This is a genomic window from Streptomyces broussonetiae (assembly GCF_009796285.1).
GTDB lineage: Bacteria > Actinomycetota > Actinomycetes > Streptomycetales > Streptomycetaceae > Streptomyces > Streptomyces broussonetiae.
In genome coordinates this window covers 1,759,254-1,874,596 of record NZ_CP047020.1, presented here as the reverse complement: position 1 = coordinate 1,874,596, position 115,343 = coordinate 1,759,254, and the positions used below count along the sequence as shown (strand labels likewise).

The 115,343-nt window shown below is 72.6% G+C and carries 94 protein-coding genes (2 of these 94 cut by a window edge); 40 read left to right on the top strand and 54 right to left on the bottom strand.

Annotated features, from left to right (window positions below):
* From GQF42_RS08750 to GQF42_RS08725, 6 genes are all read left to right on the top strand, one after another.
* On the top strand, positions 1-793 hold the 3' portion of the coding sequence (locus GQF42_RS08750) for an AMP-binding protein (RefSeq protein ID WP_158919081.1). It extends 734 nt beyond the left edge of the window; 793 of the gene's 1,527 nt are visible here — the last part of the coding sequence; its start codon lies off the left edge, out of view; it ends in the stop codon at positions 791-793.
* Entirely contained in the window at positions 790-2,037 is a 1,248-nt protein-coding gene (locus tag GQF42_RS08745; RefSeq protein WP_158919080.1) for a type III PLP-dependent enzyme domain-containing protein, read from the top strand. Before GQF42_RS08750 ends, GQF42_RS08745 begins: the two co-directional genes overlap by 4 nt.
* 14 nt (positions 2,038-2,051) lie before the next feature.
* Positions 2,052-2,489 (top strand): cobalamin B12-binding domain-containing protein, encoded by a 438-nt coding sequence (locus tag GQF42_RS08740; protein WP_375993717.1) that lies wholly within the window; start codon positions 2,052-2,054, stop codon positions 2,487-2,489.
* On the top strand, positions 2,486-3,766 hold the full coding sequence (locus GQF42_RS08735; protein WP_158919078.1) for a methylaspartate mutase: 1,281 nt from the start codon (positions 2,486-2,488) through the stop codon (positions 3,764-3,766). The genes GQF42_RS08740 and GQF42_RS08735 overlap by 4 nt, the downstream gene beginning before the upstream one ends.
* Before the next feature lie 92 nt (positions 3,767-3,858).
* Positions 3,859-14,652, top strand: coding sequence for a type I polyketide synthase (locus tag GQF42_RS08730; protein WP_158919077.1), 10,794 nt, complete (start codon positions 3,859-3,861; stop codon positions 14,650-14,652).
* A gap of 113 nt (positions 14,653-14,765) precedes the next feature.
* Positions 14,766-25,310: a type I polyketide synthase gene (locus GQF42_RS08725; RefSeq protein WP_158919076.1), complete on the top strand. Its 10,545-nt coding sequence runs from the start codon at positions 14,766-14,768 to the stop codon at positions 25,308-25,310.
* A gap of 154 nt (positions 25,311-25,464) precedes the next feature.
* On the opposite strand, the gene GQF42_RS08720 is transcribed toward GQF42_RS08725, so the two are convergent.
* From GQF42_RS08720 to GQF42_RS08680, 9 genes are all read right to left on the bottom strand, one after another.
* Positions 25,465-28,248 carry a helix-turn-helix transcriptional regulator gene (locus GQF42_RS08720; RefSeq protein WP_158919075.1) on the bottom strand — a complete coding sequence of 928 codons (2,784 nt, stop codon included), beginning with the start codon at positions 28,246-28,248 and terminating at the stop codon, positions 25,465-25,467.
* Positions 28,249-29,044: 796 nt separating this feature from the next.
* Positions 29,045-29,374, bottom strand: coding sequence for a DUF4326 domain-containing protein (locus tag GQF42_RS08715; protein WP_158919074.1), 330 nt, complete (start codon positions 29,372-29,374; stop codon positions 29,045-29,047).
* A 21-nt stretch (positions 29,375-29,395) separates the two neighbouring features.
* A complete protein-coding gene (locus tag GQF42_RS08710) occupies positions 29,396-30,184 on the bottom strand; it encodes an SGNH/GDSL hydrolase family protein (protein WP_158919073.1) in 789 nt (262 codons plus the stop codon).
* A gap of 63 nt (positions 30,185-30,247) precedes the next feature.
* On the bottom strand, positions 30,248-31,267 hold the full coding sequence (locus tag GQF42_RS08705) for a hemolysin family protein (RefSeq protein WP_158919072.1): 1,020 nt from the start codon (positions 31,265-31,267) through the stop codon (positions 30,248-30,250).
* Positions 31,264-32,607, bottom strand: coding sequence for a hemolysin family protein (locus GQF42_RS08700; protein WP_158919071.1), 1,344 nt, complete (start codon positions 32,605-32,607; stop codon positions 31,264-31,266). The genes GQF42_RS08705 and GQF42_RS08700 overlap by 4 nt, the downstream gene beginning before the upstream one ends.
* A 154-nt stretch (positions 32,608-32,761) precedes the next feature.
* Entirely contained in the window at positions 32,762-33,196 is a 435-nt protein-coding gene (locus GQF42_RS08695; protein ID WP_158919070.1) for a GNAT family N-acetyltransferase, read from the bottom strand.
* 45 nt (positions 33,197-33,241) lie between these two features.
* Complete coding sequence (locus GQF42_RS08690; RefSeq protein ID WP_158919069.1) at positions 33,242-34,132, bottom strand: TIGR03621 family F420-dependent LLM class oxidoreductase; 891 nt, start codon at positions 34,130-34,132, stop codon at positions 33,242-33,244.
* 117 nt (positions 34,133-34,249) lie between these two features.
* A complete protein-coding gene (locus tag GQF42_RS08685) occupies positions 34,250-36,823 on the bottom strand; it encodes an ABC transporter permease (RefSeq protein WP_158919068.1) in 2,574 nt (857 codons plus the stop codon).
* Between the two features lie 4 nt (positions 36,824-36,827).
* The gene (locus tag GQF42_RS08680; RefSeq protein WP_158919067.1) at positions 36,828-37,670 is read right to left on the bottom strand and encodes an ABC transporter ATP-binding protein; all 843 of its coding nucleotides are present in this window, start codon (positions 37,668-37,670) and stop codon (positions 36,828-36,830) included.
* Positions 37,671-37,788: 118 nt separating this feature from the next.
* Here GQF42_RS08680 and GQF42_RS08675 point away from each other — a divergent pair, with 118 nt between their 5' ends.
* Both GQF42_RS08675 and GQF42_RS08670 read left to right on the top strand, forming a co-directional pair.
* Entirely contained in the window at positions 37,789-38,034 is a 246-nt protein-coding gene (locus GQF42_RS08675) for a toxin-antitoxin system HicB family antitoxin (RefSeq protein WP_158919066.1), read from the top strand.
* A 4-nt stretch (positions 38,035-38,038) separates the two neighbouring features.
* Positions 38,039-38,413, top strand: a complete 375-nt coding sequence (locus tag GQF42_RS08670) for a fic family toxin-antitoxin system, toxin component (RefSeq protein ID WP_158919065.1) — start codon at positions 38,039-38,041, stop codon at positions 38,411-38,413.
* Between the two features lie 33 nt (positions 38,414-38,446).
* Here GQF42_RS08670 and GQF42_RS08665 read toward each other — a convergent pair whose 3' ends face one another.
* The 4 genes from GQF42_RS08665 to bioB all read right to left on the bottom strand — a co-directional run bounded on the left by GQF42_RS08665 (position 38,447) and on the right by bioB (position 42,468).
* Positions 38,447-39,139, bottom strand: a complete 693-nt coding sequence (locus tag GQF42_RS08665) for a class I SAM-dependent methyltransferase (protein ID WP_158919064.1) — start codon at positions 39,137-39,139, stop codon at positions 38,447-38,449.
* Between the two features lie 129 nt (positions 39,140-39,268).
* Positions 39,269-39,985 (bottom strand): dethiobiotin synthase, encoded by a 717-nt coding sequence (gene bioD / locus GQF42_RS08660; protein ID WP_158919063.1) that lies wholly within the window; start codon positions 39,983-39,985, stop codon positions 39,269-39,271.
* 1 nt (position 39,986) lies between these two features.
* The gene (locus GQF42_RS08655; RefSeq protein ID WP_158919062.1) at positions 39,987-41,267 is read right to left on the bottom strand and encodes an adenosylmethionine--8-amino-7-oxononanoate transaminase; all 1,281 of its coding nucleotides are present in this window, start codon (positions 41,265-41,267) and stop codon (positions 39,987-39,989) included.
* A complete protein-coding gene (gene bioB / locus GQF42_RS08650; RefSeq protein WP_158919061.1) occupies positions 41,260-42,468 on the bottom strand; it encodes a biotin synthase BioB in 1,209 nt (402 codons plus the stop codon). Before bioB ends, GQF42_RS08655 begins: the two co-directional genes overlap by 8 nt.
* Positions 42,469-42,615: 147 nt before the next feature.
* Here bioB and GQF42_RS08645 point away from each other — a divergent pair, with 147 nt between their 5' ends.
* Positions 42,616-43,743, top strand: coding sequence for an 8-amino-7-oxononanoate synthase (locus GQF42_RS08645; protein ID WP_158919060.1), 1,128 nt, complete (start codon positions 42,616-42,618; stop codon positions 43,741-43,743).
* A gap of 96 nt (positions 43,744-43,839) precedes the next feature.
* On the opposite strand, the gene GQF42_RS08640 is transcribed toward GQF42_RS08645, so the two are convergent.
* Together GQF42_RS08640 and GQF42_RS08635 are read right to left on the bottom strand one after the other, a co-directional pair.
* On the bottom strand, positions 43,840-44,061 hold the full coding sequence (locus GQF42_RS08640) for a DUF397 domain-containing protein (protein ID WP_158919059.1): 222 nt from the start codon (positions 44,059-44,061) through the stop codon (positions 43,840-43,842).
* Positions 44,062-44,076: 15 nt separating this feature from the next.
* Complete coding sequence (locus GQF42_RS08635) at positions 44,077-44,937, bottom strand: helix-turn-helix domain-containing protein (protein WP_158919058.1); 861 nt, start codon at positions 44,935-44,937, stop codon at positions 44,077-44,079.
* Positions 44,938-45,148: 211 nt separating this feature from the next.
* On the opposite strand from GQF42_RS08635, the gene GQF42_RS08630 reads away from it, so the two are divergent.
* Both GQF42_RS08630 and GQF42_RS08625 read left to right on the top strand, forming a co-directional pair.
* Entirely contained in the window at positions 45,149-45,580 is a 432-nt protein-coding gene (locus GQF42_RS08630; RefSeq protein WP_158919057.1) for an ATP-binding protein, read from the top strand.
* Between the two features lie 80 nt (positions 45,581-45,660).
* The gene (locus tag GQF42_RS08625) at positions 45,661-45,897 is read left to right on the top strand and encodes a hypothetical protein (protein ID WP_158919056.1); all 237 of its coding nucleotides are present in this window, start codon (positions 45,661-45,663) and stop codon (positions 45,895-45,897) included.
* Positions 45,898-46,003: 106 nt separating this feature from the next.
* On the opposite strand, the gene GQF42_RS08620 is transcribed toward GQF42_RS08625, so the two are convergent.
* The 3 genes from GQF42_RS08620 to GQF42_RS08610 all read right to left on the bottom strand — a co-directional run bounded on the left by GQF42_RS08620 (position 46,004) and on the right by GQF42_RS08610 (position 48,005).
* Complete coding sequence (locus GQF42_RS08620; RefSeq protein ID WP_158919055.1) at positions 46,004-46,477, bottom strand: C40 family peptidase; 474 nt, start codon at positions 46,475-46,477, stop codon at positions 46,004-46,006.
* Between the two features lie 580 nt (positions 46,478-47,057).
* On the bottom strand, positions 47,058-47,363 hold the full coding sequence (locus GQF42_RS08615; protein ID WP_158919054.1) for a hypothetical protein: 306 nt from the start codon (positions 47,361-47,363) through the stop codon (positions 47,058-47,060).
* A 6-nt stretch (positions 47,364-47,369) separates the two neighbouring features.
* Entirely contained in the window at positions 47,370-48,005 is a 636-nt protein-coding gene (locus tag GQF42_RS08610; RefSeq protein WP_158919053.1) for an ATP-dependent Clp protease proteolytic subunit, read from the bottom strand.
* Positions 48,006-48,093: 88 nt separating this feature from the next.
* Between GQF42_RS08610 and GQF42_RS08605 the strand changes: the two genes are divergently transcribed.
* The 8 genes from GQF42_RS08605 to GQF42_RS08570 all read left to right on the top strand — a co-directional run bounded on the left by GQF42_RS08605 (position 48,094) and on the right by GQF42_RS08570 (position 54,895).
* Complete coding sequence (locus GQF42_RS08605) at positions 48,094-48,372, top strand: type II toxin-antitoxin system Phd/YefM family antitoxin (RefSeq protein ID WP_158919052.1); 279 nt, start codon at positions 48,094-48,096, stop codon at positions 48,370-48,372.
* Positions 48,373-48,599: 227 nt separating this feature from the next.
* On the top strand, positions 48,600-48,902 hold the full coding sequence (locus GQF42_RS08600) for an urease subunit gamma (RefSeq protein ID WP_158919051.1): 303 nt from the start codon (positions 48,600-48,602) through the stop codon (positions 48,900-48,902).
* A 10-nt stretch (positions 48,903-48,912) separates the two neighbouring features.
* Positions 48,913-49,224: an urease subunit beta gene (locus GQF42_RS08595; RefSeq protein WP_158919050.1), complete on the top strand. Its 312-nt coding sequence runs from the start codon at positions 48,913-48,915 to the stop codon at positions 49,222-49,224.
* Entirely contained in the window at positions 49,217-50,938 is a 1,722-nt protein-coding gene (locus GQF42_RS08590) for an urease subunit alpha (RefSeq protein ID WP_158919049.1), read from the top strand. The genes GQF42_RS08595 and GQF42_RS08590 overlap by 8 nt, the downstream gene beginning before the upstream one ends.
* Entirely contained in the window at positions 50,938-51,612 is a 675-nt protein-coding gene (locus tag GQF42_RS08585; RefSeq protein ID WP_158919048.1) for an urease accessory protein UreF, read from the top strand. Before GQF42_RS08590 ends, GQF42_RS08585 begins: the two co-directional genes overlap by 1 nt.
* 104 nt (positions 51,613-51,716) lie before the next feature.
* Positions 51,717-52,394 (top strand): urease accessory protein UreG, encoded by a 678-nt coding sequence (gene ureG, locus GQF42_RS08580; protein WP_158919047.1) that lies wholly within the window; start codon positions 51,717-51,719, stop codon positions 52,392-52,394.
* Positions 52,382-53,152 carry an urease accessory protein UreD gene (locus tag GQF42_RS08575; protein WP_199272613.1) on the top strand — a complete coding sequence of 257 codons (771 nt, stop codon included), beginning with the start codon at positions 52,382-52,384 and terminating at the stop codon, positions 53,150-53,152. Before ureG ends, GQF42_RS08575 begins: the two co-directional genes overlap by 13 nt.
* A 144-nt stretch (positions 53,153-53,296) precedes the next feature.
* Positions 53,297-54,895, top strand: coding sequence for an alpha/beta hydrolase (locus tag GQF42_RS08570; protein WP_199272612.1), 1,599 nt, complete (start codon positions 53,297-53,299; stop codon positions 54,893-54,895).
* A 51-nt stretch (positions 54,896-54,946) separates the two neighbouring features.
* On the opposite strand, the gene GQF42_RS08565 is transcribed toward GQF42_RS08570, so the two are convergent.
* The 12 genes from GQF42_RS08565 to GQF42_RS08510 form a co-directional block, all read right to left on the bottom strand.
* Complete coding sequence (locus GQF42_RS08565) at positions 54,947-55,969, bottom strand: NAD-dependent epimerase/dehydratase family protein (RefSeq protein ID WP_233273300.1); 1,023 nt, start codon at positions 55,967-55,969, stop codon at positions 54,947-54,949.
* Between the two features lie 79 nt (positions 55,970-56,048).
* Positions 56,049-56,774, bottom strand: coding sequence for a lysophospholipid acyltransferase family protein (locus GQF42_RS08560; protein WP_158919045.1), 726 nt, complete (start codon positions 56,772-56,774; stop codon positions 56,049-56,051).
* Positions 56,775-57,044: 270 nt separating this feature from the next.
* Positions 57,045-58,274 (bottom strand): SpoIIE family protein phosphatase, encoded by a 1,230-nt coding sequence (locus tag GQF42_RS08555; RefSeq protein WP_158919044.1) that lies wholly within the window; start codon positions 58,272-58,274, stop codon positions 57,045-57,047.
* 104 nt (positions 58,275-58,378) lie between these two features.
* A complete protein-coding gene (locus tag GQF42_RS08550; protein ID WP_158919043.1) occupies positions 58,379-60,841 on the bottom strand; it encodes a SpoIIE family protein phosphatase in 2,463 nt (820 codons plus the stop codon).
* A gap of 118 nt (positions 60,842-60,959) precedes the next feature.
* Positions 60,960-62,192, bottom strand: a complete 1,233-nt coding sequence (gene rocD, locus GQF42_RS08545) for an ornithine--oxo-acid transaminase (protein ID WP_158919042.1) — start codon at positions 62,190-62,192, stop codon at positions 60,960-60,962.
* The gene (gene ddaH / locus GQF42_RS08540; RefSeq protein WP_158919041.1) at positions 62,192-63,001 is read right to left on the bottom strand and encodes a dimethylargininase; all 810 of its coding nucleotides are present in this window, start codon (positions 62,999-63,001) and stop codon (positions 62,192-62,194) included. Before ddaH ends, rocD begins: the two co-directional genes overlap by 1 nt.
* 153 nt (positions 63,002-63,154) lie before the next feature.
* Entirely contained in the window at positions 63,155-63,640 is a 486-nt protein-coding gene (locus tag GQF42_RS08535; RefSeq protein WP_158919040.1) for an Lrp/AsnC family transcriptional regulator, read from the bottom strand.
* A 65-nt stretch (positions 63,641-63,705) separates the two neighbouring features.
* Entirely contained in the window at positions 63,706-63,894 is a 189-nt protein-coding gene (locus GQF42_RS08530; RefSeq protein WP_158919039.1) for a hypothetical protein, read from the bottom strand.
* Positions 63,895-63,964: 70 nt separating this feature from the next.
* The gene (locus tag GQF42_RS08525; protein WP_158919038.1) at positions 63,965-64,915 is read right to left on the bottom strand and encodes a cytochrome c oxidase assembly protein; all 951 of its coding nucleotides are present in this window, start codon (positions 64,913-64,915) and stop codon (positions 63,965-63,967) included.
* A gap of 102 nt (positions 64,916-65,017) precedes the next feature.
* A complete protein-coding gene (locus GQF42_RS08520; protein ID WP_158919037.1) occupies positions 65,018-66,043 on the bottom strand; it encodes a 6-phosphofructokinase in 1,026 nt (341 codons plus the stop codon).
* 228 nt (positions 66,044-66,271) lie between these two features.
* On the bottom strand, positions 66,272-67,000 hold the full coding sequence (locus GQF42_RS08515) for a type 1 glutamine amidotransferase (protein ID WP_158919036.1): 729 nt from the start codon (positions 66,998-67,000) through the stop codon (positions 66,272-66,274).
* Between the two features lie 21 nt (positions 67,001-67,021).
* Positions 67,022-68,260 (bottom strand): MurT ligase domain-containing protein, encoded by a 1,239-nt coding sequence (locus GQF42_RS08510; protein ID WP_158919035.1) that lies wholly within the window; start codon positions 68,258-68,260, stop codon positions 67,022-67,024.
* Positions 68,261-68,409: 149 nt separating this feature from the next.
* Here GQF42_RS08510 and def point away from each other — a divergent pair, with 149 nt between their 5' ends.
* A complete protein-coding gene (gene def, locus GQF42_RS08505) occupies positions 68,410-68,949 on the top strand; it encodes a peptide deformylase (protein WP_158919034.1) in 540 nt (179 codons plus the stop codon).
* Positions 68,950-68,965: 16 nt separating this feature from the next.
* Here def and GQF42_RS08500 read toward each other — a convergent pair whose 3' ends face one another.
* Positions 68,966-69,610, bottom strand: coding sequence for a TetR family transcriptional regulator (locus GQF42_RS08500; protein WP_158919033.1), 645 nt, complete (start codon positions 69,608-69,610; stop codon positions 68,966-68,968).
* A gap of 170 nt (positions 69,611-69,780) precedes the next feature.
* On the opposite strand from GQF42_RS08500, the gene GQF42_RS08495 reads away from it, so the two are divergent.
* Positions 69,781-71,010 (top strand): acyl-CoA dehydrogenase family protein, encoded by a 1,230-nt coding sequence (locus GQF42_RS08495; RefSeq protein WP_158919032.1) that lies wholly within the window; start codon positions 69,781-69,783, stop codon positions 71,008-71,010.
* Between the two features lie 86 nt (positions 71,011-71,096).
* Here the strand turns inward: GQF42_RS08495 and GQF42_RS08490 are convergent, their stop codons facing one another.
* Genes GQF42_RS08490 through GQF42_RS08480 form a run of 3 tightly spaced genes read right to left on the bottom strand, consistent with a single transcriptional unit; the run spans position 71,097 to position 73,912 of the window.
* Positions 71,097-71,618, bottom strand: coding sequence for a cupin domain-containing protein (locus GQF42_RS08490; protein WP_158919031.1), 522 nt, complete (start codon positions 71,616-71,618; stop codon positions 71,097-71,099).
* A gap of 7 nt (positions 71,619-71,625) precedes the next feature.
* Positions 71,626-72,840 carry a cytochrome P450 gene (locus GQF42_RS08485; protein ID WP_158919030.1) on the bottom strand — a complete coding sequence of 405 codons (1,215 nt, stop codon included), beginning with the start codon at positions 72,838-72,840 and terminating at the stop codon, positions 71,626-71,628.
* 7 nt (positions 72,841-72,847) lie between these two features.
* Positions 72,848-73,912, bottom strand: coding sequence for a type III polyketide synthase (locus GQF42_RS08480; RefSeq protein WP_158919029.1), 1,065 nt, complete (start codon positions 73,910-73,912; stop codon positions 72,848-72,850).
* A gap of 186 nt (positions 73,913-74,098) precedes the next feature.
* Here GQF42_RS08480 and GQF42_RS08475 point away from each other — a divergent pair, with 186 nt between their 5' ends.
* The gene (locus GQF42_RS08475; protein ID WP_158919028.1) at positions 74,099-74,746 is read left to right on the top strand and encodes a transcriptional regulator; all 648 of its coding nucleotides are present in this window, start codon (positions 74,099-74,101) and stop codon (positions 74,744-74,746) included.
* A 5-nt stretch (positions 74,747-74,751) separates the two neighbouring features.
* On the opposite strand, the gene GQF42_RS08470 is transcribed toward GQF42_RS08475, so the two are convergent.
* From GQF42_RS08470 to GQF42_RS08450, 5 genes are all read right to left on the bottom strand, one after another.
* A complete protein-coding gene (locus tag GQF42_RS08470) occupies positions 74,752-74,985 on the bottom strand; it encodes a DUF6213 family protein (protein ID WP_158919027.1) in 234 nt (77 codons plus the stop codon).
* Positions 74,986-75,010: 25 nt separating this feature from the next.
* Complete coding sequence (locus GQF42_RS08465; protein ID WP_158919026.1) at positions 75,011-76,396, bottom strand: NADP-dependent succinic semialdehyde dehydrogenase; 1,386 nt, start codon at positions 76,394-76,396, stop codon at positions 75,011-75,013.
* A gap of 75 nt (positions 76,397-76,471) precedes the next feature.
* Positions 76,472-76,945: an NUDIX domain-containing protein gene (locus GQF42_RS08460; protein WP_158919025.1), complete on the bottom strand. Its 474-nt coding sequence runs from the start codon at positions 76,943-76,945 to the stop codon at positions 76,472-76,474.
* A complete protein-coding gene (locus tag GQF42_RS08455) occupies positions 76,942-78,489 on the bottom strand; it encodes an ATP-dependent DNA ligase (protein WP_158919024.1) in 1,548 nt (515 codons plus the stop codon). The genes GQF42_RS08460 and GQF42_RS08455 overlap by 4 nt, the downstream gene beginning before the upstream one ends.
* A gap of 33 nt (positions 78,490-78,522) precedes the next feature.
* A complete protein-coding gene (locus GQF42_RS08450; protein ID WP_158919023.1) occupies positions 78,523-79,488 on the bottom strand; it encodes an NAD(P)/FAD-dependent oxidoreductase in 966 nt (321 codons plus the stop codon).
* Between the two features lie 64 nt (positions 79,489-79,552).
* Here GQF42_RS08450 and GQF42_RS08445 point away from each other — a divergent pair, with 64 nt between their 5' ends.
* The 6 genes from GQF42_RS08445 (at position 79,553) to GQF42_RS08420 (ending at position 84,806) form a co-directional block, all read left to right on the top strand.
* Positions 79,553-80,125 (top strand): XRE family transcriptional regulator, encoded by a 573-nt coding sequence (locus GQF42_RS08445; protein ID WP_158919022.1) that lies wholly within the window; start codon positions 79,553-79,555, stop codon positions 80,123-80,125.
* Between the two features lie 126 nt (positions 80,126-80,251).
* A complete protein-coding gene (locus tag GQF42_RS08440) occupies positions 80,252-81,217 on the top strand; it encodes an NADPH:quinone oxidoreductase family protein (RefSeq protein ID WP_158919021.1) in 966 nt (321 codons plus the stop codon).
* Positions 81,214-82,395, top strand: a complete 1,182-nt coding sequence (locus tag GQF42_RS08435) for an acyl-CoA dehydrogenase family protein (RefSeq protein WP_158919020.1) — start codon at positions 81,214-81,216, stop codon at positions 82,393-82,395. Before GQF42_RS08440 ends, GQF42_RS08435 begins: the two co-directional genes overlap by 4 nt.
* Entirely contained in the window at positions 82,392-83,483 is a 1,092-nt protein-coding gene (locus GQF42_RS08430; protein WP_158919019.1) for an acyl-CoA dehydrogenase family protein, read from the top strand. Before GQF42_RS08435 ends, GQF42_RS08430 begins: the two co-directional genes overlap by 4 nt.
* Before the next feature lie 161 nt (positions 83,484-83,644).
* Complete coding sequence (locus GQF42_RS08425; RefSeq protein WP_158919018.1) at positions 83,645-84,508, top strand: phosphatidylinositol-specific phospholipase C/glycerophosphodiester phosphodiesterase family protein; 864 nt, start codon at positions 83,645-83,647, stop codon at positions 84,506-84,508.
* 103 nt (positions 84,509-84,611) lie between these two features.
* On the top strand, positions 84,612-84,806 hold the full coding sequence (locus tag GQF42_RS08420) for a hypothetical protein (protein WP_158919017.1): 195 nt from the start codon (positions 84,612-84,614) through the stop codon (positions 84,804-84,806).
* A gap of 48 nt (positions 84,807-84,854) precedes the next feature.
* Here the strand turns inward: GQF42_RS08420 and GQF42_RS08415 are convergent, their stop codons facing one another.
* From GQF42_RS08415 to GQF42_RS08405, 3 genes are all read right to left on the bottom strand, one after another.
* The gene (locus tag GQF42_RS08415; protein WP_199272611.1) at positions 84,855-86,096 is read right to left on the bottom strand and encodes a phosphodiester glycosidase family protein; all 1,242 of its coding nucleotides are present in this window, start codon (positions 86,094-86,096) and stop codon (positions 84,855-84,857) included.
* A 92-nt stretch (positions 86,097-86,188) separates the two neighbouring features.
* On the bottom strand, positions 86,189-86,548 hold the full coding sequence (locus GQF42_RS08410; RefSeq protein ID WP_158919016.1) for a DUF779 domain-containing protein: 360 nt from the start codon (positions 86,546-86,548) through the stop codon (positions 86,189-86,191).
* A gap of 104 nt (positions 86,549-86,652) precedes the next feature.
* Positions 86,653-87,009 carry a VOC family protein gene (locus tag GQF42_RS08405; RefSeq protein WP_158919015.1) on the bottom strand — a complete coding sequence of 119 codons (357 nt, stop codon included), beginning with the start codon at positions 87,007-87,009 and terminating at the stop codon, positions 86,653-86,655.
* Here GQF42_RS08405 and GQF42_RS08400 point away from each other — a divergent pair.
* Entirely contained in the window at positions 86,945-88,186 is a 1,242-nt protein-coding gene (locus GQF42_RS08400; protein ID WP_456115202.1) for an amidohydrolase, read from the top strand. The genes GQF42_RS08405 and GQF42_RS08400 overlap by 65 nt on opposite strands.
* Before the next feature lie 7 nt (positions 88,187-88,193).
* Here GQF42_RS08400 and GQF42_RS08395 read toward each other — a convergent pair whose 3' ends face one another.
* The 6 genes from GQF42_RS08395 to GQF42_RS08370 form a co-directional block, all read right to left on the bottom strand.
* Positions 88,194-88,820, bottom strand: a complete 627-nt coding sequence (locus GQF42_RS08395; protein WP_158929927.1) for a DedA family protein — start codon at positions 88,818-88,820, stop codon at positions 88,194-88,196.
* 126 nt (positions 88,821-88,946) lie between these two features.
* The gene (locus GQF42_RS08390; protein WP_158919014.1) at positions 88,947-89,876 is read right to left on the bottom strand and encodes a hypothetical protein; all 930 of its coding nucleotides are present in this window, start codon (positions 89,874-89,876) and stop codon (positions 88,947-88,949) included.
* 93 nt (positions 89,877-89,969) lie between these two features.
* The gene (locus GQF42_RS08385; RefSeq protein WP_158919013.1) at positions 89,970-90,584 is read right to left on the bottom strand and encodes a hypothetical protein; all 615 of its coding nucleotides are present in this window, start codon (positions 90,582-90,584) and stop codon (positions 89,970-89,972) included.
* Positions 90,585-90,658: 74 nt separating this feature from the next.
* On the bottom strand, positions 90,659-91,963 hold the full coding sequence (locus GQF42_RS08380; RefSeq protein WP_158919012.1) for an MFS transporter: 1,305 nt from the start codon (positions 91,961-91,963) through the stop codon (positions 90,659-90,661).
* Positions 91,960-93,102 (bottom strand): PLP-dependent cysteine synthase family protein, encoded by a 1,143-nt coding sequence (locus tag GQF42_RS08375; RefSeq protein WP_158919011.1) that lies wholly within the window; start codon positions 93,100-93,102, stop codon positions 91,960-91,962. Before GQF42_RS08375 ends, GQF42_RS08380 begins: the two co-directional genes overlap by 4 nt.
* Before the next feature lie 716 nt (positions 93,103-93,818).
* Positions 93,819-96,593 (bottom strand): ATP-binding protein, encoded by a 2,775-nt coding sequence (locus GQF42_RS08370; protein WP_158919010.1) that lies wholly within the window; start codon positions 96,591-96,593, stop codon positions 93,819-93,821.
* Positions 96,594-96,827: 234 nt separating this feature from the next.
* On the opposite strand from GQF42_RS08370, the gene GQF42_RS08365 reads away from it, so the two are divergent.
* The 7 genes from GQF42_RS08365 (at position 96,828) to GQF42_RS08335 (ending at position 104,731) form a co-directional block, all read left to right on the top strand.
* Positions 96,828-99,839 carry a helix-turn-helix transcriptional regulator gene (locus GQF42_RS08365; RefSeq protein WP_158919009.1) on the top strand — a complete coding sequence of 1,004 codons (3,012 nt, stop codon included), beginning with the start codon at positions 96,828-96,830 and terminating at the stop codon, positions 99,837-99,839.
* Between the two features lie 69 nt (positions 99,840-99,908).
* Positions 99,909-100,895, top strand: coding sequence for an alpha/beta hydrolase (locus tag GQF42_RS08360; RefSeq protein ID WP_158919008.1), 987 nt, complete (start codon positions 99,909-99,911; stop codon positions 100,893-100,895).
* A 74-nt stretch (positions 100,896-100,969) separates the two neighbouring features.
* Entirely contained in the window at positions 100,970-102,010 is a 1,041-nt protein-coding gene (locus tag GQF42_RS08355; RefSeq protein ID WP_158919007.1) for a helix-turn-helix domain-containing protein, read from the top strand.
* Positions 102,004-102,975, top strand: coding sequence for a helix-turn-helix domain-containing protein (locus GQF42_RS08350; RefSeq protein ID WP_233273299.1), 972 nt, complete (start codon positions 102,004-102,006; stop codon positions 102,973-102,975). The genes GQF42_RS08355 and GQF42_RS08350 overlap by 7 nt, the downstream gene beginning before the upstream one ends.
* Positions 102,976-103,089: 114 nt before the next feature.
* Positions 103,090-104,016 (top strand): glyoxalase, encoded by a 927-nt coding sequence (locus tag GQF42_RS08345; RefSeq protein WP_158919006.1) that lies wholly within the window; start codon positions 103,090-103,092, stop codon positions 104,014-104,016.
* An 11-nt stretch (positions 104,017-104,027) separates the two neighbouring features.
* Complete coding sequence (locus GQF42_RS08340) at positions 104,028-104,477, top strand: DUF5709 domain-containing protein (RefSeq protein ID WP_199273037.1); 450 nt, start codon at positions 104,028-104,030, stop codon at positions 104,475-104,477.
* 23 nt (positions 104,478-104,500) lie between these two features.
* Positions 104,501-104,731: a hypothetical protein gene (locus GQF42_RS08335; RefSeq protein ID WP_158919004.1), complete on the top strand. Its 231-nt coding sequence runs from the start codon at positions 104,501-104,503 to the stop codon at positions 104,729-104,731.
* Between the two features lie 191 nt (positions 104,732-104,922).
* On the opposite strand, the gene GQF42_RS08330 is transcribed toward GQF42_RS08335, so the two are convergent.
* The gene (locus GQF42_RS08330) at positions 104,923-105,384 is read right to left on the bottom strand and encodes an alpha/beta fold hydrolase (RefSeq protein WP_233273298.1); all 462 of its coding nucleotides are present in this window, start codon (positions 105,382-105,384) and stop codon (positions 104,923-104,925) included.
* Between the two features lie 285 nt (positions 105,385-105,669).
* Here GQF42_RS08330 and GQF42_RS08325 point away from each other — a divergent pair, with 285 nt between their 5' ends.
* From GQF42_RS08325 to GQF42_RS08310, 4 genes are read left to right on the top strand one after another with little or no spacing between them, the layout of a single operon-like run.
* On the top strand, positions 105,670-106,626 hold the full coding sequence (locus GQF42_RS08325; RefSeq protein WP_233273297.1) for a hypothetical protein: 957 nt from the start codon (positions 105,670-105,672) through the stop codon (positions 106,624-106,626).
* Positions 106,627-106,646: 20 nt separating this feature from the next.
* Positions 106,647-107,144 (top strand): MaoC family dehydratase, encoded by a 498-nt coding sequence (locus GQF42_RS08320; RefSeq protein ID WP_158919003.1) that lies wholly within the window; start codon positions 106,647-106,649, stop codon positions 107,142-107,144.
* Positions 107,145-107,189: 45 nt separating this feature from the next.
* The gene (locus GQF42_RS08315) at positions 107,190-107,912 is read left to right on the top strand and encodes an alpha/beta fold hydrolase (RefSeq protein ID WP_158919002.1); all 723 of its coding nucleotides are present in this window, start codon (positions 107,190-107,192) and stop codon (positions 107,910-107,912) included.
* 44 nt (positions 107,913-107,956) lie between these two features.
* On the top strand, positions 107,957-108,841 hold the full coding sequence (locus tag GQF42_RS08310) for an alpha/beta fold hydrolase (protein WP_158919001.1): 885 nt from the start codon (positions 107,957-107,959) through the stop codon (positions 108,839-108,841).
* Positions 108,842-108,862: 21 nt separating this feature from the next.
* On the opposite strand, the gene GQF42_RS08305 is transcribed toward GQF42_RS08310, so the two are convergent.
* From GQF42_RS08305 to GQF42_RS08285, 5 genes are all read right to left on the bottom strand, one after another.
* Positions 108,863-109,678: a carbohydrate ABC transporter permease gene (locus GQF42_RS08305; RefSeq protein WP_158919000.1), complete on the bottom strand. Its 816-nt coding sequence runs from the start codon at positions 109,676-109,678 to the stop codon at positions 108,863-108,865.
* Positions 109,679-109,693: 15 nt separating this feature from the next.
* Positions 109,694-110,593 (bottom strand): carbohydrate ABC transporter permease, encoded by a 900-nt coding sequence (locus GQF42_RS08300; RefSeq protein WP_158918999.1) that lies wholly within the window; start codon positions 110,591-110,593, stop codon positions 109,694-109,696.
* Positions 110,565-111,815, bottom strand: a complete 1,251-nt coding sequence (locus GQF42_RS08295; protein ID WP_233273296.1) for a sugar ABC transporter substrate-binding protein — start codon at positions 111,813-111,815, stop codon at positions 110,565-110,567. Before GQF42_RS08295 ends, GQF42_RS08300 begins: the two co-directional genes overlap by 29 nt.
* 36 nt (positions 111,816-111,851) lie before the next feature.
* Positions 111,852-112,634, bottom strand: a complete 783-nt coding sequence (locus GQF42_RS08290; RefSeq protein WP_158918998.1) for an alpha/beta fold hydrolase — start codon at positions 112,632-112,634, stop codon at positions 111,852-111,854.
* Positions 112,635-112,717: 83 nt separating this feature from the next.
* Positions 112,718-115,343, bottom strand: the 3' portion of a protein-coding gene (locus GQF42_RS08285) for a helix-turn-helix transcriptional regulator (RefSeq protein ID WP_325100316.1). Its footprint extends 146 nt past the window's final position; 2,626 of the gene's 2,772 nt are visible here — the last part of the coding sequence; its start codon lies off the right edge, out of view; it ends in the stop codon at positions 112,718-112,720.

Here is a 115,343-nt window from a genome sequence, read left to right as displayed (position 1 = left end):
CCGGGAGACCGGCGCCACCGTCGTCCCGATCGTGCCCTCCCTGGCGACCATGATCGTCGCCCTCGCCGAGCGCGAGCCGAGCCGGGAATCCCGGGTGCGGATGTTCACCAACACCGGCGCCGCGCTGCCCAAGTCGACCGCCGACGGGCTGCGCGATGCGTTCCCCGGTGCGGAGGTGGTCATCCAGTTCGGGCAGACCGAGTGCAAGCGCGTCTCCGTGCTGCCGCCCGCCCACCAGGACGCCAAGCCCGACTCGGTCGGCCGCCCGCTGCCCGGCACCCGCGCCTTCGTCGTGGACGACGACGGCAACGCGCTGCCGCCGTTCCACACCGGCGAGATCGTGGTCGAGGGCCCGCACGTCATGCCCGGCTACTGGCGCGCCCCGCAGCAGACCGCCCGCGCCTTCCGCCCCGCCCCCGACGGCGGCCTCAGGCTGCACACCGGCGACTTCGGGCACGTCGACGAGGACGGCTTCCTGTACTACGAGGGCCGCCGCGACGACATGTTCAAGCACAAGGGCGTGCGTATGAGCACCACCGAGATCGAGAGCGCCGCCACCGACATCCCCGGCGTGCGCGCCGCCGCCGTCCTGCCGCCCGCCGAGGGCCGCGCACTCGCGGTGTTCGCCGAGGGCGACATCGACCCCCACTCCCTGCTCAAGGAGCTGTCGCTGCGCCTGGAGCCCGCCAAGGTGCCCGGCGTGAGCCGCGTCGTCGACGAGCTGCCGCTGACCCCGCACGGCAAGCACGACCGCAAGCAGCTCGCCCGCCTCCTGGAAGGAACCACCCCGTGACCGGCCCCACCGAGCTTGCCGAGCGCTTCGGGACCCCGTCCTACGTCTACGACCTGGACCGGGTGGCCACGGCCCGCGACGACCTGCTCGCCGCGCTGCCCGACGAGGTCGAGGTGTTCTACGCCGCCAAGGCCAACCCGCACCCCGACCTGATGCGCGAGCTGCGCACCGGCGGAGCCCGCGGCTGCCGCGCCGAGATCAGCTCCGTCGGCGAACTCGACGCCGTCCTTGAGGCCGGCTTCCAGGGCGACCGGATCCTCTACACCGGCCCCGGCAAGACCACCGAGGAACTCTCCGAGGCCCTCACCCGCGGCGTCCGCCTGTTCTCCACCGAGTCCTACGGCGACCTCACCCGCGTCGGCGAGGCCGCGCTCAAGCTCGGCCTGAGCGCCGACTGCCTGATCCGGGTCAACAACGCCACCGGCGCGGCCGCCACCGGCATCCGCATGACCGGTGTGCCCTCGCAGTTCGGCTTCGACAGCGAGACCCTCCCCGACCTCGCCGCCGACCTGCGCGACGTACCCGGCACCACCATCGCCGGGCTGCACTTCTTCCCGCTGAGCAACGCCAAGGACGAGGCGAGCCTCATCGCCGAGTTCCGCCACACCGTCGCCACCGCCGCAGCCCTCCAGGACGCCCTCGGCGTCACGTTCCGCTTCGTCGACATCGGCGGCGGATTCGCCGCACCGTACGGCGTGCAGGGCGAGCGGCCGGTCTACGGCGAGCTGCGTGCGGCCCTGGCCGGGACGCTCGACGAGCACTTCGCCGGCTGGCGCGAGGGCGCCCCGCGGATCGCCTGCGAGTCGGGCCGCTACCTGGTCGCCGACAGCGGCACCCTGCTCACCTCCGTCGTCAACGTCAAGGACAGCCGCGACCAGCGCTATGTCGTCGTCGACGCCGGCATCAACACCTTCGGCGGCATGTCCGGCCTCGGCCGCATCATGCCCGTCACCGTCGAGCCGCACGAGTCCGTCGGCGTGGACGGCACCCCCGCGAGCCTCGCAGGCCCGCTGTGCACCCCGGGCGACCTGCTCGGCCGGGGCGTCCCGCTCGCCGACCCGGCACCGGGCGACGTACTCAGCGTCCCCAACACCGGCGCCTACGGCCCCACGGCCAGCCTGCTGATGTTCCTCGGCCGGCCGGCCCCCACCGAGATCGTCGTACGCGGCGACGACGTCGTCTCCGTCTCCCGCATCCAGCACACCCGCGCGTACGAACCCGACACCCACGGACAGGCCCTGTGATGAGCCCCTTCCCGATGACCCCCACCCCCGGCGACCAGCCCGTGCTCGTGGCCGGCGGCATCTCCGACTCCCACACCTGGAACCTCGTCTACCTCCAGCTCCTGCTCGAGGAGCACGGGCACCGCGTGGTCAACCTCGGCCCCTGCGTCCCCGAGGACCTGCTCATCGCCGAGGCCCTGGCGCAGCGGCCCCTCCTCATCGTGGTCAGCAGCGTCAACGGACACGGCTACCACGACGGCATGCGCACCGTGACCCGGCTGCGCGAACACCCCGAACTCGCCGCCGTGCCCACCGTCATCGGCGGCAAGCTGGGCATCGCCGGCCCCTGCGGCAGCGACGAGGTGGCCGCGCTGCGCGCCGCCGGTTACGACGCGGTCTTCGACGACAGCGCCGAGGGCGTCGCCGAGTTCCGGCGGATGCTCGACGCGCTGCCGCAGCGGGCCCTGGTGTGACCGGCGTCGGGTTCGGCGCGTTCGTGCGCCGGGCTCACGACGCCGGCCACCTGGTGGTCCAGCCCCGGATGGGAATGAGCAGCCCGGACCGGATGCGGGCCGGGCTGCTCGCCACCCGCGACAGCGCGGCGACCACCGTCGGCACGATCACCCTGGACAGCTACACCCGGGTCGGCGACCTGGAATCCGCCAAACTCGCCGTCCTGGAGGGCGTCGCCCTCAACGGCTACCCGATCGTGAGCCACGAGAAGACCACCACCCTGAACGTGCTCGACGGGATCCACGGCCCCGGCTTCCCGGTCCAGGTCCGGCACGGCTCGGCCGCGCCGCAGGACATCTTCCGGGCGCTGATGGCCGTCGGACTGGACGCCACCGAGGGCGGTCCCGTCTCCTACTGCCTGCCCTATGGCCGGGTCCCGCTGCGCGACTCCGTCGACCACTGGGAGGCGTCCTGCGAACTGCTCGCCACCCTGCGCGAGTCGGGCGCCGAACCGCACCTGGAGACGTTCGGCGGCTGCGTCCTCGGCCAGCTCTGTCCGCCCGGCCTGCTCGTCGCCGTCAGCGTCCTGGAGGCGATGTTCTTCCGCCGGTACGGCATCCGCAGCATTTCGCTGAGTTACGCCCAGCAGACCGATCCGCGTCAGGACGCCGAAGCGGTGGCTGCGTTGCGCGCGCTGTGCGCCCGGCTGTTGCCGGACACCGAATGGCATGTGGTCGTCTACGCCTACATGGGTCTCTATCCGGAAACCGAGCAGGGCGCCTACCGACTGCTCGGGAAAGCGGCCGAACTCGCCGTCGCCAGCGGCTCCGAACGGCTCATCGTGAAAACCGTCGCGGAATCCCAGCGCATTCCGACCGCCGCCGAGAACGTCGCCGCACTCGAATACGCGGCGGCCGTCGCCGCCCGCACCACACGCGCCCCGCTCCCCGCCACCGGCACCCAGACCTACACCGAAGCGTCCGCGCTGGTGAACACGGTGCTGGAGCTGGACGACGACCTCGGCACGGCGCTGCTGAAGGCGTTCGCCCGCGGTCTTCTCGACGTTCCCTACTGTCTGCATCCGGACAACGCCGGATTCAGCCGCAGTTATATCGACGCGGACGGCCGGCTCCGCTGGTCCGACATCGGAAAGATGCCCCTGAACGGCATCGCCGACGTACGCCCGGCCGAGGCGCTCACCTCCGCGGATCTGCTCGACTCCCTGTCCTACGTGCGCCGTTCGTACGACCGGCACGACCCCGAGGACGCGGCGGACTTCGAACCCGCCCACCCCTAGGGGTCTTTAAGGGTGTGGCCTTTCCGAGGCCGTCACTACGGTGTGGAAAAAGGTGAGGAAAACCGGTGTCGGCCGAAAGTGGAGATGCGTGGATGAACGGGCCCGGATCCGATTCAGCTCTGGCGCGACGGCTCGCCACGGCCGTACCGTCCCAGCACCGCAGGCTGGTGACCGAACTGGTGCGCACGGCCGTGACCGAGGCGATCGAGGCGGCCCGGCCGGGCACGGTGGACTCGCTCGACCCCGCCGCACCGCTCGCCGCGCTGGGACTCGACTCGCTCGCCGCGGTCGACCTGCACCGGCGGCTCACCGAGCGGACCGGCCTCGAACTGCCGGTCGGCCTCGCCTACGACTGCCCGACCGTCCACGACCTGGCCGCCCGGCTGCTCGCCGAGGTCCACGGCACGGCGGACGAGCGGATCGAGCCGGCCGGTGACGGCGACGCCGACGAACCGATCGCCATCGTCGGCATCGGCTGCCGCTTCCCCGGCGGCATCTCCTCGCCCGCCGACCTCTGGCGGCTGCTGAACGACGGCGGCGAGGTCCTCTCCGGGTTCCCGAAGGACCGCGGCTGGGACCTGAACGCCCTCTACGCCGAGGACCCCGAGGTACCCGGCAGCGCCTACGTCCGCAGCGGCGGATTCCTCGACACCGCCACCGAGTTCGACGCCGAGTTCTTCGGCATCAGCCCGCGTGAGGCGCTCGGCATGGACCCGCAGCAGCGGCTCGTCCTGGAGACCTCCTGGCAGGCCCTGGAGGACGCCGGCATCGACCCCACCGCGCTGCGCGGCACCCCGGCCGGCATGTTCTTCGGCGCCGAGGTGCAGGAGTACGGCCCGCGTCTGCACGACGCCCCGGACGGCCTCGACGCCTACCTGCTCGCCGGCAACGCCTCCAGCGTCATCTCCGGCCGCGTCGCCTACGTGCTCGGCGCCGAGGGCCCCGCGGTCACCGTCGACACCGCCTGCTCCGCCTCCCTGGTCGCCGTCCACCTGGCCTGCCGCTCGCTGCGCCAGGGCGAGTCCTCGCTGGCCCTCGCGGGCGGCGTGGCCGTGATGGGCGGGCCCGGTGTGTTCACCGCCTTCAGCCGGCAGCGCGGTCTGGCCCCCGACGGCCGTTGCAAGGCGTTCGCCGCCGCGGCCGACGGCACGGGATTCGCCGAGGGCGTCGGCGTGCTCGTCCTGGAGCGGCTGAGCGACGCCCGTCGGGGCGGACATCACGTGCTCGCGGTCGTCCGCGGGTCCGCAGTCAACCAGGACGGCGCCTCCAACGGCCTGACCGCGCCCAACGGCACCTCCCAGCAGCGGCTGATCCGCCGGGCCCTCAGTGGCGCCGGACTCACCTCCGCCGACGTCGACGTGGTCGAGGCGCACGGCACCGGCACCCGGCTCGGTGACCCCATCGAGGCCACCGCCCTGCTGGCCACCTACGGCCAGGGCCGCGCCGAGGACGCCCCGCTGCTGCTCGGCTCGGTCAAGTCCAACCTCGGCCACACCCAGGCCGCCGCCGGTGTCGCCGGCATGATCAAGACGATCCTGGCCATGGAGCACGGACGGATACCGGCGACCCTGCACGTCGACGAGCCCACCCCGGCCGTCAACTGGTCGACGGGCGCCGTGCAACTCGTCACCGAACAGCGGGCGTGGCCCGAGACCGGCCGGGTACGACGGGCGGGCGTCTCGTCGTTCGGGGTCAGCGGCACCAACGCACACATCATCCTGGAACAGCCCGAGGCCGAGGAAGCCGAAGAGGGCGACCGCCCGCAACCTCCGGCCGGCACCCCCCTGCCCTTCGCTCTGTCCGCCCGCGGCGAGGACGCCCTGCGGGCCCGCGCCGCCGACCTGCTGCCCCTGGTCGACGAGACCGACCCGCTGGACCTCGCCCACTCGCTGGCCACCACCCGTGCCGCCCTGCCCGACCGGGCCGTCCTGGTCGCCGCCGACCGCGCCGAACTGCGCGCCGCGCTCGATGACCTGGCCTCCGGGAAGACGCCCCGCACCGCGAGGGCCGACGGCGAACTCGGCTTCCTGTTCACCGGACAGGGCAGCCAGCGCATCGGCATGGGCCGCGAACTCGCCTCCCTCTACCCGGTGTTCGCCGACGCCCTCGACGACGTCTGCGCCCACTTCGACCTCCAGCTCGACCGCCCGCTCACGGACGTCCTGTTCGCCGGACCCGGCACCGCGCAGGACGGACTGCTGCACCGCACCGAGTACGCGCAGCCCGCCCTGTTCGCCGTCGAGGTCGCCCTGCACCGGCTCCTGGAGAGCTGGGGCCTGACCCCGGACCAGCTCGCCGGACACTCGGTCGGCGAGATCGCCGCCGCACACGTGGCCGGCGTGCTCACCCTCCAGGACGCCACGATCCTCACCGCCGCCCGCGGCCGGCTCATGCAGCAGCTCCCCGAGGGCGGCGCCATGGTCGCCGTCCGCGCCACCGAGGACGAGGTGGCATCGCTGCTCACCGCGCGCACCGGTATCGCCGCCGTCAACGGCCCGGCCTCCGTCGTGGTCTCCGGCGACGTGGACGACGTCGAGCGCATCGCCGCCGAACTCACCGCGCGCGGCCACGACACCAAGCGCCTGCGGGTCAGCCACGCCTTCCACTCGCCGCTGATGGAACCGATGCTGGCCGAGTTCCGGCGCGTCGTGCACGTCCTGGATTACGCCGAGCCCAGGCTGCCGGTGGTCTCGACCGTCACCGGCGCCCTCGTCACCGACGAGCTGTGCGACCCGGAGTACTGGGTGGAGCACGTCCGCGCCCGGGTCCGCTTCCACGACGCCGTGCGCACGCTCACCGACTCCGGGGTACGGACGTTCCTGGAGGTCGGCCCCGACGCGGTCCTGTCCGCCATGGGCCCGGACTGCACCGACGTACCCGGCACCGCCTTCCTGCCGGTGCTGCGGCGCGAGCGGCCCGAGGCCCGCGAGGCCGTCGCCGCGCTCGCCGCCGCCCATGCCCGGGGCGTACCCGTCGACTGGCAGCGGCACTTCGCCTCGCTCGGCGGGCGCCGCGTCGACGTGCCCCGCTACCCCTTCCAGCGCCGCCGCTTCTGGCTGGCGCAGAGCACCCCGACCGACGCCACGGGCCTCGGCCAGCTCCCCGCCGGACACCCGTTGCTCGCCGCCGTGGTCGCCGTCGGCGCAGAGGGCGTCGTCCTCACCGGACGCCTGTCCACCCGTACCCAGCCCTGGCTCGCCGACCACGTCATCGCCGGCCAGGTGCTGTTCCCCGGTACCGCCTTCGTCGAACTCGCCCTGCGCGCGGGCGACCACGTGGGCGCGGCCGGCCTGGAGGAGCTGACCCTCGGCGCCCCGCTCGTGCTCCGTGCCGACGAGGACGTCGCCGTCCAGGTCGCCGTCGGCGAACCCGACGACTTGGGACGCCGCAACGTCACCGTCCACACGCGCGCCGACGACGAGGCGCCCTGGACCCAGCACGCCGCGGGGGCCCTCACCCCGGCCGCCCCAGCCGCCCCGGCCGCCGCGGCCGATCTCACCGTCTGGCCGCCGCCGCAGGCCCAGCCCCTCGACGTGGCGAGTGTGTACCCGGACCTGGCCGACCAGGGGTACGGCTACGGGCCGACGTTCCAGGGGCTGCGCGCAGCCTGGCGGCAGGGAGACGACGTCTACGCCGAGGTCGCCCTGCCCGCCGGGGCCGCCGCCGACGCGGGCGAGTTCGGCCTGCACCCGGCGCTGCTCGACGCCGCGCTGCACGCCGCCGACCTCGACGCCCCGCCGCGCCCCGAGGTACTGCTGCCGTTCGCCTGGACCGGGGTCACCCTGCACGCCGCCGGCGCGGCGGCCGTCCGCGTGCGGATCACCCGCGCCGGGACCGACACCATCGCCCTGCACCTCGCCGACGCCACCGGAGCCCCGGTGGCCGACATCGAGGGCCTGACCTCGAGGCCCGTACAGGCCGACGACGTCCTGTACGCGGTGCGGTGGTCGCCGTACCCTCACCCGGCGACCACCGCACCCCTGCGCACCGCCGTCCTGGACGGCGACCCGGACACCCTGCCGGCCGATCCCGCGCCGGACGCCGTCGTGCACCGCGTGCCCGGCCCGGCGGAAGCCGACGCCGCCTCGGCGCGCGCCCATGTCCTGGACGTCCTGCGGCTGCTGCGCACCTGGCAGACGGACGAGCGGCTCGCCGACACCCGGCTCGTCGTCGTCACCCCGCCCGCCAGCCCCGCCCACGCGGCCGTGCGCGGTCTGGTCCGCTCCGCCCAGGCCGAGAACCCCGGCCGGTACGTCCTCGTCGAGCACGATGCGCTGCCCACCGAGGCCGACCTGCGCCGGATCCTCGCCACCGCGGAGCCCGAACTCTCCCTCACCGACGGCCGGTTCAGCGTTCCACGGCTCACCGCGCAGCCCGCCGCCGAACCCGCGTCCGCCGCCGACTGGGGCACCGTCCTCGTCACCGGAGGCACCGGCGGCCTCGGCGCGCTGCTCGCCCGGCACCTGGTCCGCGCCCACGGCGTACGTCGCCTGGTGCTGGCCGGCCGCCGCGGTACGGCGCCCGAGCTGCACGCCGAACTCACCGCGCTCGGCGCCGAGGTGACCGTGGCCGCCTGCGACGTCGGCGACCGCGAGGCACTGCGCCGCCTGCTCGCGGAGCACCCCGTCGACTCCGTCGTCCACGCCGCGGGCACCGTCCGCGACGGCATCGTGGACACCCTCACCGACGAGATGGTCGAAGAGGTCTTCCACGCCAAGGCGCTCGGCGCCTGGCACCTGCACGAGCTGACCCGGGACCGCGAACTCGCCCACTTCGTGCTGTTCTCCTCCCTCGCCGCCGTCCTCGACGGCCCCGGCCAGGGCAACTACGCCGCCGCCAACGCCTACCTCGACGCCCTCGCCGAGCACCGCACCGGACTCGGTCTGCCGGCCACCGCGCTCGCCTGGGGCCTGTGGGCCACCGACAGCGGTATGGGCGCCGCCCTGGACGACGCGGCCCTGGAGCGCATCGCGCGCCACGGCGTCCCCGGTCTGACCGCCGAACGCTCGCTGGAGCTGTTCGACGCCGCCCTCCGCTCCCGCGCGCCCCGCCCGGTGCCCGTGGAGATCGACGCCGCCGCCGTACGCCGCCGCCCCGACGGCATCCCGCCGCTGCTGACCACCCTCGTCCGCCCGGCCGTCCGACGCGCCACGGCGAACGCCGCCGTGTCCACCCCTGCCACGGACGGCGCACTGGCCGCGCTGCCCGCCGCCGACCGCGACCGCGCCCTGCTCGACCTGGTGCGCACCGAAGTGGCCGCCGTGCTGCGGCACGACGGGCCGTCCGCCATCGATCCCGGCCGGGCCTTCACCGACCTCGGCTTCGACTCGCTGGCCGCCGTGGAGCTGCGCAACCGGCTGAACGCCGCCACCGGGCTGCGGCTGCCCGCCACCCTCGTCTTCGACCACCCCACCTCCCGTGTCCTGGCCGACCACATCCGCGACACGCTGTTCGGCACCGGCCCGCAGGAGACCGCCGCCCTCGTCACACGCACCGCGGGCGACGACGACCCGATCGTCATCGTCGGCATGAGCTGCCGCTACCCGGGCGGGGTCCGCTCCCCGGAGGACCTGTGGCGGCTGGTCGCCGACGGTGTCGACGCGGTCGGCGACTTCCCGGCCGACCGCGGCTGGGACACCGAGACGCTGTACGACCCCGAGCCCGGCACCCCCGGCCGCACCTACACCCGCGAGGGCTCCTTCCTGTACGACGCGGCCGAGTTCGACGCCGGCTTCTTCGGCATCAGCCCCCGCGAGGCCACCGCCATGGACCCGCAGCAGCGTCTGCTGCTGGAGGTGTCCTGGGAGGCCCTGGAGCGCTCCGCCATCGACCCGCACCGCCTGCGCGGCTCCCGCACCGGCGTCTTCGCGGGCGTCATGTACCACGACTACGGCACCTGGCTCGCCGAGGTGCCCGAGGACCTCGCCGCCTACCTCGGCAACGGCAGCCTCGGCAGCGTCGTCTCCGGCCGCGTCGCCTACGCCCTCGGTCTGGAGGGACCGGCCGTCACCGTCGACACCGCCTGCTCCTCCTCGCTGGTGACCCTGCACCTCGCGGCCCAGGCACTGCGGCAGGGCGAGTGCGATCTGGCCCTGGTCGGCGGCGTCACCGTCATGTCGACGCCGGACACCTTCGTGGACTTCGCCCGGCAGCGCGGGCTGGCCGCCGACGGCCGCTGCAAGTCCTTCGCCGCCGCGGCCGACGGGACCGGGTGGGGCGAGGGCGCCGGCATGATCGTCGTCGAGCGCCTCTCCGACGCCCTGCGGGGCGGCCACCAGGTGCTCGCGGTGGTCCGTGGCTCCGCCGTCAACTCCGACGGCGCCTCCAACGGCCTGACCGCCCCCAACGGCCCTTCCCAGCAGCGTGTCATCCGCGCCGCGCTGGCCGCCGCCGGGCTCACCGCGGCCGACGTCGACGCCGTCGAGGCGCACGGCACCGGTACGACGCTCGGCGACCCGATCGAGGCCCAGGCGCTGCTGGCCACCTATGGCGCCGAGCACACCGGGGACAGCCCGCTGTGGCTGGGCTCCATCAAGTCCAACATGGGACACACCCAGGCCGCCGCCGGTGTCGCCGGTGTCATCAAGATGGTCATGGCGATGCGCAACGGCGTGCTGCCCAGGACCCTGCACGTCGACGCGCCGTCCCACCAGGTCGACTGGAGCGCCGGAGCCGTGGAACTGCTCACCGAGCAGCGCCCGTGGCGGACGCCGGACCGGCCGCGCCGCGCCGGTGTGTCCTCCTTCGGGATCAGTGGCACCAACGCCCATGTGATCCTCGAGGAGTTCACCGAGCCGGAGCCCACGCAGGCCATGGCTGCCTCGGGGGCCGACCCCGCCACCGCCCCGCCCGTGCTCGCCCTCCCGGTCTCCGCCCGCTCGCCCGAGGCCCTGCGCGGCCAGGCTCGCCGGCTGCTGGAGCTGACCGACGCCTCACCTGCCGACCTGGCCCTGGCCCTGGCCACCAGCCGCGGCACCCACCCCCACCGCGCCGTCGCCCTCGCCACCGGAGCCGACCAGGCCGCCACCGCGCTGGACGCCCTGGCGCGCGGCACCGACGCACCGGGCCTGCTCGTCACCGGCTCCGCCACCGACGGCACCCTGGCCTACCTGTTCTCCGGACAGGGTGCCCAGCGCCCCGGCATGGGCCGCGACTGGTACGACGTCTTCCCCGTCTACGCCGAGCACTTCGACCGCGCCGCCGCGCTCTTCGACAAACACCTCGAACGCCCTCTCGCCGAGGTCGTGTTCGGCGAAGACACCGCGACCTTGGAGCAGACCGCCTACACCCAGGCCGCCCTGTTCACCACCCAGGTCGCCCTCTACCGGCTGCTGGAGTCCTTCGGGCTGCGCCCCGACTGGCTGGCCGGGCACTCCGTCGGCGAGTTCGCCGCCGCGCACGTCGCGGGCGTGTGGCCGCTGCCGGACGCCGTGACCGCGGTCGCCGCCCGGGGACGGCTCATGCAGTCCCTGCCCGAGGGCGGCGCGATGATCGCCGTACAGGCCTCGGAGGACGAGGTGGCCCCGCTGTTGGACGGGCGGTGCGGGATCGCCGCCGTCAACGGCCCGCGCGCCGTCGTCGTCTCCGGCGACGAGGACGCCGTCACCGAGATCGCCGCGCACTTCACGACCACCCGCAGGCTCCGCGTGTCGCACGCCTTCCACTCGCCCCGCATGGAGCCCATGCTGGACGCGTTCCGGGAGGTCATGACCGGCATCGGGGCGGCGGAACCGACGGTGCCGATCGTCTCCACCCTCACCGGCGCGCCGGCCACCGCCACCGAACTCGGCTCCGCCGACTACTGGGTGCGTCATGTACGGGAGACCGTGCGCTTCGCCGACGCCGTCGCGACACTGGCGGCGAAGGGTGCCGACACCTTCCTCGAACTCGGCGCCGGGCCCGTCCTCACCGCCATGGGCCCGGACTGCCTGCCGGACGCCGAGGACGCCGCCTTCGTCTCCACCGTCCGCAAGGACACCCCTCAACTGCCCGGCCTGCTCGCCGCCGTGGCCGCCGTACACACCCGGGGCTCGGACGTCGACTGGGCGGTGCTCTACGACACGTACGCCGGGAACCGGGTCGAGCTGCCCACCTACGCCTTCGACCGCCGCCGGTACTGGCTGCCCACGGCCACCGTCAGCGCCGGCGACGCCGCCGGGCACGGACTGGCCTCCGTCGACCATCCGCTGGTCAGCGCCCGGCTGGATCTGCCCGGCGACGCCGGTGTGCTGCTCACCGGCCGGATCTCCCTCGCCACCCACCCGGTCCTCGCCGAGCACGCCGTACTGGGCACGGTCCTGGTGCCCGGCGCCGCCCTGGTCGACCTCGCGCTGCACGCCGGACGGCTCACCGGCCGCCCCGTCGTCGAGGAACTGACCCTGCAGGCCCCGCTGGTGCTGCCCGCGGACACCGCCGTACGCCTCCAGGTCGCCACCGGCTCCGACGGCACCGTCGAGATCCACTCGCGTGCCGAGACCGCCCCCGCCGACGAGGGCTGGACACGGCACGCCACCGGCACCCTCACCGCCACCGCGACCACCACCGCCACCGCGACCGCCACCGCCACCGCGACCACCACCGCCACCGCGACCGCCACCGCCACCGCGTCCGGTGCCTGGCCGCCGCCCGGTGCCACCCCGCTCGACGTCACCGGCCTCTACCCGCGCCTGCACACCGAGGGCTACGACTACGGCCCGGTCTTCCAAGGCGTACGCACCGCGTGGCGCCACGGCGACACCCTGCTCGCCGAACTCGAACTGCCCGAGAGCGCACGGCAGGACGCCGGCCGGCACGCCCTGCACCCGGCGCTGCTCGACTCCGCGCTGCACGTCACCTCGCTCCTGGACACGGAGGCGGAGGCGGAGTCGGAGTCCGGGCAGGGCATCGCCCTGCCCTTCGCCTGGACCGGAGTCACTCTGCACACCCAGGGCGCCCGCACCGCCCGCGTCCGGGTGACCCCCGGCACCGACGGCACCCGCATCGAACTCGCGGACACCGACGGCAGGCCGCTCGCCACCGTCGACTCCTACGTCACCCGCCCCGTCACCGCCGACCGGCTCGCCTCGCGGCGGCAGCGTCACCTGTACGCCGTCACCGACGAGCCGCTGCCCGAGGCCGCGGGCCGACCCGACCGCCGTAGCTGGGCCATCCTCGGCGACGACGACCTCGGCCTCGGCGCCCCGCTGCACGCCGACCTGACCGCGCTCGGCGCCACCGTGCCCGACGTGGTGATCCTGCCGGTCACCGCCCCGCGTGCCGAGGGCGAGCAGCTGCCCGGCGCCGTACGGGCCGCACTGGGCCGCACCCTGGAGACCCTGCGGGCGTGGTCGGCCGACGACCGGTTCGCCGACGCGGCGCTCGTGGTGCTCACCGGCGGCGGCCTCGCCGACGCCGCCGTCCACGGACTGGTGCGGGCCGCGCAGGCCGAGGATCCCGGCCGGATCCTCCTCGTCGCACGGCCCGCGCCCGACGGCCCCGTGCCGGACCGCGCCGCGCTCGCCGCGCTCCTCGACTCCGGGGAGCCGGAGGTGCGGTGGCGGGACGGCCGGGCGCACGCCCCGCGTCTGGTCCGCGCCGACGACTCCGCGGGGGAGGACCGTCCGTGGGGCACCGTCCTCGTCACGGGCGGCACCGGCGGCCTCGGCGCCCTGGTCGCCCGCCACCTGGCCGAGCGGCACGGCGTCACCCGCCTGGTGCTCACCAGCCGCCGCGGACCCGGGGCGCCGGGAGCGGAGCAACTGCGCGCCGACCTGGCGGAGTCGGGTGCCGAGGCCGAGATCGTCGCCTGCGACGTTGCCGACCGCGCCGCGCTCGCCGCGCTGCTGACGGCGCACCCCGTCGACAGCGTCGTGCACACGGCCGGTGTCCTGGACGACGGCCTGGTCGCCTCGCTGACCCCGCAGCGCCTGGACACCGTGCTGCGTCCCAAGGCGGACGCCGCGTGGCACCTGCACGAACTGACCCGGGAGCGGGGTCTGTCCCACTTCGTGCTGTTCTCCTCGGCCGCCGGCACCATCGACGCCTCCGGCCAGGGCAACTACGCCGCCGCCAACGTCTTCCTCGACTCGCTCGCCGCCCACCGCGCCGGACTCGGCCTGCCGGCCACCTCCCTCGCCTGGGGCCTGTGGTCCGGCGGCGGCATGGGCGCCGGCCTCGACGCGGCCGAGGTGCAGCGCATCGAACGCTCCGGCATCGGCGCGCTCGACCCGGCCGAGGGACTGGACCTGCTCGACGCCGCCGTGGCCTCCGGCAGCCCCGCCCTGGTGCCCGTACGGCTGGACAGCGCAGCCCTGCGCCGGCGCGGCGACGACGTACCTGCCGTGCTGCGCACCCTGGCCGGCGTCACCCACCGCGCGCGGCGCGACGAGCCGGCCCGGACCCTCGGCGAGCAGCTGGCCGAACTCCCGGCCGCCGACCACGAGCACACCGTGCTGGAAGCGGTGCGCACCGAGGTCTCCGCCGTCCTCGGGCACTCCGGACCCGCCGCCGTCGAACCACGCCGCGCCTTCACCGAACTGGGCTTCGACTCGCTGGCCGCCGTCGAACTGCGCAACCGGCTCAACGCGGTCAGCGGACTGCGGCTGCCGTCCACGCTGATCTTCGACTACGCCACCCCGTTGGCCCTCGCCGGCCACCTCCTCGAACGGCTCCTGCCGGACACCGAGGAACCCGGCACCGGCGAGGCGGAGCACGGCGACGACGAGGTGCGCGCCCTGATCTCGCGCATCCCCGTCGCCCGCATCCGAGAGGCCGGTCTCCTCGACGGCCTGCTGAAGCTGTCCGAGTCGGCCCCCGAGACCGCGCCCGCGGACCGGGCCCTGGACATCAAGTCCATGGCCGTGGCCGACCTGGTGCGTGCCGCGCTCGACCGCAGCAGCACCACCTGAGCCCCGCCCGGCTGCCGGACGACGCGCCGCGTCCGGCACCGGGCCACCCCAAGTCCGGCGCATTCACCACCGCGTCACCAGCGCCGCCGAGCCAGCAGGGAGCGACACCGACCGTGGACACATCCGTCGAGCAGATCGTCGAGGCGCTGCGCGAGTCATTGCTCGAGAACGAGCGGCTGCGCCGGCAGAACGCCGAGATCACCGAGGCGGCGCAGGAACCCGTCGCGATCGTCGCGATGAGCTGCCGCTACCCCGGCGGCGTCAGTACGCCCGAGCAGCTGTGGCAGCTGGTCGACGCCGGTACCGACGCCGTGGGCGACTTCCCCGCGGACCGTGGCTGGGACGTCGAGAGCATCTACGACCCGGACCCCGACGTCCCCGGCAGGACCCATGTGCGCGAGGGCGGATTCCTCTACGACGCGCCGCAGTTCGATCCCGGCTTCTTCGGCATCAGCCCGCGCGAGGCCATCGCCATGGACCCCCAGCAACGGCTGCTGCTGGAGACCGCCTGGGAGGCGTTCGAGCGCGCCGGCATCGACCCGCACACCCTCAAGGGCAGCCGCACCGGCATCTACGCGGGCGTCATGTACCACGACTACGGCAGCTGGCTCACCGACGTGCCCGAAGGCGTCGAGGGCTACCTCGGCAACGGCAACCTCGGCAGCGTCGCCTCCGGACGTGTCTCGTACATCCTCGGTCTGGAGGGGCCCGCGGTCACCGTCGACACCGCCTGCTCCTCCTCGCTCGTCGCCCTCCACCTCGCCGTGCAGGCACTGCGGACCGGCGAGTGCACCCTGGCCCTCGCGGGCGGCGTGACGGTGATGTCCACACCCGACACCTTCATCGACTTCTCCCGCCAGCGGGGCCTCGCCGAGGACGGCCGCTGCAAGTCCTTCGCCGAGGGCGCGGACGGCACCGGCTGGGGCGAGGGCGCCGGACTGGTCCTGCTGGAACGGCTCTCCGACGCCCGCCGCAACGGACACCGTGTGCTGGCCGTGGTGCGCGGCACCGCCGTCAACCAGGACGGCGCCTCCAACGGCCTGACCGCCCCCAACGGCCCCTCGCAGCAGCGCGTCATCCGTGCGGCCCTCGCCAACGCCCGTCTGGAGCCCCGCCAGGTGCACGCCGTCGAGGCGCACGGCACCGGTACCCCGCTCGGCGACCCGATCGAGGCACAGGCCCTGCTGGCCACCTACGGCCAGGACCGGCCCGCCGGTGAGCCGTTGTGGCTGGGCTCGGTGAAGTCCAACATCGGGCACACGCAGGCCGCCGCCGGTGTCGCGGGCGTCATCAAGATGGTGATGGCCATGCGGCACGGCCGCCTCCCCAAGACGCTGCACGCGCAGCGCCGCACCTCCCAGGTCGACTGGGAGGCCGGCGCCGTCGAGCTGCTCGGCGAGGCCCGCGACTGGCGCACGGAAGGCGGCGAACCGCGCCGCGCCGCCGTGTCCTCCTTCGGTATCAGCGGCACCAACGCCCACGTCATCGTCGAGGCCGCGCCCGAGCCCGAGGCCCGCACCGAGGAGCCCGCCTGGACCGGTCCGCTCCCGCTGGTGCTGTCCGGCAGGAGTGAGCAGGGCCTCGCCGCCCAGGCCCGCCTGCTGCTCGACCACCTCGCCGCAGGCACCGACCTCGTCCCCGACGTCGCCCACACCCTTGCCACCGGGCGCGCCGCCCTGGACGAGCGGGCCGTCGTCACCGGCGCCGACCTGCCCGCCCTCACCGCGGGCCTGACCGCACTCGCCGAGGGCGATGACAGCGCCCCGAACGTGGTGCGCGGCAGGCCGGCGGGGGAGTCCCGGATCGTCTTCGTCTTCCCCGGCCAGGGCTCCCAGTGGGCCGGCATGGCCGCCGACCTGCTCGACAGCTCACCGGTGTTCGCCGCCACCATGGCCGACTGCGCAGCCGCCCTCGCCCCCGTCACCGACTGGGACCTCATCGAGACCGTCCGGGCGCGCCGGCCGCTGGAACGGGTGGACGTCGTCCAGCCCGTGCTGTGGGCGATCATGGTGTCGCTCGCCGAGGTGTGGCGCGCGCACGGCGTCCGGCCCGCCGCGGTCATCGGCCACTCCCAGGGCGAGATCGCCGCGGCCTGCGTGGCCGGCGCGCTCTCCCTCGCCGACGGCGCCCGCGTCGTCGCCCTGCGCAGCCAGGCCATCGCCCGCGAACTCTCCGGCCGCGGCGGCATGATGTCGGTGGCCCTGCCCGAGGCCCGGGTGCGTGAACTCATCGCCCGCCACGACGGCCGCGTCTCGGTGGCCGCCGTGAACGGCGCCGCCTCCGTGGTGCTGTCCGGCGACGCCGACGCCCTGGACGAACTGCGCGAGACGATCGTGGCCGGCGGCGACCGCGCCAAGCGGCTCCCCGTCGACTACGCCTCGCACTCCGCACACGTCGAGTCGATCCGTGCGCAGCTGCTCGCCGACCTGGCGGACGTGCAGGCCCGGCCCGCCGACGTGCCGTTCTACTCCACCGTCACCGGCGCCCGGACCGACACCACCGGCCTCGACGCCGGCTACTGGTACACCAACCTGCGCCAGAGCGTGCTGTTCGAGCCCACCACGCGCACTTTGCTCGACGCCGGGTACGGCGTGTTCGTCGAGTGCAGCCCGCACCCCGTGCTGCTGCACAGCATCGCCGAGACCGCCGACGCCGCGGGCGCCGACATCACCGGCCTCGGCTCGCTGCAGCGCGACAACGGCGGCCCCGAGCGCGTCCTGGCGGCCCTCGGCGAGGCCTTCGTCTCCGGCCTCCCGGTCGACTGGTCGGCCGTGTTCGACGGCCTGCCGGTGCGCCCCGCCGACCTGCCCACCTACGCCTTCCAGCGCGAGCGCTACTGGCTCGGCCGCAGCGCCGGGGCGGGCGACGTCACCGCCGCCGGACTGGACACCACCGGCCACCCGCTGCTGGGCGCGGCCGTCCCGGTCGCCGAGGGCGGCACCCTGTTCACCGGCCGCCTCTCCACCGCCACCGCGCCGTGGCTGGCCGACCACGCCGTCTCCGGCACCGCCCTGCTGCCCGGCACCGCCCTGGTCGAGCTGGCCCTCGGCGCCGGCCACGAACTCGGTTGCGGTCATCTTGCCGAACTGACCCTCCAGGAACCGCTGGTCCTGCCCGAGAAGGGCGCGCTCCAGCTGCAGCTGCACGTGGCGGCGGCCGACGACTTCGGCCACCGCGCGCTGACCGTCCACTCCCGCCCCGAGGGCGCCGACGACACGGCCTGGACCCAGCACGCCGGCGGTCTGCTCGCCGCGCAGACCGCCGCGCCCGGCTTCGACCTCACCGCCTGGCCGCCCCGGGGCGCCGAGCCCGTACCGCTCGAGGACGCCTACGCCCGGCTGGCCGGCCTCGGCTACGACTACGGCCCCGCCTTCCAGGGACTGCGTGCGGCCTGGCGGCGCGGCGACGAAACCTTCGCCGAGGTCGAACTGCCCGTCGAGGCCGGTACCTTCGCCCTGCACCCGGCCCTGTTCGACGCCGCCCTGCACGCCGACGGCCTCGTCACCGAAGGCACCGAAGGCACCGATGGCACCGACGGCTCCGACCGCCAGGACGCCGCGCGGCTGCCCTTCGCCTGGACCGGGGTCTCGCTGTACGCGGCCGGAGCCACCGCCCTGCGGGTCCGGCTGCATGGCACGGACACGCTCACCGTCCAGCTGGCCGACCCCACCGGCGCCCCGGTCGCCGAGGTCGAGGCCCTGGTCTCCCGACCGGTCGACCCGGCCGTGCTCACCTCGACCGCGCGCGCGGACGACCTGTACCGCCTGGACTGGACGGTACTGCCCGGGGCCGACGTGCCCGTCCCCGAGTTCGCCGTCCTGGACGAGCGTGGCCCGGCCGCGCTGGACACGGTGCCCGCGTGGGTGGTGCTGCCGGTCGGCGAGGACGACCCGGTCACCGGCCCCCGCCGCGCGGCCGAACGCGTACTCGCCGCCGTGCAGACCTGGCTGGGTGACGAACGCACCCAAACGTCAAAGCTGTTGGTCCTGACCCGGGGTGCCGCGGCGGTGGGCGAGGAGGACGTCACCGACCTGGCCGGTGCCGCCGTGTGGGGCCTGGTCAGGGCGGCGCAGGGCGAGCACCCCGACCGGTTCGTGCTCGTGGACTGCGGTGACGGCGACACGGGTGCCGCGGTGGCCGCCGCCGCGGCGACCGGCGAGCCCCAACTCGCCCTGCGCGGCGCCACGGTGCGTGTGCCCCGGCTCGCCCGTGCCGTTCCGCGGGGCCAGGCCCCGGCCCTCGACCCGGACGGCACCGTGCTGATCACCGGCGGCACCGGTGTCCTCGGCGCCCTGGTCGCCCGGCACCTGGTCGCCGAGCACGGCGTGCGCCGCCTGGTACTGGCCGGGCGCAGCGGCACCGCCGCCGAGGACTTCGCCGACCTGGACGCGGAGATCGTCGTGGCTCGCTGTGACGCGGCCGACCGCGAGCAACTGAAGCAGCTGATGGCCGAGTTGCCCGCCGACCGCCCGCTGACCGCCGTCGTCCACCTCGCCGGCGTCCTCGACGACGGGCTGGTGACCGACCAGACACCGGAGCGCCTGGACGCCGTACTGCGCCCCAAGGCCGACGCCGCCTGGCACCTGCACGAACTCACCCGCGACCTCGGCCTCGCCGCGTTCGTCCTGTTCTCCTCCGCCGCCGGCACGGTCGACGGTGCCGGGCAGTCGGGCTACGCCGCCGCGAACGCCTTCCTCGACGCGCTCGCCGCCCACCGCAGGCACCACGGCCTGCCCGCGCACTCGCTGGCCTGGGGCTTCTGGGAGCAGCGCACGGGTCTGACCGCCCATCTCACCGACGCCGACGTGGAGCGCATGGCGCGCGCCGGTGTCCGCCCCCTCCCCAGCGAGGACGGCCTGCGCCTGCTCGACGCCGCCCTGGCCGCGGACGAGCCGCTGCTGCTCCCGATCGGCCTGGACCTGGCCGTCCTGCGCCGGGCCGGGAACGTTCCGGCCATCCTGCGCGGCCTGGTGCCCGCACGCGTCCGCCGTACGGCCGCGTCCCGCACCGACTCGGCCTCGCTCGCCGACCGGCTGGCCGCCCTCGGGCCCGCCGAACGCGACGCAGTGCTGGCGGAGTTGGTCCGCACGCAGGTGGCCGCCGTGCTCGGGCACGGCAGCGACATGACCCTCGATCCGCGCCGCTCCTTCCGCGAGTCCGGCTTCGACTCACTGACCGCCGTGGAACTGCGCAACCGTCTCGGCAGCGCCGTCGGCCTGCGCCTGCCCGCCACCCTCGTCTTCGACTACCCGGACGCGGACGCGCTCGTGGGCTACCTGCGTACCGAACTCCTGGGCACGCAGGCCGAGATCGCCGCCGAGATCGCCGTACCCGGCACGGGCGAGGACGAGCCGGTCGCCATCGTCGCCATGGCCTGCCGCTACCCCGGCGGCGTCAGCACCCCCGAGGATCTGTGGCGGCTGCTCGCCGACGGCGGCGACGGCATGGGCGCCTTCCCGGCCGACCGCGGCTGGGACCTGGAGGGCCTGTACGACCCCGAGCCCGGCAAGGCCGGTCACTGCAGCACCCGGGCGGGCGGATTCCTGTACGACGCGGCCGACTTCGACCCCGACTTCTTCGGCATCGGCCCGCGTGAGGCCCTGGCCATGGACCCGCAGCAGCGGCTGTTGCTGGAGACGTCCTGGGAGGCGCTGGAGCGGGCCGGTATCGACCCGCACTCCGTGCGCGGCAGCCGCACCGGCGTCTTCGCGGGCATCATGTACCACGACTACGGCAGCCGGCTGCGCCACGTGCCCGAGTCCGTGCGCGACTACCTCGGCAACGGAAGTCTCGGCAGCGTGGCCTCCGGCCGCGTCGCCTACGCCCTCGGTCTGGAGGGCCCGACCCTCACTGTCGACACGGCCTGCTCGTCGTCCCTGGTGGCCCTGCACCTGGCCGCCCAGGCGCTGCGGCAGGGCGAGTGCGGGCTGGCGCTGGCCGGCGGTGTGTCCGTGATGTCGACCGTCGACACGTTCGTGGACTTCAGCAGGCAGCGCAACCTCGCCGCCGACGGCCACGCCAAGTCCTTCGCCGACGGCGCGGACGGCACCGCCCTGTCCGAGGGCGCCGGCATGCTCGTCCTGGAGCGGCTGTCGGACGCGCGAGCCAACGGGCATCCGGTGCTGGCTGTGGTTCGCGGTTCCGCCGTGAACCAGGACGGTGCGTCCAACGGGCTGACGGCGCCGAACGGTCCCTCGCAGCAGCGGGTGATCCGGCAGGCGCTGGCGGCGGCGCGGCTGTCGGCGGCCGACGTGGACGTGGTCGAGGCGCACGGCACGGGTACGACGCTGGGTGACCCGATCGAGGCGCAGGCGCTGCTGGCCACCTATGGTCAGGACCGGCCCGCCGGTGAGCCGTTGTGGCTGGGCTCGGTGAAGTCCAACATCGGGCACACGCAGGCCGCCGCCGGTGTCGCGGGCGTCATCAAGGTGGTGATGGCGATGCGCAACGGCGTGCTGCCGAGGACGCTGCACGTGGACGCGCCGTCCACCAAGGTCGACTGGGACACCGGGAACGTCCGCCTGCTGACCGAGGACCAGGCGTGGCCCGCGACGGACCGTCCGCGCCGTGCCGGTGTCTCGTCCTTCGGGATCAGCGGCACCAACGTGCACACCATCATCGAAGAGGCACCGGCCGAAGAGCCGGCCCCCGACACGGCACCGGCCCCGCTGCTGCCGCTCGTCCTCTCCGGCGCCACCCCCAAGGCGCTGGCCGCTCAGGCCGTACGACTGCGCGAGGTGGCCGACCGGCCGCTGCCCGACCTGGCCCGTTCCCTGGCCACGGGCCGCGCCGCCCTCACCCACCGGGGCGCGGTCGTGGCCCGCGACCGGGACGAACTCCTCGCCGCACTCGCCGCGCTGACCGCCGGCACCGCCGCCGGCACCGTGGTCCGTGGCCGCCCTGCCCCGGGCAGGACCGCCTTCCTGTTCACCGGCCAGGGCGCCCAGCACGTCGGTATGGGACGCGACCTTTACGCCGCCCACCCGGCCTTCCGGCACGCGCTGGACGAGGTCTGCCAGGCGCTTGACGCCCACCTCGACCGGCCTCTGCGCCAGGTGATGTGGGCAGAGCCCGGTACGGAGGAAGCCGAACTGCTCGACCGGACCCAGTACACGCAGAGCGCCCTGTTCGCCGTGGAGGTGGCCCTGTACCGGCTGCTGGAGTCCCACGGCGTCCGCCCGGACTGGCTGGCCGGCCACTCCATCGGCGAGCTGACCGCGGCGTATGCCGCCGGTGTCTGGGACCTGGCGGACGCCGCCCGGCTGGTCGCCGCGCGCGGCCGGCTGATGCAGGCGCTGCCCGCCGGGGGCGCGATGCTCGCCGTCGACGCCACCGAGGACGAGGTGCTCGCGCACCTCACGCCCGAGGTCTCCGTCGCCGCTGTCAACGGACCCCGCGCGGTCGTCGTCTCCGGCGGCGAAGCCGCCGTACAGGCCGTCGCCGAGGCATTCTCCGGCCGCCGTACCAAGCGGCTGCGGGTCAGCCACGCCTTCCACTCCCCGCTGATGGATCCGATGCTGGCGGAGTTCGAGAAGACCGCCCGCGAACTGCGGTACGCGCCGCCCGTGATCCCCGTCGTCTCCAACGTGACCGGAGCGCGGGCCGGCGAGGACGAGCTGTGCGACCCCGAGTACTGGGCGCGGCACGTCCGTGAGGCGGTCCGCTTCGGCGCGGGCGTGCGCACGCTGGAGGCCGACGGCGTCCGCACCTTCCTCGAACTCGGCCCCGATGCCGTTCTGTCGGCCATGGGCGCGCACGCCGTCGTGGACGCCGAGCAGGCCGCGTTCGTCCCTGCCCTGCGCCGCGACCGCGACGAACAGCAGACCTTCGCGACCCTGCTCGGCACCGCCCACGTGCGCGGTCTGGCCGTGGACTGGGAGCGGGTGTTCGCCGGCACCGGTGCCCGCCGCGCCGACCTGCCGACCTACGCCTTCCAGCGGCAGCGCCTGTGGCTGGACGACGGTCCCGGCGGGGCCACCGACGCCGTCGGGCTGGGCCAGGCGCCGGCCGGGCACCCGATGCTCGGCGCCGCCCTGGAGCTGGCCGGCGACGACCGGGTGGCCCTGACCGGCCGCCTGTCCCTGGCCACCCACCCGTGGCTCGCCGACCACGCCGTGGGGGGCGTCGTCCTCGTCCCGGGCAGCGCCTTCGTCGAACTGGCCGTCCAGGCCGGCGACCGCACGAACTGCCCGCAGGTGGAGGAACTCACCCTGGAACGGCCCCTGGTGCTGCCCGCGCACGGCGCGGTGCACCTCCAGGTGACGGCCGCGGCCCCCGATGCCGACGGACGCCGGCAGCTGACCGTGCACGCCCGCCCGGAGGGCACGGACGGCGAGTGGACCCGGCACGCCACCGGGGCCCTCGCTCCACGCACCGCGCCCGAACCGGCCGCCGAGACCGTCTGGCCGCCCGCCGGAGCCGTACCCGTGGACGTCACCGGCACCTATGACCACCTGGCCGAACAGGGTTACCACTACGGCCCGTTGTTCCGCTGTCTGCGCGGCGCGTGGCGGCTCGGCGCGGAGGTCTGCGCCGAACTCGCCCTGCCCGACGCCGACGCGGCCGACGGCTTCGCGCTGCACCCGGCGCTGCTCGACTCCACGCTGCACGCCATCGACCTGCTCGACGGCCAGGACCCGACCGTGATGACCCTGCCGTTCTCCTGGGAGGGCGTCACCCTGTACGCCACCGGTGCCACGGCACTGCGGCTGCGCCTGACCCCGCACGGCACCGACCACATGACCCTGCGCCTGTACGACGGCGCGGGGGCTCCCGTGGCCGAGGTGACCTCGCTGCGCATCCGCCAGGTGACCGCCGAGCAGCTGACCGCGGCCACCCCCGCACCCGGGGATCTGTTCCGAGTGCGGTGGACCGAGCTGTCGGTCGGCGCCGACGGCTTTGCGCCCGAGCCCCGTACCTTCACCGTGGATCGCGCCTGCGGTGCCGATCTGCCGGCGCTGGCCCGCGCGAGCGCCGCTGTGGCCCTCGCCGCCCTGCGGGAGCACGTCGCCGACGCGTCGGACGGCCGGCCGCTGGTGGTTCTGACCCGGTCCGCCGTCGCCGTCGACGCCGACGGCGCCCCCGACCCGGCCCAGGCCGTGATCTGGGGCATGGTGCGGGCGGCAGCCGTGGAGCACCCGGGTCGGTTCGTCCTGGCCGACATCGACGACGACCCCGCCTCGTCGGCCGCCCTGCCGGTCGCCGTTGCTGCCGGGGCATCCGAACTCGCCCTGCGCAAGGGCACGGTGTACGTGCCGGAGCTGGCCCGGGTCACCGACGCGGAGCCGGCCGGGGCGCCGACGCCCGACCCGGAGGGCACCGTCCTGGTCACCGGCGGCACCGGCAGCCTCGGCCGGCTGATCGCCCGCCACCTGGTCACCCGGCACGGCGTACGCCATGTGCTGCTGGCCGCACGCAGCGGGCGGCTGCCCGAGCCCGGCGCCCTGGACGACCTGACAGCCCTGGGCGCGAGCGTGACCGTGGCCGCCTGCGACGTCACCGACCGGGCCCAGCTCGCCGCACTGCTCGCGTCCGTGCCGGCCGAGCACCCGCTGACCGCCGTGGTGCACGCCGCCGGTGTGCTGGACGACGGGCTGCTCACCGACCTCACACCCGAGCGGCTGGACGCGGTCATGCGGCCCAAGACCGACGCCGCCTGGCACCTGCACGAGCTGACGCGCGGCCTCGGCCTCGCCGCGTTCGTCCTGTTCTCCTCTGCCGCCGGCACCCTCGGCGCGGCGGGCCAGGCCAACTACGCCGCGGGGAACGCCTTCCTGGACGCCCTGGCCGCACTGCGCCGCACCGAGGGGCTCCCGGCTCTGTCGCTCGGCTGGGGTCTGTGGGACACGGGGGAGGGCATGGCGGCCGGGCTCGGCGAGACCGGGATGCGCAGGCTGGCCCGCGACGGCATCCTGCCGCTGCCCGCCGACCGGGCACTGGCCCTGTTCGACCGGGCGCTCACGGCCGACGACAGCCCGGCCGCCGACCGGGCCCTGCTGCTGCCGGTCCGGGTCCAGGTCACCGAGGATGCTCCCGCCCTGGTCCGGGGCCTCGCTCCGGTGACCGCACGCCGCAGCGCGCACGCGGTCACCCAAGCACCGGCGTCCACCGAGCCGCTGCCGCGGCGGCTGGCCGGGCTCGGTGGCACCGACGCCCTGAAGCTGCTGGTGGAGACGGTGTGCGGCCATGTCGCCGATGTCCTCGGACACGGCTCCGGCAGTGCCGTCGACCCCGAGCGCTCCCTGGGCGACCTGGGCGTGGACTCGCTGGCGGCGCTGGAACTGCGCAACCGGCTCGGCGCAGACACCGGCCTCAGGCTGTCCACCACCCTCACCTTCGACTACCCGACCTCCGACGCCCTCGCCCGGCACCTCCTCGCGGAACTGGGCCTGGAGACCTCCGAGGACCGCCTCGACATCGAGGCCGAAGTGGTGCGCCTGGAGGCGATGCTGGGCGCGGCGCTGGACTCGGCCGCCTGCGACGAGGAGCAGCGGGCCCGGGTGGCCGCCCGGCTGCGCACCCTCAGCGCGCGGTGGGACGGCAGCGCCGGCGAGTGGCAGCAGGACGGGACCGGGGACACCGGCGAACAGCGGCTGGAGACGGCCACGGCCGCCGAACTCTTCGACATCCTGGACGACGAACTCGGCAGCCTCGACTGACACGCGCCCCGTGACGTGGCAGGGCCCGGAACACCCGCCAGGTGTTCCGGGCCCTGCCACGTCACGGGGGCATCCGGTGCCTTGTGGCAGACACAGCGGGGCCCCGCCGGCGGTGTTCGTGGCGCGGCCCCGGGGGTGTCCGGTGTGTTCGTGCTCAGCCCGCGGACGAGTGGGTACTGGCCCAGCGGTCCGACAGCTTGGGAATGCGGTGCTCCAGCATCTTCGACGGCAGCTCCGAGCGGCTGGCCACCTGCAGCTTGCGGTAGACCCGGGTGAGGTGCTGCTCCACCGTGCTGATGGTGACGTGGAGGCGGCCGCTTATCTCGCGGTTGGTGTAGCCGAGCGCGGCCAGGCCGGCGACCCGGCACTCCGCATCGCTCAGGATCGCGGGGCCGTCCTTGGGCTCGGTCTTCTCGGGCCGTACCGGATCCTGCAGCAGGTGTGCGTCGACCGGCGACTCGATACGGCAGGCCTCGGCCTCCGCCGCCGCGCGCCGTGCCACCAGCCGGGCCCGGTCGTACTCGCCGAGTTCGTAGTGCGCCGCCGACAGATCGGCGTACGCCTGGGCCAGCGCGTACCGGTCACCGCACGTCTTGAGCAGGTCGATCGCCTCGCGCAGGAGCGAGGCCCGGCGATGCGGCTTGGAGGTCGCGGCCAGCAGACACAGCGCCATGGCCCGCGCCCGGGAACTGTGCCCGCCGGGCAGCCGCAGCTGCTCCTCGGCCCACTCCCGGGCCGAACGGGCCTTGCCGATCCGCAGGTTGGCCAGGGCCAGGTCGGATCGCCAGGGGATTCCTTTCTGCAGGCTGGGGTTGCCCTCCCGCAGCAGCCGTCCGCAGGTCTCGAAGTCGTTGAGCGCCGCGAAGGGCCGGTCGGTCGCGAGGTAGTGGTGGCCACGGGCTCGCAGATACTGGATGCCGAACACGGTGCGGAACATCGGCTCGGGCACGTCCAGGCCGAGCAGTTCCTCGGCCTCGGCGTAGGAGCCCATCGCAGTGTGCGCGGCGATCGCCGTCGACAGCGGGAGGCCGATGAGCACCCCCCAGCTCTGGGCGCGCAGTGTCCCGAGAGCGGCGAGCGCACCCTGTGCCGCGGTGGTCACGTCCCCCTGGAGCAGGGCGATCTCCGCCCGGATGCTGCCGAGCAGGGCCTGCCAGGTCGTCGCCCGTCGGTCCACGGCGCACTCCAGCAGCGCGTCACAGGCCTCGGCGGCGAGCGCGGGCCGGTCCGCGTGGGCGATGGCCAGCAGCGACATCGCGACCAACTCCAGGTTGAGATGGTCCAGTTGGTGCCCCTGCAGGGCCTGGGCGACGGCCGCCGCCGACTCGTCGGTGGCCTCGCCGCCGACGAGCGCCGCCACCCGGGCGGCCAGTCCGGTGTCGGCGTGCGCGGGTCGGCGGCGCGGGTCGGCGGCGCTGGCCGGCGCGCCCTTGCCGGGCAGTGCCACGCCGTAGAACCACTGCCGTACGAACTCCACCTCGGCGACGATCTGGGCCTCGGCCGGCGAGTGCGGATGGACGAGGCTCGCCACGGCCTGGGCGGCCAGTTCGGTGTCGCCCTGCCACAGCATGTGGCGTAGGACGGTGGCGGTGTCCCGCATGCTCAGGTCGCCGTCCAGCGCGGGTGCGCGCAGCGGCTGCAGATGCGGGCCGGCGGCCGCCGGGTTGGTCCGCCACTCCGCGCGCGCGAGCGCCACGGACAGGGCGTGACGTTCCCGCTCGTCGGTGCAGTCGCGCAGCACCAGGCCGAGATAGGCGGTGCAGCGGTCGAGGTCGTCCACGGCCAGGGCCTGTTCCGCGGCGGCGCGCAGGATGCCTGCGCCCCAGCCCTCCGGGACGAGGTCCGCAGCGTGCAGATGACGAGCCACCTCCAGGGCGGGCGCCCCGGATCGGTACAGCGTGTGGGCGATCCGGCCGTGCAGCCCGGTGCGTTCGGCACCGTCCATGTCCTCCAGGACGGCCGCGGCGGCGGTCGGGTGCCGGAAGACGTGACCGTCCAGCAGGCCCGAGGAGTTGAGGGCGTCCACGGCTTCCTGGGTGCCGGCCGGCGTGGTGCCGGTCAGCTCGCCGACCGGGACGCAGCCCGCGAGCGAGCCGAGCGCGGCCAGCGCCCGGGCCACGCGGACATGGCCCGCCTCACCGCGGTGCAGCAGCGACAGCACGGCCTGCCGGTAGGCGGCGCCGGCGACGGGGTGGCCGATGTCGGGGCCGAGGCGCGTGCTGTCGTCGAGGAGGGCGTGCACCAGCAGGGGGCTGCCCGCGGTGGCCCGGTGGTAGGCGCTGCGGACGTCGCCGGGCAGGGCCCGGCCGGCCTGTGCGGCGAGCAGTTCGCCGACGCTGGCATCCGACAGCGGGGCCAGGCGTACCCGGCGGTGCGGCTGGCGCAGGAGTTCGGTGTGGGCGGGCGAGCGTGTCTCGCCGAAGTGTCCGGATGTCGCGCACACCACAAGCACGGGCCGGGAGCGGCTGCGGCGCAGCAGGCGGACGATCGTATGCAACGAGGCGCGGTCCATGGCGTGGGCGTCGTCCACGGCGATGACCAAAGGACGGTCGTGGCCGGCGAGGCGCAGCAGGCCCTCGGCCGTCTCGTCGCCGCCGGGCGCGTGGCCGGGCAGATGCCACGGAGCCTTGGGGCGCCGGAATTTCTGCTGAGAGTTCACCGCGGACGGGGTGTGGTGTGATGCTGCGCACTCCGCCTCGGCGTTGCGAAGTAATTGCCCCATGAGGCTCATCGGCTGGTCCCGTTCACCGGACCATGTCGTACCGGTCAGTATGCGCGCATCGGTGGTGTTCAGTGTGGTGAGGAATTCATGCATGAGCTGGGTCTTGCCGGACCCGGGGCCGCCCGTGATGATCACGAGCCGGCCATGTCCCCCCGTGCTGTCGACGTATGCCTCACCCAGGGCCTGTAGTTCTCGCGAACGACCGAAGAGTTGCATCGTGGGTCCCCCCTGGATTCATTTTTACGCGTGAGCCGTGCCCCGTTTCCCGCGGTACGGGGCAGCGGTGTGCGGCGCCGCGAGCGAGAGCTCCCGAGCGCGACGCCCCTGCCGTGAAGACGGCGCGACGAGCCGTTCAGTTCCTTGGTGAACAATCGGTGACAGGAAGAAAAACGGGCGCGGACCAGGACCTTCAAGCCTTGCGGCTCGGACCGGGCGCGCCCCTGGGACAGATACGTGACGGCGTCCTGGCGCCGGAGTCGCGCACGCCCTTCGTCCGTCCGCCTGCGTTCCTGCCTGCACCCCGAGAGAGGTGTTGCATCCCCTGGTCCTCTGTGTGTCGCGTACCGCGGGCAGATTCCGATGCGTCGCATTGGTGGGCCGTGTTACCCGGTGGTACAACCGTGAGGCGGTCCTGAAATCAATACCCCGAGTGATTTCAGTCAAATTCTGGCTGGCTTTATTCGGGGGGTCTATGGCTTTGCTGGTCGAGTGCCATAAAGACGGAATTCCCAATAGCACATTGAAAGGCTAACTGTCTAGGCCAACGTTGTCAACCGCCCTCTGTGGGACCTCTTTCCTACGCTCCGGATCGCCCGACTGGACGTCCTTTTACCGTCCTGTAATTTACTGGGTGGTTAAGGAAAGGATCTGGGCATGACCAATCGTGACATCGGTCACGGGAAAGCGCTTCCGCTGCCCGTTCGGGCATCCCGCATTAACGCGTGGAGGGACTTTAAGGTGATTTGTGCAGGCCGGTGCCGCGCCTTCGATGGTGGAAGCTACGAGACCCGCGTCACTGGTCGCCGTCGGCCAGTTCCGCCAGTACCTCCGCGTGGCACGGCCGCGGTGCGCACCAGCAGGCCAGTGTCTTTCCGCGCAGCTCTGCCACCAGCTCCAGCAGCTCCGGCCGCTCCAGCAGCCGGGGCCGGTACATCGCCATGACCTCGGCCCGGGTGTCGTCCCGGTTCTTCTTCGGGGTGTCGTACGCGAACGGGTTGTACAGCGGGTGCCGAGGCAGATCCCCGCCGCCCATCGTCCAGCGGCGGCCGACGTGGACCACGTCCTCGGGCGCGTGCTCCAGCCGGGGTCCGAACTCGTGGATCCGGCCCCGGATGTTGATCACCGTGTGGTCATGGCAGCGAGGCTATGCCCGGCCCTCGTACGGCAGCAGCTCCGGGCGCTTGGCCGGGCGGCCGTCCCCCGAGGAGCGGCCCGTCAGCCGGCGGCCGATCCAGGGCAGCAGGTGCCGGCGGGCGAAGCGTGCGTCCGCGACCCGGCGCGTCACCCAGCCCGGCGGGGGCGTGGCCGGCATCGGCACCCGCCACTCGGTGTCCTCCGGCTCGTACCCGAGCGCCTGCCACACCGCCTCGGCGACCCGGCGGTGCCCCTGCGCCGTCAGATGCAGTCGGTCCACGTCCCACAGCCGGGGATCGGCCAGCGACGGGGCGCCGTAGAGGTCGGCGACGACCGCGCCGTGGCGCGCGGCCAGCTCGTCCACGCAGGAGAACAGCTCCTCCATGCGCGGCCGGAACCGCTCCAGCACCGGACCCTGGCGGCCGGGGCTGCGCATCAGCACCAGCTGCTTGCAGGATGGCGCGAGCCGCTCCACGGCCTCGGTCAGCAGCCCCTTCACCCGGCCCATGTCGCACTTGGGCCGCAGGGTGTCGTTGAGGCCGCCGACCAGTGTGATCACGTCGGCGTTCATGGCTGCCGCCACGTCCACCTGCTCGTCCACGATCTGCCCGATCAGCTTCCCGCGCACGGCGAGGTTGGCGTACCGGAAACCCGGTGTGCGGGCGGCCATCCGCGAGGCGAGCACGTCGGCCCAGCCCCGGTAGGAACCGTCGGGCAGCAGGTCCGACATGCCCTCGGTGAAGGAGTCGCCGACCGCGACCAGGCTGCTGTACGGGGGAGATACGGGATTCGTCTGCATGGCGTCAGCGATGGTATCCCGGCTCCATACCCGCCGGTCGGTCGCCCCGGAAGCCTCCGTGCATCACCCGGGGGCGGCCTGCCCGAACAGCTCTCTGAGGACGTCCTCCATGGTCACGAGGCCGGCCATCCGGCCGTCGTCGCCGAGCACGGCCGCGAGGTGGGTACGGCTGCCACGCATCGCGGTGAGGACGTCGTCCAGCGGGGTTCCCTCCCGTACGCGCGCGATGGACCGCATGTCCCGCAGCCGGAACGGCACGTCCCGGGGCGATGCGTCCAGCGCGTCCTTGACGTGCAGGTAGCCCACGATCCGGCGGCCCACGTCGACCACCGGGAACCGGGAGAAGCCGGACTCGGCCGACAGCCGTTCCAACTGCTCCGGAGTGACCCCCACGCGCGCGTACACGACCCGCTCCAGCGGTACCACGACATCGCGCACCGGCCGCCTGCCCAGCTCCAGGGCATCGTGCAGCCGCTCCAGCGCGCGGTCGTCGATCAGGCCGGCCTCGCCGGCGTCCTTGACGATCTCGGCCAGCTGGGCGTCCGTGAAGGTGGCCGCGACCTCGTCCTTCGCCTCCACCCTGAGCAGCTTCAGCAGCCCGTTCGCGAACGCGTTGACCGTGAAGATCACCGGGCGCAGCGCCCGGGACAGGGCGACCAGGGGCGGGCCGAGCAGCAGCGCGCTGCGCACCGGTTCGGCGAGGGCGATGTTCTTGGGGACCATCTCGCCCAGCAGCATGTGCAGATACGTCGCCAGCGTCAGCGCGATCACGAAGGACACGACGTGGCCCGCACTCACCGGGACCCCGACCGCGTGGAACACCGGCTCCAGCAGATGTGCGATCGCCGGCTCGGCGACCACGCCCAGGACCAGGGTGCACAGCGTGATGCCCAGCTGGGCGGCGGCCAGCAGTGCCGAGACGTGTTCCAGGCCCCACAGCACGGCCTTCGCGCGCCGGTCGCCCTCCTGGGCGAGCGGCTCGACCTGTGAGCGGCGTACGGAGATCAGCGCGAACTCGGCGCCGACGAAGAAGGCGTTGACGACGAGCGTCGTCAGCCCGATCAGCAGCTGTACCGCGGTCATCGCGCCCCCTCCGGGCTCTGGCGGGCCTGTTCGTCGTCCAGCGGCGCGTGCAGCAGCACCCGGGCCGCCCGGCGGCCGGAGGCGTCCACCACGTCCAGCCGCCAGCCGGCCACCTCGACCGTGTCACCGATCCGCGGTATCCGGCCCAGCCGGGCCGCGATCAGGCCGGCCAGCGTCTCGTACGGTCCCTCGGGCACCCGCAGTCCCACGCGCGCGAGCTGGTCGGTGCGGGCGGCGCCGTCGGCGGAGTACACGGCCCGGCCGTGCTCGTCGGCGCCGGCGGGGGCGAGGTCGGGCGTCTCGTGCGGGTCGTGCTCGTCGCGCACCTCGCCGACGACCTCCTCGACGATGTCCTCCAGCGTGGCCACGCCGGCCGTGCCGCCGTACTCGTCGATGACGACGGCCATGGTGCGCCGGCCGCCGAGGCGGTCCAGCAGCCGGTCGACGGTCAGGGACCCGGGCACGAGCAGCGGCTCGCGCATCACCTGGGAGACCGGGCGGCGGGGCCGATCCGCGGCCGGTACGGCCAGGACGTCCTTGATGTGGGCGACGCCGACGACCGAGTCCAGGCCGCCCCGGTGGACCGGGAACCGGGACAGGCCGGTGGCCCGGGTCGCGTTCGCCACGTCCTCGCAGGTCGCGTGGGTGTCCAGGGCGACGACCTGGACGCGCGGGGTCATCACGTTCTCCGCCGTCAGGTCGGCCAGGTTCAGCGTCCGCACGAACAGCTCGGCGGTGTCCGCCTCCAGCGCACCCTGCTTGGCGGAGTGCCGGGCCAGCGCCGCCAGCTCCTGCGGGCCGCGCGCGGAGGCCAGTTCCTCGGCCGGCTCGACGCCCAGCCGGCGCACGACACGGTTGGCCGTGTTGTTCAGGTGCGTGATGAAGGGGCGGAAGGCAGCGCTGAACCAGCGCTGGGCGCTGCCCACCCGCTTGGCCACCGCCAGGGGCGAGGAGATCGCCCAGTTCTTGGGCACCAGCTCGCCGACGACCATCAGGAACACCGTCGACAGGGCCGTACCGAGCACCAGCGCGACCGAGGTCGCCGTGCCGCCCGAGAGCCCCATCGCCCGGAACGGACCGGCGAGCAGCCTGGCGATCGACGGCTCGGCGAGCATGCCGACGACCAGATTGGTCACGGTGATGCCGAGCTGGGCGCCGGAGAGCTGGAAGGTCAGGGTCCGTACGGCTCTCAGGGCGCCCGGCGCACCGCGCTCGCCGCGCTCGGCGGCCCGCTCCAGCTCGCCGCGCTCCACCGTGGTCAGCGAGAACTCCGCCGCCACGAAGGCGCCACAGGCGAGCGACAGCAGGATCGCCAGCAGAAGGAGCAGCACTTCGGTCATCGGGTCACCCCCGTCCCATGATCGGACAGGGCAGGACGGAATGCGCGGTGTCGCGTACTGGGAGGCTCGCCCATGGGCGGACGCTCACAACCTTTCACTGGGGGGCCGGGTACTCCCTCAATGGTAAAGGATGAGCAAAGGGGCTCCCGGGGGCTCAGTCGGCGCGGTCGGCGAGTGGCTTCACCCAGCGCCGCCAGTGCTCCTGCGGGCCGTACCCGGCGGCACCCCAGGCGTGGTGCGCGGTCTCGTTGCGGACCAGCACCATCGCATCCGCGCGCCGGCCGCCCAGCCGTACGAAGCGCTCCTCGGCGGCGGTCAGCAGCGCCGAGCCGATGCCCTGCCGGCGCTGCCGCGGATGTACGGCGAGCCGGTACAGATGGCAGCGCCAGCCGTCGAAGCCGGCGATCACCGTGCCCACCAGCTCGCCTCCCCGCTCGGCGAGGATCAGGGCTCCGGGATCGCGGGCGACCAGCCGTTCCACCCCGTCCCGGTCGTCGCTGATGCTGGTGCCCTCGGCGGCCGTCTTCCAGAACGCGAGCACGGCGTCGAGATCGTCGGCCAGGGCAGGGCGGATCCGTAGATCGGTCATGTGATCATCGGAGCACGGATGGCGCGCCGTCCCCGGCCAATTCCACTATGCGGACTCCTTGCGCAGCTGCTCCATCACCGCCGCGAACGCCTCCATGTGCTCCTCCAGCACGGTCAGGTACGAGAACCCGAACCGCTCGCGCAGCCCCCGCACCCGCGCGGCCAACTCCTCCGTAGGGCCGGCCAGGACGGTCGGCAGCGCGGACGCGTCGTCTGCGGTCAGCCGCGACCGCCGGTCCCTGAGCAGGCGTTCGAGCGCGGCCCCGGGATCGTCGGTCACGGCCACGAGCTGGATCAGCAGGTTCAGCTCGGCCGGTTGTGCCCTGCCCGCCGCGAAGCCGTGGTACCGGGCCACGCGCTCGTCCAGTTCGGCGGCGCTGAGGGGAAGCAGCGACCCGGGCTCGGCGCCCGGCCGCGCCCCGGTGAAGGCGACGACGTCGGCGTGCGCGGCGGCCAGGCGCAGCATGCGGTCGCCGTTCGCGCCGACCAGCAGCGGGATCCGGGGCTGGGCCGGCCGGGGCCGGAACTCGCCGGAGCCCAGCAGCCGGTTCACCTCCTCGACCGTGTGCGCGAGATGGTCCACCCGCTCGCGCGGCGAGCCGAACGGCAGCCCCGCGGCCTCGTGCTCCGCCGGGACGTACCCGGTGCCGAGGCCGAGTTCCAGGCGCCCGCCGGTGAGCGCGTCCGTCGTCGCCACCTCGCGGGCCAGCAGGGCCGGGTTCCAGAAGCCCGCGTTGAGTACGAGCGTGCCGAGCCGGGGCCGCGCGGTCGCCTCGGCCGCGGCGACCAGCGCGGGGAACGGTGCCACCATGCCGAGGTGATCCGGGACGAGGATCACGTCGTACCCCAGTTCCTCGGCACGACGGCACTTGGCGCGCCACTCGGCGGCGGGCGCGGGGCGGAGCAGATTGACCGCGAAACGGAACGGGCGTGTCATGAACTCTCCTCGGCAGCGGGCGACTTGGGCCTCACCGCGATTCCATCACGGCCGCGGCCGGCCGGGGCGGCGGCCACCGGCCGTGAAGCGATCGCCGGCCGGACGCACCGTCGAGCGTCACTCGTGCGCGATCGCCGCGAGCACGTTCATGCGCGACGCCCGCAGCGCCGGCAGCAGTGCCGCCACCACTCCCACCACCGCCGCGCCGATCACGACCCCGACGATCGTGCCCCAGGGGATCGCGAGCGCCGTCAGGCCACGCAGGGCCAGCACCCGCTGCATGCACACGCCCCACACCAGCCCCAGCGCCAGCCCGAGGACCGCGCCGAACACCGCGATCACCACCGACTCCAGCCGGATCATCCGCCGCAGCTGCCGCCGTCCCAGCCCGATCGCGCGCAGCAGCCCGATCTCCCGGGTCCGCTCCACCACGGACAGGGCAAGGGTGTTGACCACCCCGAGCACGGCGATGACGATGGCCAGGGCGAGCAGCGCGTACACCAGGTACAGCAACACGGCGATCTGGTCGTGCACCAGCTGCTTGTAGTCGGACTGGTTGCGCACCTGGACCTGCGGGAACGGCTTGAGCGCCCGCTCCAGACGGGGGCGCAGGTCCTGCGGTGTCGTACCGGTGGCCGCGTTGACGTAGAGCACGGAGTCCTGGCCGCTCGGCACGTACTTCTCGAAGGTGGCGAGGCCGACGTAGATGCCGCCCTGGGTGCCGAAGCCGTCCGCCGTCTCCTGGTCGGTGAGCGCCCCGACGGCCAGCCGGGTGCGCCGTCCGCCCGGGAACTCGACCGGCAGGACGCTGCCGATCCGTACACCGTGGTCCTTGGCGAAACCGGCGTCCATCGCGAGATGCCCGTCCGCCAGCGCCGCCGCCGAACCTCCCCGTGTGTAGGTGATGTGCGCGACGTCGTCCAGTCCGGGGCCGTACGCGCCGGCGGACGTCTCGACACGGTCCCCGTTCGGCAGCCGTACGGCGAGCGGGGTGAGCCGCTGCTGGACGACGAGCCCAACGCCGCGCGTCGCGGCCACGACGTTTCGTACCTCCTTCGTGAACGGGGTGAAGTTGGTGTTCTGGACGACGAAGTCGGCACCGAGCGTCCGGTCGATCTGCCGGTCGAACGACGCCGACATCGACGCGCTCGCCACTGACATCCCGCCGACCAGGGCCAGGCCCACCATGAGCGCGGCGGCCGTGGCGCCGGTACGGCGCGGATTGCGCAGGGCATTGCGCTGGCTCATGCGGCCGACCGGGCCGAACAGCGCGGGGAACGCCGCGCCCAGCACCCGGATCACCGGCCGCACCAGCAGCGGTCCGGCGACCACGGTCGCGATCAGCGTCAGGGCCACGCCGACGCCCAGCAGCGAGGCCGCCTGCGCGGTCCTCGTGGCCGCCGCGCACCCGGCCAGCGTCGCCGCCCCGGCCGCCCCCAGCACTGCGCCGACGATCGCCCGCACCTTGAGCGGCTTGCCCACACCAGCGACCTCGGCGTCGGCCAGCGCGGCCATCGGCGAGACCGCCGCCGCCCGCCGCGCGGGCAGATAGGCCGCCACGAAGGTGACGCCGAGCCCGACGACGTAGGCGGCCACGGGCGTCCCCCAGCCGACGGCCATCTCCGTGGCCTTGAGGTTCATCCCGAACGCACTCATCAGCCGGATCAGCCCCAGCGCCAGCCCGATCCCGGCGCCGAGGCCGAGTGTCGAGCCGACCAGCCCGAGCAGCGCCGCCTCGGTGAGTACCGAGCGCCGCACCTGCCGCCGGTCCGCGCCCAGGGCCCGCAACAGGCCCAGTTCACGGGTGCGTTGGGCGATCAGCATGGAGAAGGTGTTGACGATGAGGAACACGCCGACGAGCAGCGCGACACCGGCGAAGCCCAGCATCACGTACTTGATCACGTCCAGGAACGTGCCGAGGCTGGCCGCCGCCGACTTGGCCTGCTCGCGGGCGGTCTTGAGGTCGTAGCGGCCGGTGCCGGTGCCGACCGCCGCGCCGATCCTTCGCTTGAGTTCCACGTCGGACACGCCCCTGACCGCGTCCGCCGAGATGCTGGTCGCCAGCGTCTGGGAGCCGAGCAGCTCGCGGCCCGCCACCGCCGGGTCCAGGAAGACCAGGGCGGCGCCCGGGTTGGTCGTGGTGAACGTGGCGATCCCGACGACCCGGACCCGGAACGTGCCCGGCTGGGCCTGCACCGTCAGTGTGTCGCCGATCCGCACATGCTTCTTGCCGGCCGTGTCGGCGTCAAGCAGCGCCTCGCCCGCACCGTGCGGTGGGTGACCGGAGGTCAGTTCCACCGGTGAGCGGTCGCTGACGTACCAGGTGGTGGCGATGGTGGGGGCGCCGGTGGTCGGCCCGACCGACTTGTCGTGCCGGTCGACGACCACGACGTTCTGTACCTTGACGTCCGCGCGGGCCGCCGCGACCCCGGCCACCCGCGCCACCCGGTCCCGCAGCGCGGCGGGCACGGTCTGCACCGTGCCGCCCGGCACCGGGGACTTGAGGTCCTGCTGGGGTTCCACGGTCACATCGGCGGCCGTGGAGGCGAACAGCCGGTCGAAGGTACGGGTGACGGTGTCGGAGAAGATCAGGCTGCCCGCGACGAACGCCACGGACAGGATCACGGCCAGCGCGGACAGCGCGAGCCGCCCCTTGTGCGCGAGGAAACTCCTCAGGGTCGCCTTGAGCACCGGGTCAGTCCTCCTGGGCGGCGCGGCCGTCGCCGAGCCGTTCCTGCACGATGTCGGAACCGGGGGTCTGGGGGTTCCCCCCGGCAAGGACGCGCATCCGTTCCAGTACGGCGTCCGCCGTGGGCCGTGCCATCTCGTCCACGATCCGTCCGTCCGCAAGGAAGAGCACCAGGTCGGAGTGGGCGGCGGCGCCGGGGTCATGGGTGACCATGACGACAGTCTGCCCGAGATCGTCCACCGCACCGCGCAGAAAGCCCAGCACCTCCAGGCCGGCCCGCGAGTCCAGATTGCCGGTCGGCTCGTCGGCGAAGATCAGCTCCGGACGCGAGGCCAGCGCCCGCGCGCACGCGACCCGTTGCTGCTGGCCGCCGGAGAGCTGCGCGGGCCGATGCGTCAGACGGTCCCGCAGGCCGAGCCTGTCGATCACCTGGTCCAGCCACTTCTCATCCGGTTTGCGGCCCGCGATGGCCATCGGCAGCGTGATGTTCTCGGCGGCCGTGAGCGTCGGGATGAGGTTGAACGACTGGAACATGAACCCGATCCGGTCCCGCCGCAGCCGGGTCAGCTCCCGCTCCTTCAGCCCGGTGATCTCGGTGTCACCGAGCCACACCTGTCCGGCCGACACGGTGTCGAGCCCCGCCAGACAGTGCATCAGCGTGGACTTCCCGGACCCCGAAGGTCCCATCACGGCCGTGAACCGGCCGCGCGTGATGTCCACGTCCACCGCGTCCAGGGCGCGTACGGCCGTCTCGCCGGAGCCGTAGGCCTTGGTCAGCCCGCGGGCGCGGGTCGCGATCCCGCCGTCCGGTGCGCGGCCCGGCACGTGCTGTGCAGCAGGTGTGGACAAGACCGCCTCCCGGTCGCCTGAACCGCCCGTCCCGGGCGAGCGTAAGGGACAGTCCCGCCGGGCGCACCGGTTCCGTGCGCCCTTGCCGTTGCTAGCATCTCGGCGCTAGCTTCGAGGTATGGCGAAGACCCAGCTGAACGTACGCGTGGACGAAGGCACCGCCCGCGCGGCCCGCGAACGTGCCCTGGCCCGTGGCATCAGCGTCAACCGCTATATCGAAGAGCTGGTCAGACAGGACACAGGCGAGGCCGGGCGGACGTTCGTGGAGGCCGCCGCCGACTTCATGAAGCAGTACGAGACCGTGTTCGCCGAGGAGCTGACCGATACCCGTGGCACCGGCTCCGGCAGCGAGGACGGCCGCTGATCCCTTGAACGAGTTCAGCATCGACCTCGCCTGGCTGCTCATGCTCGCCGAACAACGGACGCCCGGGGACCCGCAGGTCAGCGACTGGGGCGCGCTGATCGCCGCCGTCGCCCGGCACCGGGCCGAGATATTCGGCGTGCCCGTCTACGACGATCCGCACACCCGCGCCGCGTCCCTGCTCCAGCTGCTGATCCACGTACCGGCGCTGGAGCGCTCCAACACGCTGTTCGCCTCGGCGGTCGCCTACGCATACCTGGTTGCCAGCGGTGTGAAGGTCGTCACGACGGCCGAGCAGGTGCGCGACCTCGCCCGGCTGGTGAAGGACGGTGCGGCCGACGTGGAGGCGATCGCGCGGGAGCTGCGCCGCTGGAGCATCTGAGCGCGCGCCCCGCGCCTCCCCGTCACGCCCCCGTCAGCGGGCCTCCGGCTCTCCCGGCCGCCAGGCGACGCCCAGCGTGGCGAACGACGTGGGCGTCCTCAGACCCGTCTTGGGCAGCAACAGCTTCTGGTACGGCCCGAGTTCGAACCCCGCCTCGCGCAGTGCGGCGACCGGCTCGCGGGCCACGTGACAGCCGCCGAACAGCGCGGGCCACACCGTGCGGTCCAGGGCCTGCTGAGTCAGGGTCATCACCCGGCCGCCACCCCGCCCGTGCTCGAAGAACCGCACCTCGCCGCCGGGCCGGAGCACCCGTCGTACCTCGCCCAGCGCCCGGGCCACGTCCCGTACGCTGCACAGCACGAGCGACAGCACCACCGCGTCGAAGGCCTCGCTCTTGACCGGCAGTGCCTCCGCCGCGCCCGGCACCACGTCCACCGGTACCTGGGCGCGCAGGGCCGCCTCCAGCGCCAACTGCCTCAGCAGCGGCTCCGGTTCGATGGCGACGACCTCGGCGACGGCCGCCGGATAGTGCGCGAAGTTCAGCCCGTTGCCCGCGCCGACCTCGATCACCCGCCCCGACAACCCGGCGAGCAGCCGCTCCCGCACCCCGGCCATCCCGAACCGGGTCTCTGCGCCCACGCTGATCCGGGCGTAGAAGCGGGCGAACACCGGATGGTGGACGGGGCTCGGCGTGACCTTGGCAGACCCGGCCGACATCAGTCGCATGGCACCTCCCGGAGGACATTCCTACGGTGATTGTCCCCCCGACGCCGCCGGCAACTCCCCCAGGGCGCGGGAACCGCGTGACCGGCCACTGCGCAGCCGCACTCGGACGACGACCTGCGCCTGCTCCGCCTACGGCGCCACCCGTACCCCGAACGCCTCCGCATCCCATGTCCCGTCCAGTCGCGGCGCCAGCCACCCCGGCGCCGCCGAGCGGAACTCGCGGGGAGGCAGGCTGCCCGCCCCGGCGGGAAGCGCGCCGAGCAGCGGAGCCGCCGCGACCTCCGGCAGGTCGGCCACGTTGCAGCGGTCGGCGAGGCCGGGGGAGCCGGGCCAGCTGCCGATCACCACGCCGGCCAACTCCAGTTCCCGTCGCCGCAGTTCACGGGCCGACAGCTCCGTGGTGTTCAGCGTGCCGAGCCCGGCCGAGGCCACCAGCAGCACCGGCGCGTCGAGCAGCCGCGCCACGTCCGCCAGCGTGCCGCCGACCGCGTCGAACCGGACGAGCAGCCCGCCCGCCCCCTCGACGAGCACCAGATCGTGCTCGGTGGCCAGCTTGGCCGCCCGGTCGGCCACCTCCTGCGGGCGTACCGGCGCCATCCCGGCCCGCCGGGCCGCCGTGCCCGGTGCCAACGGCTCGGGAAAGCGGGCCAGTTCGGCGGCGGTGACCGGTCCCGCGAGCCGCGCGACCTCGTCGGCGTCCCCCCGCTCGTCCGGCCGTACGCCCGTCTGCGCGGCCTTCAGCACGGCCACCGAACGTCCCGCCGCGAGCGCCGCGGCGGCGACGGCGGCCGTGGTGACGGTCTTGCCGACCTCCGTGCCCGTTCCTGTGATCACCAGTACCGGCATGTCATCCCTCCCGCGCCGCGGCGCACACCGCGCGCGCGATCCGTGCCACGTCCTCGTCCGAGGTGACGTACGGCGGCATCGTGTAGACCAGGTCACGGAACGGCCGCAGCCACACGCCCTCGCGCACGGCGGCGTCCGTGGCGGCCTTCATGTCCACCTCGTGGTCGAGCTGGACCACCCCGATGGCGCCGAGGACCCGGACGTCCCGCACGCCGGGGGCCCCGAGGGCCGGCGCCAGCCCCTCGCGCAGCCCCGTCTCGATCCGCTTGACCTCCGACAGCCAGTCCTGCCCCAGCAGCAGCTCGACCGAGGCACAGGCCACGGCCGCCGCCAGCGGGTTGCCCATGAACGTCGGGCCGTGCGCGAGCACCGGCACCTCGCCCCGCGAGATGCCGTCGGCGACCCGCGCGGTGCACAGCGTCGCCGCCATCGTCAGATAGCCGCCGGTCAGCGCCTTGCCCACGCACATGACATCCGGGGTGACGGCCGCGTGGTCCGCCGCGAACAGCGCGCCGGTACGGCCGAAGCCGGTGGCGATCTCGTCGAACACCAGCAGGACGTCGTGTGCGTCGCACGCCTCGCGCAGCACCCGCAGATAGTCGGGGGAGTGGAAACGCATCCCTCCGGCGCCCTGCACCACCGGCTCCACGATCACCGCGGCCAGCTCGTCCGCGTGCCGGGCGATCAGCTCGCGCAGATGCTCGGCGTACGACTCCTCGTACCGCGGGGGCGGCGCGTCCGCGAAGACCTGGCGGGGCAGCACTCCGGACCACAGCTCGTGCATCCCGCCCTCGGGGTCGCACACCGACATCGGGGTCCAGGTGTCGCCGTGGTACCCGCCGCGCCAGGTCAGCAGGCGCCGCTTCGCGGGGCGGCCGAGCGAGCGCCAGTACTGCAGGCACATCTTCGCGGCGACCTCGACCGACACCGAGCCGGAGTCCGCCAGGAAGACATGCTCCAGACCGTCGGGCGACATGTCGACAAGGAGCTTTGCGAGCCGTACGGCGGGCTCGTGGGTGAGCCCGCCGAACATCACATGGCTCATCCGCGCCAGCTGCCGGTGCGCGGCCTCGTTGAGGACCGGGTGGTTGTAGCCGTGGATCGCCGACCACCAGGACGACATGCCGTCGACCAACTCGCCGGATCCGTCCGCCAGTCGGAGGCGCACCCCGCTCGCCGACGCCACGACGAGCGGTTCCTGCCGACCTGGCATGGGCCCGTAGGGGTGCCAGACGTGCTGCCGGTCCAGGGCCAGCAGCTCGTCCACCGACAGGTCAGGCATTGGGCGCGAGGTCCGTTCCGGCGCCGCGGCGGCGTACGGCGACCAGGTCGGTGCGCGGCTCGGCAGGGGCGGGAGCCGTGGCCGTACCGCAGGCGTCGGCCCCCTCGTGCGAGCCACAGACGGAGCCGCATCCGGAACCCTCGTGCGACCCGCACCCGGCGCTCTCGTGCCCCCCGCAGCCGCCCCGGGCCGCGGTGGCCCGGTGCTCCGGCAGCGTCACCTGGCCGGCGCCCTCCACCTCGAACCCGGCGTCCGCGATCATCTCCAGGTCGGCCTTGCCCGCCTGGCCCTCGGTGGTCAGGTAGTCGCCGAGGAAGATGGAGTTGGCCAGGTGCAGGGCGAGGGGCTGCATCGTGCGCAGGTGGACCTCACGGCCGCCCGCGATGCGCACCTCGACGTCCGGGCACACGAACCGCACCATCGCGAGGATCCTGAGGCAGCGCTGCGGGGTGAGGTTCCACTCCTTGGCCAGCGGGGTGCCCTCGACCGGGATCAGGAAGTTGACCGGGACCGAGTCCGGGTCCAGCTCGCGCAGCGAGAAGACCACGTCGACCAGATCCGCGTCCGTCTCGCCCATGCCCGCGATCAGCCCGGAGCAGGCGGACAGACCGGCCGCGTGCGCCTTGTTCACCGTGTCCACCCGATCGGCGTAGGTGTGGGTGGTGGTGATGTCCGCGTACGTCTCCTCGGACGTGTTGAGGTTGTGGTTGTAGGCGTCCGCGCCCGCCGCGCGCAGCCGCTCGGCCTGGCCGTCGGAGAGGAGCCCGAGGCAGGCGCACACCTCGACGCCCTCGTTCTGCTCCTTGATCGCCTGGATGGTGCCGGCCACCCGGTCCACGTCACGGTCGGTCGGACCGCGGCCGGAGGCCACCAGACAGACGCGCTTCGCGCCGCCGGCCAGCCCGGCCGCCGCGGCCCGTGAGGCCTCGTCCGGCTTCAGCCAGGTGTACTTGAGGATGCCGGTGTCGGAGCCGAGCCGCTGGGAACAGTAGGAGCAGTCCTCGGGGCACAGGCCCGACTTGAGGTTGACCAGATAGTTGAGTTTCACCCGTCGCCCGAACCAGTGCCGGCGCACCTTCCCGGCCGCGGTCACCACATCGAGCAGGTCGTCGTCGGAGGTGGCCAGTACGGCGAGCGCTTCCTCGCGGGTCGGCAGCTCGCGCCGAAGCCCCTTGTCCACCAGCGTGTTCAGCAGGTCCATGAGGCCCGATCCTGTCCTACGGGACCGCCCCGGGCCAAGGAGAGTTTGCACAACGGAGACGGTTCACCGTGTGGGTATTGCCACACCTCGGGTGGGCGGCCGTACCGCTAGGGTCTGTCCGCTACCTACAAAAGCCCCGGAGGACCCATGGCGTTCGGCTGGATCGACGACCAGGCCGAGGCGCGCCGCCGCGCCGGACTCGTACGGACCCTGCGCCCGCGGCCCGCCGACTCGCCGCTGCTGGATCTGGCGAGCAACGACTACCTGGGCCTCGCCCACCACCCCGAGGTCACCGAGGGGGCGGCCCGGGCCGCCCGGACCTGGGGCGGCGGGTCCACCGGCTCCCGGCTCGTCACCGGCACCACCGAGCTGCACACCGAGCTGGAGGGCGAGCTGGCCGCGTTCTGCGGTGTCGAGACGGCACTGGTCTTCTCCTCCGGCTACGCCGCGAACCTGGCCGCGGTCACGGCGCTCGGCCCGCACGGCTCGCTGATCGTCTCCGACGCAGGCAACCACGCCTCGCTCATCGACGGCTGCCGGCTCGCCCGGGGCGGCCGGCAGGTCGTCGGGCACGCGGATCCCGAGGCGGTGCGCAAGGCGCTGGGTACGCACGAGGGCGAGGCGATCGTCGTATCCGACACCGTGTTCTCCGTGGACGGCGACGCGGCACCCCTGGCCGAGCTGGCCGAGGCCTGCCGGGAGTACGGCGCCGGGCTGGTCGTGGACGACGCGCACGGGCTCGGGGTGCTGGGCGACGGGGGCCGGGGCGCGCCGCATGCGGCCGGGCTCGCGGGCGCCGCGGACGTGGTGGTCACGGCCACCCTGTCCAAGTCGCTGGGCAGTCAGGGCGGCGTGGTGCTGGGACCGGCGCGGGTGATCGACCACCTGGTCAACGCGGCCCGCACCTTCATCTTCGACACGGGTCTGGCTCCGGCGGCGGCCGGTGCGGCCCTGTCGGCGCTGCGGCTGCTCGTGCGGGAGCCCGAGCGCGCGGCGCGCGCCCGTGAGGTGGCCGCGGAACTGCACGCACGGCTGACCGCCGCGGGTCTGGAGGCGGTACGTCCGGACGCCGCGGTGGTCTCCGTGCGGGCTCCGTCCCCGGAGCAGGCGGTGCGCTGGGCGGCCGACTGCCGTACGGCAGGGCTGGCCGTGGGCTGCTTCCGTCCTCCTTCCGTGCCCGACGGCATCTCACGGTTGAGGCTGACCGCCCGCGCCGACCTGTCCGGGGCGGAGATCGAACGCGCTGTACGGGTGATCGGCGAAACGCGACCATGAGTCGGCGTGACACGGCCGTGCTTCACCTGAGAGTGATGATGTGTGATCGGTTTTGATCAGATGATGGTTCGATCCGATGGCTGTTCGGGTGACGGTTCAGAGGGCGGTGAGGAACTCCGCCCAGCTGCCGGCGGAGAAGACCAGTGCGGGTCCGGCCGGGATCTTGGAGTCACGTACGGCGAGCAGCCCGGCCCAGGGGCCGGAGAGCGGCCGTGCCGTCTCCACGCAGTTGTTGGCTCCCGTGCTGTAGCTGCTGCGCAGCCAGCGCACGTCGTGCAGGTCGGTACTGGCAGGGACGTTCCGAGGCAGTTCTGACATGGGGGGCGTGCCTCCTTACGCGCCGTCGCCTATCCCGGCGATGTGGTCCAACGAGTCCTCGGGGGAAAGGGCGTGGAACTGAAGAGTGGCGAAGGCCTCGGAGTAGGCCATGAGGTCTTCTTTCCGCTCCAGGTAGAGGCTACTCGTCAACTGGTCGAGAACAACCACGTCCAGATCAGAAGTGCTCGGAAATGAGAAAATAACGAAAGGTCCGGTCAGGCCCACATGGGCTCCGGCTCCGAACGGCAGGACCTGGAGCCGTACTTGGGGCAGCCGGGCGGCCTCCATCAGCCGTTCCAGCTGGCGGGCCATCACCTCGGGCCCGCCGACCTCGCGCCGCAGCACCGCCTCGTCCAGCACCGCGCTCAGCACCAGCGGCGGGTCCGAGCGCAGCACGTCCTGCCTGGCCAGCCGCACCTCCACCAGCGCGTCCAGACGCTCCTCGTCCAGGTCGTGGACGGCTGCCCGGGTCACCGCACGGGCGTACTCCGGCGTCTGGAGCAGCCCCGGCACCACCGTGGTCTCCAGCGTGCGCATCGCGCTGGCCTGCGACTCCAGGCTGATGAAGTCCCGGTACGTGGGCGGCAGCACCCCGCGGTAGGCGTGCCACCAGCGATGCCGGTCGCCCGCCTCCTCGGTGCCCACCAGCATCAGCAGCAACTCGCGCAGGTGCCCGTCCCGCACCCCGTAGGCGTCCAGCAGGGAGCGCAGATCGGCTGGTTTCACCCCGCTGGCACCCGTCTCGATACGGCTCACCTTCGACTGGTGCCAGCCGACCAGCCGGGCCGCCTCACCGCTCGTGAGCCCAGCACCGGTACGCAGCATGCGCAGCTCGGCGCCCAATTTTCGGCGCCGCACCGCCGGCCCGTTCTGCATGGGCTCCTCCTTACTCCTTCCGGGCCGTCCAAATACGGTCTCGCGTGGCAGAGTTCACCGCATTGGGCGACAGATATATGCATATCTTGGTGGATCGCTCCCCGTGACCGGTCCAGTGATGGCAGTCTGACGAAGAAGCACCAGTCCGGGACCGTACTCGAACCCACCGCCCCTTGTCGGTGCGATCCCGCGGGAAAGGGACGACGTCGCCATGGCAGACCACCTGGAAGCATCCGTCACTCTGCCGAGCGATCCCGCCTCGGTCTCCGCCGCCCGTTCGTACGTCGTGGGCACCCTGGCGGAGTGGGGCCTGCCGTCGGACACCGAAGCGGCCGACACCGTGCGGCTCATCGTCTCCGAACTCGCCACCAACGCCGTACAGCACACCTTCGGTCAGTCACCCACCTTCACGGTCGACATTGCCCTGGACCGTGACGAACACCTGCGCATCGGCGTCACGGACAGTCATCCCCGCTTCCCGAAGAGACTGCCCGCCGCCGTCCAGCAGGACAACGGTCGCGGCATGGTCATCATCCGCTGGCTCACCGCCGAGTGTGGCGGAAAACTCCGCATCCGCCCCACCCGTGAGGGTGGAAAGACGGTCTTCATCGAGCTTCCGTGGGCGGTGCCGGCAGCGCCCTGAGGGCCCGGGACCGCGTTCGACAGGCGGCTCGGCCGGAATCCCGGCCAACGAGATCGCCGGGTGCAGGCACTGCTCAGGGCGTGCCCGCGCTGTTCCGGGCGCTGCGGCTGCCGGCTGGCGCCTTTGTGCCGTACCCCGGCGTGCGCACCGCGGTCTCGATGCGGCAGTCCGCCCAGGGGGCCGCAGAGCCGGTGCCCGAGGCCGTCCAGCCGCCTCGGCAGGGCTTCGTCACCAACGTCCTCAACCCCAAGGCCTCGCAGACGCCGTTCAAGCGGCTCCGGGCGGTCGCCCTGCGCGGGGACCGGCCGGGCCGATGACCGCGTCGGCCCCGGGCCGCCCATGGGCTCCAGGCGGGTACCGGGGTGGCGCTGACGCTGCGGGGAGCGGCCCTGCTGCTGGAGCCGCTCCTGGCCCGATGCCGGGTCAGCTGACCCGGCCGTACCAGACGCTCTTGGTCCAGATCTTCTGCAGCCGCACCACGTCCCCGGTCCTGGGCGCGTGCCAGATCTTGTTGTGGCCGGCGTAGATGCCGACGTGGTACACGTTCGAGCCGTAGTGGAAGAACACCAGGTCACCGGCCCTGCGGTTGCCGGAGGAGATGTGGTGCGTCTTGTTGTACTGGGCGGCGGCGGTGCGCGGCAGGGTCTTGCCGGCCTTCTTGAACGAGTAGAGCGTCAGCCCCGAGCAGTCGAAGCGGCGTGGCCCGGTGGCCCCGTACTGGTACGGGGAGCCCTGCTTGGAGGCCGCGATCTGCAGTGCTTTCGTCGCGAGGCTCGCAGCCGAGGCGTCGGTGGCGAGCCCGGGGACCACGATCGAGCCGCCGACGGCGGCAAGCGTGAGAGCCGAGGCCGTACCGGCCCGGGCCATGAGCGACGGGACACGATTCAGCGCAGTCATGCGCAACCCTTCGTCAGCCGCCTGTGAAGGATGACCTGTCGGATTCGGGCTGGCGAAGGTGCCCGGCCGCGTTGCCGCGGCTTCACCCCAAGGGCCGCTCGGAGCCTGTGGCCGTCTGCCTGTGACGCACAGACGAACATCTGCTCCGGCGACCCGACTTGCTTGGGTCCTCCACTCCTGCCGATCCACTCCTGTCGACCGGTCATCCGGGCGGCGGCAGGACTCGGCGTCCGCCCGGATCGCCCCGCCGCGGTGGCGGGGGCTTGTCGTCAGTCAGGGATCTTCACCCACAACAGTCGGAAAATCCCAACGGAACCGGGGATTTGTGGCGTTACTCACCACTCACCCGTTCGGGTGGACAGTACTGCGTTCGAGGCGCCGTCAGATCTCGTACGTAGCACCGGACCTGGGGCGACGCGCATTCGCGTGATCCCCGCAGCGGCGTCGTGCGCACCACGCAAGACCCGGAAAACGATCGGGAGATACGCCGCTCGGGGGTACGTCGTTCGGATCGTTTCGAGTCCGGTCCGAACGACATGTGTCGACACCGCGGTTCCCTCGGGACGCCCGGGCGTCCGGATCAGCCGACTCCGTCGGGCGGGAGCGCGACGCGCGCAGTACGGCGCTCACCGTCCAGCACCCGCAAGGCCCGTGCCAGTGTGTCCCCGTGCAGCTCCGTCTCGCCCCGCTGGTGCATCAACGCGAGGGCGTCGCGCAGCTCTGCGGCCTTGCGGACCAGCGCCTGGGCCGCGCGCAGACCGCTGTAGGTGCCCCCGCCGGCGGCGGGGTTGATCCTGCCCAGCAGGTCGACCGCTGTCAGGTAACTGTCGATCAGTTCGCCCTCGGCGCGGGTCAGCGCGGGCAGTGGCGGCAACTCCGGAAGCATCGTCGGCTACCTCGCGTCCGATGCGCCGGGTGTGCTCCGCCGGCTGGGCACGATGCCGTCCACCAGACCGTAGGCCAGGGCGGCCGGGGCGTCCAGCACGAGGTCCCGTTCCAGGTCGGCGTGCACCTGCTCCGCCGTGCGCCCGGTGTGCCGTACCAGCACCTCCTCCGTGACCGCCCGCATCCGGGTCAACTCCGCGGCCTGGATGAGGAGGTCGCTGGGCTGCCCCTCCACCGGCTCGGCCAGCCGGGGCTGCTCGAGCACCATGCGTGCGCCGGGCAGGGCGAACCGCTTGCCCGGGGTGCCGGCCGCGAGCAGCAGCGTGGCACAGGAGACCGCCTGGCCCAGGCAGTAGGTCGCCACGTCGCAACTGACGTAACGCAGCGTGTCGTAGACCGAGGTCATCGCCTGAAAGGTGCCGCCGGGGGAGTTGATGTAGAGCGTGATGTCCCGCTCGGGAGCCGCGTGTTCGAGGTACATCAACTGGGACATCACGTCATTGGCCGCCGTGTCGTCGAGCGGGGTGCCGAGGAAGACGATCCGGTCCTCGAAGAGCTTGCCGTAGGGATCGAGCGTGCGTGCGCCGCTGCTGGTGCGCTCGGTGAATTCCGGCAGGACATGGCGGGCGAATGCACGGGACATGGTCATACCCCTTCATCTGGCTCGGCCGCCGACGCGGCTCGGCTTCTGTAAAAAATGTACAGGATGTACGTGCCGTTAGAATGGGGGCATGGCCTATGAGATTCCGGTGACCCAAGCCAGGGCTGAGCTCGCCGACCTGATCAACCGGGTGGTGTACGGCGGCGAGCGCGTCGTCGTGACACGGCACGGCAAGCCGTTGGTCGCGCTGGTCTCGGCCGCCGATCTGGAGCGGCTGGACGCGCTCGGCGAACCGGCCGAGGATCAGGTGGTCAGCTCGGTCTCGGCGGTCCGCGAGGCCGGTTCCGCCGCGCTCGAACAGCAGCGGTTCGGGATCGCCGCCGAGCACCGCGGACCGGGCGTGTCCTGACCCGTGCGGGTATCGCGCATGCCATAGCGCGGTCATTGCTGGATCAAGGTCTGGTTTAACGTCGTTGAAACTCCGGCGAACTAACCTGCCGATCCACGCCATCAGGGGTTTTTCGGACCGGGTTGACGACAATCCGGAGATTTGTCTGTGTGTTACACCTAACCCCGTCGCGATGGCAGCGGCAGCCGGACCCCGCACGGTCCGGAGCAAGGACTGTGAGGTGGGACGTGCAACTGACCCCGCATGAGCAAGAGAGGCTGCTCATCCACGTGGCGGCCGACGTCGCCGAGAGGCGTCGGGCCCGCGGCCTCAAGCTCAACCACCCCGAAGCGGTCGCCCTCATCACGTCGCACATCCTCGAAGGAGCCCGTGACGGCCGTACTGTCGCCGAGCTGATGTCCTCCGGACGCAAGCTGCTGACCCGGGACGACGTGATGGACGGGGTCTCGGAGATGATCCATGACGTCCAGGTCGAGGCCACCTTCCCGGACGGCACCAAGCTCGTCACCGTCCACGAGCCGATCATCTGAGGGGCCTGCGATGATTCCCGGAGAGATCCTGTTCGCGGACGAGCCCGTCACCTTCAACGACGGGCGCGAGGTCACCCGTCTGACGGTCCTCAACGCCGCCGACCGGCCCGTCCAGGTCGGCTCCCACTACCACTTCGCCGAGGCCAACCCAGGCCTGGAGTTCGACCGCGCCGCCGCCCGAGGCAAGCGGCTCAACGTGGCCGCCGGCACCGCCGTGCGCTTCGAACCCGGCATTCCCGTCGACGTCGAACTCGTCCCCCTCGCCGGTGCCCGTGTCGTGCCCGGGCTGCGCGGGGAGACCGGAGGTGCCCTCGATGCCTGAGATCGTCCGCGGCGCCTACGCCGACCTGTTCGGCCCGACCACCGGCGACCGGATCCGGCTCGCCGACACCGACCTGCTGATCGAGATCGAGGAGGACCGCTCCGGCGGCCCCGGAACCTCCGGGGACGAGGCGGTCTTCGGCGGCGGCAAGGTCATCCGCGAGTCCATGGGCCAGTCCCGCGCCACCCGTGCCGACGGCACCCCCGACACCGTGATCACCGGCGCCGTCGTCGTCGACCACTGGGGCGTCGTCAAGGCGGACATCGGCATCCGGGACGGCCGGATCACCGCGATCGGCAAGGCCGGCAACCCCGACACCATGGACGGCGTCCACCCCGACCTGGTCATCGGCCCCGAGACCGAGATCATCGCGGGCAACGGCAGGATCCTGACCGCCGGTGCCATCGACGCGCACGTCCACTTCATCTGCCCCCAGGTCGCCGACGAGGCGCTGGCCTCCGGCATCACCACCCTGGTCGGCGGCGGCACCGGTCCGGCCGAGGGCTCCAAGGCCACCACCGTTACGCCGGGCTCCTGGCACCTTGCCCGGATGTTCGAGGCGATGGAGGCCTACCCGGTCAACGTCGGCTTCCTCGGCAAGGGCAACACCGTCTCCCACGAGGCGATGTTCTCCCAGATCCGCGGTGGCGCGGCCGGTCTGAAGCTGCACGAGGACTGGGGCTCCACCCCCGCCGTCATCGACGCCGCGCTGACCGTGGCGGACCGCACCGGCATCCAGGTCGCCATCCACACGGACACCCTCAACGAGGCCGGTTTCGTCGGCGACACCCTCGCCGCGATCGCGGGCCGGGGCATCCACTCGTACCACACCGAAGGCGCCGGCGGCGGGCACGCGCCGGACATCATGACCGTGGTCGCGCAGCCCAACGTGCTGCCCAGCTCCACCAACCCGACGAGGCCGTTCACCGTCAACACCGCCGAGGAACACCTCGACATGCTGATGGTGTGCCACCACCTCAACCCCACCGTCCCCGAGGACCTGGCGTTCGCCGAGTCCCGGATCCGGCCGTCCACCATCGGCGCGGAGGACATCCTGCACGACCTCGGCGCGATCTCGATCATCTCCTCCGACTCGCAGGCGATGGGGCGGGTGGGCGAAGTGATCCTGCGTACCTGGCAGACGGCGCATGTGATGAAGCGCAGGCGCGGTGCGCTGCCCGGTGACGGACGCGCGGACAACCACCGCGTGCGTCGCTATGTCGCCAAGTACACGATCAACCCGGCGCTCGCCCAGGGCCTCGCCGCCGAGATCGGCTCCGTCGAGACCGGCAAGCTCGCCGACCTCGTGCTGTGGGAGCCCGCGTTCTTCGGCGTCAAGCCGCTCCTCGTGCTCAAGGGCGGACAGATCGCGTACGCGCAGATGGGTGACGCCAACGCCTCCATCCCCACCCCGCAGCCGATCCTGCCCCGCCCGATGTACGGCGCGATCGGCCGCGCCCCGGCCGCCAACTCCGTCAACTTCGTTGCCCCGTTGGCGATCGAGGACGGGCTGCCGCAGCGGCTGGGGCTCGGCAAGCGGTTCGTGGCGATCGCGTCCACGCGACAGGTCACCAAGGCCGACATGCGCGAGAACGACGCCCGGCCCGACGTCCGGATCGACCCCGACAGCTTCGCCGTGCACATCGACGGCGAGTTGGTGGAGGCGACACCGGCCGCCGAACTGCCCATGGCCCAGCGCTACTTCCTGTTCTGATGAGCAGGGCAGCACTGCTCGTCCTGGCGGACGGCCGCTTTCCCGCCGGAGGGCACGCGCACTCCGGCGGGGCGGAGGCCGCCGTCAAGGCGGGCCGCATCACGTGTGCCGCGAGCCTGGAGGACTTCTGCCGGGGCCGGCTGCACACCGCCGGGCTGGTCGCGGGCGCGCTCGCGGCAGCCGCCGTACTCGGCGTGGATCCTGCCGAGCTGGACGCGGCGGCGGACGCCCGCACGCCGTCGCCCGCCCTGCGGACCGCCGCACGCCGACTCGGCCGGCAGCTGCTGAGAGCCGCGCGCGCGGCGTGGCCGTCGGCCGAACTCGACGCAGTGGCACGGCAGTTCCCCAAGGGGGCCCACCAGCCGGTCGTGCTCGGGCTGGCCGCGCGGGCGGCCGGACTGGGCCCGGACGACGCGGCGTACTGCGCGGCATACGAGAGCGTGAGCGGGCCGACGACGGCGACCGTGCGGTTGCTGAGTCTGGACCCGTTCGACGCCACCGGTGTCCTGGCCCGGCTGGCCCCCGAGCTGGACCGCCTCGCGGATGCGGCGGTGCGGGCGGCGCGGAGGGCTGCCTCCGAGGGCGTCGACGCGCTGCCGGCGGCGTCCGGGCCGCTGCTCGAGGTGGGCGCCGAATGGCATGCGGCCTGGCCGGTACGGCTGTTCGCGTCATGACCTCATCCGCCCACCACCCGGGGCACGCAGCCGCCCCGTGACCGTCCCGGTCCAGGCCCTTTGACCACCTCACCCGGCCTCTCGCACACTCAGGAGCCGCACCCATGCACCTCGACCACCTCCACTCCGGTGCCGCCGCCGTCAGCGCGGACGCGCACCGGCCCGACGGATCGCGCCGCGCCCTGCGCATCGGGCTCGGCGGGCCCGTCGGATCCGGGAAGACCGCCACCGTCGCCGCGCTGTGCCGGGCGCTGCGCGAGGAGTTGTCCCTCGCCGTCGTCACCAACGACATCTACACCCGTGAGGACGCCGAGTTCCTGCTCCGCGAGGCCGTCCTGCCGCCCGAGCGGATCACCGCCGTGGAGACCGGCGCCTGCCCGCACACCGCGATCCGTGACGACATCTCCGCCAACCTCGAGGCCGTGGAGGACCTGGAGGACGCGGTCGGCCCGCTGGACCTGATCCTCGTCGAGTCCGGCGGCGACAACCTCACCGCGACCTTCTCCAAGGGGCTCGTGGACGCCCAGATCTTCGTGATCGACGTGGCCGGCGGCGACGACATCCCGCGCAAGGGAGGCCCGGGCGTCACCACCGCCGACCTGCTCGTGGTCAACAAGACAGACCTCGCGCCGTACGTCGGCTCCGACCTCGCCCGGATGGCCGCCGACGCCAAGGCCCAGCGGGCCGAACTCCCGGTCGTCCTGCAGTCGTTGCGTGGCGGCACCGGCGTCGCCGACGTGGCCGCCTGGGTGCGCGGGCGGCTCGCCGCGTGGACGGCGTGACCGCCACCGGCGTCCGGGCGCACGCGCGGATCGTCGCCCGCGCCGACGGCCGCGGCGGGACCGCCCTGCCCGTGCTGGACGGCGACGGCCCGCTCGCCCTGCGCCGTACCCGGGCCGCGGGCGGGGAGGCCAGGGTGATGGTCGTCGGCGCCATGAGCGGTCCGCTCGGCGGCGACCGCCTCGCGCTCACGGCGAGCGTCGCCGAGGGCGCACGGCTGCACGTCGGTTCGGCGGCGGCCACCATCGCGCTGCCGGGCCAGACCAAGGGGGAGGCCCGCTACGACGTACGGCTCGACGTGGCCGACGGCGCCGAACTGCACTGGCTGCCCGAGCAGTTGATCTCGGCAGGCGGCAGCGACCTGTACGTCACCACCCGGGTCGAACTCGCCACCGGCGCCCGGCTCGTGCTGCGCGAGGAGCAGGTGCTGGGCCGGGCCGGGGAGCAACCCGGGCGGCTCACCAGCCGGCTGACGGTACGGGTCGCGGGCCGGCCCGTCCTGGACCAGGAGCTGTCCTGCGGCCCCGGCGCCCCGGGCGGCTGGGACGGCCCGGCCGTGCTGGCCGGCCATCGCGCAGTGGGCCAACTCGTCGTCGTGCGGCCCGAGTTCGCCGATAGGCCGCCCGAGGCGCAGGTCCTGGGGGAGTGCGCCGCACTGATACCGCTGGCCGGCCCCGCCGCACTGGTCAGTGCCGTCGCGCCGGACGCGCTGCGGCTGAGGCGACTGCTCGGGGAGGCGCAGGCGTTGCTCGCCGAGTGAGGCGCGTACCGGTCACCGGGACATGATCGTCCGGTTATCGGATTGGTAAAGATGGGTGACGCCCCCTGTTCTCAGGAGGCTCACAGCCGAGAGGATCCCCGCCTGACCATTCGCAGCGATGCATATGTAGGGGGAGGGGCCCTCTTGAGGGAGAACAGACCTAAGAGCCGCCTGCTGGCGCTCGGTTCGGCCGGAGCACTCGTCACCGCCACCCTGATCGCCGGCGCGGTGTCCGCGCCCGCGGCCAGCGCAGCCGGCCGGCCCAGCCAGGGCCGGGAGGCCAAGGGAGCCGGGATCGCGGCCGCCCGGGCTGCCAAGGCAGGCATCAACTGGCAGGACTGCCCGGCCGATTGGGGATTCGCCAAGCCCATCCAGTGCGGCTGGGTCAGCGTGCCCGTCGACTACGCCCACCCGTACGGCAAGCAGATCAAGCTCGCCGTCGACCGTATCGGCAACACCGGCACCAAGGCCGAGCGCCAGGGCGCGCTCGTCTACAACCCGGGCGGTCCCGGCGGTTCCGGGATGCGCTTCCCGACGCGGGTCACCAACAAGAACCCCGTCTGGGCGAACGTCGCCAAGGCCTACGACTTCGTCGGCTTCGACCCGCGCGGCGTCGGCCACTCGGCGCCCATCTCCTGCGAGGACCCGCAGGAGTTCGTCAAGGCGCCGAAGATGGACCCGGTGCCCGGCTCCGAGGCGGACAAGCTGGCCCAGCGCAAGCTGGCCCGCCAGTACGCGGACGGCTGCCTGGACCGCACCGGCCGCGCGATGCTCCAGCAGATGACCACGCCCAACACCGCCCGCGACCTGGACGTCATCCGCGCGGCCCTGGGCGAGAAGAGGCTCAACTACCTTGGTGTCTCCTACGGCACCTACCTCGGCGCCGTCTACGGCACCCTCTTCCCGGGCCACCTGCGCCGCATGATCGTCGACAGCGTGGTCGACCCGGCCCGTGAGAACATCTGGTACCAGGCCAACCTGAACCAGGACATTGCCTTCGAGGGCCGATGGAAGGACTGGGAGGACTGGGTCGCGGCCAACGACGCCGCCTTCCACCTCGGCACCACCCGCGCCGCCGTCCAGGACAAGTGGCTCCAGCTGCGCGCCACGGCCAAGAAGAACCCGATCGGCGGGGTCGTCGGCCCGGCCGAGCTGATCTCCTTCTTCCAGAGCGCCCCGTACTACGACTCCTCGTGGGTGCCGGTCGCCACGGTCTTCAGCAAGTACGTCGCCGGTGACACCAAGGCGCTGGTCGACGCCGCCGCCCCCGACATGTCGAACATCGCGGGCAACATCTCCGCGGAGAACGGCAACGCCGTCTACACGGCCGTCGAGTGCACCGACGCCAAGTGGCCCACCAGCTGGCGCAAGTGGGACCGGGACAACACCCGGCTCAACAAGGACTACCCGTTCATGACCTGGGCCAACGCCTGGATGAACCTGCCCTGCGCCACCTGGCCGGTCAAGCAGCAGAACCCGGTGGACGTCACCACCCACCAGGGCCTGCCGCAGGTGCTGATCGTGCAGTCCACCCGGGACGCCGCCACCCCGTACCCGGGCGCCGTCGACCTGCACCAGCGCTTCCGGGGCTCCCGGATGATCACCGAGAAGGACGCGGGCTCCCACGGTGTGACCGGCCTGGTCAACCCCTGCATCAACCAGCGCGTCGACGCCTACCTCATCGACGGCAAGCTGGACGGCGCGGACGTGACCTGCAGCCCGCACGCCACGCCCAAGCCGTAACCGGGACCGTACGGTGACGAGGGGCGGCCGGGCCTTCCGGCCGCCCCTCGCTCATGCCGCGAACCAGGCGTCCTCGGCCGCGTAGTCGAACAGGTCCGGGTACCGCTGGGCGAGACGGGGGAAGCACTCCCGCCAGTCCCGTTCGCCCAGCGCCCCGGTCAGCCAGGCCACCGTCTCCGGCAGGCTTTCGGCGTACGACACCACCGGCCGGTAGCCCAGCTCCCGCTGCGCGGCGGACATGTCGAAGACGACAGGCAGCGGGACCGACCACGGCGTCTGTCCCACCGAGCCCTCCGGCGGGCCGTCGAGGAACGCCGTCTGCGGCTCCACGCCCATCACCGCGTCGATCGCCGCGCCGATCTCGGCGGACGTCGGCGTCTCGTCGTCACAGGCGTTCAGCACCCGGGTACCGGGCCGGGCCGCCGCCAGCCGTACCAGCTCGGCGATGTTCCGGACGTTCGACGGATGGAACCGGCTCTCGCCCTTGTACGCCAGCACCCGCCTGCGCCTGGCGTCCAGATTCCGTTTCACGAAGTACAGCTCACGGGGCAGCGCGCTGTACGGCCCGTGGACCGCGGCCGGGCGCAGCACGGTGATCGGGAACGCGTCGCCACCGGCGAGGAGCGCGCCCTCCAGCGCGGCCTTGTCGTTGCTGTACGACCTCCCGCCCTCGGCGATGGTCCGCTGGGTCTCGCGGACCGGCACCGGGTAGGCCGGAAAGCCGTCCGGCTCGCCCATCGTGTCGAAGCTGCGCCCCGACGCGTCCTCGTACACGGACACGCTGGAGATCACCACCGCCGAGCCGACGCGGCCCGCGAGGGACGTCAACTGCCGGGCGTGCCCGGCGTCGTAGGCGACCAAGTCGACCAGCAGGTCGCAGCCGTCGCCGACCAGCGCCGCCAGGGCCGTGCCCTCGGAGCGGTCCAGCCGGACCGTGCGTACCCCCTCGTCCCAGGCCGCGTCCCGGCCGCCACGGCGTGAGGCGGCCGTCACCTCCCAGCCGTCCCGCGTCAGCGCGTCCACCACCGGACGGCCGATCTGTCCGGTGGCCCCAATTACCACAGCCTTCTTCATACGGCGAGCCTAGTCCGCGCGGGCCGGACGGGGCACGGCCGTTCTGCCGTCGGCAGAGGCGCGGGTCCGGCCGAGGCGGTCAACTGAGCGGCGCCCGCGGGAACTTGCGCTCCTTCGCACCGTGCTCCGCGGCCTGGCGCTCCTTGACGACGGCCGCGTACTCGTCGACGTACTCCTGCTCGGAGAGCGTCAGGATGGCGTACATGATCTCGTCGGTGACGGCCCGCAGGATCGCCCGCTCCTGCTCCACGCCGGCGTAGCGCGAGAAGTCGAGAGGCTTGCCGAAGCGGATGGTGACGGGGTGGATGTTCGGGATGACCTTGCCGGGCGGCTGCGCCTCGAACGTGCCGATCATCGCGCAGGGCACCACCGGCACCCCGGCCTGCAGCGCCATGACGGCGACGCCGACCTTGCCCTTGTAGAGCCTGCCGTCGTGCGAACGGGTGCCCTCCGGGTAGATCCCGAGCAGCTCGCCCCTGCCCAGCACCCCGAGCCCCTCGCGGATCGCCGCCTGACCGGCATCCTTGCCCGAGCGGTCCACCGGGATCTGCCCCGCACTGCGGAAGAAGAACGCGGTGAGCCGGCCCTTGAGGCCCGGCCCGGTGAAGTACTCCGCCTTGGCGAGGAACGTGATCCTGCGCCCCAGCATCGCCGGCATCAGGAAGTGGTCCGAGAACGACAGATGGTTCCCGGCGACGATCGCAGGCCCCGAGGCCGGCACGTTCTCAAGGCCCTCGATCCGGGGCCGGAAGACCAGTCTCAGCAGGGGGCCCAGGAATACGTACTTGAGCAGGTAGTAGAACACGGCTCGCCCCTCACTCCGCCGGGCCGGCGGTGCACCGATGTCGTCCGGTCATGATTCCGGTACCGGCCCGCGTACGTCTGTAGTCACGACATACGTAACCGCCTTGCACCACCCTCATACCCGCCCGGCCCGCCCGGCCGCACGCGTTGCCCCTGCCCGCGACATGCCGCGGTCGAGCACACCCGTGGCCGAAACCCCTTGAGAACCACAGGAGTTCCCGCACACCTCTGATCCACCGGGCCCCGGCGCATTCCCCGGGCGCTGCGGGTGTCACAGCCGCACGATGACCAGCGCCGTGTCGTCGGTGGCGCCGCCGGGAGGCAGCAGTTCCAGCAGGACGGCGTCCGCGAGGCTCTCGGGGTCTTCGGCACGATGGCGGCCGAGGGAGTCGGCGAGGCGCTCCAGACCGGTGTCGATGTCCTCGCCCCGGCGCTCGATCAGGCCGTCGGTGTAGAGGACGAGGGTGGCCCCCTCGGTGTAGGGCGTGAAGGCCTGGGGCCGGGGGAAGGGGTCGGGGCGGGCGTCCAGCGGCGGGTCGGTGGCCTGGTCGAGGAACTGCACACGGCCGTCGGGGTGGACGAGGACGGGCGGCGGGTGCCCGGCACTGCTGTAGCTGATCATGTGCTGGTCGAAGTCGATGAACGTCGCGACGGCGGTGGCCGATTCGGCGCCGTCGACCACGTTCGCGTACCGCCCGAGGACGTTCAGTGCCTCGCCCGGCCCCGAGGCGACCCGGCAGGCGGCGCTCAGCGCGCTGCGCAGCTGGCCCATGACCCCGGCGGCCTCGAGGCCGTGCCCGACCACGTCGCCCACGGCCACGCCCATACGGTGGCCGCCCACCAGGTCGACGATGTCGTACCAGTCCCCGCACACGTTCAGCGCGCCGACCGCGGGCCGGTAGCGCACGGCGGCATGATGACGGCCGCCCAGCCGGTGCGCGGGCAGCATCGCCTCCTGCAGGGCGAGGGCCACCTCGCGCTCGCGGGCGTGGGCCTGGCGCAGCCTTTCGTTGACCTCCTGCAGTTCACGGGCGCGCGTGTACAGCTCGGCCTCGAGGACCCGGGCCCGACTGCCGGTGGGTCCGCCGCGGGCCCGGATCAGCTCGGTGACCTCCTCGATCCGGTGCACCAGCAGCACCACGGTGCCGTCCGGACCGAACACCGGCGCGTTGACCGGGCTCCAGTAGCGTTCGTCCCACTCCCCGGGCCGCTCGGGGTTCTCGACGTCGTAGCGCTGCAGGGCCATGGCGTCCCGCTCACCGGTGGCCGCGACCCGCTTGAGTGACGAGGCCAGGTTGCGCATGCCCGAGGCGCCCTCGTTGTGCGGGTTGTCCGGGAAGACGTCGCCGAGGTGGCGCCCCACCACCTGCTCCCGGGTGCGCCCGGCCATGTGCAGGAACTCCCGGTTGGCGTCGACGTAGACCAGGTCGGGCGTCAGCAGCGCCACCATGCCCGGCAGCGACTGGAACACCTCCGTGTAGTCGATGGCCGTGTCGTCCATGGCTGCCACCCATCCGCCGCGATCACGCCGGTCCCGCCGTTTCCCCTGCCAGCCGTTCGTCAGGCGTCTCCTCTGTCATACGACGTACCTGCGCGCCGCGCATGTCAGACCGGCGGATCCGTCAGGGACTGCTCGGCCCAGATGACCTTCCCGCTGGGGACGAAACGTGTTCCCCACCGCTCGGCGAACTGGGAGACCAGCAGCAGTCCGCGGCCGCCCTCGTCCATGGTGCGCGGATGGCGCAGATGGGGCGCGGTGGCGCCGCCGTCGGAGACCTCGCAGATCAGGGTGTGCTCCCTGATCAGCCGGAGCCGGATCGGGCCGTGCGCGTGCCGGATGGCGTTGGTGACCAGCTCGCTCACGACCAGCTCGACGGTGAACGCCAGCTCCTCCAGCCCCCACTCGTCCAGCTGCCGGGCGGCTTCCTTGCGGGCGTCGGCGACCACGGCGGGGTCGGCGGGCAGGTCCCAGTCGGCGACCCGGTCGGCGCCCAGCAGCCTGGTGCGCGCCATGAGCAGCGCCACGTCGTCGTGCGGCCGGGCCGGGACCAGGGCGTCGATCACGGCTCGGCAGCGCAGGTCGAGCGAGGCGGCCTGCTGTTTCAGGGCCTGGCGCAGCCGTTCGTGGTCCGCGGCCACGGCCGCCTCGCCGGCCCCGTGGGCGAGCAGCCCGTCGGTGTGCAGGACCAGGATGGTGCCCTCGGCCAGGGTCAGCTCGACCGCCTCGAAGGGCGGGCCGCCTACCCCGAGCGGCGGGCCCTGCGGCACGTCGACGAAGCCGACGCTGCCGTCGGGCCGGACGATGGCGGGCGCGGAGTGGCCCGCGGCTGCCATCGTGCACTTCCCGCCGACGGGGTCGTAGACGACGTACACACAGACCGGTCCCGCCACCCGGTCACCGTCGGCCTGTGCGGCCGAGGGCCGTGCGCGTTCCTCGTCGGCCGTCCGTGCCACGAGGTCGTCGAGGTGCGCGAGCACCTCCTCGGGCGGCAGGTCCAGCGCAGCCAGGGTGCTGACGGCGGTGCGCAGCCGGCCCATGGCCGCGGCGGCGTCGATCCCGTGCCCCGGCACCTCGCCCACGACCAGCGCGACCCGGGCCCCGGACAGCGGGATCAGGTCGTACCAGTCGCCGCCGAGGCCGGTCAGCTCGTCGGCCGGCCGGTAGTAGGCGCCCATCTCCACCGCGCCCTGCTCGGGCAGCCGGTGCGGCAGCAGGCTGCGCTGGAGGACCAGGGCCGCGTCCCGCTCGCGGGTGTAGCGGCGGGCGTTGTCCACGCACACCGCCGCCCGGGACACCAGGTCCTCGGCGAGACTCAGGTCGTCCTCGTCGAACGGCTCCTGGCGGTGACGGCGGAAGAAGGTGGTCACGCCCATGGTGACGCCCCGCGCGCGGACCGGCACGATCATCACGCTGTGCAGGCCCAGCTGCAGGAAGGTCGCATCCCGGTCGGCCGGAACGTCCGTCGCCCACTCCCTGGCCGGCGGGTCGAGCCGCTCCTCGCGCCATGACCGGCCCGTGGTCAGACAGCGGATCGGGGGTGATCCGGCGAGATAGGTGGCCAGCTCGCCGACTGCGACGACGGCCTCCGGGACCCCGGGGTTCACCGACTGCTGCCCGGCCCGGCGCAGGGGCACCCGGTCCGTGCCGGGCAGCGGCCCAGGCTCGGGCTCCGCCCCTCGCAGCACGGACTCCAGCAGATCCACGCAGACGAAGTCGGCGAAGTCCTGGACGGCCACGTCCGCCAGTTCCTGCGCGGTCCGCGCGATGTCCAGGGTGCGGCCGATCTGCTCGCCGGCCTGGTCGAGCAGGGCGAGGCGCTGCCGGGCGCGGTGCCGCTCGGTGATGTCGACGACGGTGTAGTACACGCCCATCGGGCGGCCGAGGTCGTCGTCGAGGCGGGTGAACGACATCATGTGCGCCGTCTCGCGGTGCGGCGCGGACCGTACCGTGCCGACATGCTCGTATCCGACCACCGGCCGCCCGGTCGCCAGCACCTGCCGCATCTGCGTCTCGATGCCCACGGCGTCGATGCCCGGCTGGATCTGCGCCAGCCGCAGCCCCAGCCGCTCCCGCGGGGAGCCGCCGCCGAACCCTTCCAGGGCCGCGTTCGCCCAGACGCACCGCAGATCGGTGTCCACGATCGCTATGCCGACGGGGGAGTCGGTCACCATCTGCTCCAGCACCTCACGGCTCATGTCCCAGCCGCGTGCGCCGGAGACGTCACAGAGCAGCACCAGCCAGTGCGACGCGCCGCCGGGTTCCACCGCCGGAGTGATCCGCACCATCACCCGCACCGGCTGCCCGTCCTTGCGCCGTGCCGTCAGCAGTCCCGCCCAGCCGCCGTCCTTGAGGCACCGCTCGGCCAGCTCCGGCATCCGCGCCGCGTCCTCGGCGGACAGCAGGCCGGTCGCCCGGGTGCCCACCACCTCGCGGGCCGAGTAGGCCAGCAGCCGCTGGGCACCCCGGGTCCAGCTGGTCACCACACCCTGCGCGTCGAGCAGCAGGGGCGCGGCATCGGCCACGTCGAACGCCTGCCGGGCGACGTCCCGCTTCTCGTGAGTGCCCACGGCCGACCTCTCTGTCGCTGAGAGTGGTCTACCCCTTATTTTCTCAAACTTCACTCTTCGGGCATCGGGTGGGGGCGCACGGACGAGCGGGGGCGGCATGCGGCCGCCCCCGCCCCGGTCAGGAACCCAGCACCTGCTTGAGCGCCGCCAGCGCGGAGCGCAGTTCCTCCGCCGTGACGGTCAGCGGGGGTGCCAGCCGGATCGTGGACCCGTGCGTGTCCTTGACCAGGATCCCCTCCCGCATCAGCCGCTCGCTGATCTCACGTCCGCTGCCGATCGCCGGATCGACGTCGACACCCGCCCACAGACCGCGCGCCCGGAAACCGACCACGCCCGCACCGACCAGCTCGGCCAGCCCGTCGCGCAGGACCACCCCCAGCTCGGCGGCCCGCCGCTGGAACTCACCGGTTTGCAGCAGGTCGACCACGGCCGTGCCGACCGCCGCCGCGAGCGGGTTGCCGCCGAACGTGGAGCCGTGCTCACCCGGGTGCAGCACGCCCAGCACCTCGCGCCGGGCCACCACCGCCGACACCGGCACGATGCCGCCACCGAGTGCCTTGCCGAGCAGCAGCACGTCCGGCACGACGTCCTCGTGCTCCACGGCGAAGGTGCGGCCCGTGCGGCCGAGGCCCGACTGGATCTCGTCCGCGATGAACAGACAGCCCTTGCGCCGGGTCAGCTCGCGTACTCCGGCGAGGTAGCCGGCAGAGGGGATGATGACGCCCGCCTCGCCCTGGACGGGCTCGATCAGCACCGCCGCCGTCGTCTCGTCGACCGCCTCCTCCAGCGCGGCCAGGTCGTCGTACGGCACGATCCTGAAGCCCGGCGTGAACGGGCCGAAGCCGGTCCGGGCGGTCTCGTCGGTGGAGAAGCTGACGATGGTCGTCGTACGGCCGTGGAAGTTCTCCGCCGCCACGACGATGGTCGCCCGCCCGTCCGGGACGCCCTTGACGTCGTACGCCCACTTGCGGGCCACCTTGACGGCGCTCTCCACGGCCTCCGCGCCGGTGTTCATCGGCAGCACCATGTCCAGCCCGGCCAGCTCGGCGAGTCGCTCGGCGAACTCGGCGAGCCGGTCGTTGTGGAAGGCGCGGGAGGTGAGCGTCAGCTGGTCGAGCTGGCGGTGCGCGGCCTCGATCAGCGCCGGGTGACGGTGGCCGAAGTTCAGCGCCGAGTAGCCGGCGAGCATGTCGAGGTAGCGCCGGCCCTCGACGTCCTCGACCCAGGCGCCCTCTGCCCGGGCGACCACCACGGGCAGCGGGTGGTAGTTGTGCGCGAGGACCGGCTCCTCGGCGCGGATCAGCTCGGCGGACGTACGCGTGCGCACGGATGCACGGGTGGGCGCGGTCATCAGCGGATCTCCTGGGTGCAGCACTTGATGCCGCCGCCGGCCTTGTGGAACTCCGACAGGTCGACGGGGACGGGGACGTAACCGTGGCCGGCGAGATTCTCGGCCAGTGCCTCGGCCTGGGGGGCGATGAAGACGTTGCGGCCGTCGGACACGGAGTTCAGGCCCCACGCCAGCGCGTCGTCGCGGGTGGCGAGGACCGCGTCCGGGTACAGGCGCCGCAGTACCTCGCGGCTGCCCGCCGAGAACGCCTCGGGGTAGTAGCAGACGTTGTCGTCGTCGAGGACGAACAGCGCCGTGTCCAGGTGGTAGAAGTACGGATCCACCAGGGTCAGGCCGATCACCGGATGGCCGAGGAACTCCTGGGCCTCGCGGTGGGCCTCGCGGGTGGTGCGGAACCCGGTGCCGGCGAGCACGTACCGGCCCGTCCACACCAGGTCTCCCTCGCCCTCGGTCACCGACTCGGGGCGGTACACGTCGTAGCCCGCCGTCTTGAACCAGGTGTCGTAGTGCAGCGACTCGGGACGCCGCTCGGACGCGTGGAACAGGGAGCCGAAGACCCGGCCGCCGACCACGAACGCCGCGTTGGCCGCGAAGACCATGTCGGGCAGGCCGGGCACCGGCTCGACCGACTCGACGCGGTGCCCGTGGGTGCGGTAGGCGCGGATCAGCGCCTGCCACTGCTCCTGGGCGAGGTCCACATCGACGGGACGATCGGGATGCATCCACGGGTTGATCGCGTAACTGACGGCGAAATGTCTGGGTTCACAGACGAGAAAGCGCCGGGGGCGCGGCACACGATTTTCGGGCACAGAGGGTTTCCTCCGCTTTCCTGTGTGTCACTGAGGGGTGACACAACCGTAGAAACGGAGATCGGCGACCGACAAGCGCGAAAAGCTGCGTGCATGCGCAGCATCGATGCGTTGTCAGCGGCGTACACGCACGAGTGCTGCGCATGCTCCGTGTCATTCGGGGGCCGCCTGGGTGGCGCCCGCTTCGGGGCTTTCCGGCAGGAGGTGGGAGAGCACCATCACGCTGATCGTCTTGCGGATGAACGGCTCGGTGCGGATCCGCTCCAGCACCTCCTCGAAGTGCTCCACGTCGCGGGCCCGCACGTGCAGCAGCGCGTCCGCGGCCCCGGTCACCGTCATGGCCGCAGTGATCTCCGGATAGGCCCGGACGACCTCCGCCAGCCGCCGGGGCGGGGCCGCGCCCTCGCAGTACACCTCGACGTACGCCTCGGTGCGCCAGCCCAGCGCCGAGGGCTGCACCGTGGCCGTGAACCCGGTGATCACACCGGTCTCGCGCAGCCGGTCCACGCGCCGCTTGACCGCGGTGGACGACAGCCCGATCGCCGCGCCGATCTCGGCGAAGCTGGTCCGGGCGTGCGCCATCAGTGCGGTGATGATCTTCCGGTCGAGATCGTCGAAGGACGCGTTCCTGCTGTTCATGCGGGCACTGTAATCAGCCGCGCCGGTGGCGCGGGGCGCAGGACGGCGCGACCGCGGTGCGGGACCTACGACTGTGTGACGACCATGGCGAGGGTCAGCAGACCCAGCACCACCCAGCCGAACCACAGCCAGCCGTTGCTGCCGAGCACGACCGTGTACGCGGTCACGACGACGAGCCCGCCGACCGTGAGCGCCCCCATCGCCTTGGTGGAGCCGTTCGCCGAGCCGTTCGTACCGTTCGTGGAACCGGGCATCGCGACACCCTCCTCATGGTCCGTCCTTGACCATGGTGCCCCGGATCCCGCCCGGAGGGGACGGCTCCGGCTAGCCCTTCCGTGCGTGCAGCGAGGACAGGTAGGCGTTGTACGCCTCCAGCTCCTTGTCGCCGTCGCGGTCCGCGGCCCGGTCCTTGCGCCTGGCCTGCCGCTGCTCGGAGCCGTACCACTGGAAAAGCAGTGCGATCAGCACCAGCACCGACGGGATCTCACTGAACGCCCAGGCGATGCCGCCGGCCGCGTTCTGGTCGGACAGTGCGTCGATGCCGAGCGATGCCGCCGGGTGCTTGAACGTCTCCACCATCGGCGTCGACGCCATCATCAGCGCGATACCGAAGAACGCGTGGAACGGCATGCCCGCGAACAGCTCCAGCATCCGCATCACGTATCCCGGCCGGTTCGGGCCCGGGTCGACGCCCATGATCGGCCAGAAGAACACCATGCCCACGGCGAAGAAGTGCACCATCATCCCGATGTGCCCGGCCCTGGAGCCCATCAGGAAGTCGAACATCGGGGTGAAGTACAGCACGTACAGGCTCGCGATGAACATCGGGATCGTGAACGCCGGGTGCGTGATGATCCGCATGTAGCGGCTGTGCAGCAGGGCCAGCAGCAGCTCACGCGGCCCCTTGCGGCCCCTGCCCGCGACGGGCAGCGCGCGCAGCGCCAGCGTGACCGGGGCGCCCAGCAGGATCAGGATCGGCGACAGCATGCTGATGATCATGTGCTGCACCATGTGCACGCTGAACATGACCATGCCGTAGTCGTTCAGCCTGGTGCACATCACCAGCGCGACGGTCAGGACACCGATGACGTACGACACCGTACGGCCGAGGTGCCAGGCGTCCCCGCGCCGCCGCAGCCGTACGACCCCCCAGCCGTACAGGCCGAGCCCGAGCAGACAGGCGACGAGGAAGAACGGGTCGGTAGACCATTCCAGCCCCCGTCCCAGCGTGAACGGCGGCAGATCCATCATCATGCCGTGCCCGCTGTGGTCCATCCGGCGGCTCCTGTTTCGTGGGGGTTGTGCAAGTTGTCCGCCCCAAGAGTAGAACCGCCCCCGGTCACGGCCGTGACCGGGGGCGGGTTGTCACGGGGTGAACTACAGGACGCACTCCGCCTCGTCGTACCGCTCCACCGGCACGGTCTTGAGCGTCTCGACCGCCTCCGCCAGCGGCACCATCACGATGTCGGTCCCGCGCAGGGCGGTCATCCGGCCGAACTCGCCGCGGTGCACGGCCTCCACCGCGTGCCAGCCGAAGCGCGTGGCGAGCACCCGGTCGTACGCCGTCGGCGTGCCGCCGCGCTGGACGTGCCCGAGGATGACCGGCCGCGCCTCCTTGCCGAGCCGCTGCTCCAGCTCGACCGACAGCTGCCGGGCGATCCCGGCGAAGCGCTCATGGCCGTAGATGTCCTTGCCGCCCTCGTCGAAGTCCATGGTGCCCGGCTCGGGCTTGGCGCCCTCGGCCGCGACCACGATGGCGAACCGCTTGCCCGCCTCGAAGCGTTCACCGACCTTCGCCGTCAACTCCTCGATGTCGAAGGGCCGTTCCGGGACGACGATGGCGTGGGCGCCGGCCGCCATGCCGGAGTGCAGCGCGATCCAGCCGGTGTGCCGGCCCATGACCTCCACGATCAGCACCCGCTGGTGCGACTCGGCGGTGGTCTTCAGCCGGTCCAGGGCCTCGGTGGCCACGGTGACGGCCGTGTCGAAGCCGAAGGTGACGTCCGTGACAGCGATGTCGTTGTCGATCGTCTTGGGCACGCCCACGATCGGCAGCCCGTTGTCCGACAGCAGCCGGGCCGCCTTGAGCGTGCCTTCACCGCCGATCGGGATGATCGCGTCCAGACCGAGTTCCGCGACATGGCCCCTGGCCCGCTCCACCCCGTCGCGCAGATGCTCCGGGCGGACCCGGGAGGAGCCGAGGATGGTGCCGCCGCGGGCCAGGATGCCGCCCACTGCGTCCAGGTCGAGCTTGAGGTAGTCGCATTCCAGGAGGCCTTTCCAGCCGTCCCGGAAACCGATGACCTCGTCGCCGTGGTCGGCGACGGCACGGTGCACGACGGACCGGATGACGGCGTTCAGGCCGGGGCAGTCGCCGCCGGACGTGAGGACACCAATGCGCATAGCCCGAAATACCTTCTCAACGTGGGCCGGGTAGACCGGACCACGTTGTCCGGCGGATTCCCGGCCACCCTACCGGCGTGAGGGGGGCGCTCCGTAGCGGGCGTCCGCCTGCTGGACGCGCCCGCACATGTGAGCGGACGGGCCGTCAGGCGGGCCCGCTACGAGGCTGCCGGACCGCGCTGAAGAATCCCTCGAGCGGCCGTTGCCCAGGCCGCTCGGCAACGACGTCTACGCGGGCTGCTGCGCAGCGGTGATGCGCTCGTTGCGCAGCGCGTCGTACCAGCGGTCGTCGATCGGCGGCAGGGCGTTGACGTCGAGCGCCAGCTTGAGCAGCAGGTCGGCGATCAGCGGGTTGCGGGCGAGGACCGGGCCGTGCATGTACGTGCCGAAGACGGTCCCGTTGTACGCGCCCTCCGTGCCGTCCCCGGTGCCGTTGCCCTTGCCCATGACGACCCGGGCGAAGGGGCGGGCGCCGGGGCCGAGGTGGGTGACGCCCTGGTGGTTCTCGAAGCCGGTCAGCTGGGGCAGGCCGAGCTGCGGGTCGATGTCGCCGAGGACGTCACCGACGCACCGCTCGCCCTCGCCGCGCACCGAGACCACGTCGAGCAGGCCGAGGCCCGGCTCACGCTGGCCGAGATCGTTGATGAACTCGTGGCCGAGGATCTGGTAGCCGGCGCACACCGAGAAGACGATCGCGCCGTTCTGCACCGCACGCTGCAGATGGCCGTCGCGGCGCAGCCGCTCGGCCGCCAGCCGCTGCGGCCGGTCCTCGCCGCCGCCGATCAGGTAGATGTCACCGGAGGTGGGGATCGGCTGGTCGCTGCGCACGTCGAGGCGGGCCACGTCCAGGCCGCGCTGCCGGGCCCGGCGCTCCACGACCAGCGCGTTGCCTTGGTCGCCGTAGGTGCTCAGCAGGTCCGGGTAGATCCACACCAGCCGCAGTTGGTTGTCGCTCATGAGGTGATCGCCCTTCGAAGATCAGTTGCCGACGCGGCGGCGCAGGTCCTGGAACGCGGTGTAGTTCGCGATGACCTCGATACGGCCCGGCGGGCACATCTGCACGGCCTGGTCGAGGTTCTCGCAGACCTGGAAGTGCTGATGGGCGACCTCCAGACGGACCGCGAGGTCCAGTTTCCGGTCGCCGATGACGAAGATCGGGTGGCCGGTCAGCTGCGTGTAGTCGACGTCCCACAGCCAGGACGTGTCGGTGCCGTCGGCCCCGCGGGCGTTCACGGACAGGATCACCGGTGCGGGCGGCGGGTCGATCAGCGAGAACGTCTCGAGCCAGCCGGCCGGGTTCTTGGCCAGCAGCAGCCGCAGATCACGGTTCTCGAACTGCACGACGTCGTAGCGTCCGGCCACGGCCTGCACCTGGTACATCCGTTCCAGGGCGACCTGCGGCGGCACCCCGAACACGGCGGCCACGGCGGCCGAGGAGGCGGCGTTGGCCTTGTTGGCGCGGCCCGGCAGCTGGAGGTGGATCGGCCAGGCGGACCCGTGCGGGTCCAGCACATGGTCGCCGGAGAGTGCCCAGGTCGGCTGGGGCCGCCGGAAACCGCACTCGCCGCAGTACCACTCCTCGCCCGGGCGCTGCATCACGCCACCGCAGGACGGGCAGGACCAGGCGTCGTCCTTCCACATCTGTCCCGCTGCGACCCAGATCACATTGGGGGAGGACGAGGCGGCCCACACCACCAGCGGGTCGTCGCAGTTGGCGACGACGACGGCCTTGGAGCCGGCCAGGCCCTCGCGCCAGTTCTCGGCGAGCATCCGGGTCTCCGCGGCGCGGTCGAGCTGGTCGCGGGAGAGGTTGAGCAGGGCGATGCACTTGGGGTCGGTGTCCCGGGCCACTCCGGCCAGGTACTTCTCGTCGACCTCGATGACGCCGAACTTGGCTTCCGAGCCGCCCGCGAGCGCGGAGGTGATGCCGGCCGGCATGTTGGCGCCGAGCGCGTTCGACACGACCGGGCCCGCCGCGCGCAGTGCCTCCGCGATCAGCCGGGTGGTCGTGGTCTTGCCGTTGGTCGCCGACACCAGGACGACGTCCAGGTTCTGCGCGAGCCGGGCGAGCAGGTCGGGGTCGAGTCTCAGCGCGACCCGGCCACCGATCACCGACCCGCTGCCGCGTCCCGCGGCGCGCGATGCCGCAGCGACCGCCTTGCCCGCGGTCACGGCCAGCTTGGCCCGCGGCGTGAGCGGGTCCGAGTTGCCTGCCATCAGTTCTCGATCCTCCTTGCGTACGCGCCGCGCCTGGGGCCATCCGGCAACGTGGTGTGGACCTCAGCCTATCGAGATCCATTCGCACACCCGAATCGTGCCCACACCGCGCGGTGGGCGTGGGTCCAACGAACCGTACCCTTGCGGCCATGCGACACGGTTCCATTCCGGGCGCCCGCGGGCGAGTCCGGCCTCTCACTCTGCTCGGCGAAGCGGCGCTGCGCGAGCCCTGCCGGGACGTCACGGACTTCGGCCCCGAACTGGCCGACCTCGTGGAGGACTTGTTCGCCACGATGTACGCGGCGCAAGGGGTGGGGTTGGCCGCGAACCAGATCGGGGTGCCTTTGCGGGTTTTCGTCTATGACTGTCCTGATGATGAGGATGTGCGGCATCTGGGGCATGTGGTGAACCCCCGCCTCGTGGAGCGCGACGGGGTCGTCGTCCGGGGTCCCGAGGGCTGCCTGTCGCTGCCCGGGCTGGAAGCCGGGACCGAGCGCCACGACCATGCGGTGGTCGAGGGCCGCACGGTGACGGGGGAGCCTGTCACCGTGCACGGCACGGGTTTCTTCGCCCGGTGTCTGCAGCACGAGTGCGACCACTTGGAGGGCACGGTGTACGCCGATCACCTCACGGGGTGGCGCAGACGCAGACTGCTCCGGCAGATCGACCGCGCCTCATGGAGCGGCTAGGCGGGACCGCGGGCGGCTAGAACCCCGGGCCGCCCATCCTGTCCCCCGCGGCGGCAAGCCGTCCCCACAGCAAATCCGCGAGCGAGCGCACCAACTCGCTCCGGGAGCAAGGGCGTTCGCCCAGCCACCAGTCACCCGCGGCGTGCATCATCCCGACGATCCCGTGCCCCCACACCCGTGCGAGCTGCTGGCTCCCGGGCCCCAGGTCGACCCGCTCCTCGATCACCTGGGCCAGTTCCTCGCCCATCCTGCGGAGCAGCGGTGCGCTGTGCTTGCCGACGTCGAAGCCCTGGTCGCCTCCCGTGCTCCCCTCCGCGGGGTGCATCAGGAACCGGTACACCTGAGGGCGTGCCTCGATCGCCGCGAGATAGGTGTCCAGCGTGGACTCGACCCGCTCCCGCCGGGCGGCGGGGGCGTCCAGCGCCGCCCGCAGCGAGTCCAGCAGCGCGTCCGTGTGCCGCTTGGCCAGAGCCGCGTAGAGCCCACCCTTGTCGCCGAAGTGGCGATACAGGATCGGCTTCGTGATCCCGGCCTCCGCCGCGATCGCGTTCATCGACGCCTGGGGGCCGTCGCGCAGCACCACCCGGTCGGCGGCCTCCAGCAGTTCTCGCCGTCGGCGGTCGGCGGACCGCTGCTGCTCGGTCCGCTGTGTGGTGTTCATGTGCTCTCCCCACCCGTGCTGATTCGGTGACGCCTGCGCAAACTAACACTGACTGTGCCCCTGACATCGAACGGGATGCCGAGGCGTCGTCGCCGGTTGACTTTTCCTACCCGTCGGTAACAGACTCGGGTTACCGCTAGTAACATCGCACTGCCGCCGCTGGAGGGGACATGGCTGAGTTCACCATGGAGCTGAACGACGAACAGAAGGAAGTCCGGGACTGGCTCCATGGCTTCGCCGCCGACGTGATCCGCCCCGCGGCCGCCGAGTGGGACGAGCGCGAGGAGACTCCCTGGCCGGTGATCCAGGAGGCCGCGAAGGTCGGCATCTACTCCCTCGACTTCTATGCGCAGCAGTACTTCGACTCCACCGGGCTCGGTATCCCGATGGCGATGGAGGAACTGTTCTGGGGCGACGCGGGCATCGCCCTGTCCATTGTGGGCACCGGCCTCGCCGCCGTGGGCGTTCTCGCCAACGGAACCGAGGAGCAGATCGGTACCTGGATCCCGCAGATGTACGGCGACCAGAACGACGTCAAGGTCGCCGCGTTCTGCTCCTCCGAGCCCGACGCCGGCTCCGACGTGGCGTCCATGCGCACGCGCGCCGTGTACGACGAGGCCAAGGACGAGTGGGTGATCAACGGCACGAAGACCTGGGCGACCAACGGCGGTATCGCCAACGTCCACGTCGTCGTCGCCAGTGTCGACCCGGAGCTGGGCTCCAAGGGTCATGCCTCCTTCATCGTCCCGCCGGGTACCCCCGGCCTCGCCCAGGGACAGAAGTTCAAGAAGCACGGCATCCGTGCCTCGCACACCGCCGAGGTCGTCCTCGACCACGTCCGCGTCCCCGGCTCCTGCCTGCTCGGTGGCAAGGAGAAGCTGGACGAGCGGCTCGCGCGAGCCCGCGAGAAGGCGAAGGCCGGCGGTGGGGAGAGGGTGAAGAACGCGGCGATGGCCACCTTCGAGGCCTCGCGGCCGGCCGTCGGCGCGATGGCCGTCGGTACCGCCCGGGCCGCGTACGAGGTCGCCCTCGACTACGCCAGGACCCGGGAGCAGTTCGGCCGGCCGATCATGGACAACCAGGGTGTGGCGTTCCAGCTGGCGGACATGCGGACGCAGATCGACGCCGCGCGTCTCCTCGTGTGGCGGGCGTCCTGGATGGCGGTCAACGGGAAGCCGTTCACCGCGGCGGAGGGCTCGATGTCCAAGCTGTTCGCGAGCGAGACCGCGAAGAAGGTGACCGCGCAGGCCATCCAGATCCTCGGTGGCAACGGGTACACCCGCGAGTACCCGGTCGAGCGGATGCACCGGGACAGCGCGATCTACACGATCTTCGAGGGTACGAGCGAGATCCAGCGGCTCGTCATCGCGCGGACCCTTGCCGGGATGCCGATCCGGTAGCGCCGCGGGGGTGCGGGTGCGCTGCGGACCGCCGGTTCGTCGTGGCTGGTCGCGCAGTTCCCCGCGCCCCCTCGGGGTTGGCGCGTCTACCGGTGCCTCAAGGGCGTGAGCTGCTCGATGTCGTACTTCGTCCGGAGCGCCTCGATCGCCTCCTGGTCCGGCGGGCCTCCGTTGCCCAGGATCTCCAGCAACTCCTCGAAATAGCGCTCGTGGTCCGGCGGGGGAGAGGCCTGGAAGAACATCTTCGCCGGTGTGTCCGTCGGGTTGGCGAAGGCATGGGGACACCCCGGTGGTACGACGATCACCGTGCCGGGGGTCGCCCGCACCGCCCTGCGGCCCGAACTCGACTCCCACTTCTTCCAGTTGTCGGGTGTGCGGATGCGCGGCTCGAAGGCGAGGACGTCGAGTTCGCCCTCCAGGACGTAGAACAGTTCCTCGCTGCGCGTGTGCACATGGGCGCCCACGTCGAAGCCCGGCGGGACCTCCACCTCGAAGGTGGAGGCCATCCGCGAGTGGGTGCCGGTGACCTTGAACGTCACACGCTGGGCGGGTGTCTCGACGACGCGGCCGTGGCCCGGCGGTACGTACAGTCCCTCCGTCCAGGTCATGAGCCGGTCACCAGGTCACCGGTACGGCCTCGGGACCCCGGATCAGCGCGCCCTTCTTGAAGGGCACCTGCTCCGGCGGTACGGCCAGTCGCAGGCCCGGCACCCGGTCCAGCAGGGTGTCCACCAGCAGCTCCTGCTCCAGCCGGGCCAGCTGGCCGCCGGGGCAGTAGTGCGGGCCGAAGCCGAAGGAGACATGGGGGTTGGGGCTGCGGGAGAAGTCGATGGTCTCCGGGTCGGGGAAGACCTCCGGGTCGCGGTTGGCGGCCAGGTAGGAGACGTACACCGGGTCACCCGCACGGATCCGCACGCCCCGGATCTCCACGTCCACCATGGCGATGCGGGACAGGCCGACCGCATTGCGGTGCGGGATGATGCGCAGGAGTTCGTCGATCGCCCGGGGGCGGATCTCCGGCCGCTCGCGCAGCAGGCTCACCAGGTCGGGGCGGGTCAGCAGCAGGTAGAACATCTGGCCGCTGTTGTTGGTGACCGCCTCGCCCCCGATCTGCAGAAGCACGGCGAGCCCGACGGCCTCCTCCAGGGTGACCTCGCCCCGGCCCACGGCGGAGCCGAGCAGCGAGGTGACGTCCTCGGCCGTGCTGTTCTCGCGCAGGCCGATCAGGTCGGAGAAGTAGGCGGCCATCTCCCGCTTGGCCTTCTCGCTGACCTCCTTGCCGTGCGAGGAGGACAGGATCAGCTGCGTCCAGATGTGCATGGTGTGCCGGTCGGCGGCCGGTACACCCATCATTTCGCAGATCACCGCGATCGGGAACGGGCTGAGGATCGTGGCTGTCAGATCGGCCGGCGGGCCGTCCTGGAGGAGTTCGTCGACCAGTTCGACCAGCATGGTGCGCGCCCTGTCCCGCACCCGCTCCACGCCCTTCGCGGTGAACGCGGCGGCCACCGAGCGGCGCAGCCGGGTGTGGTCGGGCGGGTCGAGGAAACCGACCGCGCCGGGGTCCGGGATGAAGTGCGGGGCCAGCCGGGTGACCGGCTTGTCCATGACGGCCTCGCGGCTGAAGCGAGCGTCATTGGTCACCATGCGCACGTCGTCGTACCGGGTCACCAGCCACGCCCATCCCTCGCCGTTGGGCAGTTGGATGCGGGTGACCGGTCCCTCGCGCATCAGCTCTCTGAGCACCGGGTCGAAGTCCGTCCCGGTCAGATCGAGCGCCGGCCAGTGCCGGATCGGGGGCAGGGTCTCGGTGAGGGTCTCTTCCGTCATGCCGTACTCATGCCGTTTCTCGGTCGGAGCCGCGCCAGCGGCCCAGCGCCATTTCCGCGGTGATGCCGGGTCCGAACCCGGCGAGGAGCCCGCGCGCCCGGTGCTCGGCGCCGCCCTCTTCGAAGAGCCGGCGCAGCGCGTCCAGCACGACGCCGGAGGCGATGTTGCCGTACTCGGTGAGGGTGGCCCGGCTGAACCGGAATGCGTGCGGGTCGACCTGGAGGAACTTGCTCAGGTCGTCGAGGATGCGCGGCCCGCCGGCGTGGACGATGTAGAAGTCCAGGTCGGACGCGTCCCAGCCGTGCGTCCCGGCGAGGTCCTGGAGGGCCGGGGCCAGCGGCTCCATGGTGGCCGGCACCCGCTTGTCGAGCAGGAAGTGGAAGCCGGTCGCACGGACGTCGTACATGATCCACTCTTCGGTCTTGGGGATCAGGTACGAGCCGTTGCGCTCCAGCTCGATGCCGGTGCCACCCTTGCCGCGGACCACGGCGGCGGCTATGCCGTCACCGAACAGACCGTTGGAGAGCAGCGAGCCGACGCCGAGGTCGGTGGGCTGGTAGCACAGCGAGCAGAACTCGCAGGCCACGATCAACGCGTTGGCCTCGGGGTAGGCCGCACAGAAGTCGTGGGCCCGGTTGATCGCCGCACCGCCGGCCGCACAGCCCAGCTGGGCTATCGGGAGCTGCCGGGTGGTGGGGTCGAAGTCCATCTCGTTGATCAGCCACGCCGTGAGCGAGGGCATCATGAAGCCCGTGCACGAGACGTAGACGATCACGTCGATGTCGGTGGTGAGGAGTTCCGCGTCGTCGAGCGCCCGCTGTATCACCGCGGGCACCCTGGCCTTGGCCTCCGCCTCGTAGAGCTTGTTGCGCTCCTCGAAGCCGGGGTGCTTCAGGGTCTCCTCGATGGGCTGCACGATGTGCCGGGTCTTGACGCCGGTGTTCGCTATCAGCCGCAGTGCGAGGGGGAGTTGAGGGTGGTCCGCGTGACGGGAGCGGGCCAGCTCCAACGTCTCCTCCATCGTGATCACGTGTTCCGGAACCGACACTGCCGGTCTGCACAAAGTCGCCATGAACCGCGCCTGCTTTCAGCCTTCCGGAAGGCATTCGCCCGCCGGTCAGTAGGTGGTTCACCTCAGGAGGTGGTCCACCCACGATCACCCGTCGGAGCGGCGTTCTCTCGCCGGACTACTCCAGACTGGGGACAACGTGTCAGGGTCGGAGGAGAAACCCGCACGTCCGCCGCGAGGGAGAGCGCCATGACGGCCACGGCCAGGGACCTGCTCGAGACGACCATCGGGGCACTTGCCCCGGACGCCTCCGCCAACCCCTTCGTCCCGCTCGTGGAGCGCGGCGAGGCGCCCCCGCAGGCCCTCGCCCGGCTGGCTCTGGAACAGCAGTGGGTGATCCCGTCCGACCGCCGCTCCTTCGAGCACCTGGCCCGACGCGCCGACCCGGCCGCCGCGGCCTACTTCAGCACGCTGGCGACGGGCGAGGAGCTGGCCGCACGGCATCTGACGGCATTCGCACGGGCCTGCGGCGTGACGGAAGAACGTTCGCGCACGTACGTCCCCCTGGCCGGCTGCCAGGCCTATCCCGCCTACGTCTCCTGGCTGGCCCTCAACGCGTCCCCCACGGACACGCTCCTCGCCCTGACGGCCAACTTCTCGGCCTGGGGCGGCTACTGCACCCGCATCGCGGCGGGCCTGCGCACCCACTACGGCTTCGAGGACGAGTCCTGCGCGTTCTTCGACTTCTTCGCGGCGCCGGCGCCCGACCTGGACGAACAGGCGACGGCGGCCGTGCAGGCGGGCCTGGACACCGGTGCTCTGCACACGGACACCGCACACACCTACGGAACGCTGCTTCAACGGTACGAGAGCATGTTCTGGGCAACGCTGGGCTGATCCGCCTACGGCGCTCCGCTGCTGTGCGCGATGCAGGCCACGTCGATACGGTCCGCGAGCTTGGCCAACTCGATGGTCAGCGCGGCAACCGTATCCTCGTCCAGACCCTGCTCCCCGGCCTCCACGAGCCGCAGCCACCGTCCACCCACGGTCCGCAGCAACTTACTCACGTCGGCCGCAGCCACCTGCAAGGACCCGCGGTCGTCGACGATCAGAGGCAGAGTCACTTCGAGGTTCACAAATGGGATGGTAGCCCCGCAGCACTCACACCCCCTGCCAAACCGTGGTGATGTTGCAGAACTCCCGGATTCCGTGCCCGGACAGCTCACGCCCGTACCCCGAGCGCTTCACACCGCCGAACGGGAACGCAGGATGCGAGGCGGTCATCCCGTTGACGTACACCGAGCCGGCCTCGAGATCGCGGGCGAACCGTTCGACCTCCGCCTCGTCCCGCGTCCAGACGTTGGAACTCAGCCCGAACGGCGAGTCGTTGGCGATCAGCAGTGCCTCGTCCAGGTCGCCGGCCCGGTACAGCGTGGCCACCGGCCCGAACGCCTCCTCGCGGTGGATGCGCATCTCCCGGGTGATGCCGGCGAGTACGGTCGGCGGGTAGTACCAGCCCGGCCCGTCCGGCCGCTGCCCGCCGCACAGCACCTCGGCGCCGCTGCGCCTGGCGTCGTCGACCAGCTCTTCCACGTCCTTGCGGCCCTGTTCGGTTGCGAGCGGACCGACCCCGGTGTCCTCCTCGAGCGGATCGCCGACCTTGAGCGCCCGCATCCCGGCGACGAACTTCTCGGCGAAGGCGTCGTAGACGTCGTGGTGCACGATGAACCGCTTCGCGGCGATGCACGACTGCCCGTTGTTCTGCACCCGCGCCGTGACCGCGATCCCGGCGGCCCGGTCCAGGTCGGCCGAGGGCATGACGACGTACGGGTCGCTGCCGCCCAGCTCCAGCACCGTCTTCTTGATCATCTCCCCGGCGGTGGCGGCGACCGCCCGGCCCGCGGGCTCGCTGCCCGTCAGCGTCGCCGCCTTGACCCGCTCGTCGCGCAGGATGCCGTCTACCGCGCCCGCCCCGATCAGCAGCGTCTGGAAGCAGCCTTCCGTGAAGCCCGCCCGGTGGAACAGGTCTTCCAGGTACAGGGCCGTCTGGGGGACGTTGGAGGCGTGTTTGAGCAGGCCCACGTTGCCCGCCATCAGCGCGGGCGCGGCGAACCGTACGACCTGCCACAGGGGGAAGTTCCACGGCATGACCGCGAGCACCGGGCCGAGCGGCCGGTAGCGCACCCGGACCCGGGACGCCCCGGAGTCGCGCACGTCCGACTCGGCGGGCTCCTCGTCGGCCAGCAGCGCCTCGGCGTGCTCGGCGTACCAGCGCATCGCCTTCGCGCACTTCGCGGCCTCCGCGCGGGCCTGCTTGACCGGCTTGCCCATCTCGGTGGTCATGACCCGGCCGATCTCCGGCTGGTCCTCGTCGAGCAGATCGGCGGCCTTGTTCAGCAGTCGGGCCCGGTCGGCGAACGCGGTCGTCCGGTACGTGCGGAACGTGGCCTCGGCGAGCTGGAGCCGGCGTTCCAGCTCCTCCTCGCCCATGGGCTCGTACGCCTTGAGCGTCTCGCCGTTGGCCGGGTTCACCGTCGCGATGGGCATGGCTGGCCTCCCTGGGAGCGGGCTTGTCTCGACCTTCGCGCGCGGGCGCGGCGTCCGCAACGCGTGAGACCCTCTTCAGCGCGTGTGCTCCGCCAGCCGGTCGAGAAACGCGCTCTGCGCGGAGATGATCAGCTCGCGGGCCCGGTCGATGCCCAGCCACTCCACCCGGTCCAGCTCGGGGAACTCCTGCTCGCGTCCGGACCTCGGGGGCCACTGCATGGTGAAGCTGCCCGGGGTGAAACCCGTCAGATCCAGGTCGGCCTCCACCGCCCACGCCGTGACGATCTTGCCGTTCTTCTGCACGACCTCGCCCAGCGGTACGGCCGTCCCGCCCGGCGGCGCCAGCCCCAGCTCCTCCCGGAACTCCCGCCGGGCCGCCTCCCATGCGGGCTCGTCGGACGCGTACTCGCCCTTGGGGACCGTCCACGCCCCGGCGTCCTTCTTCGCCCACAGGGGGCCACCCATATGGCCGAGCACTACCTGAAGCCCCTCATCGGTGTGCCGGAACACCAGCAGTCCCGCACTGTGCTTCGTCGTACGCACCGTCACGGTGTGACCTCCGGGTGGGCCGCCAGCAGGGCCTCCACCGTATCGGCCTCCTCGGGGCGTTTGTCCTCGCGATAGCGCACTACCCGGGCGAAGCGCAGGGTCACGCCGGCCGGGTAGCGCGAGGAGCGCTGGAGGCCGTCGTAGGCGATCTCCACGACGAGTTCGGGGCGGACCCGGACCACCCAGCCGTCGTCGGCGTCCTCGTCGACCGCCAGCTCCCGCAGCCGCTTGGTCTGCCAGGCGAGCATCACGTCGGTCATGCCCTTGAAGGTCTTGCCGAGCATGGCGAAGCCGCCGTCGGCGGTGCGGGCGCCTAGGTGCAGGTTGGACAGTCTGCCCGTGCGGCGGCCGTGACCCCACTCGGCGGCCAGCACCACCAGGTCGAGGGTGTGCACGGGCTTGACCTTCAGCCAGGCGGCGCCGCGCCGGCCCGCGCCGTAGGGGGCGTCCAGCGCCTTCACCACCACGCCCTCGTGCCCGCGGGCCAGGGTGTCGGCGAGGAACCGTTCCGCCTCGGGGATGTCCTCGGGCCCGGCGGCGACCGTACGGCGCACCCGCATCGGCTCGGGCACCAGCCGGGCCAGCTCCGCGTGCCGCTCGGCGAACGGCAGGTCGAGCAGATCGCGGCCGTCGACCGACAGGACGTCGAAGAAGACGGGCGAGACCGGTACCTGTCCGGCAGCCTTCGCCACGTCCGTACGGGAGCCGACCCGGCCCGCGGTCTCCTGGAAGGAGCGGGGGCGGCCGTCCTCGCCGAAGGAGATCACCTCGCCGTCCAGGACGAACCGCTCGCCCGTCAACTCCCGTGCGGCCGAAGTCACTTCGGGCAGCCGGCCGGTGATGTCGTCCAGGGTGCGGGTGTGCACCCGGATCGTGTCGCCGTCCCGGTGGACCTGCACCCGGATGCCGTCCAGCTTCTCCTCCACCGCGCAGGCGCCGAGCTTGCGCACGGCCTCGGCGACCGAGGAGGCGCTCTGCGCCAGCATCGGCAGCACCGGCCGGCCGACGGTGAGCCGGAACCGGTCCAGTGCGCCGGGACCCTCGGCCAGCAGCGCCTGGGCGACCGTCTGCAGCGACCCCGCCAGCATCACCGCCCGCCGGACGGCGGCCGGGTCGGCGCCGGTCGCCTGGGCGAGGCCCTCGACCGCGACCGCGTCCAGCGCGCCTTGCCGGACCTCGCCGGTGAGCAGCCCGCGCAGGAAGCGCTGCTCGTCCGCGGTGGCCGCGCCCATCAGCGAGCCCACGATCCGGGTCCGCTCCGCCTGCGCGCCCGCACCGCGGACCCTGCCCAGTTCGGTGAGCCGGGCGTCGGCCTCCCGGACCGTGAGCGTGGGCTCGGCGGCCGGCGGCACCGGGTGGCTCAGCACCTTCCAGCCGACCCCGAGCCGGCCCTGCGGCAGCCGTCCGGCCAGGTACGGGATGACGATCGGCACGTCGTCCGCCTCGGCGTCCCGGAACAGCTCCGCGAGCAGCGCCGTCTTGCGGGACCGTGCCGCCGTCGCGGCGACCTCGCGGGACACCTGGGCGAGCCGGGCAAGGAGCATGCAGCCATCCTGCACCGGAGGCCCGCCGGGCTGCTACATCCGCACGGCAGCGTCGAGGTCCGCCATGAGCAGTTCCCCGTTGATCGCCGCCCCCGCGCGGTAGCCGCGGCTGGCCGCGTTGATCACCTGTTCGGCGAAGCCGCCGGCGTTGCCCGCCGCCCAGAGGCCGGGCACGGTCGTCAGGCCGCGCTCGTCGGTCACCGGATAGCTGCCGAAGGGTGTCTCGCGCAGCTCCGCGCCCAGCTTCACCAGCAGGTCGTTCTGCGGCACGGCCCGCGGTGCGGCGAACAGCACCTCGAGGTCGTGGACCGTGCCTGCCTCGGCGGGGGTACGCCCGGCCAGCCGGACCCCGGTGAGCCGGTCGCCGGTGACGACGAGTTCCGTGACCTTCCCGGGCACGACGCCGACCCCGGCGGCGGCCAGCCGGCGCAGGTCGACGTCCGTCAGCTCCGACTCGCTCACCTCGTGCAGGAAGAACCGCACGTCCTTCGACCACTGGGTGACCATCAGCGCCTGGTGCACGCTCAGCGCGGAGGTCGCGAGCACCCCGGTCGGCAGGTCGCGGACCTCCCAGCCGTGGCAGTACGGGCAGTGCACCACGTCCCGGCCGAACCGCTCGGCCAGCCCCGGGACCTCGGGCAGCTCGTCCCTCAGACCCGTGGCGATCACCAGCTGCCGGGCCCGTACCGTCCGCCCGCCGGCGAGCCTCGCCGTGAAGCCCCCGCCGTCCTTGTCCGCGTCCACCACCCGGTCCCGGACCAGCTCCACGCCGTAGCGGGCGATCTCCTCGCGGCCGACCGCCAGGAACTCGGCCGGGGACATGCCGTCCCGGGACAGATAGCCCTGCATGTGCGCGCTCGGCGCGTTGCGCGGCTCGCCCGCATCGACGACCAGCGTGCGGCGCCGGGACCGGCCGAGGACCAGCGCGGCGGACAGCCCGGCGGCTCCGCCTCCGACGACGACTGCTTCGTACCGGTTGTTCTCGTTGTTCTCGGTCATGCCGCGACAGTGGCCCGGGTCCGCGGGATTGACAAACACATTTGCCGATCCTGCAATAGGTTTCATGACCACGGACGACGTACTGGCGGAAGTGGGCGCCCGGCTGCGGCGCCTGCGCAAGGAGCGGGAGGTGACCCTGGCCGCGCTGTCGGAGGCGACCGGGATCTCCGTGAGCACCCTGTCCCGGCTGGAGTCGGGCCTGCGCAAGCCCAGCCTCGAGCTGTTGCTGCCGATCGCCCAGGCCCATCAGGTGCCGCTGGACGAACTGGTCGGGGCGCCTGAGGTGGGGGACCCGCGGGTGCGGTCGAAGCCGATCGAGCGGGGCGGACGCACCCACTGGCCGCTGACCCGCCAGCCCGGCGGCCTGCAGGCCTTCAAGGTCCTCGAACCCCGGCGCAAGCAGGAGCCGGACCTGCGCACCCATGAGGGTTACGAGTGGCTGTACGTGCTCTCCGGCCGGCTGCGGCTGGTCCTCGGCGAGCACGACGTGGTGCTGTCGGCGGGGGAGGCCGCCGAGTTCGACACGCGCGTGCCGCACTGGTTCGGGTCGACCGGGGAGGGGCCGGTGGAGTTCCTCAGCCTGTTCGGGCCGCAGGGTGAGCGGATGCATGTACGGGCGCGGCCGACGCGGAAGTGACACGGCCGAGGCGGAAGTGGCACGGCCGGTGGGGAAGTGGCACGGCCGGCTGTTCCCTGATCGGCAAGCGACCGCTTAGTATGCCCTCGAGCCCGGTCAGACGAAGCAGTCCCGTGGAGGCCCCGCATGCAGGCATGGCAAGTGCACGAGAACGGCGAGCCGAGCGAGGTGATGCGGCTGGCGGAGGTGCCGCGGCCCGCACCCGGCGACGGTCAGGTGCTGCTGCGGGTGCGCGCCGCCAACATCAACTTCCCGGACGCCCTGCTGTGCCGGGGCCAGTACCAGGTACGGCCGCCCCTGCCGTTCACGCCCGGCGTGGAGATCTGCGGTGAGACCGAGGACGGCCGCCGGGTGATCGCCAACCCCGCGCTGCCGTACGGCGGCTTCGCCGAGTACACGCTCGCCGACGCCCGCGCGCTGATGCCCGCGCCCGACGCGCTGGACGACGCCGAGGCCGCCGCGCTGCACATCGGCTACCAGACGGGCTGGTTCGCCCTGCACCGCCGGGCCCACCTCGAGGCGGGGGAGACGCTGCTCGTGCACGCCGCCGCCGGCGGAGTCGGCAGCGCCGCGGTCCAGCTCGGCAAGGCGGCCGGCGCCACCGTGATCGGTGTGGTCGGCGGCGCGGACAAGGCCGCCGTGGCCCGCGAACTGGGCTGTGACGTGGTCGTCGACCGCCGCAGCGAGGATGTCGTCGCGGCCGTGAAGGAGGCCACCGGCGGCCGGGGCGCCGATGTGATCTACGACCCCGTCGGCGGCGAGGCCTACGCCCAGTCCGCCAAGCTCGTCGCCTTCGAGGGCCGCATCGTCGTCGTCGGCTTCGCCAGCGGCACCATCCCCAGCCCGGCCCTGAACCACGCCCTGGTGAAGAACTACTCGATCCTCGGCCTGCACTGGGGCCTGTACGCGACCAAGAACCCGAAGCTCATCCTGCGCTGCCACGAGGAACTGACCGACCTGGCCGCCCGGGGCGCGATCAGGCCGCTGGTCAGCGAGCGGGTCCCGCTGAGCGAGGCGGCCGTGGCGGTGCAGAAGGTGGCGGACGGCCGGTCCATCGGCCGGATCGCCGTGGTGATGGAAGGAGCAGCATGACCGACGCCGACGAACTGGTCCGCCGCACGCGGGAGTTGCTGACCCGGCACCCGCTCGCGAGCACCGACCGCCTGGACTTCCTGCGGGCCCGCTTCGACGCCGGCCTCGCCTGGGTGCACTACCCGGAGGGCCTCGGCGGCCTGGGCGCGCCGCGGCACCTCCAGGCCGTCGTGGACGCCGAGCTGGAGGCCGCGGGCGCCCCCGACAACGACGCGCGCCGCAACGGCATCGGTCTCGGCATGGCCGCGCCGACCATCCTCAAGTACGGCACGCAGGAGCAGAAGCAGCGCTATCTGCGGCCGCTGTGGACCGGGGAGGAGGTCTGGTGCCAGCTGTTCAGCGAGCCCGGCGCAGGCTCCGACCTCGCCGCGCTCGGCACCCGCGCGGTCCGCGAGGGCGAGGACTGGGTGGTCAACGGGCAGAAGGTGTGGACGTCCGGCGCGCACAACGCCCGCTGGGCCATCCTCATCGCCCGTACCGACCCGGACGTGCCCAAGCACGCGGGCATCACCTACTTCCTGTGCGACATGACCGACCCGGGCGTCGAGGTCCGGCCGCTGCGCCAGATCACCGGCGAGGCCGAGTTCAACGAGGTCTTCCTGACCGACGTCCGCATCCCCGACTCCCGCCGTCTCGGCGAGACCGGCGACGGCTGGCGGGTCGCGCAGACCACGCTCAACAACGAGCGCGTCGCCATCGGCGGCATGCGCCTGCCCCGCGAGGGCGGCATGATCGGGCCGGTCGCGCAGACCTGGCGCGAGCGTCCCGAGCTGCGCACCCACGACCTGCACCAGCGGCTGCTGAAGCTGTGGGTCGAGGCCGAGGTCTCCCGCCTCACCGCCGAGCGCCTGCGCCAGCAGCTCGTCGCCGGACAGCCCGGCCCCGAGGGCGCCGGCATGAAGCTCGCCTTCGCCCGCCTCAACCAGGAGATCAGCGGCCTGGAGGTGGAACTGCGCGGCGAGGAGGGCCTGTTGTACGACGACTGGACCCTGCGCAGGCCCGAGCTGGTCGACTTCACCGGCCGTGACGCCGGCTACCGCTATCTGCGCGCCAAGGGCAACAGCATCGAGGGCGGGACCAGCGAGGTCCTGCTGAACATCGTCGCCGAGCGCGTCCTCGGCCTGCCCGCCGAGCCGCGCACCGACAAGGACGTCGCGTGGAAGGACCTGGCCCGATGACAGCGCAGCGCACACAGCCCGACCTGCTGTACTCGGAGGAGGAGGAGGCGCTGCGGGCCGCCGTACGGGACCTGCTCACCGACCACTGCGCCCCGGCCGACGTCATCGCCCGCACCGAGTCGCACGCCCCGCACGACCTCGCCCTGTGGAAGCTGCTCGCCGACGGTATGGGCCTGGCCGGCCTCCTGGTGCCCGAGGCGCAGGGCGGCCAGGGCGCCTCGCACCGTGAGGCCGCCGTCGTCCTGGAGGAGCTGGGCCGTGCGGTCGCCCCCGTGCCCTACCTCACCAGCGCGGTCGTGGCCACTGAGGCCCTGCTGGCCTGCGGTGACGAGGAGCTGCTGGAGCGGCTGGCCTCCGGGCGCGCCATCGGCGCCCTCGCGGTCGCACTGCACACGGCACCGGGCGCCGCCGTGCGGACCGTACGGCTCGAGAACGGCACCCTGCACGGCGAGTTGACCGGCATCGCCGATGCCGCCGTGGCCGACGTCCTGCTCGTCCCGGCCGACGACGGCGGCCTGTACGCCGTCGCCGCCGACGCCGTGACCATCACCCCGCAGGTCGGCCTGGACCTGACCCGGCCGCCGGCGACGGTACGGCTGCAGGCCGCTGCAGGCCGCCGTATCGGCGCTGCCGAGCCCGCCGTACGCCGCGCCCTGCAGGCAGCCGCAGGCCTGCTCGTCTCCGAGCAACTGGGTGTTGCCGACTGGGCGTTGACCGAGACGGTCCGTTATCTGAAGGAGCGCAAGCAGTTCAACCGGCAGGTCGGCGGCTTCCAGGCGCTCAAGCACCGGCTGGCCCAGCTGTGGCTGGAGACGGTCAACCTCCGGGCCGCGGCCCGCGCAGCCGCCGACGCGCTCGCCTCCGGCGAGGACGCGGAGATCTCGGTCGCCGTCGCGCAGGCGTACGCGGCGCCCGTCGCCGTCCACGCCACGGAGGAGGCGCTGCAGTTGCACGGCGGGATCGGCATGACCTGGGAGCATCCGATCCACCTGTATCTCAAGCGGGCCAAGGCGGACTCGATCGCCTACGGCACGGCGGGTGCGCACCGGGAGGCGCTGGCCGAACTGGTCGACCTCCAGGCCCCCTGACCCGGCCCCGGTGAAGCCCGCCCCGCCCGGGGCGGGCTTCTTCACGGGCTCGCTCCCGAGAGGTGAACAACGCGCCAACTCCGCGCGAGAGCAGGCCCGTTGGGTGGTGAGGGCACGCATACTCTCCCCGGTCCCATCCGGCACCTCAAGGGAGGCAGAGCATGGCCCTCACCACCCGACGCAGAGCCCTCACCACCCTCGGCGCCGCCCTCGCCGGCGCGGTCGCCCTGCCCGTGTCCCAGGCCTGGGCGGGCAGTTCACACCGGGGTCTGCACCCGCTGTGGAACGCGCACGCCCACAACGACTACGAACACCCGCACCCCCTGTTCGACGCGCTCGGCCACCGCTTCAACAGCGTCGAGGCCGACATCTTCCTCGTCGGCGACCAGCTCCTCATCGGCCACGACAGCTCCGAGCTGGACCCGACCCGCACCCTCGAATCCCTCTACCTCGACCCGCTGGCCGCGATCGTGAAGGCCAACCACGGCTCGGTGTACCGGGGTTGGCGCCGCCCGCTGCAACTCCTCGTCGACATCAAGACCGAGGGCTCCTCGACGTACCTGGAACTCGACCGCCATCTGCGCCGCTACCCGCGCCTGTTCACCCGGTACGCGCACGGCCGGATCCACCCCGCACCGATCACCGCCGTCATCTCCGGCGACCGCGCCGCGCGTATTCCCATGGAGGCACAGTCCGAACGGCGCGCCTTCTACGACGGCCGGCTCACCGACCTCGGCAGCAGCGCCCCCGCCTCCTTCATCTCGCTGATCAGCGACAACTGGACGACGAACTTCACCTGGTCCGGGGCGGGAACGTTCCCCGACGCCGAGCGGCAGAAGCTGCGCGGCATCACCGCCGTCGCGCACGCGCACGGCCAACTGGTGCGGTTCTGGGCCACCCCGGACGCCGCGGGCCCGGCCCGCGACGCCCTGTGGGCGGAGTTGCTCGCCGCCGGCGTCGACTACCTCAACACCGACGACCTGGCCGGCCTGGAGACCTTCCTCGACGCCCGTCCCACGGAGTAACACCACACGTTTGGGGGACACGTCAGCCGCCCGGACGAACCCTCCGCTACGCCACACTTGCGGCCGAAACGCCGCTCAAGGGGCGTGGCGGAGGAGGTTCCCGATGGCCGTTTCCATCTCTGTGGTGTTGTTGCTCCTGATCCTGGCCGTGATCTTCATGCGCAACTGCGCGCTGAAGATCTCTCACGCTCTGGTCTGTGTGCTGCTCGGCTTCTTCCTGGCCGGCTCGAGCATGGCGCCCACCATCCACAGTGGGCTCACCGCGACCGCCGAACTGGTCAGCGGCCTGCAGCCCTGAGCCGTAAGACGCTCACAGGACTGCTCATGGAGCCGTGCTCGGAGCCGCTCACGGGGCCGAGAAGACGCCGATGCCGTTCGCGACGGGGCGTTCGGCGCCGCCGCTCGGATGGTTGCGGACCGTCACCGCGCTCGCGCCCGCGTCCCGGGTCACCAGTTCCGTCGAACCGCCGCCGTCGAGATTGAACGCGTCGGACGCGCCCAGCGAGCGCATGGTGGCCGCCTCCTCGGCGACCGTCATACCGGTCCGGTACGCGGCGGCCCCGTCCAGTGCCAGGATCAGCATCTGCTGTCCGCCGCCCTTGAGGCCCACGACCGTGCGCACTGCGGAGGTGGAATCGTCCAGCCCGGACAGTGCGGTGCCGTCCCGCAGCACCGGGAAGCCGCCGATCGCGAACGCGTACGGCACCCCGGAGGAGGCCGCGACCAGGGTGTGCGTCACGCTCACCTCGTCCCCCACGGAGAGTTTGCGCAGCTGTTGCGCACCCTCCTCGCGGCCCACCAGGACCGTGGTGTCCGACGGGATCGTGCCGCTGCCCGGAGTGTCCGCGGTGGAGGCCACCCGGCCGTCCCGCACGGTCACTTCATGGGTGTCGGTGCTGCACGGTGCCGAGCGTTGGGTGTCGGTGCCGCAGACGGAACGTTTGCGCGAGGCGCTGCCCCACTGCGCGGTGAAGGCGCCGACGGAGTTCTCCGGCAGCGCATACTGGTTCAGGCCCTTGAGCGGGAGCCGGCCCTCGGGGGTGGCGACGCTGCCGACGAGGGCGAGGTGGTCCAGCCGGGCCCGCCGGTCCGTGCCGACGCCGAAGACGTCCTGCGTGTTCGTCCCCGGCGGCAGTGCCGGTCCGAACCGCTGGCCGTCCGGTACCGCGGCCTTGAGCACACGTCCGTCTGCGATCGCCGGTCCGACGCTCGCGCCGGTGGCCTGCACGCCCGGGTGCTGGGTCTCGGTGATGTTGAAGAAGTCGCCGTTGACCCCCGCGACCGCCCTGGTTGCGTCCGCCATCCCGGAGACCGTGGCCCGGGCCGCCACCGTGCCCGGGTACAGCAGATCCACGCGGACGTGCGGATTGGCCAGGTCGACCGTGAGCAGATGGACGTGTGCCGGACCCGCGGCAGCGTCGACGTCGAACTGCCGGTAGGTGATGCCCGGCGCGATCCGCCTGCCCGCCGAAGCGGCGCCGGCCGGTGCCGCCCCCGCAAGGGCCGCACCGGCCAGCACGCCGAACGCCGTGACCACCGTGAGGACTGCTCTGCCCGCTGTCGTAAGCCTGTGACGTCTGGTCACCATGCCCCCCGACGTGTCGTCAATTGTCCCTGTGCTGCCTCGTGTTCCCTGGTTCCAAGAGGCAGTGGAGCAGATGGCGGGGGACGGCGGGCCGACTAGGCGTCGACTACGCGAGAACGGGTGAGAAAACGCACCCCCTCGGGTGCTTCCAGGGAGAAGCCGCTGCCCCGTCCGGGTACGACGTCCACGATCAGCCGGGTGTGGCTCCACGCCTGGTACTGGCTGCGGGACATCCAGAAGGTGACGGGCTCCGCGACGCCCTCCACCGCCAGCTCCGCCAGCAGCACGTCCGAACCGCCGGTGCGGAACTCGCCGTCCGGGTAGCACATGGGCGCGCTGCCGTCACAGCAGCCGCCGGACTGGTGGAACATCAGCGGACCGTGCTCCGCGTGCAGCCGCCGTACCAGCTCCGCGGCCTGCGGGGTGAGTTCGACGCGGGGGACTTCCTCTTCCATGGTCACCGTCCTGGGGAGCCGGGGCGCGCAGCGCTGGACCCGACCCAGTCTCACGGTTCGTCACAGACCCGTCCAGAAGGCGGTGTTCCGTCCAGGGGACGGGGTCAGCGATGGCTGAGGACGTCCACCACGCGCCCGTCGGGGTCGCGTACGAAGAACCTCCGTACGCCCCATTCCTCGTCCGTGAGCGGGTGCACGATCTCCGCGCCTCGCTCCCGCATCGCCGCGTACGCCGCGTCCACGTCGTCGACCTCGATACTCAGGTCCGGGGCGACGGGCGCGGTGCGGTCCTCGCGCATCAGGCTCAGCTGTGCGGCCGGGTTTCCGGGGGCGGCCAGTGTCGAGATCCAGCCGTGGTTCATGACCTCCTCCAGCCCGAGCGCTCCGTAGAACGCCGTGCTCCGCGCCGGCGCGGCCGACTGGACGTCGGGTACGAGTCGACTGGACGTCGGGTACGACACGGCGTACCTGCATCGCGCGGCTCCGCTGGTCGCACAGGACGGGCGGATCAGTTTCCTCGGCGACGATCCGGACGCCCGCGCCCTGGCCGGGCCCGGCACCACCGTCGTGGACCTGCGCGGCGCGGTGGTCACCGCCGGCCTCACGGACGGGCACCTGCACCCGGCGTCCGGCGCCGAGCGCACCATGGCCGCCTCCGGCCTCACCGGCGGGCACGCCATGGACGCGAACGGCGACAGCCTCGCCGTCTACGCCGCGCTCGAGGCCGCGGGCGCCCTGTCCCTGCGGCTGCGGATCGCCCCCTGGTGCCGGCCGGAGGCGGACGACGCCGCCGTCGCCGACCTCGTCCGGCTCCAGGGCACCGGAGGCGGGCTGTGGCAGGTGGCGGGCGTGAAGCTCTTCATGGACGGCACGATCGACAACGGCACCGCCTGGCTCGAGACCCCCGACTGCCACGGCGAGTCGGCGCACGCCTACGGGCCGGACCCCCAGCGCTACACCGAGGTCGTCGGGACCCTGCACCGGGCCGGTGTACCCACGGCCACGCATGCGATCGGGGACGCGGCGGTACGCCATGTGCTCGACACGGTCGAGAAGGCCCAGGCGGTGGACGCCGGAGGCGTGCCCGTAGCCGTGCGCCATCGCGTCGAGCACATCGAGACCGTCCCGGACGACACCGTACGGCGGTTCGTCTCGCTCGGCGTGGCCGCGTCGATGCAGCCCACGCACTGCTGTGAGTTCACCCGCGCGGACCACACCGACAACTGGTCGCGGCGGCTCGGTGAGGAGCGTGCCGGGCGGGCGTTCCGCTGCCGAGACCTGTGGGACGCCGGAGCGCGGGTCGTGCTCGGCTCGGACTGGCCCATCGCGCCGTATTCGCCGCTGAAGGTCATGGCCGGCGCCCGGCACCGCCGCCCCGCCGACCTCTCCCTGCCCCCGCACGGCCCCGCCCAGGCCCTCACTCCGCTCCAGGCCCTCCAGGGCATGACGCTCAACGCCGCCTGGGCGGCGGGGGAGGGGGAGGAGGTCCGGGCGGGCCGGGTCGCGGTGGGTTACCGCGCCGACCTGACGGTCCTGGCCGACGACCCGCTGGCGGTGGCCGATACGGATCTGGCGGCGCTGCCGGTGCTGCTCACGGTGGTCGGCGGGCGCGTCACCCATCGGGAGGCGGGGGTGTGAGGCACTCTCAGCGGCGTTCCCGTCGAGTCCGCCATGCCTCGATCAGCAACGGCAGCATCGACACGACGACGACCGCGCCGACCAGCAGCAGCAGATAGTCGTCGATCCGCGGGACGGACGCTCCCAGGCTGTAGCCGGCGAGGACGAGCGCCTGCGACCACAGCACACCGCCCACGGTCTGCCACAGCGTGAAGGTGCGCACGGGCACCCCGAGCGCGCCCGCCACGGGGTGCAGGACCGTCCGCAGGAACGGCACGAACCGCCCGATCATCAGCGCCTTTCCGTAGCCGTATCCCGCCAGCAGCTCCTCGGCCCGCGCTGCCGCGGCCTTCACCCGCCGGCGGGAGGTGCGCGCCAGCAGCGCCCGTCCGCCGCGCCGCCCGATCAGGTACCCCACCTGGCCGCCGGCCACCGCCCCGACGGCCGCGCACACCAGCACCTGCCACAGCGCCAGCCGGGGCGGCTGCTGCGCGGTCCCGGCGCACAGCACGCCGGCCGGGAACAGCAGCGTGTCGCCCGGCAGGACGAAGCCGACCACCAGCAGACCGGATTCCGCGAAGATCACCACCAGGACGCCGATCGCGCCGAACGCGGCCAGCACCGAGGCGCTGTTCAACGGGTTGACGGCGATCACCGGGGTGCGCCTCCTGGCCTCTGCGCGAAGCTGCTCGCTCACCAGCATCGCTCGCCCGGCACGAAACCGCCCGCGCCCTCTCGGGCGCGGGCGGTACCCGCACTGCTCGCAGTCAGGCCGGGGCGCTCAGCCGACGTGCAGGGTGAGCGCGGCCGTGTGCAGTCGACCGGCCGTCCGGAACTGCAGGAACAGCCGCCAGTTCCCGGACTGGGCGAACTCGGCGTGGAACGTCAGGGTCGGTCCGCCGTGGTCGCCGTCGACCTTGGTCTGCGGGTGCAGGTGCGCGAAGGCCAGGTTGCCCTGGTGGAAGGCGGTCAGGTGGGCGTAGGTGTCCAGGTAGGGCTGAAGGCTGGTGACCGGCTTGCCGCCCTTGGTGACAGTGGCGGTCAGCTGGTGGGCCATGCCGGCCATCGGCTCGCCCTTGACGGTGAGGGTGTAGCCGTCGACCGTGGTGGTGCCGGACGCCTTGGCCAGGGTCGTGGTCATCGCCATTCCGGGCACCTTCACGGTACGGCTGAGGACGAAGTCCTCGCCCTTGCCCGGGCCGCCGTCCGGGGTGAAGGAGGCATACAGCCGCCAGCTGCCCGGCCGCAGCGCGGCCAGCGGTGCGGTCCAGGTGCCGTCCTTGGCCATGACCGGGTGCACATGCTGGAAGCCGGTGAGGTCGGACCGGATGGCGTAGAAGTGCATCCGCTGGGTCTGGTCGACGGCGAAGCCGGTGACCGGTTTGCCGTCCGGACCGGTGATGGCGAAGCGGTAGCCGGTCGCCCTGCCGGCGGCGAGGGTGGTGGTGGCGGAGGTCATCCGGTACCCGTCCTTCGCCTCGGCGAGTCCGTTGCCGGTGGCGGCGGTGCTCATACCGGGCATGTCGGCCATGTCGCCGTCCGATGCGGAGGGGGACGGCGTGCCGCTGTGTTCCGTGCCGGACATTCCGGATGCGGTGGAGCTGTGGTCGGAGCCGGAGGCGGAGCCGCAGGCGGTCAGGGTGACGGCGAGTGCCGCCGTGGCGGCGGCTGCCGCGAGAACACGACGAGTCGTGCCAGGGGTCTTGGACATGAATGTGTCTTTCCAGGTGGGGCGCCGTCACACGGCGCAGTGAACGTGGGTCCCGGCCGGGCCGTGGCACGGCGCCACAGCCCGGGGGACACCTCACGTCCGCGTCACGCACACCTGGAGCAGGAGGTCTCGCCCGCCGACCGGTGGGCCCCGGTGACGTGCCTCGCCGTACGGCCGCCGGGCCCATGGCAGCAGGACAGCCGCCGGGAGCGCGCAGGCGACCGCGGTCGACGGCGGCGGCGGCACTCCGGGGCGGGTCGTGGTGGTGGCCAGACACAGCTCGCCCCGCATGGCCTCGGCCGGCCGCGCGGTGGCCTCGAGCGGACGCAAGGCGGCATTGCCGGCTGTCGCGCGGGGGGCACCGGGTGCTGCCGCGGCGGGGGCTACCTCCGTATGTGTGGTGCTGGGGGCTACGGCCGTGTGCGCCGCCTCGGGGGCCACGGCCGTAGCCGCGGCCATCCGGGCAGGTACCGTCTGCAGGCCGACCGTGTGCGTGGCCCCGGCCATATGCTCCTGCGCCGACCGCATGCCGACGTGCTCCGTGGCCGCGCCGGTCGTGTCGGCCGTCCCGGCCGTCGCGTCCGCTGCCGACGGCATGGCGGCCGCGTCCGGTGCGGCCCCGTGGCAGCCGCCGTTGGCCGCGGCCGGGCCGCCGTGCATGAGGAACAGGCCGAGCAGCACCGCGACCAGCACAGCGGGACGCACCACTCGCCGGTGGGTACCGGCTGTGCGGGAGGCGGGCTGCGGGGCAAGCACGGCACCACCTTAATCGGCCCGTGGTCTCACCGCGCGCGGCCGTCACCCGGATACCCGGCATCGGAGGGACGGCCCCGCATCCAGGACGCGACCGGCTCGGGCTGTCGCACCGTCAGCCGTCCGCCGTGCGCCAGAGCGGTCACTGCCGCGGCGCACCCCACCCCCGTGGCCGTCAGCGCCGTCCAGGTCAGCCACATGGCACCGTGCCGCAGCGCGAAGTCCCACAGCGCGCCGACGCCCAGGTTGCCCAGGGTGATACCCAGGCCGGAGACCGTGTTGTAGAGGCCGTAGTGCGTGGCGACGAGGCGGTCCCCGGACAACGCGACCACGGTCTCCATCTCGAACGGGTAGACCACCGCCGCACCGGCCGCGAGGAGCACGACCGCCGTCAGCAGCGCGCCGAGCACCGCGGCGGGCGCGGTGCGCGGGGCGAACACGAGCGGCAGGAACGCGAACCCCATCGCGACCAGGCCCCGCACCAGCGCCTGTTCGGGGCGCCACCGCTCCTTCGCCCATCCCGTCAGGCGCAGCTGCCCGGCCACGGCGACGGATGCCGAGACCACGAACAGGCCGCTGGTCACCGCTGTACCGCCGGAACCGAGGGCGTCGGCGGCGGCGAGCGGCAGGGCGAGGTAGACCTGGAAGGCCAGCACGTAGGAGCCGGTCATTGCCGTGGCGAACAGCAGGAAGGGCCGGTTCGCCACGACGGAGCGCCACTGTGCGGTCACACCGATTCCTGCGGCGCCGGCCGACCGGCGCTCGCGTGCGGGCAGCGCCCGCCACTGGAGCAGGGTGAGCCCGGCGAAGACGGCCGCGGCGGTCGTGCACACCAGGCGGAAGTCCGCCGCCAGCAGGGCAAGTCCGACGAGGGGGCCGAGCAGCATCCCGGCCTGGTAGTGGACGTTGAAGACGGCGAACGCGTCGACGCGGCGCTCACCGGCCTCCGCTGCCAGGTAGGCGCGGACGGCGGGGTTGAACAGGGCTCCCGCGAAACCGGTCGTGGCGGAGGCGGCGATCAGGGCAGGCAGGTCGTCGACCCAGCCGAGCAGGCCGAAGCCCACCGTGCGCAGCAGACAGCCCGCCATGATCGGGGCCTTGTAGCCGAAGCGGTCGGCGAGGGTGCCGCCGATGAGGAACATCCCCTGCTGGGAGAAGTTCCGCACGCCGAGCACGAGCCCCACGGCCCAGGCCGCCAGGCCGAGTCCGTGGGAGAGGTGGGCGGCCAGGTAGGGCATCAGCATGTAGAAGGCCAGGTTGATCGCGAACTGGTTGGCCATCAACAGGCGTGCTGGAGCGGGAAAGGAACGGGTCAGCTGCCCCAGGCGCCTCATCCGGCGGCTCCGTTCGCCCGCGCAGTGCCGTCCTGGCCGAGCGGGGCGCCGACGTGGGCGCAGCGGGTCCAGCGCGTGACGGTCCGCTCGCCGGGGTGGGCGATCTCGTCGGGGTCGTCGGCGGGTGTGTGGTCCAGCAGGCCGTGTGTACGGCAGTAGGCGTCGTCGTAGACCGTGCCGACGTAGCGCTGCGGCCCGTCCGGGAAGACGGCGACGATGCGGTTCCCGGCGGGCAGGGTACGGGCGAGCCAGCGGGCGACGAGGGCGACGGCGCCGACGCTCCAGCCACCGGTCGCATAGTGGTCCCGGGCCAGGCGCCGGGCGGCCCAGACGGCTTCCCGGGCGGCGACCCAGTGCACCTCGTCGAACAGGTGGTGGGCGACGTTGCGGGGGTGGACGCTGCTGCCCAGGCCGCGCATCAGCCGGGGCGCGGCGGGCTGGCCGAAGATGGTCGAACCGGTCGCGTCGACTCCGACCACGCGCAGGCCGGGGTGGAGCCGGCGCAGCACGCAGGCGGTGCCCGCGGAGTGGCCGCCGGTGCCGACGGAGACGACGAGCGTGTCGACACGGTCGAGCTGGGCCGCCAGTTCGTGGGCGAGCGGGGCGTACGCGGCGACGTTGTCCGGGTTGTCGTACTGGTTCGGGTGCCAGGCGCCCGGATCCCCGGCCAGGATGCACTCGACCCGGTGCAGACGCGCCTGCTGCCAGCCGCCGACCGGATGCGGGTCGGTGACGGCGTCGATCTCGGCTCCGTACGCCGTGAGCAGGCCGCTCATCAGGGGTTCCATACCGGGGTCGGTGACGACGGTGACCGGATGGCCGAACGTGGACCCGGCGAGTGCGAGGCCCAGGCCGAGCGTCCCCGAGCTGGACTCCACGATCCGGGCGCCGGGACGCAACTGCCCGCGTGCGCGGGCCGCGCGCACCATGTGCAGGGCGGCACGGTCCTTCAAGCCGCCGGGGTTGAGCCCTTCGAGCTTGGCCCAGAAGCCGCGCCCGGCGGCGGTGAAGGGCTCCGCGATCCACAGGAGGGGGGTGTCTCCGACCAGACCGGCCGGTGTCCGCATCGGCCGCCGGGTGGGTCCGGGGAGCAGTACGGGGTTGTGGGTGTGGGTGTGCGTGTGCGCAGGGTGGTGCATGGTGTGTTTCTCCTGCGGCCGGGCAGCGCGGGGCTGTCGGCCGTGAGACGAGGGGGAGGTGGTCGGCTGCCGCCGTGCCCCGGTCCGAGTGCGCGACGCGGGAGCCCGGCTGACGGCCGATCAGGTCCGCCACACACCCAAGCGTGCGAGAGACCGGCCGACCGGCGCATCGTCGGCCGCGGTGCCAGGGGGCCGACCGGCCATGGCCACGGGTCCGGAAGGCGCGGTGACTGCGCTGACGGGCACGGCCCCGTACCCTGGCGCCGGCCCCGGCTGTCCGGTCGGGCCGATGTCACGCGGCGCCCGGATCGACGGCTCCTCCGCGTGACAGCACCGCTCGTGCGGTCCCTGTCCGGAATCGCCGTGCGCATCCGCCACCACGACGGGACCGGCGGCCGGACGTGAGTCGGCCGCAGCGGGCGATGCCGGGCCGTGCGCACACGCCAGCACATGCAGCAGAGCGGCCAGAAGCACCACGACCGCCGCTGCCGTGCGCACCACGGAGCAGCGGTCGCGGTGTTCCGGGCCGACCCTCATGGATGCACAGGGTAGGTGCACGGGCACGCGAAGTGACGGCAGGGCGCGCGCTGAGCGGTGTTCAGACGGGTTTACGGCCGCGGATGACCCGGATCCTGGTCCGAGAACCGACCCGGGCGTGCAGTGGGGGCATCGTCACCGGCATCGCGCGGGGCGGCCGGGGTGAGGCCGTGACCGGATCACTGCGGCGGATCCTGCGAGAGGGCGTCGCGGAGTTGGGCCCTGACGCGGACACCCAGCTTGGGGAAGATCTTGTGCAGGTGGTAGCCGACGGTGCGGGGTGAGAGGTACAGACGGGCCGCGATGTCGCGGTTGGTCAGGCCCTGGGCGGCCAGTTCGGCGATCTGCCGTTCCTGCGCGGTCAGTACGTCCGCCGCACTCGCGGCCGTCGTCGCTGCCGTCGGGGCTCCCGCGGCCCGCAGCTCCGCGGCCGTGCGATCGGTCCAGGGCCGGGCGTCGAGCCGCTGGAAGCACTCCAGCGCCGCGTTGAGGTGCGGGCGTGCCTCGGCGCTGCGGCGGTGCCGGCGCAGCCACTCGCCGAAGTCCAGTTGGGCGAGCGCCTTCTCGAAGGGCCAGCAGTCGGCGGCGGCGTCGGTGAGCGCGGCACGGAAATGCGCCTCGGCGTCCTCGGCGTCGCTCAGCAGGGCGGCGGCCCGGTGCAGAACGGCGGCCAGCCGCGGTGACCGGTCGGGTTCCATGCTGTGCTCGACGGCCTCCACCACCGTACGCGCGTCGTCCGTCCGGCCGGCGCGGACCGCCGCGGCGGCCAGGTCGCCCAGGTGGTAGACGGAGGCGTGGTAGTGCACAGGAGCGGGGCGGAAGTCGCGGGTGAAGGTCGCCCGCAACTGGTCGTAGGCGTCGGCGTGGTCCCCGGCGACGAACGCGGCCATCCCCAGGGCGTGCCGGTGCCTCACCTGCAGGCTCAGGGACCCGCGCAGGTCCACGCCCCGTACGGCTTCCATGGCCTGCGTCCGTGCGGTCGCATGGTCCCCCCGCAGTGCGCGCAGGGTGGCCTGGAGGATGCAGGAGCCCAGGGTCACGTTGTCGGCTCCCGCCTCGGTCGCCATCCAGAACGCCTCGTCCGCCGCCTCCTGCGCTGCCGTCCACGAACCGCTCTCGAAGAGGGCCAGAGCGAGCGCCTGCGAGACGGTTGCGTTCGTGCCCGCGCTGCCGGCGCGGCGTATGACGTCCATGGTCTGCCCGAGAAGGCGAACGGCCTGTTCCGTCTCGTCCAGGATCCAGGTCGCGCCGCCGAGCGACGTGAGGTCCTCCAGAGACTCTGCCGACATGGCGGCCAGCGCGTCCTTCAACAGCCCGCTGAGCCGGGCCCGTTGACTGTGCGGGTCGCCGGCCGCCCGGGTCCAGGCGAGGGCGGCGGGATTGCCGGTTTCGTCGATCAGGTCGCCGATCCGGCGCAGTTCGGCCCGGTGGAACGCCGTCCCGGAGTTGTAGACGGACGTGGCGGCGGTGGCCAGGGTGCCCAGTGCCAGGTCCGGTGCCGAAGCGGCCGTGCGTTCGGCTACTGCGAACAACAGGGCCAAGGCCTCTTCGTGACGGAGCGTCACACCCAGCGCCCAGCCGCCCAGGAGGGAGGCCTCCGCCCGCAACCGGGTGTCCTCGGTCAGGTCGCCGACCCGGCCGCTGATCTCGCCGACCCATTGCGGATGGCCGGCGAACATGGCGGCCTGCGCGGCCATCAGCAGGCGCCGGGCACGCAGTTCCGGTGCCGGGGTCAGCTGCGCGGCGCGCTCCAGTGCCGATGCGGCCGCCGCGAATCCGCCCCGGGCCCGGGCGCGCTCGGCGCTCTCCGCCAGGGCGTCGGCGACCTCCGCGTCCTGACCCGTCGCCGCGGCGGCCAGGTGCCACGCACGGCGGTCCGGTTCCCCGGCGAGAGCGGAGGCCAGGGCGAGATGGGCCTGGCGACGCTCGGCGAAGGAGGCCGAGTGGTAGATGGCCGAGCGCACCAGCGGGTGGCGGAGCAGCACCTGGCCGTCCTCGATCCGCACCAGTCCGACGCGCTCCGCGGGGGCAAGTGCCTGGACGACGTCCGACGACGGGGCGGCGTGCACCAGGTCGGCCAGGTGCCCGGTGCTCGCAGCGGCCACCAGGAGCAGTGCCTCGCGCGTGGGCTCGGGCAGCCCGGGGAGGTCGGCGGCGAACAGGTTCTCCAGGCGGGCGGTGAGCGGCAGGGCGGCGCCGCCCTCCTGACCCGTGCCGGTCCGGCCCCGGGCCAGGGCCCTGCACAGCTCGATCAGGGCCAGCGGGTTGCCGGCGGCCTGCTGGAGGATCTGGGTGCGAGCCCTGCCGCGGGGCGGGGCGGGCTGGGCGTTCAGCAGCAGCCCTGCCGCGGCCCGGCTCAGCGGGCCCACGGTCACCTGGGGGAAGTCCCGGTCGAAGCGGGCCGGCACGGAATCCTCCCGGGCGGCGACCAGCATCACCACCGGCTTGCCCTCCAGACGCCGGGCGAGGAAGGCCAGCACGTCCACCGAACCGAAGTCCAGCCACTGGGCGTCGTCCACCAGCAGGAGCAGGGGCCGGTGTGCGGCGGCGTCGCCGATGAGGGCGAGCACGCTGATGCACAGCGACAGCTGGTCGAGAGCCGCTTCGCCCGGCGCCGCCGTCAGCCCGAAGGCGCGGTCGAGAGCCTTCCGTTGCTGGGCGGGCAGTGTGTCGCCGGGAAGCAGCGGATGCAGGAGCTGATGGACACCCGAGAGCCCCAGTCCGGCCTCGCCCTCGCTGCCCCGGACACGCAGCACCCGCAGGCCGCGGGCCTTGCCCTGCTCGGCCGTCCAGTCGACGAGGGTGCTCTTGCCCGCTCCCGGCTCCCCGGTCAGCACCAGCACCTGGGAACCGGTGCCGGCCACCGCTCCGAGCAACTCCTCGAGACGGGAAAGCTCGACCGATCTGCCCAGGATGCCCGGGTCGGCAGGGTAATCGGGACCCACGTGCACCATGGTCGTCTCCTCCAGCACCGGTGATCATGCCCCGGTCATCCTGTCACCCACGGCCGACCGCACGCGCACGAGCCGCGTACGGCCGCCGTTCGCGGTCCCGACACCGTTCAGCACCGGAACCCGGGAAGGACCGGTCATGTGACAGAAGCAGCTTGGCCGGGTGTCCCCGATCATTGACTCGGCCAGGGAACATGCCCACCGCCGTGGGCAGCCGAACAGGTCCGGAGTAAGTGCATGACGGTCCATCCATCCCGATCGGCGGCCGGCGAGGAAGCCGCCCGGCGGTCCTGCCGTACGGCGGCGTCACGGCCACTGGGCCGCGACAGCGAGATCGAGCGGATCCAGCGCTGCGTGACGGGACTGCCCGGCAGCCCCCAGGCGCTGCTGCTCCTCGGGGAGGAGGGGATCGGCCGTACGACCTTGCTCCACCACGCCCGGGAACTGGCCACCGGCGACGGCATGCTCGTCCTGTCGGCGCAGGGCTGGGCCGCGGACCGTCGGCACGTCCGCGCCTGTCTGCAGCAGCTGCTGGTGCCGGTCCTGGACGAGTTGCCCGGCCTGCCCGCCGTACACGGACAGGTGCTGGGCGCCGCCATGAACCCCGGCGCCCACGACGGCGGGCCGCACCAAGGGCCGGACGACGGACAGGTGCAGGCCGCACTGCTGGCGTTGTTGGAACGGCTCGCCACATTCCGGCCGGTACTGGTGTGCGTGGACGACATCCACGCCTGCGACCCCGCCTTCGTCTACGCGCTCTGCGCGGGGATCCGGCTCCTGGCCGGCCGCCCGGTCAGGCTGCTGCTCACCGCGCGCGGTGAGGCGCCACCGCCCGGTCTGCCCCCCGGTTTGGAGACCGTGCACCTGGGTCCGCTGAGCGCGATGTCGGCCGCGGCGCTGCTGGACCGGCAGCCGACCGCGCCCACCGGCCGGCGCAGGCTGGAGATCCTGGACGAAGCCGAGGGCAGCCCGTTGGCCCTGGTGGAACTGGGCCGCCGTGCGTCCGTGGCCTCCCGAACGGCAGGCGCCGACGCTGCTGTGGCCCGGCGCCCGCTGACGGCACACGCCTTCGCGGCGCGACTCGACGCGCTTCCCCCCGAGACGGGACGGGCTCTGCTGTACGCCGCGGCCGCCGAGCCGGGGGAGAGCGTCGCCGCCCTGATGGCCGCGCTGGACACCGACGACCTCGCGGTGTGGGCCCCGGCGGAGGCGGCCGGTCTGGTCTCGCTGATCGAGGACCGGCTCGTCTTCCGACATCCGCTGGCCCGGTCGGCCGCGTTCTCACGGCACCTGGCCGGTGACCGGCAGCGGGCCCATCTGGACCTCGCCGCGGCCGTCACGCAGCCGGAGAGCAGAGCCCGTCACCTGGCCGGCGCCACCTTGCGTACCAACGAGTCCGTGGCCGCCGCGCTCGAGGACTCTGCCTGGCGGCACGGGGACGTCGTGGGCACCGCGAGCGCCCTGGAGCGGGCCGCCCGGCTCAGCCCGCAGCCGCGGGAACGCGCACGCCGGCTGGCCGAGGCCCTCGTGGCCGCGCATGCGGTGGGAGATCCCGGCTGGGTGAGGGACCTGTACGGCCGGTTCGTGCAGGACCCGGGGGATCCGGAACTCGCCTGCGCGGCGGCCGGTGCCCTGGCCTCGATGCTGTCACTGGAGTCGGCCCAGCGGGAGGCCTTCAACCTCCTGGTCGACGCCTCGGAGCATTTCCCGGCGGTCGGCCGGCCCGTCGCACTCGCCCTGACGGCGGTGGCAGCGGGCATCACCGTCCAGTCCGGACTGCCGGAGCACCGTGCCGACCTGTCCAGGCTGCTCGACCGCGCCCGGGAGGCCGGCGGTGGCCGGGGGGCCGACGGTGCTCGCGAGGCAGAGAATGGCCGGGAGGCCGTCAGTGCCCGCGAGGCCGACGGTGTTCGCGAGGCTGATGATGACCGCCAGGAGGCCGACCGCGCCTGCGAGGTCGACTACGGCCGGGAGGCCGAGCGTGTCCACGAAGCCGACGGTGTCGGCCGGCCCCGGCCCACCGTGACCGGGCCTCTGGGGCGTCTGGACCGGCCGGACACGCGGCAGGCTCTGGACGCGCTGGTCACCGCGGTGATCCGGCGGCAGGACACGACAGGCTCGCCGACGGGCCTCGGTCGTGGGCACGGTGCGCCGCTGGACGGCCTGGAGACGCCGGCCTGCCGTATGGCGGTGCTCTCGGCCGCCTACCTCGCGGACGAGGCGGACGTGTGTCTGGGACAGTTCCGCGAGAGCGACGCCCAGCTCCGGACCGCCCGCGCCTTCGGTCTCCGCGGCTGGACGGTTCTCGCCCTCGTGGACACCCTCGTGGGCATCGGGTGGTTCACCGAGGCCGAGGACCTGGTCCGGGAGGCCACGGCCGAGACCGTGGTGCTGCGCCTGCCACGCCTCCAGGCGGATCTTCAGGCACAGGCCCTGGCCCTGCAGGCGCTGCGCGGAACGGTCCCCCCGGAGCCCTGGCTCACCCCCTCGATCTGGCGCGGCGTCTGCCTGGACGAGAACCGGGCCACCCAGGCCCGCCTGCTGCGCGCCCGGGGACTCGCCTCCATCGCGCTCGGCGACTGGGACGGCGCCTGGCGACACCTGCGCGAGTTGTTCACCGGCGACGGCGCGCCGTTGCACCCCGTCCTGTCGCCGCGGAGCATCGCCGAACTCGCGGTCGCGGCCCAACGCACCGGCCGCACGGCCGAGGCCGTTGCCCTCCTGGCGCGCGTCCGGGCAGAGCAGGGAGATCGCCCGAGCATCAGGATGACGCTGCTCCTGCACCATGCCACCGCCCTGGTCGACCCGGACGAGGACGCCGAGCAGCACTTCCACCTCGCCCTGGTCAACCACGAGGCGGACCGGTGGCCGTGGGAACGCGCCCACGTCCGCCTCAACTACGGCATCTGGCTGCGCCGCGGCCGCCGCACACGCGAGGCGCGTCAGCAGCTGACCACCGCGCGGGAAACCGCCGAACGCCTCGGCGCGGGCGCCCTCGCCGCGGCCGCCGCCCGCGAACTGCGCGCCAGCGGAGCGGCACCCACCCCCGACACCTCGGGTCTGCTGGAGCAACTGACGGCACAGCAACGGCAGATCGTCCTGATGGCCGCGCGCGGCCTGTCGAATCGTGAGATCGGTGAACAGCTCTTCCTCTCGCCACGTACCGTGGGCTCCCACCTGTACAACGTCTACCCGAAGCTCGGCATCAGCCGCCGCCAGCAACTGCGTGACCTCCTCCAGGACAGGTGAGGCGGGGACCGGGCGGTTCCGTACGAACCTGCCGACGAGCGGCGCCGCCCAGACAGAGGGGAGTGCGTGATGCGGAGAGCCCCCGGAGGCCGGCCGGGCGGTGAGTCCCGCGCGGCCGTCGTCCTCGACCCCGTGGTGCGGCGGCTCGTCACCGCCGCCGCCGCGCCCCCGTCCCTCGACGACCTCGGCCCCGACACGGCGCGGCAGGCGCTCCGGGAGGCCCAGGTCGACCGGTTCGAGGACTTCGACGTGGACGCGGTCTACCGCGTGGCCTCGGTCGGCCCGTCCGGGCTGCTCGGATTCTGGACCGTCCGCCCGGCGGGCGCGACCGGCCCGCTGCCCACCCTCCTGTACGTGCACGGCGGCCGGTGGACGCTGGGCGACGCGCAGACCCATGCCCGCCTCATCAGCGAGGTCGTCAGGGGCGCGCAGGTGTGCGCCGTCGTCCCCGAGTACAGCCGCACCCCCGAGGTCCGCTACCCCGTGGCGCTGGAGGAGTGCTACGAGCTGCTGACCTGGGCGGTCTCCCGAGCCGACGAACTCGGCCTCGACGGGCGCCGGGTGGCCGTGGCGGGCGACTGCGCCGGTGCCACGCTGGCTGCCGCCGTGACCATGCTGGCGAAGTCCCGTGGCGGGCCACGGCTCAGCGCGCAGCTGCTCTACTACCCGCTCACCGACTCCCGCTGCGACAGCCCCTCGCAACGGCAGTTCGCCACCGGATACCTGCTCACCCGCCGTGCGCTGCGCACGTACTGGGCGCGCTACGTCACGGACCCGGCCCTGCACGACGAGCCCACCGCGTCCCCGCTGCGGGCACGCACCGAGGACCTGGTCGGGCTGCCGCCGGCACTGATCGTCACCGCCGAGGCGGACGTGGCCCGGGACGAGGGCGAGCAGTACGCGCGGAATCTGTGCGAGGCCGGGGTCGAGGCGTCCGCCGTACGGTTCCTCGGCACGGTCCACGACTTCGTGGCCCTGCATGCCCTGGACGACAGCGCGCCCACTCGGGCGGCTCTCCTGACCGGTTACGCCTTTCTGAGTGCCCGTTTGCACTGAAGCGTGCGGAACGGGCAGGTCGACCAGTCGACCGACTGATGCGTGGTGTCGCGCCACGACCGCATGCTCGCACCATGCCAACCGTGATCGGCCCCCACGGGGAGAGAAGCTGGTGGACGGCCTCCTGCACGAGTCCGCGAGCGCAGGTGCTGAGCACCCGCTCGGTTCCGCCGCGCGAGAGTCTGGACTTCTGGCACGACGCCGTGCTCGCGACCCTGGTCGGGATGGAGATCGCCACCGACGGCCGTACCTATGACGCGGCCATGCGCACCGATCACCTCGGCGACCTGCGGATCATCACGGTGGAATGCGATCCGGGCCGGGTCCACCGCTCGCCTCGCTTCATCGCCCGCGGCGACGGGCGGGACATCTTCGTGGCGCTGCAGAGCACCGGCCGGGCCCAGGTCGGACAGGACGGCCGCACCACCGAGTTGCGCGCCGGCGACATCGGGTTCTTCGAGACCGTCCGGCCCTTCCGCACGGCCTTCCCGGAACGCTTCCGGTTGAAGATCTTCGCGGTCCCGCGGGACCTGCTCGGGCGGTCGGAGGCAGACCTGAGCCGGCTCACCGCGCGGGCCGTGCGCCCGAGCAGCGGTCTGACCGGCCTGCTCACCCCGTTGCTGGAACGGCTGGCGGACACCTCCGAGGCCTACGCGACGCCGGTGGCCGAGCGACTGGCCGAGGGCGTCATCGACCTGATGGCGGCCACGGCCGCGGACCAACTGGGCGAGGATCCGGACGCACTGCCCGGTGCCGACCGGGTCCTGCTCCTGCGGATCAAGGCCTTCATCCGCTGGCACCTGGCGGATTCCGGCCTGACTCCGCGGGCCATCGCCGATGCCCACGGCATCTCCGTGCGCTATCTGCACCGTTTGTTCGAGGCGGAGGACACCACCGTGTGCCAGTGGATCCGCGAACTGCGCCTGGAGGAGTGCCGCAGGGAACTCGCCGCACGGGCACCGGGATCCGTCAGCCTGGGCCAGGTCGCGCGACGCTGGGGCTTCAGCAGTCCCGCCCGGTTCAGCAGGGCCTTTCGCAGTTCGTTCGGCCTGTCTCCCACCGACTGGCTCGACCGGGAGCGTGCGAGCCGGGTGAGGGGAGACGTACCGTGCTGACCGCTTCGCTGACCATCCCGGGCCAGGGGGTGTCCTTCTCCACTCGGAGCCTTGCACCCAGGGACCGTGTCGCCGCATGGGAACGCGCGCTGTCCCAGGTCTTCGTGGGTCTGGAGATCGCCGTGGAGACCGGCCGCCCGTGGGCGGGCGAGCTGACCGCCGAGCGGCTGGGCGCACTCCAGATCGCCACCGAGGAGTTCGGCCCGGGAACGATTCTGCGCAGCGCCCGCTCGGTGGCCGCCGACCGGAGCACCCACATCCTGGTGCGTCTCCAACTGGACGGTACCGCGCTGCTCTTCCAGGACGGCCGCACCGCCGAACTCCGGCCCGGCCGGCTGGCGTTCCACGACGCGCGGCGCCCGTACCGGATCGTGCTGCCCCAGCGGCAGCGGGCCCGGGTCCTCATGCTTCCCCGCGCCCTGCTCCGGCTGGAGGAGGGGCAGCTGTCCGCCCTGACGGCGACCGTGGTGGACGACAGCGGGGACGGGGCGGCGGCCCTGCTGATGCCGCTGCTGCGCGGGCTCGTCGACGAGGTCATCCGGGCGGGCACGACCCGACGCGACGACCTCGCCCGCGTCGCGGCGGAGCTCCTGGCCACCCTGGCCCTGGAGCAGGTCAGCAGCCGGTCCGCGCCGGCGCTGTGGGACCGGATCACCGCATCCGTCCAGGTCCGGCTGCAGGATCCCGGGCTCACCCCGCAGGACATCGCCGATCAGCACAGCATCTCCCTGCGCTACTTGCACCGGATCTTCCAGCTGCAGGGCACCACGGTCAACGCCTGGGTGCGCACCCGACGGCTCGAGGCGGCGCGCGAGGAGCTGGCCCAGAACGGCGCGGCCCACCGGTCGATCGCGGCGGTGGCCGCCCGCTGGGGTTTCACCAACCCCTCCCACTTCAGCCGGACGTTCCGCGAGACGTACGGGATGTCGCCGGTGCAGTGGCGCGGCGCACACGTCGGGACCTGACGCCCGGCCGCCACTGTTCCCGGAAAGGCAAGAGCCGGGGCGCTGTCGGCATGATCGCTCCCGCGCCCGGTGCCTAGCTTTCGATGTGTACGGCTCAGGCGGAAGGGAACGGAAATGAAGCGCAGAGCGATGGCATGGGTGCTGCCCGCTGTCATGGTGGCACTGAGCGTGGTGGGATCCGGGGCGCCGTCCTCGGCCCAGGACGGGGCGGCAGTCGCGCCGGCCTCGACCACGGCGGTGGGTCCCCAGTACGACACCACGCACGTCTATGTCACCCCCGGCAAGGTGGACGCGTTCGTCGCCGCCTGGACCGCGACGTTCGGCGGGACGCACACGGCCAAGGTCCTCACGACCGTCACGCCGACGCCCAGCAGGACCGAGTCGGAACTGGTGATGTCGCCGGTCGGCACCCTGTCCGTCTTCGACTTCCGAACGCCCGCCCCGTACCCGTTCGGCGCCGAACGGACGGGCTGGCTCATGAGCGACTTCGACAAGGGCGTGCGACTGGCCCGGCAGAGCGGCGCACAGCTGGTCGTGGCGCCGTTCGACGACCCGATCGGGCGGGACGCGGTCGTCCAGTTCCCGGGCGGCGTCAACGCTCAGCTGTACTGGCACACCACGGCGCCGTCGTACAAGCCCCTTCAATCCGTGCCCGACAACCGCGTCTACCTGACGCCCGACTCGGTGGACGGGTTCCTGGGCTCCTACCTGCGGTTCACCGGGGGCCGTGTCGTCTCGGACCGCCGGGCGGCGGACGGCGGCGACATCGGTCTGCCCCAGGAGAGATATCGCCGAATCGCCATCCGCTCCGGGTTCGGCAACACGGTCGTGAACGTCACCGACGGCCATCTTCCCTACCCGTTCGGGCGGGAGACCACCGGTTACGCGGTGCATGATCTCGCCGTGACGTTGCGCAAGGCCGAGGCGGCGGGCGCGCAGGTGCTGTGGGGCCCGTACACCGCCGGGGGCCGCTCCAACGCCGTGGTGCAGTTCCCCGGCGGCTATGTGGCCGAACTGCACCAGGACGGTGATCACAGGTGAGCGAGGGGGCGATGGGGGACGACGTCTACCAGCCGGACGGGTCCGAGGTGCAGGACGACGCCGGCCTGCTGGACGCCCTGGACACCCTCGACGACCGGGCCGGTGTCGAGCCCCTGGACGAGGGCTACTCGCCCCCGGAACGACCCTGGGCCGTGGAGCACACCGGCGTCACGGCGTCCGAGCGGTGGCGTGGGGAGAGTCTGGACGAGCGTCTCGCCGAGGAGGTCCCCGACATCGGTGTCCCCGAGGGGGACGGCATCGGCGACACGTGGGGGATGGCCGGTGAGCCCGTCGACCCGGAGGTCGGCGACGAGCGCGCCGGACGCCTGGTCGCGCCGGACGAGGGCAGCCACGAGAACACCGAGTCCGACCTGTTCGCGTCCGACATCGGCCCGGACGGCGCCGGCGCGTCGGCCGAGGAGGCCGCGATGCATGTGATTCCCGATTCCGAGACCTGCTGATACCTTAAAAGGAGGAGCGCACCATGAACGCCGAAGAGTCGAATTCCGCCGACCGTCACCCGCATATCCGGAACATCGTGGAAAAGGTGACCGAGCATCATCGTCGTGCTAAGGCCGAGCGCGAGGAGTCCGTGTTCGAGGACGCGATCGACGGGGCGGCGTTCGACCTGGCGGCCGATATCGCGCATCCCACGGCCGGTCAGGCCGAATTCGGTTATGACGTCGACACGGATCTCGGCGTGGAGCCTCGCTGACCTGCCGGCTCTGCCCTTCCAGTCGGCGAGGAAGTCCAGCAGTTCCGCGTCGACGACGTCGGGGCGTTCCTCCTGGCACAGGTGCCCGCACCGGGGGATGGGCACGCCCCGCACGTTCCGCGCCGGCCCCCTCCAGACCTCCAGGACGTCACAGGCCTGCCCGACGGCGCTGAACTCCTCCCCCCACATGGTCAGCACCGGGCAGTCGATGAGCCGGTCGGCGTCCTCGGTGTCCTGCGCGACATCCTGGGACGCGGCCCGGTGGTCCATGCAGGACCCGCGCACCGCCCCGGCTGCTGATGATGGGCGCGCACATGGACCGCGATCTCCTCGGGCGTCAGCATGCCGGGGTCGTACGACCAGCTCCGGTAGAAGTGGGTGAGCCAGATCTCCTCACGGCCGGCGATCAGTGCCTCGGGTAGGTCGGGCACGCCGAGGAACGTGAAGAGCCAGTACCCCTGCCGGGCGAGCCGCACGTCGTAGGTCTCGGCGACGATCCGGGTGGGGATGTTGTCCAGGGCCGCGAACCGGTCGATCCGGTCACGGTGGTCCTTGGCGAACCGGGTGCCCACGCGTGCGCCGCGGTCGTGGCCCACCAGCGCGATGCGCCGGTGGCCGAGGTGGTCCATCAACGCGATGACGTCCTGGGCCATGGTCCGCTTGTCCTATTGATGCCGTTGAGTTCGGCGGTGTGGTGGGTGATGCCGGCGAGTTCTGCTCTCATGGTCTCTCACTCGGGAAGTCGAATTCTGCTGCCGTTCATTGAGCCGCTCAAAACCTATCGACTTCCGCCTGGGCCGCTTTTCCGAGGACGCACCGGATGTGCTCCCGCAGTGCCCGGACCGCCGTTGGGCGCTTCTTGTATGCATAAACTCCGGTGGCGGCCCGTCACTTCCGCAGGCCGCCGGTGTCCTTCCTGAATTTCGACGGAGATTCTCATGGCACTTCTCGATCCGGAACCGGGAAAGCTGCGACCGCGCGCCACCGGCGGCCCGGCCACCGACCGGGTGCCGGACGACCGGGCGTCCGGAACACCCGACACCCTGCGGAACGATCTCGTGCGTCTGCTGGGGGAGCGCAAGGTGCTCCACTCGGTGTCCGACCTCGTGAAGTACGCCTCGGACGCCAGTCCCTACCGCTTCGTGCCCATGGTGGTGGTGATCGCCGAGAACGTCGGGGACGTGGCCGCGGTGCTGCGCTACGCCCGCGACAACCGGCGCGAGATCGTCTTCCGGGCGGCCGGAACCTCCTTGCACGCTCAGGACGGGACGCTGTACTTCCTGTACGCCACGGGCACCAGTGACCTGACCGGTGTGTGGCGCCTGCGCCCCGGGGGCACACCGGGGCGCATCGCCGCGCTTCCCGCGAACGGCCTGCCCAACGGCCTGGCCCTCGACCGGCACACCGGCCTGCTGTACGTCGCCGACTCGGTCCTCGGCACCGTCTGGCGGGTGCCGGTCGCGGGCGGCACGCCCACCCGGTGGGCCGCCGCCCCCGAGCTGCGGCCCGCCGGATTCCTGGGCGCCAACGGCATCAAGGTCCACAACGGTGCGGTCTGGGTGTCCAACCTGGACAAGGGCACCGTGCTGCGCGTCCCCCTCACATGCCACGGCGGTGCCGGGCCCGTCGAGACCCGGGCGACCGCACTGGTCGACGTCGACGACTTCGGCTTCACCGGTGCGGGCGACTCCCTGCTGGCGGCGATCAACAAGGACAACGAGGTCGCCCTGGTCAGGTCCGACGGCACCCACAGCATCGTGCTGACCGCCGCCGACGGCCTGGAGAACCCGACGTCGCTCGCCGTACGCGGCGGCACGGCGTACATCGCCAGCGGCGCCTACTTCACGAACAGCGACCCCAACGTCCTCGCGGTCCACGTCGAGCACGGCAAGTAACGGAGAGAGAGCACTGGCTGATGGCTGATCAGACACCCGCAAACACCGCCGAGTTCGACCCCGGCGACTTCCTCGTCGTACCGGCCCGCACGTTCGAGGACCTGCGCGTCGGCGAGGTCTTCCGGGCGCCCAGCCGGACCGTGACCGATGCCCATGCCGCGGCGTTCCAGACAGTCTCCGCGGACAACCACCCGGTGCACTACGACGCCGAGTGGGCCCGTAAGCGCGGTCACCCCGCGCCCGTGGTGCACGGCCTTCAGGTGCTGGCCTTCACCGCACCCGGGGCCACGCTGTTCCCGCACTTCATCGGCGAGGTGTTCATCAGCTTCCTCGAGCTGTCCTGCACCTTCCTGGCGGAGGTGCACTCGGGGGACACCCTGTACCCCGCCCTCACCGTCACCGCGCTGGAACCCCAGGGCGACAACGGCGTCGTCGTGACGGCCGCCACCATCCACAACCAGCGCGGCGAACTCGTGCTGTCCGGACAGCACAAGTACCTGCTCCGCCGTACGGCCTGAACCCCCATTCCCACCGATTCCCACCGATTCCCGTAAGGAACGTCCATGACCACGTCCGCACCCACCGTCGTCCTCGTGCACGGCGCCTTCGCCGACGCCTCCAGTTTCGCGCGTGTCATCCCCGAGCTGCTGGCCGACGGAGTGCAGGTGCTCGCTCCGGCCGTCCCCAATCGCAGTCTCCTCGGCGACGCCGCCTACATCGCCTCGATCGTCCGCCGGATCCCCGGTCCCGTCGTCCTCGTGGGGCACTCCTACGGCGGCGCCGTCATCACCGTGGCCGGCGCCGAGGACAACGTCCAGGCCCTGGTCTACCTGGCCGGATACGCCCTGGAGGAGGGGGAGAGCCTGGGCGAGCTGCAGGGCCGGTTCCCCGACTCCGACCTGGCCTCCGCGCTCGTGTTCGCGCCCTTCCCGGTCGAGGGTTCGGACGAGCCCGGCACCGATGTGACGGTCGACATCGACAAGTTCCCCGCCATCTTCGCCGCCGACGTGGACCCCGGCCTCGCCAGGACGCTCGCCGTCTCCCAGCGTCCCCTGGCCGGAGCGGCCTTCGCCGAGGCGGCCCCGGTCGCGGCCTGGAAGACCAAGCCGTCCTGGGGGCTGGTCTCGTCCTCGGACCACACCATCAACCCGGACGTCGAGCGCTTCGGCTACCAGCGGGCCGGCATGACCACCGTCGAGGTCGACTCCTCGCACCTCGTCATGCTCGCGCACCCCAAGGAGGTCGCGGACCTGATCCGCGAAGCCGTCCGGAGCATCAGCGCCTGACCCCCGACCACCTTGCCGATCCTCTTGCTTCACAGGAGAAACCCATGAGATCCCTGCCTCGCCCGAGAACGAGACGGGCGCGCGCCCTCGCCGTGTCCTGCGTCGTGGCCGCCGCCGCCATGGTGTTCGCCGCCACCTCGCAGGTGACCGCCGCACCCGCGACCGCGGCGACCGCCGAGACCGGCAGCGGGACGAAACCCACCATCGTGCTGGTGCACGGCGCCTGGGCGGACGCATCGAGCTGGAACGCGGTCATCGCCCGCCTCCAGCAAACCGGTTACACCGTCTACGCCCCGCCGAACCCGCTGCGCGGAGTGTCCTACGACGCCGAGACCCTGGCCTCGTTCGTGAAGACAGTCCCCGGCCCGGTGGTCCTGGTCGGCCACTCCTACGGCGGCATGGTCATCACCAACGCGGCCGCGAAGAGCGCCAACGTGAAGGCGCTCGTGTACGACGACGCCTACATCCCCGACGAGGGCGAGACCGTGTTCCAGATCAACGCGGCCCAGCCCGGCTCGTGCGTCACGGCCGAACCGTCGACGTTCCTGAACCTGGTTCCGTACCCCGCAGGGCCGTCCGGTGACGTCGACGCCTACCTCAAGTGGGCACCGAACGGCGCCTACAAGGGCTTCCAGGACTGCTTCGCCAACGGCGTACCCGCCGTGAAGGCCCGGCTTCTCGCGGCGGGTCAGCGGCCCTTCGCGGTCAGCGCCGGGTCGGAGCCCTCCGGTGCACCCGCGTGGAGGACCCTGCCCTCCTGGGCCGTCGTCGGCACCGCGGACCATGTCATCCCCCCGGCCGAACAGCGGGCGATGGCCGAGCGCGCGCATGCCCGCACGACCGAGGTGGCGGCGGGCCATCTGTCCCTGGTCACGCGCCCCGACGTGGTCACCCGTGTGATCACCGAGGCGGCCGAAGCCGTCCGCTGACCGGCACTGCCGACCGTGCTCCTAACCGACGGCACCGCTGGTGATCCCGGCGGCGATGCGGCGCTGAGCGAGGACGAGCAGCACCGCCGCCGGGACGCAGGCCAGAACGGCCGTGGCCATGACGGCGTTCCACCGGTTCGTGTGAGCGCCCAGGTACTGGTAGATGCCGAGCGTCACCGGCCGGACCGTGTCCGTGGTGTTCAGGGTGAGGGCGAAGAGGAAGTCGCTCCAGGCGAGGAGGAAGGTGAAGACGCCCGCGGTGATCAGGGCGTTGATGCTCAGCGGGAGCACCACGGAGCGGAAGACGCGCAGCCTCCCGGCGCCGTCGACACGCGCGGCCTCCACGATCTCCCTGGGGACGGCCCGCATGAACGCGTGCAGGACGAGGATCGCGAAGGGCACCCCGGCGGTCGAGTCGGCGAGGATCAGCCCGACGTAGGAGTTCAGGAGTCCCAGTTCGTTGTAGGCGCCGTAGAGCGCGTTCGCCACGACGATCCCCGGCACGGCCTGGGTGACCAGGACACCGAAGAGCACGAAGGTGCTTCCGCGGAGGCGGAGGTGGGCCAGGGCATAGGACGCCGGAGCCGCGAGCGCGCAGCTGAGCACCGCGCTGCCGAGAGCCACGACCAGGCTGGTGACGAGGCTGCGTCCCTGCTCACGCAGTGCGGTTGCGTAGCCGCCGAAATCCGGGTGGACGGGAAACCAGCCGGCCCGCAGGGCGTTGCCCGCCGGCTGCAGGGAGACGTTCACCATCCAGTACACCGGGGACAGCATGAGCGCGAGCAGGACGACCCCTGCGAGCGTGGACAGCCAACCCCGTGCGGGTGCGCGCTTCACGGACGCCGCCTCCCCTCAGGCGTTCAGGGCGCGGCGGTTGGCGCGCAGGTGGACGAGGGCGAAGGCGAGCGAGAGCACGACGAGGACGTTGCCGAGGGCGGCGCCGCGCCCGAACTCGAACTGCTGGAAGGACAGCTGGTAGGACCCCGTGGCGAGGGTCTGCGTGGCGTCGGCCGGACCCCCGCCCGTCACGACGAGGATGATGTCCACCACCTTGGCCGTGTAGACCACGCCCAGCACCAGCACGACGCCGGCCACGGGCCGCAGCAGCGGCCAGGTGATGTGGCGGAACGACGCCAGCCGCCCGGCCCCGTCCAGCCGCGCCGCCTCGTACAGCTGGGCCGGGATGTCCTGGAGTCCGCCGTACAGGACGGCGGTGTTGAAGGGGATGCCCACCCAGACGTTGACGAGGATCACCGACACGAGCGCCTGTGACGTGCCGGTCAGCCAGGGGACTCCGGCCGGCAGCAGGTGCAGGTCGCGCAGCGCACGGTTCACCACCCCCGTGTCGGTGTCCAGCATCCACCGCCAGGTCGTCCCGGAGACGACCAGCGGCAGCAGCCAGGGCAGCAGCAGGAGCGAGCGCAGCACGCCGCCGAGCGGGAACCGGCGGTGGAAGAACAGGGCGAGGGCCAGTCCGAGCACGAACTGCCCGGCGAGCGAACCGACGGTGAACAGGGCCGTGGTCAGCAGGAGCCTGGGGAACTGGTCCGACGACACGACGTCCGCGTAGTTCCGCAGCCCCACGAACGGCGCGGCACCGGTGTAGAACGTCGTGGCCGTGTACCGCTGGAGGCTCATCGCGATGTTCTCGGCGATCGGGTAGCCGAAGAAGAGCAGCAGGTAGGCCAGGGCGGGGGCGAGGAACCCCCACCGGGCGATCCGGTCAGGAAGCCGTCGCGATCCGCTGCGCATGCCCGAGTGCTTCCCGCGGTGTCTGCTCGCCCGTCAACGCGGCCTGGACGGCCGTGTAGATGCCGGTTGCCGCCTTGGGCCACCTGACGCCGAGTTCGCCGGTACGGGCGCGGGCCCGCTCGACGCTTGCGACGAAGGCCGCCATCGAGGGGACCTGCTCGGCAAAGCGGGACGCCACCGCCGTGCGGGAGGGCACGGTGAAGTTCTGCCTGGCCAGGGCGAGCATGTGGGCGGAGCCGTTGAGACAGGCCACGACCTGGGCCGCCTTCGCCTGCCGGGCCTTCGAAGCGTTCTGCGGGACCGTCCACACCTCACCGCCGAGCGGTGTGACCAGGGTCTGCCCCAACTGGCGGACGGGGATGGGGGCCACGCCCCAGTGCAGGTTCCTGAGTTTGTTCATCTCGGATATCCGCCAGGGCCCGTTGACCATCATGGCCGTCCGCCCGGCCACGAACTGGTCGTGCACGTCGGCCTGTGTCCAGTTCAGGACCGACCTGGACATGGATCTACTCCTGACCAGGTCGACCCAGAGCTGGAGCGCCTGCGCGGCCTGCGGCGTGTCCAGATGCCTCTCGTCCCCGCCGTTGGACCACAGGAAGGGCAGGAACTGCCAGGTGCCCTCGAAGGTGGCGTTCGCGTCCACCGCCATGCCGTAGCGCCCCGGGCGGGTCAGCCTGGCCGCGGCCGCCTTCAGCTCGTCCCAGGTCCGTGGCACGGCGACACCGGCCTTGGACAGCATGTCCTTGTTGTAGAAGAGGGCGATCGTGCTCACCGTGGGTGCCAGTCCGTACACCTTGCCCCGGTAGGTGCCCGCTGACAGGATGCCCTGCGCGAATCCGCCGGAGTGGATGCCGTACCGGTTCAGCGGGGTCAGCGCGCCGGTCTGCGCGATCTGCTGCAGATCGGGGTTGTCCAGCATCAACAGGTCGGGAAGGGTCCGCGACGACGCCTGTTGCAACACCTTCGGGACGAGCGACGCCCCCGGGACGCTGTGCTGTTCGACCGTGACGCCGACCGCCTTGCCGCAGGCGTCGAGCCGCTCGCTCCACTGGGCGTGTTCGGAGGCGTCGGTGTAGTAGTCGAGAGCGGTGATGGAGGTGACCTTGTCCGCGGCCCGCTCGGTTCCGGGGCCGCCCGCGCACCCGGAGGCGGTCAGGACGAGGGCGACGGCTGCGAGGAGGGTGGATATCCGCCGCGCCGATGGTCCAGCCGCATTGATCATGGTGTTGCCTTCCGAGTGACGAGCGCGGATTTTATCTCATGTGCCTGCTCGGAAGGGGTGTCGAGGCCCGTGGCAGGAGCCGCGCCCGGTACTCGCCCAGGCGGCGGCCTCACGGATCACCGCGGCTACGGCATCGGGCTGGGAGAGCGGCACGGCGTGCGAAGCGTCGACTAAGCGGGCGGTGGCCGCCATGCGCATCGCCATGAAGCGCTGGGCAGTGGGGTCGAGCACGTGGTCGGCGGTGGCGACGGCGTACCAGGACGGTTTGGCCGCCCAGGCGGGCGGGCCCGATCTGCCGGTCAACGCGCACCGGGCGATCGGGCGTTGTGTCACGGACAGCACACTGGTGACGTGTGGTGGCAGATCGGCGGCATACACATGAAGATAGCGTTCCCTGCGGATGTACAGCTCACTGTCCGCGTCCGCGGGAAACGGCGCGGGCACGGCGGCGCTGAACAGCGCGTCCGCGGCCGGCGTGGGGGAGAAGCGGCTCGTGATGTCCAGGAGGCACTCCCCGGCGTCGAGGCCGAACGCCGCGACGTAACACAGGGCGACGACGTTGTCGGCGTCGGTGGCCGCCTCGGTGACGACCGCGCCGCCGTAGCCGTGGCCGACCAGCACGACCGGGACGTCGATCCGGCGCAGCACGCTCCTGAGACAGGCGGCGTCGTACGCCAGGCCGCGCAGCGGGTTCGCCGGGGCGCGCACCGTCAGCCCGTCGGCGTGCAGGAGACCGACGACCCCCGCCCAGCACGAGGCGTCGGAGAACGCCCCGTGCACGAGGACGACGGCGGGCGGTTCGGGGGTGGGTTCGTGCACGTCGGCGGCCTCCGCGCGGGTGGGCTTCCCAGCCAACCGCACCCGGCCCGCCCCGGCATCGCGTGAACGTACCAACCGTGCGCTCAGCTGTCGGGCAACGAACGGACCAGATTGGCGAGCTGCACCCGAGAGTTGACCGACAGCTTGCGGAAGACGGCGGTCAGGTGTGTGTTGACGGTGTGCGGAGAGACGACGAGCAGCTCAGCGGCCGCCCGGTTGCTGTGGCCCTCGGCGACGAGGCGCGCGACCTTTTCCTCCGAGGCCGTCAGGGCCTCCCAGCCCTGGACGGGACGTGGATCGCTCACCGCCCGGCGGCCGTCGCGAGCCGGCCCCTTCAGCTTGCGCTCCACGCGTGCCGCGGCGGCGTGCGCGCCCGCCGCGGTGAACGTGGTACGGGCCCGGGTCAGGGCGGCCACCGCCCGGGGGCGGTCGCCCGCCGCCAGCAGCGCCTGCCCGAAGTCGGCGCAGACCGAGGCCAGCACCAGCGGGCGGGGGCCTGCCCCGAGCAGGGCGACGGAGCGTTCCAGCAGGGCGAGGTCGCCCCGCACGAGCCCCTGGGCGTGCGCCGCGAGACCGGCCGCCGTGGGCACCGCCGGGTTGCGTGCGGCGTGGGCCTCGGCCTGTGCGGCGAGGTCCCGCGCCAGAGCGTGGTCCGCTCCGCGCAGGGCCATGCGTATCGCGGCGTCGACCCAGCAGCGCAACAGCCGCCAGCGCAGGAGGGGACCTTCCTCCTGAACCTGACGCATCCTGTCGACGGCCAGCACGAAGTCCCCGTCGGCGTCGGCGTGCAGCGCCTCCAGGAACCGCACCGCGGCCGTGTTGCCGGGGTTCGGTTTGGCCGCCAGCCTCTCCCGCGCGGCGGCCAGGTGCTGCCGTGCCGCCTCCTCCTCGCCGCGCAGCAGGGCGGTCCAGGACCGGATCACGCGAGCGTTCACCTGCTGGACGGGCACCTGTACGTCGTCCTCCAGGCGCTCCATCGTCACGAGGTCGGCGTCGGCGTCGTCGAGCCTGCCCAGCGCGAGGTGCTGCTGCCCCTGGGCCCACAGCAGCATGGCCTCGCGGAGCCCGCCGGAGCGCCGCGCCGCCTTCAGCAGCAGCCGCTCGCCGGACTCGAAGTCGTCCATGTGCTGATAGGCGACGATCTCCTCGGGAAAGTAGGCGGAGTCCACGGCACCGAGTGCGGTGAACCGCTCCAGGGCGACGGCGTTCTCACCCGCGTTGAGCGCGATCTCACCGAGCGCGAACAGGGCTTGCACGTGGGCGTCCCGGTCCCCGATCGCGATCGCGGCATGCAGCGCGCTCTCGCCCGTCTCACGTGCCGCGCGCAGATCGTGGCCCCGGGACAGGGCCAGTGCCCGCAGGGCGCCCAGCCGGGCCTCGACCTCCGGGGTGGCACCGCCGACGCCGAGGGCCGTCTCGGTCCGGCGGCGCAGCTCCTCGGCGAGGTCCAGGTTCCACAGCGTCCCGCCGAGGGTGGCCTGCAGTCGGCCGAACGTCTCCACGGGCGGCCGGCACTCCAGCAGCCGGTCGCCGGTCGACAGCGCCTCACGATTCCGGCCGGCCCGGGTCAGACAGACGATCGCCTGCTCACCCACGGCGAACCACGACGGCCGCGCGGTGGGCACCAGGTCCAGGGCGCGTGTCATCAGGTCGGCCGCGAGCCCCGGCGTCACCGGCAGTACGTCGTCGGCGGCGCGCCTGAGCAGCCGCACCGCCTCCTCGTCTCCGGGCAGGGCGCCCCGCAGGATGTGCGACACCGCGTCGATCGGCCGGTGGCCCGCGGCGACGAGATGGCCCGCGGCCTCACGGTGCAGCGCCTTGCGGGCCGAGGGCGGGACGTCCACGTAGACCGCCTGGCGCAGCAGATCGTGCCGGAAGACCAGTTGGTCGCCGTCGTCGTCCAGGAGTCCGGCGCGCACCGCCTCGTCGAGCGCCGCGATCAGCGGGGCGGTCGGGCCGCCGCACAGCGCGGCGGCGTCGTGGAAGGCGAACCTGCGCCCGAGCACCGCTCCCATCTGCAGGAAGCGCAAAGTGGCGGGCTGCAGGGAGGTGAGCCGGCCGCGCACTCCTGACACCAGCCCGGGGGGTACGGGCTCTCCCGAGGCCTCGGAGGCCGACAGCCCGGCGAGCATCTCGACCGCCAGGAACGGGTTCCCGCCGGCTCCTTCGAGCAGCTCACGCACACGCTGGTCCACGCCCGGGCCCAGGGCGTCGTCGGCGAGCTGCCCGATGGCCGAGCCGGACAGCGGCCCCAGGGCCAGGGTGCGCGCCGGGAGTTCGTCCCGCACGGCCGCGACGATCTCCTCGGCGGCCCCGCCGACGCCCCGCCGCCCCGTCAGCAGCCACAGCACCGGCGAGGTCCGCAGACGTCGCGGAAGCTGCTGCAGCGCGAACCGGCTCAGCGCGTCGGCCCACTGCACGTCGTCCAGAGCGATCAGCACCGGCATGCTGCCGGCTCTCTCCTCGATCGCCTCCGCCAAGCGCTCCACCAGCCGGATCCGCTGATCGTGCCCGTGTGCGAGACCGGCCAGCGCGTCGCCGGACAGCAGCGGCCGATCGCTGTGCAGGAGGCAGGTCGCGAGCGACGAGAGCGGCACGATGTGATGCAGTTCGTCGGCCTTGCCGACCCCGACGGAGAATCCCGCCGCCTCGGCCCGGGCGACGGCTTCGGTGAGCAGCGTGGTCTTGCCGATTCCCGGCTCGCCCCGG

What these genes read in the sequence shown, in the direction of transcription:
- GQF42_RS08740 (WP_375993717.1), top strand. Translation starts at nt 2,052, where the DNA reads ATGACCCCCACCCCCGGCGACCAGCCCGTGCTCGTGGCCGGCGGCATC.
- GQF42_RS08730 (WP_158919077.1), top strand. Translation starts at nt 3,859, where the DNA reads ATGAACGGGCCCGGATCCGATTCAGCTCTGGCGCGACGGCTCGCCACG.
- GQF42_RS08720 (WP_158919075.1), bottom strand. Translation starts at nt 28,248, where the DNA reads ATGCAACTCTTCGGTCGTTCGCGAGAACTACAGGCCCTGGGTGAGGCA.
- GQF42_RS08710 (WP_158919073.1), bottom strand. Translation starts at nt 30,184, where the DNA reads ATGCAGACGAATCCCGTATCTCCCCCGTACAGCAGCCTGGTCGCGGTC.
- GQF42_RS08705 (WP_158919072.1), bottom strand. Translation starts at nt 31,267, where the DNA reads ATGACCGCGGTACAGCTGCTGATCGGGCTGACGACGCTCGTCGTCAAC.
- GQF42_RS08700 (WP_158919071.1), bottom strand. Translation starts at nt 32,607, where the DNA reads ATGACCGAAGTGCTGCTCCTTCTGCTGGCGATCCTGCTGTCGCTCGCC.
- GQF42_RS08695 (WP_158919070.1), bottom strand. Translation starts at nt 33,196, where the DNA reads ATGACCGATCTACGGATCCGCCCTGCCCTGGCCGACGATCTCGACGCC.
- GQF42_RS08690 (WP_158919069.1), bottom strand. Translation starts at nt 34,132, where the DNA reads ATGACACGCCCGTTCCGTTTCGCGGTCAATCTGCTCCGCCCCGCGCCC.
- GQF42_RS08675 (WP_158919066.1), top strand. Translation starts at nt 37,789, where the DNA reads ATGGCGAAGACCCAGCTGAACGTACGCGTGGACGAAGGCACCGCCCGC.
- GQF42_RS08665 (WP_158919064.1), bottom strand. Translation starts at nt 39,139, where the DNA reads ATGCGACTGATGTCGGCCGGGTCTGCCAAGGTCACGCCGAGCCCCGTC.
- bioD (WP_158919063.1), bottom strand. Translation starts at nt 39,985, where the DNA reads ATGCCGGTACTGGTGATCACAGGAACGGGCACGGAGGTCGGCAAGACC.
- GQF42_RS08655 (WP_158919062.1), bottom strand. Translation starts at nt 41,267, where the DNA reads ATGCCTGACCTGTCGGTGGACGAGCTGCTGGCCCTGGACCGGCAGCAC.
- bioB (WP_158919061.1), bottom strand. Translation starts at nt 42,468, where the DNA reads ATGGACCTGCTGAACACGCTGGTGGACAAGGGGCTTCGGCGCGAGCTG.
- GQF42_RS08645 (WP_158919060.1), top strand. Translation starts at nt 42,616, where the DNA reads ATGGCGTTCGGCTGGATCGACGACCAGGCCGAGGCGCGCCGCCGCGCC.
- GQF42_RS08640 (WP_158919059.1), bottom strand. Translation starts at nt 44,061, where the DNA reads ATGTCAGAACTGCCTCGGAACGTCCCTGCCAGTACCGACCTGCACGAC.
- GQF42_RS08635 (WP_158919058.1), bottom strand. Translation starts at nt 44,937, where the DNA reads ATGCAGAACGGGCCGGCGGTGCGGCGCCGAAAATTGGGCGCCGAGCTG.
- GQF42_RS08630 (WP_158919057.1), top strand. Translation starts at nt 45,149, where the DNA reads ATGGCAGACCACCTGGAAGCATCCGTCACTCTGCCGAGCGATCCCGCC.
- GQF42_RS08620 (WP_158919055.1), bottom strand. Translation starts at nt 46,477, where the DNA reads ATGACTGCGCTGAATCGTGTCCCGTCGCTCATGGCCCGGGCCGGTACG.
- GQF42_RS08615 (WP_158919054.1), bottom strand. Translation starts at nt 47,363, where the DNA reads ATGCTTCCGGAGTTGCCGCCACTGCCCGCGCTGACCCGCGCCGAGGGC.
- GQF42_RS08610 (WP_158919053.1), bottom strand. Translation starts at nt 48,005, where the DNA reads ATGTCCCGTGCATTCGCCCGCCATGTCCTGCCGGAATTCACCGAGCGC.
- GQF42_RS08605 (WP_158919052.1), top strand. Translation starts at nt 48,094, where the DNA reads ATGGCCTATGAGATTCCGGTGACCCAAGCCAGGGCTGAGCTCGCCGAC.
- GQF42_RS08595 (WP_158919050.1), top strand. Translation starts at nt 48,913, where the DNA reads ATGATTCCCGGAGAGATCCTGTTCGCGGACGAGCCCGTCACCTTCAAC.
- GQF42_RS08590 (WP_158919049.1), top strand. Translation starts at nt 49,217, where the DNA reads ATGCCTGAGATCGTCCGCGGCGCCTACGCCGACCTGTTCGGCCCGACC.
- GQF42_RS08585 (WP_158919048.1), top strand. Translation starts at nt 50,938, where the DNA reads ATGAGCAGGGCAGCACTGCTCGTCCTGGCGGACGGCCGCTTTCCCGCC.
- ureG (WP_158919047.1), top strand. Translation starts at nt 51,717, where the DNA reads ATGCACCTCGACCACCTCCACTCCGGTGCCGCCGCCGTCAGCGCGGAC.
- GQF42_RS08565 (WP_233273300.1), bottom strand. Translation starts at nt 55,969, where the DNA reads ATGAAGAAGGCTGTGGTAATTGGGGCCACCGGACAGATCGGCCGTCCG.
- GQF42_RS08555 (WP_158919044.1), bottom strand. Translation starts at nt 58,274, where the DNA reads ATGGACGACACGGCCATCGACTACACGGAGGTGTTCCAGTCGCTGCCG.
- rocD (WP_158919042.1), bottom strand. Translation starts at nt 62,192, where the DNA reads ATGACCGCGCCCACCCGTGCATCCGTGCGCACGCGTACGTCCGCCGAG.
- GQF42_RS08535 (WP_158919040.1), bottom strand. Translation starts at nt 63,640, where the DNA reads ATGAACAGCAGGAACGCGTCCTTCGACGATCTCGACCGGAAGATCATC.
- GQF42_RS08530 (WP_158919039.1), bottom strand. Translation starts at nt 63,894, where the DNA reads ATGCCCGGTTCCACGAACGGTACGAACGGCTCGGCGAACGGCTCCACC.
- GQF42_RS08525 (WP_158919038.1), bottom strand. Translation starts at nt 64,915, where the DNA reads ATGGACCACAGCGGGCACGGCATGATGATGGATCTGCCGCCGTTCACG.
- GQF42_RS08520 (WP_158919037.1), bottom strand. Translation starts at nt 66,043, where the DNA reads ATGCGCATTGGTGTCCTCACGTCCGGCGGCGACTGCCCCGGCCTGAAC.
- GQF42_RS08515 (WP_158919036.1), bottom strand. Translation starts at nt 67,000, where the DNA reads ATGAGCGACAACCAACTGCGGCTGGTGTGGATCTACCCGGACCTGCTG.
- GQF42_RS08510 (WP_158919035.1), bottom strand. Translation starts at nt 68,260, where the DNA reads ATGGCAGGCAACTCGGACCCGCTCACGCCGCGGGCCAAGCTGGCCGTG.
- def (WP_158919034.1), top strand. Translation starts at nt 68,410, where the DNA reads ATGCGACACGGTTCCATTCCGGGCGCCCGCGGGCGAGTCCGGCCTCTC.
- GQF42_RS08500 (WP_158919033.1), bottom strand. Translation starts at nt 69,610, where the DNA reads ATGAACACCACACAGCGGACCGAGCAGCAGCGGTCCGCCGACCGCCGA.
- GQF42_RS08495 (WP_158919032.1), top strand. Translation starts at nt 69,781, where the DNA reads ATGGCTGAGTTCACCATGGAGCTGAACGACGAACAGAAGGAAGTCCGG.
- GQF42_RS08490 (WP_158919031.1), bottom strand. Translation starts at nt 71,618, where the DNA reads ATGACCTGGACGGAGGGACTGTACGTACCGCCGGGCCACGGCCGCGTC.
- GQF42_RS08485 (WP_158919030.1), bottom strand. Translation starts at nt 72,840, where the DNA reads ATGACGGAAGAGACCCTCACCGAGACCCTGCCCCCGATCCGGCACTGG.
- GQF42_RS08480 (WP_158919029.1), bottom strand. Translation starts at nt 73,912, where the DNA reads ATGGCGACTTTGTGCAGACCGGCAGTGTCGGTTCCGGAACACGTGATC.
- GQF42_RS08475 (WP_158919028.1), top strand. Translation starts at nt 74,099, where the DNA reads ATGACGGCCACGGCCAGGGACCTGCTCGAGACGACCATCGGGGCACTT.
- GQF42_RS08465 (WP_158919026.1), bottom strand. Translation starts at nt 76,396, where the DNA reads ATGCCCATCGCGACGGTGAACCCGGCCAACGGCGAGACGCTCAAGGCG.
- GQF42_RS08455 (WP_158919024.1), bottom strand. Translation starts at nt 78,489, where the DNA reads ATGCTCCTTGCCCGGCTCGCCCAGGTGTCCCGCGAGGTCGCCGCGACG.
- GQF42_RS08450 (WP_158919023.1), bottom strand. Translation starts at nt 79,488, where the DNA reads ATGACCGAGAACAACGAGAACAACCGGTACGAAGCAGTCGTCGTCGGA.
- GQF42_RS08445 (WP_158919022.1), top strand. Translation starts at nt 79,553, where the DNA reads ATGACCACGGACGACGTACTGGCGGAAGTGGGCGCCCGGCTGCGGCGC.
- GQF42_RS08440 (WP_158919021.1), top strand. Translation starts at nt 80,252, where the DNA reads ATGCAGGCATGGCAAGTGCACGAGAACGGCGAGCCGAGCGAGGTGATG.
- GQF42_RS08435 (WP_158919020.1), top strand. Translation starts at nt 81,214, where the DNA reads ATGACCGACGCCGACGAACTGGTCCGCCGCACGCGGGAGTTGCTGACC.
- GQF42_RS08430 (WP_158919019.1), top strand. Translation starts at nt 82,392, where the DNA reads ATGACAGCGCAGCGCACACAGCCCGACCTGCTGTACTCGGAGGAGGAG.
- GQF42_RS08425 (WP_158919018.1), top strand. Translation starts at nt 83,645, where the DNA reads ATGGCCCTCACCACCCGACGCAGAGCCCTCACCACCCTCGGCGCCGCC.
- GQF42_RS08420 (WP_158919017.1), top strand. Translation starts at nt 84,612, where the DNA reads ATGGCCGTTTCCATCTCTGTGGTGTTGTTGCTCCTGATCCTGGCCGTG.
- GQF42_RS08415 (WP_199272611.1), bottom strand. Translation starts at nt 86,096, where the DNA reads ATGGTGACCAGACGTCACAGGCTTACGACAGCGGGCAGAGCAGTCCTC.
- GQF42_RS08410 (WP_158919016.1), bottom strand. Translation starts at nt 86,548, where the DNA reads ATGGAAGAGGAAGTCCCCCGCGTCGAACTCACCCCGCAGGCCGCGGAG.
- GQF42_RS08390 (WP_158919014.1), bottom strand. Translation starts at nt 89,876, where the DNA reads ATGTCCAAGACCCCTGGCACGACTCGTCGTGTTCTCGCGGCAGCCGCC.
- GQF42_RS08380 (WP_158919012.1), bottom strand. Translation starts at nt 91,963, where the DNA reads ATGAGGCGCCTGGGGCAGCTGACCCGTTCCTTTCCCGCTCCAGCACGC.
- GQF42_RS08375 (WP_158919011.1), bottom strand. Translation starts at nt 93,102, where the DNA reads ATGCACCACCCTGCGCACACGCACACCCACACCCACAACCCCGTACTG.
- GQF42_RS08370 (WP_158919010.1), bottom strand. Translation starts at nt 96,593, where the DNA reads ATGGTGCACGTGGGTCCCGATTACCCTGCCGACCCGGGCATCCTGGGC.
- GQF42_RS08365 (WP_158919009.1), top strand. Translation starts at nt 96,828, where the DNA reads ATGACGGTCCATCCATCCCGATCGGCGGCCGGCGAGGAAGCCGCCCGG.
- GQF42_RS08360 (WP_158919008.1), top strand. Translation starts at nt 99,909, where the DNA reads ATGCGGAGAGCCCCCGGAGGCCGGCCGGGCGGTGAGTCCCGCGCGGCC.
- GQF42_RS08355 (WP_158919007.1), top strand. Translation starts at nt 100,970, where the DNA reads ATGCCAACCGTGATCGGCCCCCACGGGGAGAGAAGCTGGTGGACGGCC.
- GQF42_RS08345 (WP_158919006.1), top strand. Translation starts at nt 103,090, where the DNA reads ATGAAGCGCAGAGCGATGGCATGGGTGCTGCCCGCTGTCATGGTGGCA.
- GQF42_RS08340 (WP_199273037.1), top strand. Translation starts at nt 104,028, where the DNA reads ATGGGGGACGACGTCTACCAGCCGGACGGGTCCGAGGTGCAGGACGAC.
- GQF42_RS08335 (WP_158919004.1), top strand. Translation starts at nt 104,501, where the DNA reads ATGAACGCCGAAGAGTCGAATTCCGCCGACCGTCACCCGCATATCCGG.
- GQF42_RS08330 (WP_233273298.1), bottom strand. Translation starts at nt 105,384, where the DNA reads ATGGCCCAGGACGTCATCGCGTTGATGGACCACCTCGGCCACCGGCGC.
- GQF42_RS08325 (WP_233273297.1), top strand. Translation starts at nt 105,670, where the DNA reads ATGGCACTTCTCGATCCGGAACCGGGAAAGCTGCGACCGCGCGCCACC.
- GQF42_RS08320 (WP_158919003.1), top strand. Translation starts at nt 106,647, where the DNA reads ATGGCTGATCAGACACCCGCAAACACCGCCGAGTTCGACCCCGGCGAC.
- GQF42_RS08315 (WP_158919002.1), top strand. Translation starts at nt 107,190, where the DNA reads ATGACCACGTCCGCACCCACCGTCGTCCTCGTGCACGGCGCCTTCGCC.
- GQF42_RS08310 (WP_158919001.1), top strand. Translation starts at nt 107,957, where the DNA reads ATGAGATCCCTGCCTCGCCCGAGAACGAGACGGGCGCGCGCCCTCGCC.
- GQF42_RS08300 (WP_158918999.1), bottom strand. Translation starts at nt 110,593, where the DNA reads ATGCGCAGCGGATCGCGACGGCTTCCTGACCGGATCGCCCGGTGGGGG.
- GQF42_RS08295 (WP_233273296.1), bottom strand. Translation starts at nt 111,815, where the DNA reads ATGATCAATGCGGCTGGACCATCGGCGCGGCGGATATCCACCCTCCTC.